The sequence below is a fragment of the Streptomyces sp. R35 genome, from assembly GCF_041053035.1.
GTDB lineage: Bacteria > Actinomycetota > Actinomycetes > Streptomycetales > Streptomycetaceae > Streptomyces > Streptomyces lutosisoli.
This window is the reverse complement of the sequence record NZ_CP163440.1, coordinates 1,012,655-1,127,997: the sequence shown is the minus strand read 5'-3', so window position 1 is coordinate 1,127,997 and position 115,343 is coordinate 1,012,655. Positions and strand designations below refer to the sequence as shown.

Here is a 115,343-nt window from a genome sequence, read left to right as displayed (position 1 = left end):
CCTCGTCCTCGGGGACCGCAGCCGTGTGCAGATCGCGTCATGAGCGGCCCGCGGATTCTGGTCACCGGTGGCGCCGGTTTCATTGGCTCGCACTACGTGCGCGCCGTGCTGGCCGGGGAGTATCCCTCATATGCCGACGCGGAGGTCACGGTTCTCGACAAATTGACCTACGCCGGAAATCCAGCCAATTTGGACGATGTGCGGTGCGAGTTGGTGTGGGGAGATTTATGCGACCCCGAGCTGCTGGGCAAGGTCATACCTGGCCAAGATGTGGTCGTCAATTTCGCCGCGGAATCGCACGTCGACCGATCCATCACCGGCGCCGCCGAATTCGTACGGACCAATGTGCTCGGTGTCCAGACCCTGCTCCAGGCCTGTCTGGAGGCGGGCACTCCGCGCATCGTGCAGGTCTCGACGGACGAGGTGTACGGATCCATCGACGCCGGTTCGTGGGACGAGGACGCCCCGCTCCGGCCCCGCTCGCCCTACGCGGCGTCCAAGGCCGGCGGCGACCTGGTGGCCCGTGCCTACGCGGTCACGCACGGCCTGCCCGTGTCGATCACCCGCTGCGGCAACAACTACGGGCCGCGCCAGTTCCCCGAGAAGGTCATCCCGCTCTTCATCAGCAGGCTGCTGGAGGGCCGGAAGGTGCCGTTGTACGGGGACGGCGGCAACATCCGCGACTGGGTGCACGTCGAGGACCACTGCCGTGGCGTGCAGCTCGTCGCCGAACGCGGTGCCCCCGGCGAGGTCTACCACATCGCGGGCACCGCCGAACTGACCAACCGTGAGCTGACGGAACGCCTGCTCGAAGCCTGCGGCCGCGGCTGGGACATGGTGGAGCACGTCGTGGACCGCAAGGGTCACGACCGTCGCTACAGCCTCGACGCCGGCAAGCTGCGCGCGCTCGGCTTCACTCCTCGTATCCCCTTCGACGAGGGACTGGCCGAGACTGTTCGCTGGTATGTGGATCACCCTGAGTGGCGCATAGGTCAAAGCTTTGTTCAAAGGGAGGGGTAATAACGGTAACGGACTGTGTCCACGTTTGAAGCATGACGCTGGTTAATTAGGTCCAGCACATTCTGTGTGCAGTCCTGATCTTAAAACTCGCGAGTAAGTCATGTTCTTGATGTCTTCTCGTGATAATCTGATTCGTCTCGGATCGCCTTAGCAGCACTGACTGCGGGGGTAAGTTGTTTTTGGCCATCCTGGGGGTAGCAAGATGAAGCTCGGAGTGCTCGGTACGTTAACCATCGATGATGTCGAAGTGGCGGAAATCCTGACGGCACCCAAGCCTCGCAGTGTGCTGGCGATGCTGATGCTCGAGCCCGGCCGTGCGGTGTCCACGGCGTCCCTGATCCAGGAGCTCTGGGACGAGCGCCCACCGCGCAGCGCGTCCACGACGCTCCAGACGTACGTCCTGCAGTTGCGCCGCATGTTCCGAGACATCTCACAGGTGATGGGCCAGCCTCCGTCGGACGCGCTCGTCACCAGGGTCCCGGGGTACCTCCTGCAGGCCGACCAGACCGAACACGACCTCAGCGCGTACGAAACCCTGGTCGAGCAGGGACAGAAGTTCCTGGAGCAGGGCGACAACGAGAAGGCCGAAGGGCTGTTGTCCCGCGCGCTCGAACTCTGGCGCGGCGCCCCACTGAGCGACGTACGCCCGGGGCCGCTGCTCTACCCGCAGATCTGCGGCCTGGAGGAGAGCCGGCTCGCCGCGACCGAGATGCGCATCGAGGCCAACCTGCGGCTCGGCCGGCACCGTGAAGTGCAGAGCGAACTGACCGTCCTGGTGGGCAGCTACCCCCTGCACGAGGGGATCCGCGTCAAGCACATGCTGGCCCTGTTCCGGGCCGGCCGGCTGTCCGCCGCGCTCGACTCGTTCCACCAGTACCGGCACCGTCTGGTGACCGACCTGGGTCTCGAACCGTCCCCACGCATACGGGGCCTGCAGCACGCGATGCTGTGCTTCGACCCCATGGCAGACTCCCTGGCGATTCTCGACCGTGTGGCGTCGAGCGTTTCCCACTGAATATCCCTTGAAAGGCAACCGGGAAAATAGCTCGCGCACGATTTATTGGCGCCATCAGCTTTCGGATACCGCAAAGTAATAAATGCTCGCCGGGCGCACTCCGCCCGGGGCGTGGAGCCCCGGACGGAGGTGGACGGCTGTTGTCTTCCCGCGGCCGTCAGCTACCGGTGTCCCGGCGTTCGGGAACACGGCTGTCGATCATGTGCAGATACGGCCCGACGGGCCGGACGTCGGTCACGGTGAGACCGGCCTCCTCCACCAGGCGCAGCAGACTCTGGCGCAGGTGTTTCCTGCCGTCGACGTTGAGCAGCAGAAGCAGGTCCATGGCCGTGGTGAACCCCGTCTCCGGGCTTCCGTCGACCAGGTTCTCGATCACGACGACCCGCCCGCCCGGACGCGCGGAGGCGGCCACGTTGCGCAGCGCGGCCACGGTGCCCGCGTCGTCCCACTCCAGGACGTTCTTCAGGATGAAGACGTCCGCCTCGACCTGCACCGAGTCCCGGCAGTCGCCCGCCACCAGCCGGCAGCGGTCGTGCAGCGCACCGCCCTCGCGCAGCCGCGGGTCGACGTCGGGGAGCACACCGGGCAGGTCGAACAGGGCGCCCTGGAGGGACGGATCGCGCTCCAGGACGGTCGCGATGAGGTCGCCGTGGCCGCCGGCGACATCCACCACCGTGAGGTCGCCGCGCAGGTCGAGCGACTCCGCGATGGCCGCCGAGGAGAGCCGGCTGGCCTGTGTCATGGCCCGGTTGAAGACCTCGGCCGACTCCGGCGCGTCCTCGTACAGATAGGTGAAGAAGTCCTTGCCGTGCGCCTCGCTGAAACCGCCCTTCCCGGTGCGTACGGCGTCGGCGAGGTGCGGCCATACGTCCCATGTCCAGGGTTCGGTGGCCCACAGGACCATGTCGCGCAGGCTGCGCGGGGTGTCGGTGCGCAGCAGTCGGGAGACCGGCGTGTGCGCGTAGCGGTCGCCCTGGGCGGTGAACACGCCCTGCGAGCTGAGTGCGCGCAACAGCCGGTCGAGCGTGCCGGGTTCGGCGTTGACCGCGCGCGCCAGCTCGGCGGCGGTCGCGGGTTCCTCGCCGAGCGCGTCGGCGACACCCAGCTGCGCCGCGGCGCGGAGCGCGGCCGCGTGACCGGCGGCGAGAGCGAGTCTGCGGAGGTTCGTCACGGCTTCGAGAGCGGGAGCTGTCATGACACCAGCATCGTCAACTCCCCTAGACGGGAACTGGACCGCCGGTCGAAGCGGCCGCCGGCCGGCTCGGGCGCGACCGCTCCCCGCGCGCTCCGCCCCGGCTCCAGCGACGATCGACCGTCCTGGGACACGGTGACAGCACTCAACTCACCCGCTGGGCCCGTCTGCCGAAGGCAGCCCGCGGCGGCCCGGACCGCGAGAGGAAGTGCACCGTGTCGGAACCGCACACGCGCAGCGAAGTACCACCGCTGCCCGGCCTGAAGGGCAAGAGCGCCCTCGTCATCGGCGGAACGCGCGGAGTGGGCCGGGCCGTCACCGAGAAGCTGGCCGCGTCCGGCTGCGACGTCATCGCCACGTTCGCCCACTCGGAGGCGGACGCCGAGGCCCTGCTCGCCGATCTGAAAGACACGCCGGGCAGCCTGGCGGCCCTGCGCGCCGACGCGCGCCGGGCCTCGACGCTGCCCGAGCTGATGCGCGAAGTGCGCGAGCGGCACGGACGCCTCGACATCCTGGTCCACTCGGCCGCCTCGGCGCACCCCATGCCGACGCTCGGCATGCGCCTGAGGGACGTGTACGCCGACACGGCGACCGCGGTGGTGCCGCTCGCGGCGTCCGCGGCGGCGTCCGCTGACCTGATGTCCGAGGGCGGCCGGATCATCGTCGTGTCGGCCAGCGTCGCCCGCGGTGTGGCTCCCCACATGGTCAGCCTGGGGGTCGCCAAGGCGGCCCTGGAGAGCCTGACCCGGTTCGTGGCGGTGGAACTGGCGGGCCGCGGCATCACGGTGAACGCGGTCTCCGCCTCCAAGCTCGACAAGGGCGCCGACACCACGCGCCCGGAGGTCGCCCGCGCGATCGGCGCCCGCACCCCCGCCGGACGCCTCGCGACACCCCGGGACGTGGCGGACACCGTGGCGCTGCTCTGTCTGCCCGAGGCCCAGTGGATCACCGGCCATGTGGTCTCCGCCGACGGCGGCCTGAGCCTGCTGGCCTGACAGGAGACCGACATGGATGAGCAGACGGAAGAACAACAGACGGCAGAGCAGACGGAAGAACAGACCGACATCTGCATCGTCGGCGGTGGCCCGGCGGGCATGACCCTGGCGCTGTTGCTGCTGCGCTCCGGAGCGCGCGTCACCGTCGTCGAGCGCAGCTCCTCGCTCAGCCGCGAGTACCGCGGCGAGATCCTCCAGCCCGGCGGCCTCGCCGTACTCGACGAGATCGGCGTTCTCAAGGGCGCTACCGACCGCGGTGCGCACGTCCTGGAGCGGTTCCGGCTCGTCGAGCACGGCCGGGTGCTGATGGCCTTCGAGTACCGCAAGCTCCAGCCGCCGTACAACTACCTGCTCAGTCTGCCCCAGGCGCACCTGCTTGCCGAACTCCTCGACAGGTGCCAGGAGTTCCCGGGCTTCCGCTACCTGGTGGCGCGGGTCAACGGCCTGATCCGTGAGGGCGAGGCCGTGCGCGGTGTGTACGCCAAGGCCCAGGACGTCACCTACACGGTGCGCGGCGCCTGTGTGGTCGCCGCGGACGGGCGGCACTCGCAGGTGCGCCGGCTCGCCGGGATCGACCATGTCCGCCAGGACGTCTTCGACCAGGACGTGGTCTGGTTCCGGCTGCCCGCCGAGGAGCCCCTCGGTGAGGTCATGGTGAACCGCGCGGGCGGCAATCCCGTGCTCGCCTACGACTCGCACCCGGGCGCCCTCCAGATGGGCTGGACCCTGCCCAAGGGGGAGTGGAAGAAGCTCGCCCCGCTGGGCATCGGCGAGGTGCGCCGCAGGATCGCCGCGGCGACCCCGCAGTTCGCGGACCGGGTGGAAGGCACCCTGCACAGCTTCGCCGACGTCTCGCTCCTCGACGTGTTCGGCGCCGCCGCCGAACGCTGGACCGGCGACGGCCTCGTCCTCATCGGCGACGCCGCGCACACGCACGGTCCGCTCGGCGCCCAGGGCATCAACCTCGCGGTGCAGGACGCGGCGCTGCTCCACCCGATCCTGCTCGCCGCTGTCGCGGACGGCGACATGAGTGCCGGGCGCCTCGCGGAGTTCGAGCGGATCCGCAGGCCGCACATCAGGGCGGTCATGAAGTTCCAGGCCGTGCAGAGCCGGATGATGCTCTCTGCCGACAGCCTGGCCACCTTCCTGCGGCCGAAGCTCGCCCGTGTCGTGATGCGCACCCCGATCGGCACCAAGTTCACCAACCGGATCGCCTTCGGGGCCCCGGGCATCCGGGTCGCCGACAACCTCTTCACCGTCAACCAGAAAGAGTGATCGCGGATGAGACTGGTCGATCTGTCATCACCCGTCGACGCCCGGGGCTGGGAGCCCGAACCGGTGACCCACGAGGTGATCACACCGGCCGAGGGCGCCCGGCACATGGCCGAGGAGATGCGTGAGCACTTCGGCATCGAATTCGACCCGAGCGTGCTCGACGACGGCGAACTGCTGTCGATCGACACGCTGCGGCTCACCACCCACACCGGTACCCACATCGACGCACCCGCCCACTACGGCACCCGCGCCTCCTACCGCGAGGGCCCGCCGCGCACGATCGACGAGCTTCCCCTGGAGTGGTTCCACCGGCCCGCCGTCGTGCTCGACCTCACCGACGCGCCACCCGGAGCCGTCGGCGCCGACCGGATACAAGCCGAACTGGACCGGGTGGGCGTCGCGTTGGCGCCCCTCGACATCGTGCTTCTGCACACCGGAGCCGACCGGTGGGCCGGTACGGAGAAATACTTCACGAACTTCGCCGGGCTCGACGGACCCGCCGTACACCTCCTGCTCGACCTCGGAGTGAAGGTCATCGGCACCGACGCGTTCAGCCTGGACGCACCCTTCGGCGACATCCTCCAGCGCTACCAGCGGACCGGGGACCGGTCGGTCCTGTGGCCCGCCCACTTCACGGGCCGCGACCGCGAGTTCTGCCAGATCGAGCGCCTCGCCAACCTGGACCGGCTGCCCCGGCACGGCTTCACCCTCTCGTGCTTCCCCGTGAAGATCGCGGGCGCCGGAGCCGGCTGGACCCGCGCGGTCGCTTTCATCGACGACAACGAGGGCTGACGCACATGACCCAAGAAACCCAGGCGGCGTACTCCTTCGTCGACCGGCCGGACGTCTCGCTGCGCCAGCGGCTGATGCTCCTCGCCAACGGCCAGCGGTTCTCCGCGGTCGTGTACGCGCTGGCCGAACTCAATGTCGCCGACCAGCTGATCAAGGGCCCGCGCACGGTCACCGAACTCGCCGACGCCGTCGGTGCCGACGAGGCCGCGCTCTACCGGATGCTGCGCTGTGCCGCGCTGCTCGGCGTGTTCCAGGAGCTCGACGGGCGGCAGTTCGCCCTCACCCCGATCGCCGAGGGGCTGCGTACCGACCTGCCCGACGGGGTGCGGGACGCCGTGCTGCTCGACGGATCCGGCTTCTTCTGGGGCTCGTTCGGGTCGATCCTGCACTCCGCGAGGACCGGCCATCCCGGCTTCGACGCGGCGAACGGCATGTCCTTCTGGGAGTACCTCCAGGCCAACCCGGAGGCCGGCGAGGTCTTCGACGACGCCATGACCACCATCAGCCGTCGGCTCGGCGGGCTCTACCTGGACCGCGTCGACTTCTCACGGTTCCCCGTCCTCGCCGACGTCGGCGGCGGCCGCGGCTACTTCCTCGCCGAGATCCTCCGCCGCCACCCCGGCATCCGGGGTGTCCTGTTCGACCGCCCCCAAGTCACCGACACCGCCGGGGAGTTGCTCGGCGAACGGGAGGTGGCCGAGCGGGTCGACGTGGTCGGCGGCGACTTCTTCACCGATCCGATCCCGGCCGGCTGCGACGCGTACGTCCTGAAGACCGTGCTGCACGACTGGCCGGACGACAAGGCCGTGGAGATCCTGCGCCGGATACGCGAGGCGATCGGCGACTCCGCGGGGCGGCTGCTCGTCCTCGAACAGGTCGTGGCACCCGGCAACACCTGGGACACCGCGAAGTTCCTGGACGTGGACATGCTGGTGGTAATGGGCGGCCGTGAGCGCAATCTCGACGAATGGCGCGAACTGCTCGCCGCCGGCGGATTCGAGCTGGACTGCGAGCCGGCCGTCGGCGACTGGGCGGTCCTGGAGTGCAAGCCCCGTTGAACCTCTCCTGGAAACTCCGCTGAGCCTCTTCGCGGGCTCAGCGCACTGTCGGCACCCCGATCACGAAGGCAGGACCGTATGACCGACACCACGCTCGACACCGCGCCCGTGCAGGAGGCGCTCTACACCGAGGTGCAGCAGTTCTACGCCCGCCACATGCAGCTCCTCGACAGCGGCAGGGCCGAGGAGTGGGCCCAGACCTTCACCGAGGACGGGGAGTTCGCGCCGGAGCACCGGCCCGAACCCGTCGTCGGACGGTCCGCCCTCGCGCAGGCCGTGCGCTCCACGCACGAGGCGCTGGTGGCCGCGGGCGAGGTGCGCCGGCACTGGCACGGCATGCTCGCCGTGGAAGCGGCGGCCGACGGCTCGCTGCACGTGAGGTGCTACGCGCTGATCATCGGCACGCTGGTGGGCGGCGGGCCCGAGGTGAAGATGAGCTGTGTGTGCGAGGACGTCCTCGTCCGCGAGGCGGGGGAGCTCAAGGTGAGCCGGCGGCGTGTCACCAAGGACGGGGTGAGCACGCCCGAGTGAGCGTGACGTGATGCCGAAGGGGCCCCCGGGAATCTCCCGGGGGCCCCCTCGCGTGACGTCAGTGGTCGTCGCCGACCGGGGTGTACAGGTCGGCGTCCGGCGTGGCGAGCCCGGCCAGGCCGCGTACGCGGCTGCGGAACTCGTCGCTCTGCACGGCCTTCTTGTGCGAGTCGGGGTCGTCCCAGTGGGCGGTCTCCACGAAGATGTTCGGCTTGCTGATCGAGCGGTACACCTCGTGGCTGATGAAGCCCGGCTGCGCCTGCATGTAGTCGCTGACCTCGGCGATGGCGCGCCGGAACGCGTCGATCTCGCCCGTCACCGTGAACTTGTTGATCAGGGTCACCATGGTCGTACTCCTTAACTGGGGCAAGGGTGGGCGGGCTTCACTCGCTCGTGACGAGCAGATCCTCGAAGAGCCGGCGCAGATCCTGGCGGCGTACCTTTCCCCCGCCGGACCGGGCGATTTCCGGGACCGTCCGGATGTGCCGGATGTGCTGGTAGTACGGCAGGCCGGAGTTGACGTCCGCGGCGATCGCGTCGAGGGCCTCCTGGTCCTCGGGGCGACGGGTCACCACGAGGGCGACCGCGACGGCACCGCTGAACTCGTCCGGGTGGTCGACGACCACACCGTCCGCGACGGCGGGATGTGCGAGCAGCACCTGCTCGATCTCCTGTGGGGAGACCAGCCAGTTGTCGCACTTGAAGACGTCCTTGAGCCGGTCGACGACGAACAGATAGCCGTCCTCGTCGACCTGGCCGACGTCCCCGGTGGCGAACCAGCCCTCGGCGTCCAGGGCCGCCCCGTCGGGCTCACCGAGGTACCCCTTCATCAGCTGCGGGCCGCGCACCTGGATCTCGCCCCGCTCGCCGGGGCCGAGGGCCTTGCCCGTGGTGAGATCCACGATCCGGCACTCGGTGAGCGGGACCGGCGGCCCGCAGGAACCGTCCTTCGGGTGGGTGCGGCTCCCGCAGTGGGTCATCGGCGCGGTCTCGGCGAGCCCGTACCCCTGAAGGACCGGGATCCCGAAGTGGTCGCCGAGCGTCCGCGCCGCCGGCACCGGCAGCGCGGAGCCGCCGGAGAAGACGGCCCGCACGGTCTCCAGGCGCAGCTCCGCGAGGTCCGGACGCACGGCGAGCCGGCTGAGCCGCATCGGCAGGCTGTAGTACCGGGTGGCCCGCGCCTCGTTCGCCGTCCGCAGCGACGCGGCCAGGTCCGGATCGGTGGCCAGCACTTGCTCGGCAGCCGCGAACAGCGCCGAGTTGAGATGCATCGGATGGTAGGTGGGCAGGTGGTTGACCGTCACCGAGGTGCTGTCGAGGCCGTGGGCGTGCACGGTCTGTGCCGCGTTGACGGCCAGGTTGCGGTGTGTCTGCCGCACGCCCTTGGGATCGCCGGTCGTACCGCTGGTGAAGTGCACGGACGCGATGTCGTCGGGACCGACGGCGGGTACGTCCGCCAGCGGCTCGGTGTCCCACAGTGCCCGGTCGCCGATGTCCAGCGAGGGCACCCCGCCGCCGAGCTGTCCGGCGATCTCCTGTGTGGTGAGCACCAGCCGGGCCCCGCTCGCGGCGACGAGAGCCTCCAGCCCCTTGGCGCGCAGGAACGGGTTGACCGGCACGACGACATTGCCCGCGCGCAGCGTCCCGAAGTACGCCACGGCGAAGTCGGGATGGAGGACGGAGGTGATCGCGACGACCACCCCGGGGCCGCCCGCCAGGCTCCGGATCCGCGCCGCGCAGCCGCTCACCCGCCGTTCCAGCTCGCCGAAGGTCAGCGTGTCGCCGCGGTCCGTGCGGACGGCCACACCGTCCGGGTCGGTCTCGGCGGCGCGCCGCGGCAGGTCGTCCAGGCGCTCGACGGGCTCACGCACGCGCCTGCTCCTCCGCGAACTCCTTGGACAGCCGCAGATTGGTCATGGAGTTGGTGCTCAGCACCCGGCGCAGATAGCGGCGGGCGTCCTCGACCGTGGTGCCCTCGCCGAGGATCGACAGCGCCGACGGCTTGATGACGGCGACATGCCGGGACTCGATGACGATCCCCTCGCGGGTCGGGGTGAACAGCCAGTGCCCGGTGTGCGCGGCCAGCAGCGCGGGCAGCCCGATCTGCTTGTACATGATCTTCGAGTGCGGGAAGCAGATCCGCACCGAACGGGTCGTGTGCGGGGCGCCGTCGGACGTCGTGGTGTCCATGTCGAAGAACTGAATGCCCGGCACCTCCTCGGTCATGTCGATCCGGGAGACGTGCGCGAGCCGCTCGGGCCAGCGATCGGCCTCGTAGAGGATCTTGTACGCGTCCTCGGCGGACCCCGCGGCGAAGAGCGGGTCACGGAAGTCGACGACCAGGTCGGACAGTTCCTGCCGGTTCGCGGCGGCGTACGCCACCGTGGACAGCAGATCGGACCGTGCCTCCTCGGCCCGGATGACGGCCTCGGGAGAGGTGAGCGCGCTCGTGTCCTGCTTCAGCTCGATCTCGGTCTTGTCGTCCGACACCGCGCGCAGCACCCACTCGCCCCGCACTCCGGCGAGGGTGGACTCGGGCGTGTCCTCGAAGGTGACCCGCAGGCCGTCGGGGTCGAGGGTGCGCTGCTGGGTGCGGGACCACACCTGCTCGGTCTCGGTGATCGTCCACACCGTCACCCGGTCCTTGTCCGGGCCGACGGTGACCCGGTCGGCGTAGACGATGGTGGGGGAGAGGTAGTGCAGCGGATCGGGGTCGGCGATCAGGTCGAGGACGACCTTCGCCGGGGCCTCGACGACAACCGATTCGCCCACGGGGGCTTGGGTGTTGACCACTGGTGTTCCTTCCACGGTGAGTGCGGGCGGGCGGCCCGCGGCGAGGGACCGGGCGTGGGTGGGGTCACCCGCGCCCGACCAGGGAGACCAGCTCGCCGGTGATGTTCTCGTTGGCCGCCGAGCAGTAGAAGACGACAGTCCTGGCGACCTCCTCCGGGCTGCCGAGGCGCCCGGTCGGCAGTGCGGCGGCCGCTTTCTCCAGGACGGCCGCGGGAAAGTGCCGCAGGGCGCCCTCGGTCGTGGTGAGCCCCGGGCTGACCACGTTGACCAGGACGCCGTCGGGTCCGGCGTCGCGGGCCAGACTGAGCGCGAAGCCGTGCAACGCCGACTTGGCCGCCGTGTAGACCTCCTGCCCCGCCTGCCCCTTGGCCGTCAGGTGCGAGGAGATCAGCGCGATCCGGCCGTGGCCGCGTGCGCGCATCCCGGTGAGCGCGGTCTGCACGGTGCGGATCGTCGCCGTCAGGTTGTCGTCGAGGTACGCGGTCCAGGCCGCCGGGTCGAGATGTTCGAAGCCGGGTCCGGGGCGCTCCGCGGGCCGCCGCACGGCGTTGGCGACGAGCACGTCCACCGCGCCGAAGTGCCGCTCGACGGCCGGCACCAGGTCCTCGACCGAGCTGGGGTCGGCCAGGTCGTAGCGGACGGCCAGGGCCCGCTCCGGGCCGCCGAGTTCGACGGCCAGATCGGCCGCCCTGTCCTTCGAGCCGGCGTACGTCAGCGCGACGCGGGCGCCTTCGGCGGCGAAGGCGCGCACGGTGGCCTCGCCGATGCCCCGGGTCCCCCCGGTGATCAGGGCGACCCGGTCGGTCAGTCCGAGATCCATCGGGGCTCCTCAGACGGGACGGGCGAGCGGCAGCCGGCCGAGCGCGTCGGACAGCGCGGCCGGCGACAGGGCGGGCCCGCGGGCGAGCAGATAGGCGTCGGGGCGGACCAGAAGCCATCCGCCGGGAGACAGACCGAGCCGGTCGGACACCCGCCCGTCGCCGTCGGGGATCACCTCGGGGTCCGTGGCCGACTTCGCCTCGGTGACGCTCAGCACCGACAGCCAGGACCCGTACTCGGCGCGCGCCCGGCGGACCGTCTCCGCGACGGCGGGGTCACCGGGCGCGGCGGCCGCCAGCAGCAGCCAGCCGGGCCGGCGCAGCGCCGCGAGCAGCGCGGGCCAGCCGGTGCCCGTGAGATCGGAGTCGGTCACCTCGGTGAGCCGGGCGCCCGGACGGGGGCCACTGCCGCCGTCGCCGTCCGGGGCGGTGAGGGTGCGATCCGCGTACGAGAGCAGCAGGCCGGACATCCCGCCGAGCATCTCCCGCTGCATCCGCTTGCGGATCGGGGCGACCCGGCTCACCACACCGAAGATCACGGGCAGCGCGAGGTCCGTGAACCGGCTGCGCAGCTCGATCATCTGGGTGGCCTTCTTGGTGGACTCCAGGAGCGCCTCACCCACCGGCACGCGCTCGCTCGTATAGCTGTCGAGCAGCTCCGCGCGGGCATGTCCCTCGATGACCATGGCCAGCTTCCAGGCGAGGTTGACGGCTTCCTGGATGCCCGTGTTCATGCCCTGGCCGGAGGCCGGGCTGTGCACATGGGCGGCGTCGCCCGCGACCAGACAGCGGCCGACCCGCATGTTCGGGACCATGCGCTGCTGGGCCGTGAAGACCGACACCCAGCTGGGCGTGCCGATGCGTACCTGGTGGCCGAGGCCCTGGCTGAGCTTGCGCTCGAAGCGCGCCGCGAGATGGTCGGGGTCGCCGTCGTAGTCGGTCTCGGCGGTGTCCAGCAGCCGCCATCGGTCGTCGGCGAGGGGCACCGCCATCAGCGTGCCGCCGTCGGTGCGCACCCAGTAGATGCTGTTGGGCGGCAGTTCGCTCGTCATGGGCGCGTCGGCCAGCAGCCAGGTCTGGTTGGCCTCGCCGATCAGCGGGAGTTCGAGGGAGCGGCGTACGGTGCTGTGGCCGCCGTCGCAGCCGACCAGCCACGGGACGCGGACCGTCTCGTCGCGGCCGTCGGTATGGCTCAGCCCGACGGTCACCCCGTCGTCGCCGGGCGCGATCCGCTCCAGGCTCGTGCCCCACTCCGGGACCACGCCGAGGTCCGCGAGAGCGTCGCGGAACACCTCCTCGGTCGCCGTCTGTTCGATGGCCAGCGTGAACGGGAAGCGGGTCGGCATGGTCGAGTAGTCCGCGTCGAGGCGGGCGAGCCGACGGCCGTCCTGGAAGAGGGTGAAGGCCCGGATCTCCCGGCCCCGCTTGAGCATCTCCTCGACCAGACCCATCTGGTCGTACGCCTCCAGCGTGCGCGGATGCGTGGCGACGGCGCGACTGGTGGTCGCGGGCGCGTCCTTGGCGTCGATGAGACGCAACGGGATTCCACGGCGGGCGAGTTCGTAGGCCAGGGCGAGCCCTACCGGGCCGGCCCCCGCCACGAGTACCTGGGGGGTGCGGGTTCCTTTCGTCACTGCCATCCGATCCTCTGCTGCCGACGGTCATCCGTGCCCCAGGCTCGGGCACCGTGCTGGAGCCCCCCTCGACTCACGGTCGATGGCGTCGCGGGGCTGATCGACGGGCCCTCCACCCCGGCTCTAGGAGCCCCGGGAAGGGTGAGGACATGCGCACCGCCAGGTATGACCTCGACTTCGCCCGCGCGGTCGGGCGCCGCATCGGATGGGGCCTGTGCACACGGCTGGCGGGCCTGTGTCTGGTCGCCGGTCCGATGGCACCGGACCCCGCCCTGTTGGACGACGAGCCGCGAACGCCGCCGCACGGGGACAACGGGCATACGCCGCACAGGGACTTGGAGGTTCGATGAACACCGACGTCGTCGTGGTGGGAGGCGGTCCGGTCGGCCTGTTGCTCGCCGCCGAACTGCGCCTCGGAGGTGCCCGCGTGGTCCTCCTGGAGCGGCTGACCGAGCCGAGCGGCCACTCCAGGGCCTTCCGTATGCAGGCCAGGATGCTGGACGTACTGGACCAGCGGGGCCTGCTCGGCCGGTTCACGGAGGGCAACCGCACCTGGCCCAAGGCCCACTTCGCCGGCCTGGAACCGCTGCTCGACTTCGGACACCTGCACAACGAGCATCCGTACGCCCTGCTGATCCCGCAGGCGCGGACCGAGGAACTGCTGGAGGAGTACGCCCTGTCGTGCGGGGTGGAGATCCGCCGCGGACACGCGCTGACCGGGCTCGACGCCACCCCCTCCGACGTCGTGGGCGAGGTCGACTCGCCCGAGGGAACCTACCGGCTGCGCTCGCAGTATCTGGTCGGCTGCGACGGCGGGCGCAGCACCGTCCGCAAGCTCGCCGGCATCGGCTTCAGCGGATCGGCGCCCACGGTGCGCGCGCTCCTCGCCGACGTGGAACTGGCCGACCCCGGACAGCTGCCCAACGGAGTGCCGGGCACCATGCGCACCCCCCGCGGCCTGCTGATGGCGATCTCGCTGCAGCCCGGGGTGACCCGCGTGCTCACCACGGAGTTCACCCCGCCGGAGCCGGGTTCCGAGCACACCCCGGTGACCCTGGACGAGCTGCGCGAGACGGTACGGCGGATCACCGGCATCGACGTCGCCATGGACCGGCCGCGCTGGCTGTCCCGGTTCGCCGACACGACCCGGCTGGCGGACACCTACCGGCAGGGCCGGGTGCTGCTCGCCGGGGACGCGGCGCATGTGCACTTCCCCATCGGGGCGCAAGGACTCAACCTCGGCCTCCAGGACGCCGTCAACCTGGGCTGGAAGCTGGCCGGGACGATCGTCGGCTGGGCTCCCCCCGGGCTGCTCGACAGCTACGGCTCCGAGCGCCGCCCGGTCGCCGAGCGGGTGCTGCGCGAGACCCGGGTGCAGCTCATGCTCATGGCCCCCGACCCCAAGGTCGACCCGCTGCGCGAGATGTTCTCGGAACTCCTCGCGCTGCCCGAGGTCAACAGCAGGCTGGCACACGAGATGACGGGCCTCGACGTCCGCTACACCCCTTCTCCGGGCCGTTACGAGCACGAACTGCTCGGCCGCCCCTGCCCGCCGCTCGCGGAAGCGGTCGGCGACGAGGTCCGGACGGTGCTGCGCACGGGACGCGGAGTGCTGCTCCTGCCGGCCGGCACTGCTCAGGAGGCGGGCGGGCTCGCCACCGACTGGTCGCACCGCGTCGGCACGGTCCCGGCCGAGGGCGGAGCGGGTCTGCTGCTGCGCCCGGATGGCCATGTGGCGTGGGCGGATCCCGGCGAAGGCGTACCGCGCAAGGACGCGCTGCTGGAGCTGGAGGACGCCCTGCGGCACTGGTTCGGCGCCCCGGGCTGCACGGCCCGGCCCCGGACCCACCACGACGCGACGGGCAGGTGACAGGGATGCGTACACGCAGGCTCGCCGTGGCCGGCGGCTTCGAGTTCACGCCCGAGATCCACACGGACGCGCGCGGACTGTTCGTCTCGCCCTTGCAGGAGCAGGCGTTCGTCGCGGCGGTCGGCGAACGGTTCGTCACCGCGCAGACCAACCACAGCCGCTCCGCCCGCGGTGTGCTGCGCGGGCTGCACTTCACGACCACACCGCCCGGACAGGCCAAGTACGTGTACTGCGCGCAGGGGCGCGCCCTCGACGCGGTCGTCGACATCCGGCTCGGCTCGCCGACCTTCGGCAAATGGGACATCGTCGAGATGGACGCCGTCTCCTACCGTGCCGTCTACATCCCCGACGGCGTGGGGCACGCCTTTCTGGCGCTCGACGACGACACGGTGATGTCGTACCTGGTGACCACCGCCTACCGGGCCGAGCTGGAACAGGCCATCGACCCGCTCGACCCGGCACTCGGCCTGCCGTGGCCCTACGACATGAAGTTCCACCTGTCCGAGCGGGACACGGTCGCGATCTCGCTCGCGGAGGCCGAGGCACGGGGGATGCTGCCCCGGTACGAGCACTGCCGGCAGTGGCCCGCGGAACCGGACTCCGCCCGGTGAGTGCGGGAGCCGGACGGGTCGCCGTCATCGGCGCCACCGGGTGCATGGGCCGGCAGATCGCCGCCGCCTTCGCCGCCCGCGGTACGGAAGTGGTCGCGATCGCCCGCCGTCACGCGAGCCAGGTGGCCGCCCACCGTTTCCTGGTCCTGGACGCCGCGCACGCGTCCAGCGAGCAGCTCGCGGAGGTCCTGGCCACGGAGCGGGTGGACGCCGTGGTGAACGCGACGCTCGGCTGGGGCGACGAACTCCACTCCACCAACGTCCAGTTGGTGGAGCGACTGGTGGACGGGCTGAAGAAGACGCCGAGTCCGCCGCGCCTCGTGCAGCTCGGCACGATCCACGAGTACGGCCCCGTCCCGTGGGGCACGTCGATCGGCGAAGAGGTGGAGCCGGACCCGCAGCAGCCCTACCCGCGCTCCAAGCTGGTGGCCGCCGGGCTGGTACTCGACGCGGCGCGCGCCGGGGAACTCGACGGTGTGGTCCTGCGCCTCACCAACACCATCGGCCCGCACCCCGCCGCCGAGAGCTTTTTCGGCTCCCTCGCCGCACGGCTGCGCGACGACCCGGGGACCATCGATCTGACGATCGCCGAGGCGCACCGCGACTACGTCGACTCCCGCGACGCCGCCGACGCGGTGGTGCGTGCCGCCGAAACCCCCTCCGCCCAGGGCGTGTTCAACATCGGCACCGGCCGGGCGCTGGACATCGGGACCCTGGTCACCGCGCTGGTCCACGCGTCCGGACGCCCACCGGGGACGGTGCGGGGGCACCCGGGGGCGGTCCGCAGCCGCGGCGCCGACTGGATCCAGGTCGACAGCACCCGGGCACGGCGGCTGCTCGGCTGGAGCCCGCGCCATTCCCTGGAGGCGTCCATGCGGGCGATGTGGGAGACGGTGCGGGCGAAAGAGCCCGAGCGGCCGTCCTCCTGACCGGTGAGAGCCAGGCGGAAGTCCTCCCGACACGTCATCGGCATTCCCAATTTCTGAAACGCGTTCTACTCTGTGCGCCGTCCGACCGGGAGAACCAGCTCAGCCACTGGGAGCCAGGAGGCGCCGTGCATCTCGAATACACGCCGGAGCAGCAGCGGTTGCGCACCGAACTGCGCGGCTATTTCACCCAGTTGGTGCCGGACAACGCCTACGCCCGCTACGGCGACCCGGCGGCGCAGAAGCGCTTCTACCGCGACACGATCCGGCGGCTGGGCTCCGACGGCTGGCTCGGCGTGGGCTGGCCGAAGGAGTACGGCGGGCGCGGGCTGAGCCCCATGGAGCAGTTCATCTTCTTCGACGAGGCGGCCCAGGCGGGCGTGCCCCTGCCCCTGATGGCGCTGAACACGGTCGGCCCGACGATCATGCGCTTCGGCACGGACGAGCAGAAGGCGTACTTCCTGCCGAAGATCCTCTCCGGCGAGATCGACTTCGCGATCGGCTACAGCGAGCCCGACGCGGGGACGGATCTCGCCGCGCTCAAGACCAAGGCCGTACGGGACGGCGACGAGGTCACCGGCCACTACACGGTCAATGGACAGAAGATCTGGACCACGAACGGCGACACCGCCGACTGGGTGTGGCTCGCCGTCCGTACCGACCCGGACGCCCCGCCGCACAAGGGCATCACCATGCTCCTGGTGCCGACCTCCGACCCCGGCTACTCGTGCACGATCATCAACACCCTCGCCTCGCACGACACCACCGCGAGCTACTACGAGAACATCCGCGTCCCCGCCTCCCGCCGGGTCGGTGAGGAGAACAAGGGCTGGCGGCTGATCACCAACCAGCTCAACCACGAACGCGTCACGCTCGCAGCCCACGGCACCATGGCGATCCGCGCCCTGCACGACGTCCAGCGCTGGGCGATGGAGACCAAGCTCGCCGACGGCCGCCGTGTCGTCGACCTCCCGTGGGTGCGCCGCCGCCTCGCGCAGACCCACACCAAGCTCGACGCGATGAAGCTCCTGAACTGGCAGATGGTGAACGCGGTCCAGGAGGGCACGCTCACCCCGCAGGACGCCTCCGCGGTCAAGGTGTACGGCTCCGAGGCGCGCCGCGACGCCTACGCCTGGCTGATGGAGATCGTCGCGGCCCCCGGCGTCCTCAAGGAGGCCTCCGCGGGCGCGGTCCTGCACGGCGAACTGGAACGCGGCTACCGATCGGCGGTGATCTTCACCTTCGGCGGCGGGAACAACGAGATCCAGCGCGAGATCATCTCGTGGATCGGTCTGGGGATGCCGCGGGTACGGCGTTAGCCTGCGTGCGACCACCGTCTTTAGTTGGCACAAAACAGGGATAGTTGGCACCAAGATCACCGGTTGCGCCCTGTGCGTGGCGGGGCATCACCTCGCCGCGCGAAGGCTGGGGCCACGCTCGAGCGCTCGCGAAAACAAGCGGCCCAGGGCTGCATGCCATACCGGCAGATGCGCGACGAACACGGCGCGCGTGAGCACCGCTTGGTGCAGTTCAGCGCCAAGCGGGTCGGCTGGTCCCGGTCAGGCTGCCGGGGCGGTCAGGACGGCCTTGGCCGCCAGCCGGAGATTCCTGATCATCGGATTCGGGTCGCCCGTGCGGCTGACCAGGACGACCTGGCTGGGGGGAGCGTCCTCGATCGGGACGGCGACGAGGTCGGGACGCAGTGAGCTACGCCGATCGCCGACCGGTAGCACGGCGATCGCCCTGCCACTCGCGACGAGTTCGAGCTTGTCCTCGTAGCTTTCGATCGGCGGCACGCCGGCCCCGAGGATCCGGTAGGAAGTCCAGTCCGCGGTCTCGAACGCGCACGGCGCCGCCTCCTCCCCGGCCAGTTCTTCCGCGGTCACCGACGCGCGGTCGGCCAAGGGATGGCCGCGCGGGACCACGAGCATCCGGGGCTCCTCGTACAGCGGGGTGGTGAACACATCGTCGGCGGCGAGCGGCAGCGGGGCCCGCGCGATCAGGGCGTCGACGCGCTTGTCGGACAGCGCCCCGACGTCGCGGCAGCTCAGGTACCGGGTGGCGATCTCGGCGTCCGGATAACGACGGCGCAGTTCCCGTACGGCGGCAGTGATCACCAGGTCTTCGACGTAGCCGATGGCGATGCGTTCGGTCTCGGCTTGTTCACGCACGGCCAGCTCGGCCTGACGGGCGGCCTGCAGCAGGGCTTGGGCCCGGGGGAGGAAGCTCTGGCCGGCCGGAGTGAGCCGGGTGCCCTGGGGTATGCGGTCCAGCAGCCGTACACCGAGATACTTCTCGAGCCGTTGGATCTGGCGGCTCAGCGCCGGCTGGGCCACGTGCAAGTCGGCGGCGGCCCGGCCGAAGTGCTGGTGCGCCGCCACCACGGTGAAGTAGCGCACCAGCCGCAGTTCCAGGTCCTGTCCGAGATCGTTCACCCTTCCAGCGTACGGGTCATGCCGTTTCGGAATGATCAGGTTGCCGAACCGGTCTTGGACGGTCATGCCGTCCTGGGCCTTGACTGAAGGAGCAACGTTTCCCCAAGAAAGCGACAGGCGCGATGAAGGCGATCCAGTTCCACGAAGCGGGCGGCCCGGATGTTTTGCAGTATGACGAGGTGCCGGTTCCCGAGATCGGCGCGGGCGAGGTGCTCGTCCGGGTGCACGCGGCGGGCATCAACCCGCCGGACTGGTACCTGCGTGAGGGGATGAAGGTCATGCCGGCCGAGATGAGGCCGGCGCTGGAGTTCCCCCTGATCCCCGGAACGGACATGTCGGGCGTGGTCCAGGCGGTCGCTCCGGACGTGCTGGGGTTCGCCGTCGGTGACGAGGTCTTCGGCATGCTGCGGTTCCCCGGATTCGACGGCCGGACGTACGCCGACTACGTGGCCGCGCCGGCTGCGGACCTGGCGCACAAGCCGGCCGGTATCGACCATGTCCAGGCGGCTGGGGCGCCGATGGCCGTGCTGACGGCCTGGCAGTACCTGGTTGATCTCGGCCATGACGTGCCGTCTCCTTTCACCGGCCAGGTGCACCAGCCGGTGCCGATCACGCCAGGGATGACCGTGCTGGTCAACGGGGCCGCCGGTGGAGTGGGCCACTTCGCGGTGCAGCTGGCGAAATGGAAGGGGGCACACGTCATCGCGGTGGCCTCGGGCCGGCACGAGCAGTTCCTGCGCAAGCTCGGCGCCGATGAGTTCATCGACTACACCAGGACGCAGGCCGCGGACGTGGTCAGCGGTGTCGACCTGGTGATCGACACCGTCGGTGGCCCGGACAGCTCACGCTTTCTGACCGTGCTCAAGCGCGGCGGCACCATGCTTCCGGTGTTCTTCGCCGAGTACGACCCGGAAGAGACGGCGAGTCTGGGCATCACAGTCTCGAACATTCAGGTGCGTTCCAACGGTCCCCAGCTCGCCGAGATCGGGCGCCTGTTCGACGAGGGCAAGCTCCAGGTCGGGGTGGACAGCACCTACCCGCTGCCCGAGGCGGGCAGCGCACACACGCGAGCCGCGCAGGGCCACATCCAGGGCAAGATCGTGCTGACGGTGGTCTCGTGATCGCCGAACTCCAGCAGGCGGTGGCGAACTACGCCCACGCCCTGGACGAGTTGAATGTGCCCGAGCTGGAAGCGGTCCTGACCGAAGACACCACCTGGACCTTCACGATGCCCGGACAGGGAGTGCTCGGCCCGGTCGCCGGACGCGCGGCGGTGCTCGACTTCATCCGTGACGGGCACACGGCCCAGACCGGAAGGGTGCGGCACCATCTGGGCAATGTTGTGGTCACGACGACGGACGCCGCCACCGCTGAGGTGCGGGCCTATCTGGTGCAGACGAGGAACACCGGCGAGAGCATCCAGATGATCTCGACCGGGGTCTACACGTTCGGCCTGCGCCGGTCCGACGGTGGGTGGCGTATCGCTGAGCTCACCTTGACGCTGGACAACGCCTTTTAGGGCGGGGCCAGGCAGTGTGTCCGGCGGATCATCGGGTGCCTGCCGGCGGCGCCCGGGTACCGATTGGGCCGACGACGAACAGCACGGCCCTCTGTAGGCAGGCGGTCGGGGACAGCACAAGCCGCTGCTGACGTTCAAGCAGATCGCCGTGGTGGTCGCGTGGACGTATGGGTGAAGCGGCCGGACGGCGCCGACTACGACGCTCCGCGCATGGCCAGCGCGGTTCGCGCCAGCCCGCGCAGCCAGGCGTGGGCGTGGTCGGTGTCGTAGCGCTGATGCCACGACAGGTATATCGGTGCCGACGGCAGTTCGAGCGGGAGGGGGAGCACGACCAGGCCGAGGTCGGCGACCGCTGACCGCGTGGTGGCTTCGGGGACGCTGATCAGGAGATCGGAGCCGCGCGCGAACTCCAGCGCGGCCGCTTCCGTGGGCGCGGTCGCCACCACGCGGCGGGTGAGGCCGAGCCGCGCGAGGGCGTCGTCGAGGGCATTGCTGAGGTTTCCACGTCGCGAGACGGTGACGTGCTCAGCGGCGGCGTACCGCTTTGCGGTGACGGTCCTGACGCGGGTGAGGGGGTGCCCCTGCCTCACGACGATGACGAGGCGGGTCTCGCCCACGTTCTCGGCACGGATGTCCGGTGCGCTCGGGCGGTTGGCGTTCGCCTCCAGGTCGACCTCGCCGCGCCGCAACTCGGGGGTGTCGATGCTCGATTCCGCGACGAAGCGCAATCGCACGCCCGGCGCCTGTCCGCGCACGGCCGCGAGCAGTGCGGGGCCGCTCAAGGCGACCAGGGAATCGTGCCAGCGGAGTGTGAAAGTGCGCTCCAACGTTGCCAGATCGAGTTCACGGCTCGGTGCCAGCACCCCCTGGACCTGGTGCAGCAGCTCGTGCACCTGTTCCCGTACGGCGATCGCATACGGCGTCGGGGTCATCGTGCGGCCGGTGCGCACCAGGATCTGATCCCCGGTCGTGCGCCGGATTCGGCCCAGACTCCGGCTCATCGCGGGGGCGGTGACATGCAGGCGCGCCGCCGCCCCGGCCACACTTCCCTCCTCCAGCAGCGCGTCGAGCGCGGCGAGCAGGTTCAAATCCAATTGCATGCGAGTAATCCTAGGCGTGCCTGACATGCATTTGAAGTTAATTACGGGGCTGCATACCGTTGAGGCGAAAGCGCAAGAAGTAACGCGCAGTTCGGCCCTCGACCGGCCTCAGCACCCCTCCTCAGACGGGAATACCACCATGTCCGAAACGCTTCAGACCACTGACGTCGCCGCCTCCGACGCCGACCTGCTCGCCCAGACCGCGAACGCCGTGCGTGAGGCCGGTTCGGCGCTGCGCGAGCGTTTCGGCGAGGTGGTCCGTTACCAGACCCGTGAAGAGCTGATGCGCGCGCTCGCCGTCAACGACGAGATGGCCCTCGACATCCTGCGCCCCCGCCTCACGAGCCTGCGCCCGGACGCCGGCTGGGTGGAGGACGAGCTGGACGGCGGGGCGCTGCCGCCCGGCGAATGGTGGGTCGTGGATCCGGCCGAAGGCAACGTCAACCACCTGCACGCCCTGCCGGAGTGGGCGGTGACCGCCACCCTCGTGCGTGAGAACCAGCCCGTGCTCACCGCGGTCCACCTGCCGTTGACCGGCGAGACCTACACCGCGCTCACCGGCGCGGGCGCCCACCTCGACGGCCGGCTGCTGCATGTCTCCCCCACTGCGGACCTCGGCCTGAGCATCGTGGCGACCAGCCAGGCCCGGCCGGACGAGGACGAGAAGGTCGTGCGGCGCGTCGGCTCCTCGATCACCGCGATGCTCTTCGACGCGCTCGTCGTCCGCACCGCCGTGCCCGCGACCCTGCACCTGCTGAACGTGGCCGCCGGCCGGACCGACGCCTTCTGGCAGTTCGCCGGCGCCCGCGCGGACCTGCTGCCCGGGGCACTGCTCGTCACCGAGGCGGGCGGACAGATCTCCGACGCCGAGGGCCGCCCCTGGACCCCGCAGAGCGAGAGCTTCCTGGCCGCCGCGCCCGGCGTCCACGCCGAAGCCGTCGCCACCCTCTCCCGCTGACCGCGCACCACAACCGCACCCACGCAAGGACCACATCACCATGACCACGATCGCAGTTCTCGGAAACGGCCGCGTCGGCGGCAACCTGGCCACAGCTCTCACCCGGGCAGGGCATGAGGTGACCGTGGCGGACCGCGCGCCGGGCGCCGCCGCCGACGCTGCCCGGACAGCCCAGATCGTCATCAACGCCACCCCGGGTGCCGGCTCGCTGGACCGGCTCGTCGCCCTGCGCGAGGAACTGCGCGACAAGATCCTCGTCGACGTCTCCAACGCCACCACCGACGGACCGGACGGACTGCCCGCCGACCTGATCTACCCCGGCTCAAGCCTCGCCGAGCAACTCCAGGAAGCGCTCCCCGAAACGCGCGTCGTCAAGACACTCAACACCATGCTCTTCCCGGTGATGACCGCGCCAGCCACGCTCACCCAGGCGCCCGACGCCTTCCTCTCCGGCGAGGACCCGCAGGCCAAGCAGACCGTCCGTGAACTGCTCATCAACCTCGGCTGGCGCAAGGAGTGGATCACTGATCTCGGCGGGATCCAGACCGCCCGCGCCACGGAGGCCGCGATACTGTTCGTGCCGCACGTGATTCGGTCCAGCGGATTCGCGCCCTTCGCGATCTCGATCGCCCGCTGATCCGCACACAGTGCACCGCCCCCGGCGGGCCCACATCCAGAACGGATACGACAGCGCAGCCAGGGCCAGTGATTCAGCGCCGGACGGCGACCCGTGGCCACCCTTCCCGGGGCCGTCGGCCGCGCACCGAGGAATCGGCCCATCTCACGGCGGACGCGCTTGCGGAGCTGGTCGCGAATCTGCCCGCCGATACCCGCGGCGGCCGCCGGCACCGGCCTCACACTCGCCGATCCAAGTGCGGGTGCGTGTGCATGGCGCTGGCGCCGGACGGCATCACGCTGCCGCTGAAGTAGCGACCTGGCATCGATGGTCAGGCTGCCTGGCCGTAGCCGTCCGCACCGGGGCCGTCGCCGCGCAGTGGGCTGAAGTCGACGTCCAGGTGCGGGTCGTACGCCTCGGGTTCAAGGCCGAGTTCGTGGGTGGAGTACTCGCCGAAGCGGCGGATGTGCTCGGCCAGGTACGGCGAGATGTGGGCCAGGTCCTCGGGGTCGACGACGTGGCCCTCCTCCTGGAGCTGGCGCGCGGGCGCTGTCACGTTGGCTGAGGGGGTGGGATGATCTTCTGGTTGAAGGCGCTGGGAGGGGTTGTCCGTGCGGAGGGCGTCGCCGTCGTACAAGGGGCACCGGTACCCGGTCGAGGTGATCTCCCACTGCGTTTGGCTGTACCACCGTTTCCCGCTCAGCTTCCGCGAGGTCGGGGAGCTCATGCTCGAGCGCGGCGTGATCGTCTCCCACGAGACCATCCGCCGCTGGTGTGTGAAGTCCGGGCAGAAGTACGCCAACACACTGCGCCACCGTCGGCCCCGGCCCGGTGGCAAATGGCACTTGGACGAGGTCTTCATCAAGATCAACGGAGAGCAGACGTACCTCTGGCGGGCCGTCGATCAGGACGGCAACGTCCTGGACATCCTCGTCCAGAACCGGCGGGACACCGCCGCGGCCAGGCGCTTCCTTCGTCGTCTGATGAAGACGACCCGTACGGTGCCGCGGGTGCTCGTTACCGACAAGCTCCGCTCCTACGGCGCAGCCCACCGCGAGGTCATGCCCTCCGTCGAGCACCGGCAGTCGAAGTACCTGAACAACCGCGCGGAAAACAGCCACCAGCCCACCAGACAGCGCGAACGCGCGATGAGGGGCTTCCGCTCCGCCGGCGCAGCCCAGCGGTTCCTGTCTGCGTTCAGCGGGATCTCGCCCCACTTTCGTCCCCGCCGCCACCTCATGACCGCACACAACTACCGAGCCGAGATGACCGTCCGCTTCGCCATCTGGAAGCAGATCACCGGCGTCTCCGGTCTGTCCACCACGGCCTGAGCCCAGGTCCGGACGGGCTCCACCACGTCCAACGCACCGTCAGAAGCCCGCGCATCCACCAACGTGACAGCACCCTTCGGCTCGTTAACTCCCTCTCCCCTCCGGCGATCTCGCTCACTCGGTCGACTCCTGGCCGATGAGCAGGTCGAGCAGGCTGGCGGGGGCGTTGTCGCCGAAGATGAGCTGGTGATTCTTGTCGGATTCGGCGGCGAACTGGGCACTGCGGGGGAAAAGGGCCTCCTCGTACTCCGCAAGGGCGGCTTCGATGTCGTCGGGATGTGCGGCGATGGCTTTGCCGAGTTCGGCGCCGTCGAACATGGCGAGGTTGGCGCCCTCCCCGGCGAACGGTGACATGAGGTGGGCGGCGTCGCCCAGCAGCGTCACTCCGGGGACGCGGTCCCAGCGGTGGCCGATCGGCAGGGCGTTGATCGGGCGCGGGGCGAGGGCGGTTTCCCCGTCAGTGATGAGTGCGGTGAGTTCAGGCGCCCATCCGGTGAATTCTGCCGCGACCTGGGCCGCCGCCGTTTCGGGGCTGGCGAGGGTGGCGGTGATCCAGTCCTGCGGCTTGTTGAGCGCGACGTAGGTGTGAAGAACGGCGTCGGCTTCTCGGTGGCCAAGGATCCCCTTGCCGGCTGTGACGGCGAACAGGGAACCGTCGCCGGCGGCCTTGGCCGCTGCGGGGTGGCGCTGGTCGGCGTCGTACAGGTAGGTCTCGATGAACGACGTGCCGACGTACTCGGGCTTCGCGTCGGAGAGCAGCGGCCGGATCCTCGACCAGGCGCCGTCCGCGCCGACGAGGAGGCCGGTCGTCACGGTTGGCCCGTCGGCGAAGGCCAGCTCGTGCCTGCCGTCTCCGAGGGGGCGGACACTGGTGACCTTGTGTCCCCACTGGATCATCTCGTCGGGCAGCGAGTTGATCAGAATCCGACGCAGGTCTCCGCGGAGCACCTCAGGGCGACCGCCCGTGCCGTCGTCGGGCTGGTCGAGCAGTACCGCGCCGTGCTGGTCGAGCACGCGCAGGGCCTCGCCGCCTTCGTGGATGATCGCGCGGAACTCGTCGGTGAGGCCGGCCGCTTCGAGGGCGAGCTGCCCGTTGTACTCGTGGATGTCGAGCTGACCGCCCTGCGTGCGGGCGTCCGCCGATATCTCGGCTTCGTAGATGGTCGCGGGGATGCCGTGCAGGTGCAGGACCCGTGCGAGGGTCATGCCGCCGAGCCCGGCGCCGACGATCGTGACGGGAGTGGTCATGGTGGTTTCCCTTTCGCTTGGACACCGCTCTACTGCGATACAGTGTTCGCAGTACCGGCGCCACGATAGCACTACTGCGAACAGTGAGCGCAGTAGTGAGGAGGAAAACCGATGGACGACACTCACACGGTGATCTGGAACAGGCCGGAGCGGGCCGCGAAAGGCCCCGCGCCGTCACGCACGCGGGCGGAGATCACCAGCGCTGCTATCGCGATCGCCGACGCCGAGGGCATCGAGACACTGTCCATGCGGCGCGTCGCCAAGGAGCTGGGAACGGGCACAGCCTCGCTCTACCGCTACCTGGCGTCCAAAGACGACCTGCTCGACCTCATGCTCGACGCCGTAGCGGCCGAAGACGGCGGCTCGCCTGCCCCCACCGGCGACTGGCGCAGCGACCTGCGAGGCCTGGCACATCGTTCCCGGGCCACCTTCCACCGGCATCCCTGGATGACCTCCCTCGCAGCAGGGCGCCCATCACTTGGACCGAACTCCCTCGATGTCATCGAACACGCACTCGCCGCCCTCGATCCCCTCGGCTTCGATATCGACGTCATGATCACCGTCGTCGACACGCTGCAGGCCTTCGTCCGCGGCTACGCCGCCGGCGAGCTCGCCCAACAGGAAGCTGTCCGACGCTCCGGAGTCGGCATCCAGCAATGGATGGACGCCTATGCGCCCTACCTCGACAAAGTCGTCAAGAGCGGGCGCCATCCACTCCTCGCCCGGGTCATTCGTGATGCCGAGCTTCCCCACGCGGCCGACAGCGCCGAGCGCGGGTTCGAACTGGGACTCGAACGACTCCTCGACGGCTGGGAGGCCAACCTCCCGGTCCGGCCCTGACGATCCGGCAGCGTCACCTGCCGGTTCATCGGGGAACTCAACACCCCGACGCCGGCCTCCGCGCGCCGAACCCCCGACGCAACGCGATTCCCCCAAACGACCCGTCATTGGATGGGAACGGACCGGTAGGTGCTGTTGAACGAGGCATCAGCCTGTGAAGGTAGCCGGCCTCGTTGACCCGACTCCAGATGATGGCCTCGCCGACGCACCAATGTGCCGAGAAAGCTCGGTGGCCGGCGCAGCGGGATGCCGCCGCTGGTTGGCAAAGATGCAGGTCAGCCGCGATAAGAAGTGACAAGCAATGGCTGAGGTCACACCCGCGGTGACCACCGCATGGCTCATTCCCGTCTGCACGCGCTGATGCCGGATGCCGCCGCGGCCGCTGAGGTCCGGTCCGTGGCCGCACGGGTCAGTTCATGCTGAACGGCGGGTGAATACGTTTCCTGCCACACCCGCTCCGTGCAGCGGAATGAACCAGGAGGCAGGCCCGTGAAGGAAAGCCAGTTTGATACGTGTGTGATCGGGGCGGGACCTGCCGGGCTGGCGGTCGCCAGGGCTTTGGCGGAGCGGAATCTGCCGTACACGCATCTTGAGCGGCACACCGGACCCGGCGGTATCTGGGACATCGACAATCCCGGCAGCCCGATGTACGAGTCGGCCCATTTCATCTCCAGCAGGACCCTGTCGGGTTTCGGCGGTTTCCCGATGCCCGACCACTTCGCGGACTACCCGCCGCACCGCCAGGTCCTGTCGTACCTGCGGTCCTTCGCCGACGCGTACGGACTGACGGACCGGATCGAGTTCGGCGTCGAGGTCGCAAGCGTCGAGAAGAACGCGGACGGCACCTGGACGGTCACCCGGGCCGACGGGCGGGAAAGCGTGCACGGGCAGGTCGTGGTGTGTACGGGCTCGCAATGGCACCCCAACATCCCCGAATTGCCGGGGGAGTTCAGCGGGGAGGTCCGGCACACCGCCGGCTATCGCAGCGCGGAGGAGCTACGGGGCAAGCGGGTCCTGGTGGTGGGCGCGGGGAACTCCGGCTGTGACATCGCGTGCGATGCGGCCCGGGCCGCCGACCACGCGGTGATCAGCATGCGGCGAGGGTACTGGTTCATCCCCAAGCACCTGTTCGGCCGGCCGGTGGACACCATCGCCGACAGCGGGCCGCATCTGCCGATGTGGCTGGCGCAGCGGGTCTTCGGTGCCCTCCTGCGGATCATCAACGGTGATCCGACGCGACTGGGGCTGCAGAAGCCGGACCACAAGCTGTTCGAGACCCACCCGGCCATCAACTCGATGCTGATCCACCACCTCCAGCACGGCGACATCGCCGCCAGACCCGGGATCGCCCGCACCCAGGGCAGGACCGTGCGTTTCACCGACGGCACGAGCGACGACTTCGATCTCATCCTGCTGGCCACGGGCTACGTCCACAAAGTGCCGGTCGCGCAGAAGTACTTCGGTGACGAGCAGCACCCGGACCTCTACCTGTCGTCCTTCTCGCGCGAGCACCAGGGCCTGTTCGGCATCGGCTTCATCGAGACCAACTCCGGTGCGTACCAGCTCTTCGACACCCAGGCGCAGCTGATCGCCGGGTATGTGCACGACGCGCGGCACCGGCTGCCGAACGCGGAGCGATTCGCCCGCATGATCCGCGCCGACCACCCGGATCTGTCCGGCGGGCTGAAGTTCGTCGCCTCGCCCCGCCACACCGGCTATGTCGACAGCGGGGCCTTTGTGAAGTACCTGGGCAAGGTCGCGGGCGAGATGGGCTGGCGTACCGAGGGCCAGCCGCCGCCGGTACGGTCCCTGCGGCGCGCGGAGGCCACGGCGTGAGCGGGTTCGACTTCACCGACAAGGTCATGCTGGTGACCGGCGGTGCGGGCGGCATCGGCAGTGCGCTGTGCCACCGCTTCGCCTCCGGCGGAGCCCGCTGCGTCGTCGTCGACCTCGACGAGATCCGGGCCAAGAAGGTCGCCGACGACCTGCCCGGCGCTGGGCACACGGGCATCGGCTGCGATCTGATGGACCGCGCTCAGATCGGGCGGCTGTTCGAGCTGGTCGCCGATGCCCACGGCCGCCTCGACGTGCTCGTCAACAACGTCGGTATGACCAGCGCGGAACGCTTCGACGTCCGCAGCGTCGAGAGCATCGAGCGGGAGATCACTCTCAACCTGACCTCCCCGCTGGTCGCGACCAGGATCGCGATTCCCCTGCTGAAGGCCTCCCGGGATGCTCGGGTGGTCACCACCGTCTCCCTCGGCGGGATCTTCCCGCTGGGCGAGACCCCGATCTACACGGCCTCGAAGTTCGGGCTGCGCGGCGCGATGCTGGCGATCGGACTCGACCTGCGGAGCAAGGGCATCCTGGCCGGCTCGGTGCTGCCCTCGGCGACGGACACGCGGATGCTCCGCCAGGAAGCCGTGGACGGCGGCAACTCCATGCAGTTCCAGGACCGGCCCCAGCAGCCCGCCGACGTCGTCGCGGCCGTGGTGAGCCTGCTGGACAAGCCCCGCCTGGAGGCCTATCCCCGGACCGGTGAGTCCCGTCTGGTGCGGTTCGCGATGCTCGCACCGAACCTGTTGCCCAGGATCTTCCCGCTGTTCCGCAAGCGCGGTGATCGCGGCATGGCCCGCTATCTGGAGGAACTCCGCGGACGTGGGCTGGCCCGCCAGACCGACGGGCGCTGGGAATTGGTGGAGGAAGCATGACCACGTACGAGAAGCTGCATGTCGTCAACCCCGCCACCGGAGAGCCGATCGTCACCCTGCCCGCCGCGAGCGCCGACGACGTCGCCAAGGCCGCCGAACAGGCCCGGCAGGTCTTCGACGCCGGGGCGTGGTCGCGGCGGCCGGTCCGGGAGCGTGGCGCGGTGCTGATGCGGCTGGCCGACCTGATGGAACGCGACGCCGAGATCCTCGCCCGCCTGGACAGCGAGGACGCGGGCAAGCCGATCACCGAGTGCCGTACGGGCGACGTACCGGGCGCGATCGAGTCGATCCGCTGGTTCGCCGAGGCGGCCGACAAGGTCTTCGGCCGGGTCGCGCCGAGCGGGCCCGACGAGCTCGGTCTCATGACCCGCGAACCGGTCGGGGTCGGCGCGGCGATCCTGCCGTGGAACTACCCGCTCGCCATGGCCGCCTGGAAGGTCGGACCCGCCCTGGCCGCGGGCAACTGTCTGCTGGTCAAGCCCGCCGAGGCGACCCCGCGCTCGACCCTGCACCTGGCCGCACTCGCCACCGAGGCCGGCCTGCCCGACGGGGTGCTCACGGTGCTGCCCGGGTACGGCCGGGAAGCCGGGGCGGCCCTCGCCCGTGACCCCCTCGTGGGGGCCCTCTCCTTCACCGGATCCACCGCGACCGGTCGCCGCATCCTCAAGGACGCCGCCGAGAGCAACTTCAAGCGCGTATCACTGGAGATGGGTGGCAAGAGCCCTCAGGTGCTCATGCCCGACGCGCTCGACTACGGGGACGAGCTGATCGGCAACATGATCGAGGCCGCGTTCCTGACGATGGGGCAGAACTGCACGGCCGGCTCCCGTGTCCTGGTTCACCGCAGCATCGCCGAGGAGGTTGTGGAGCGGTTCACGGCCGCGGCGAGGGAACTCGTCATCGGTGATCCGGCCGACCCGCGCACGCAGATGGGGCCGCTCATCAACCGCGCCGCCTTCGACCGGGTCGCGGCAGCCGTGGAGGCAGCCCGGGCCGGCAAAGCCCAGATCCACACCGGGGGACTGCCCCACGAGCTGCCCCCGCGCGGCGCCTACTACCCGCCCACCGTGATCACCCGCGCCCCCGACGGCAGCGACGTCCTCACCAGGGAGCTGTTCGGCCCCGTCGTCACCGTCCAGACCTTCACCACGGAGGACGAGGCGGTACGTATGGCCAACGCCACCGAGTACGGGCTCGCCGCCTCGGTGTGGACCCGCGACCTCGACACCGCGCTGCGGCTGGCCCGCGGCATCGAGGCCGGTGTGATCTCCGTGAACGCCTACAGCGAGGGCGACATCACCACCCCCTTCGGCGGCTGGAAGCAGTCCGGATTCGGCGGCGTGGAGAAGTCCACCAGCGCCTTCGAGCAGTGGACCCGGGAGAAGACGGTCTGGATCCGCACCCGTTGACCTCGGCCTCAGAGGCGATCCGTACGCATCTGCTCGCGCAGGTGGACCGGGGAGGTGCCGTGCCAGCGGCGTACCGCGCGGCGCAGGGCGCGTTCGTCGGAGAATCCCGCCCGGCGTGCGATGTCGCGCAGCGTCAGTTCCGGGCGGAGCAGCAGCTGTTCGACACGTTCCCGGCGTACCCCCTCGACGAGTGCCTCGTACGTCGTGCCGCAGTCGGCCAGTCGGCGACGGAGCGTCCGCTCGCTCGTCGTGTGCCGCCGTGCCTGCTCGGCGAACGAGGGGATCACCGGGAGGCTCTGGGCGACGGAGATCTCCAGAACCTCCAGCAGGTCCTGCTGGTCGCGGCGTGAGGCCATCTGCGCGTCGAGCATCTCCAGAGTCGACGCGTAGGTCACCGGATCCCGGCCGGGCATCCGGGTATGGGCCCACGCGGGGGCGATGACCAGGCGGTTGGCCGGGGCGCCGAAGCGGACCGGGCAGCCGAACAGAGCTGTGAACAGGTCGTTCCGGCGTGGTGGCGGACAGGCGAACTCCACCACTCTCGGCGCGAAGGCCGGGCCGACGGCCAGCCGGGAGAGGGTGACCACGGAGGCGAGCCCCTCCTCGATCAGGAAGACGGCGACGGCCGGGTCCATGGCCGGATCGGGGAGGTCGGCACGCAGCACGAAGGCCTCGTCCTCCTCGCCGATGCCGGCCGACCACACCACCATCGCCCCGGACAGGTTCTGGTACTTCACTCCCGTCTCGATGGCGTGCCGCAGTGTGTCGTCGGCCATCAGGGCGAAGCCGAGCAGGCCCCATGCGGTGAGGTGTTGTGCCGCTCCCACCTTCATCCCCAGGTGCTCGTCCCCGGTGAGCTCCAGCGCACGACGGATTGCCGCGCTGCCCTGCCGGTACGACACCCTCAGTGCGGCGGAGCGCATGACCGTCTCGTCCAGCCCGACCTGCTCCAGCAGAGGTCGCAGATCGATGCCGCGCTCGTCGGCGACCGTGACGAGATAGCGCAGGATGTTCGGTTGGATCGTCGCCGATGTGCTGCGGCTGGTCCCTGGCGGATTCGCGGGGCCGGGGGCAAGGGACATCGCACTCACCTTCTCCTGGGCGACCACTGTAGGCACCCGGGCAGCACTGGTCGCGTTCGCTGGCCCCCGAAGTCCCCTGCACGGCCCCTGGCGTCCTGCGCTCGCATTCCGCGCCTGGCTACGGTTTCCGCAACCTGGCCGCATTGGCTGGCTGGTCATCCCCACGCACACAGGAAATGAAGGCGCGACAGCATCATGTCCTTTAATGCATCGCCCCGAGCGGGCTTCGGGCGCCTAGTCTCCATGGTCGGCGCCCGAAGGGTCGCCACGATCGCGTTCGCCGCGCAGGGCGTCTCCGTCGCCGCCGTGTACACGACTGTTCCCGCCGTCACCGAGCGCCTGGGACTGGCTCCGCTCCTGACGACCGCGTTGATGGTCGCGGTGGCTCTGACGGCGGGGGGTGGCAGCTTCCTGGGGCTGGCCGCGATCCGACGTGCCGGTCCTGTCGCCACGATGCGTGGGGCCATGTCGGCGGCGGCCGCCGCGCTGACGCTGATCGGCTGGGCTCCCGGACAGACCGCTGTCATCTGCGCGTACATCCTCTTCGGGCTCGCTGTCGGCGCCCTCGATGTCGGCGTCAACACCAGGGCCGCGGCGATCGAACACGCCTACGGCCGCAGTGTTTTCGGCTCCTTCTACACGGCATGGAGCGTGGGCGGCGTGGTCGCGGCACTGCTCACCGCCGGGGCGGCTCGGCTGGAGTGGCCCGTGGCCGGCGGCCTGGCCCTGCAGGCAGGCATCGTCCTGCTGCTCGCCGCCTGTATGCGCACACACGCCCTCCCCGCCCCCGAGGGGCCCTCGGATGCTGTCGCGCAGCCGTCGCCAGGGCGCCGTCTGTGGGTCCGGCTCATTCCGTTCGGCCTGGTTCTCCTGGTCGTCTACGTGGTCGAGTCCACCGTTTCGGCCTGGTCGGCTGTCTACCTCCGGCAGACTCTCGCCGCCTCCCTCGCGGTCGCGCCGCTGGCGTACGCGGCCTACCAGGCCGGCACGGTCATCGGCCGAGCCGCTGCCGATCGGCTCGTACAGAAGCTCGGAGCGGTCGCGGTTGTCCGCACCGCGGCCCTGCTGGCCGCGGGCGCCCTGGCGGCTCTGGCCGCCGCGCCGAGCTGGCCGTTCGCTGTTCTCGCGGCCGGGGCGGTGGGCCTGGGCGCGTCCGTCCTGGCTCCGCTGTGCCTGGCCTCCGCCGCGCGACTGAGTCCCACAGCGTCGGAGGCGGTCCTGGCACGCCTGAACCTCTTCAACTACGTCGGCGTCGTCACCGGCGGCGCCCTCAGCGGACTCCTCGGCTCCACCGGCCACTTCCGTCTCGCCTACGCGGTACCGGCCGCCCTTGTGGTCCTTCTCCTGGCCGCCGCCCGCCACTTCACCCGGCCCGAGAGCTCGGCCCGTACGGAGAGCATCCCTCAAAGGCTATGAGGGGCCGATGCGGGCGATACCCGTTTCATAGGCGATGTCGGTCCATCGTGCAGCAAGGCTGACTGTCCGGCTGAGGGGGTGTAGACCGGAGATGAGGCGCTGTACGGCGGCGAGCTGCGCGGGTCGGGGCGGACGACTCCACGATGCGCTCAGCCCGGCAGCGTCGTCGGCAGACAGAGACCGCGGACCCGCCTTCGCGGGAATGATGCAGAGGCGCTCCGGGAAGGATGTGGGGGTGATGTCGTGGTTGGGGATGTGCCGGTGATCCGGAGACACCTGGCGGCTGTGGTCACACCTGCTGGTACGGAGGCCTTTCAGGCGGGTGACCCGGGACTTTTCGGTCCGGATTCGGTGACCTGGCAGATGCACGGCGACCCCATGATGTGGGTCGCCGGGATCCGCGCGCTCTACCTCCAGGCCCTGCACCCGCGCACGGTGCGCGGAGTCATGCAGAACTCCGACTTCCGGCGCGACGCCTGGGGCCGGCTGATGCGCACCGCGAACTTCGTCGGGACGGCGACGTACGGCACCAGTGAGGCCGCAGAGAAGGCAGGGGCGCGCATACGAAAGATTCACAGCATGCTCACGGCGACCGACCCGGACACGGGGGAGCGGTACGGCGTCGACGAGCCCGGGCTGCTGCTGTGGGTGCACTGCGCGGAGATCGACTCCTATCTGTACGTCCTGCGGCGCTCGGGGTTCCCTCTCACGGACGCGCAGGCCGACCGCTACATCGGTGAACACCTGGTCAGCGCACGGCTGGTGGGGCTCGGCCCCGCCGACGTACCGGCGAATCAGGCGGAGTTGGCCGCCTACTTCGAGAAGATGCTGCCGGAGCTGGCGGCGGGGCCCGACGCGTGGGACGTGGACGACTTCCTGGTGCGCCCGCCGGTCCACCCCTTGCTCGTACCAGCGCGCGCCCTGCTGTGGCGGCGTGTGGCGCATCTCGCGTACGCCGCTCTGCCGCCGTACGCCCACGAGTTGTACGGCAGGGCGGCTCCGCCGCCCGCCACGGTGAGCCGGCGCCTGCGTGTCACGGGCACCTTGCTGCGCTGTGTTCCCGCACGTCTGCGCTGGCAACTCCCGCCCAAACACATTCTGCGCGCCATGTCACGGCTGGGCCCCGGCTCCCGCCCTGCGCCCTGCAAAGTCGGCAGATAACTCGCCATACTGGACGGGCCAGGGGAGGGCGCGGCGAGCAGCGACGGGGGCGATCGCACGAGATGGCGGAGACCAGGCTGATCCAGAGCCGGTACCGGCTGCTCGATCTGATCGGGCGGGGCGGTATGGGCGAGGTGTGGCGGGCGCGGGACGAGTCGCTGGGCCGGCACGTCGCCGTCAAGTGCCTCAAGCCGCTCGGCCCGCACCACGATCAGTCCTTCACGCGTGTCCTGCGGGAGCGGTTTCGGCGCGAGGCCCGGGTGGCTGCCGCCCTCCAGCATCGCGGAGTGACCGTCGTCCATGACTTCGGGGAGTCCGACGGTGTGCTCTATCTGGTGATGGAGCTGCTGGAGGGGCGCAACCTCAGCCAGCTCCTGGAGGACAACAAACACCATCCGCTGGCGGTCTCCGAAGTCGTCGACATCGCCGACCAGGTGGCCTCCGCGCTCGCCTACACCCATCAACAGGGCATCGTGCACCGGGACTTGAAGCCCGCGAACATCATGCGGCTGGCCGACGGCACGGTGAAGATCTGCGACTTCGGGATCGCCCGGCTCGGCCACGACATCGGCTTCACCTCACGGCTGACCGGCACCGGTATCGCGATGGGCACCCCGCACTACATGTCGCCGGAGCAGATCAGCGGAGCCCACGTCGACCAGCGCAGCGATCTGTACTCCTTCGGATGTGTGCTCTATGAAATCGCCACCGGGGCGCCGCCGTTCGACCTCGACGACGCCTGGGCGGTTCTCGTCGGCCACCGTGACACGCCTCCCGAGCCGCCGCGCAGTCACCGGGCCGAACTCCCCGAGTACGTCGAGAAGATCATCCTCGACCTGCTCGCCAAACAGCCCGAACAGCGTCCGCAGGACGCCCGCGAACTCGGCCGCCGCATCAGCGCGGGCCGCGCGACCCCGGTGTATGTGCCGACCGTGGTGACCCCGTCTCTCCGGCAGCCCGCCCCGGAGCAGCGGCCCTTGGCGCCCTCCACCCAGTCGCGCCCCGAACAGCCGCCCTCGCGCGAACCCCGGCTGCCGTCCTGGACCCGGGGCATGAGCACCGGCCACAAGGCGACCGGCGCCGGACCGCACTCCACCCCGCCGGACGCGGCGGCAGGTCTCACCGGCGACTGGATCGCCCGCCCGTCCACGGCCGTCACCGGCGTGCCCGAGCACACCGAACGGCCCACCCCCTCACCGGAGTTGATCACCACCCTGACAGGGCGGCACAACGCGGGCCTGAGTCTGGGGCGGCTCGGCCGGTGGACCGAGGCCGGCGAGGTGCACCGGGTGGTCGCCGCCGAGCGCGAGCACGCCCTCGGGCCCGACCACCCCGACACGCTCGCCAGCCGCTACGAGGTCGGCTTCACGCTCAGCCGCACCGGCCGGCCCGCCGAGGCGCTGCGCGAGTACGCGCATGTCGCCCAGGCCAGGGAGCGGGTGCTCGGTGCAGAGCACCCCGACACCCTGGCCGCACGCCAGGAAATGGCATACGTACTGGGCCAGTTGGGCCGTCACTTCGAGGCGCACCAGGCCTACACGTCCGTGCTCGGCGCCCGCGAGCGAGCCATGGGACCCGACCATCCCGACACCCTGCGCTGTCGCCACAACCTCGCCTTCAACCTGAGCAGGCTCGGGCGCCTGGAGGACTCGTACCGGATGGCGAGCGAGGTCGCCGCCGCCCGCGCCCGGGTGCTCGGCCCGGCCCACCCCGACACCCTTGTCACGCGGTACGAAGTCGCCTACGCGCTGGGCCAGTTGGGTCGATGGCCGGAGGCGCTGCACACCTACCAGGAGGTGGCGGAGGCCCGCGCGCAGGCGCTCGGCCCCGACCACCCGGACACCCTCGCCGCCCGCTACGAGGTCGGTATCAGCCTCGGTCGGCTCGGTCGCAGCGCGCAGGCCCTGGAGCTGTACCGCGACCTGGTCGACGACCGCACCCGCGTGCACGGCCCCGCGCACCCCGAAACCCTGCGCGCCCGGCACGGCCTCGGTGTGAACCTCGGCCGGATGGGCCGCTGGGAGGAGGCGCTCGCCGAGTCCCGCGACGTGTGCGCGATCCGCGAGCGCGTCCTCGGCGCCGACCACCCGGACACCCTCGTCAGCCGCCGCGAGGTCGCCGTCGGCCTCGGCTGGCTCGGCCGCTGGGCCGACGCCCTCACCGAGTACCGCCGCGTCGCCATCGCCCGCGAGCACGTTCTCGGCGCCGACCACCCCGACGCCCTCGCCAGCCGCAACGACGAGGCCCACTGTCTGGAACAGCTGGGGCGCGGCCAGGAGGCGGTGGAGCTGTACCGGAGGGTGGCGGCGTTACGGCAGCAGCGGGCGGCCGGAGGGCACTGACCGTCCGGCGAGCCGCCGGTGTCCTCATCGTCCCCATCCGGTCGCCCGCCGCTTGCCGCGCACCCCTGGCCGACGTAGATCATCACGTGCTACGAAGAAGCATGCCTGCACACGAGGGATACGACGTCGTGATCGTCGGCGGGGGCCACAACGGACTGGTCGCCGCCGCCTACCTGGCCCGGGCCGGGCGGTCCGTGCTGGTGCTGGAGCGCCTCGGGAACACCGGGGGCGCCGCCGTGTCCACCCGGCCGTTCGCCGGAGTCGACGCGCGTCTTTCGCGTTACTCGTACCTGGTGAGCCTGCTGCCCCGGAAGATCGTGCGGGATCTCGGCCTCGACTTCCGCGTCCGGGGGCGCACCATCTCCTCGTACACGCCCGTCGAACGCGACGGACGGCCCACCGGGCTGCTCGTCGGCGGCGGCGAGCGGCGCACCCGTGAGGCGTTCGCGCGGCTGACCGGCTCGGACCGCGAGTACGCGGCGTGGCAGCGCTTCTACGCCACGACCGGCCGCGTCGCGCAGCGGGTGTTCCCCACGCTCACCGAACCGCTGCCCACCCGGGACGAACTGCGCCGCCGCGTCGACGACGAGGACGCCTGGCGGATGCTCTTCGAGGAGCCGGTCGGCACGGCCGTCGAGGAGAACTTCGCCGACGACCTCGTCCGCGGTGTCGTCCTCACCGACGCCCTCATCGGAACCTTCGCCGACGCCCACGACCCCTCGCTGCGGCAGAACCGCTGCTTCCTCTACCACGTGATCGGCGGCGGTACCGGAGCCTGGGACGTGCCGGTCGGCGGTATGGGCGCCCTCACCGACGCGATCGCCGCGGCGGCACGGAGCGCGGGCGCCGTGGTCGCCACCGGTCACGAGGTGCTGCGGATCGAGACGGACGGAGAGGCCGCCGAGGTCACCTATCGGACCCCGGACGGGGAGGGCGTCGTCGCGGCCCGGCACGTCCTCGTGAACGCCTCGCCGCTGGAGCTCGCGCACCTCACCGGCGACGAGCCGCCCACCCCGGCCGAGGGTGCCCAGCTCAAGGTGAACATGCTGCTCAAGCGGCTGCCCAGGCTGCGCGACACCTCCGTCGACCCGCGCGAGGCGTTCTCCGGAACGTTCCACATCGCCGAGGGGTACGAGCAGTTGGCGACCGCCCACGCGCAGGCCGCGTCCGGCGAGCTGCCCACCGCGCCGCCCTCCGAGATCTACTGCCACTCGCTCACCGACCCGAGCATCCTCGGCGACGACCTCGTGGAGCAGGGCTACCAGACCCTCACCCTGTTCGGCCTGCACACCCCCGCCCGGCTGTTCGAGCGCGACAACGACGCCGTACGGGACGAGCTGCTGAAGTCGACCCTGGCCCAGCTGGACGCCCACCTCGCCGAGCCGCTCACCGACTGCCTCGCCACCGACGCGGACGGCCGCCCCTGCATCGAGGCGAAGACCCCGCTCGACCTGGAGCGCGACCTGCGGCTGCCCGGTGGCAACATCTTCCACCGCGACCTTGCCTTCCCCTACGCGCAGGAGGGCACGGGCCGCTGGGGCGTGGAGACCCGGCACGCGAACGTCCTGCTGTGCGGGGCGGGCGCGGTGCGCGGCGGCGGGGTGAGCGGGGTGCCCGGGCACAACGCGGCCATGGCGGTGCTGGAGGAGGGGGACGGGGGGCGCGGCTAGAGCCGTTGCGGCAACCCTGTCCGGAACAACGCCGGGCCGTGTCCAGAAAACTGACGGAGCATCAGAAAACCCCTTCCCTCGTCCGGAGGACTGCGGCATCCTGCGGCCATGCAGACGGAGCTGAGCAAGGAACTGGGAGTCGAGCACGCCATCTTCGGCTTCACGCCGTTTCCCGCCGTCGCCGCGGCCATCAGCCGTGCGGGCGGATTCGGTGTGCTCGGCGCGGTCCGCTACACCGCACCCGACGACCTCAAGCGTGACCTCGACTGGATCGAGGCGAACGTCGACGGCAAGCCCTACGGCCTGGACGTCGTCATGCCAGCCAAGAAGGTCGAGGGCGTCAGCGAGGCCGATGTCGAGGCGATGATCCCCGAGGGGCACCGGCAGTACGTCAGGGATACCCTCGCCAAGTACGGCGTGCCCGAACTCGCCGAGGGCGAGGTGTCCGGGTGGCGTATCACGGGGTGGATGGAGCAGGTCGCCCGCACCCAGCTCGACGTCGCCTTCGACTATCCGATCAGGCTGCTCGCCAACGCGCTGGGCTCACCGCCCGTCGACGTGGTGGAACGCGCCCACGAGAAGGGCGTACGGGTCGCCGCGCTCGCGGGCAGCGCCCGGCATGCGCGCAAGCACGCCGAGGCGGGCATCGACATCGTCGTGGCGCAGGGCTACGAGGCGGGCGGGCACACCGGGGAGATCGCCTCGATGGTGCTCACGCCCGAAGTCGTGGACGCCGTCGACCCGCTGCCCGTCCTGGCGGCGGGCGGCATCGGCAGCGGACAGCAGGTGGCCGCCGCGCTCAGCCTCGGTGCCCAGGGAGTGTGGCTCGGTTCCCTGTGGCTGACCGTCACCGAAGCAGACATGCACTCGCCCGCCGTGACGCGGAAGCTGCTCGCCGCGGGGTCCGGGGACACCGTCCGCTCGCGTGCCCTGACCGGCAAGCCGGCGCGCCAGCTGCGTACCGAGTGGACCGACGCCTGGGACGACCCGAACGGGCCGGGCACGCTCCCCATGCCGCTCCAGGGGCTGCTCGTCGCCGAGGCGGTCTCGCGCATCCAGAAGTACGAGGTGGAGCCGCTGCTCGGCACCCCCGTCGGGCAGATCGTCGGCCGGATGAACAGCGAACGCAGCGTCCAGGCCGTCTTCGACGACCTGACCCGGGGCTTCGAGCAGGCCGTCGACCGCATCAACCGCATCGCGGGAAGGAGCGCCCAGTCGTGAGCACGGGTGGGAGCAGGAGTGTGAGTGGGGGCGCGGGCGGGAGTGGGAGTGCGAGTGGGGGAACGGGCGGGGGCACGCCTCCGAACGGTTTCTGGGCCCAGGCCGCCGCCGACCCCGAGCGGATCGTCCTTGTCACCCCGGCCGGCGAGGAGTGGACCGCGGGGCGGCTGCACGCCTCGGCCAACCGGCTCGTCCACGGGCTGCGCGCCGCGGGTCTCGAACGCGGCGACGCCTTCGCGGTCGTGCTGCCCAACGGCGTCGAGTTCTTCGTCGCCTATCTCGCCGCCTCGCAGGCGGGTCTCTACCTCGTCCCCGTCAACCACCACCTCGTCGGCCCCGAGATCGCCTGGATCGTCTCCGACTCGGGCGCGAAGGTCCTCATCGCCCACGAACGGTTCGCGGACGCCGCCCGGCACGCCGCCGACGAGGCGAAGCTTCCCCAGGCTCAGAGGTACGCGGTCGGCGAGGTGGCGGGCTTCCGGCCGTACGCCGAACTCCTCGACGGGCAGCCCGAGTCGCCGCCCGCCGAACGCACCCTCGGCTGGGTCATGAACTACACCTCGGGCACCACGGGACGCCCGCGCGGCATCCGGCGCCCGCTGCCCGGCAAGCTTCCCGAGGAGTCGTACCTCGGCGGTTTCCTCGGCATCTTCGGCATCAAGCCGTTCGACGGCAACGTGCACCTGGTCTGCTCGCCGCTCTACCACACCGCCGTGCTGCAATTCGCGGGCGCGTCCCTGCACATCGGCCACCGTCTGGTGCTGATGGACAAGTGGACGCCCGAGGAGATGCTGCGTGTCATCGACACCCACACATGCACGCACACCCATATGGTCCCGACCCAGTTCCACCGTCTGTTGGCGCTCCCCGACGAGGTGAAGGCGCGCTATGACGTGTCGTCCATGCGGCACGCCATCCACGGCGCCGCCCCCTGTCCCGACCATGTGAAACGGGCCATGATCGAGTGGTGGGGCGAGTGCGTCGAGGAGTACTACGCGGCCAGTGAGGGCGGCGGAGCCTTCGCGACCGCCGAGGACTGGCTGAAGAAGCCCGGCACGGTCGGCAAGGCGTGGCCCATCAGCGAGCTCGCCGTCTTCGACGACGACGGCACCAGGCTGCCGCCCGGTGAGCTCGGCACCGTGTACATGAAGATGAGCACCGGCGGATTCTCGTACCACAAGGACGAGACCAAGACGAAGAAGAACCGCATCGGCGACTTCTTCACCGTCGGTGACCTCGGCTATCTCGACGAGGACGGCTATCTCTTCCTCCGTGACCGCAAGATCGACATGATCATCTCGGGCGGGGTCAACATCTACCCGGCCGAGATAGAGGCCGCCCTGCTCACCCACCCCGCCGTCGCCGACGCCGCCGCCTTCGGCATCCCGCACGACGACTGGGGCGAGGAGGTCAAGGCCGTCGTCGAGCCCGCCCCCGGCCATGAGCCGGGCCCGGCGCTCGCCGCCGAGATCCTCGGCCACTGCGAGCGGCAGCTCGCCGGCTACAAGCGGCCCAAGAGCGTCGACTTCATCGAGGCCATGCCCCGCGATCCCAATGGAAAGCTGTACAAGCGGAGGCTGCGGGATCCCTACTGGGAGGGCCGCACCCGAGCGGTGTGACACAGGTCACATTGGCGACCTGTCACGCGGAGCCGCACTCGCCCGTCCTGATGCCGAAACGCCCCCGGGAACCGATCACCGGACCGCCCGGGGGCCCGACATCAGGAGATGGATTCCCATGCGTGTACTCGTCGCCGGAGCCACCGGAGTCATCGGGCGGGCGCTTGTCCCGCTGCTCAGCTCGGTCGGACATGACGTAGTAGCCCTGTCGCGTACGCCGGTCGAGGGCAGCGTCGTGGCCGACGCCCTCGACCGCTCCGCGCTTCACCGGGCGGTGCGTGAGGCGGCCCCCGACGCGGTGGTCAACATGCTCACCGCCATCCCGGCCGCGATCGACCCGCGCCACCTGGCCCGCGACTTCGCCCTCACCAACCGGCTGCGCACGGAGGGCACCCGCAATCTGTACGAGGCCGCGCACGACGCCGGGGTCAAGAAGATCGTCGCCCAGGGACTCGCGTACGCCTACGACCCGGCCGGCCAGGGTGCGGCCGACGAGGACGCCCCGCTGTGGCAGCGTCCGCCGAAGCAGTTCGTGCCGGTGCTCGAAGCGCTGAAGGAGCTGGAGCTGCGCACCGCCGACGCGGGCGGCACGGTCCTGCGCTTCGGGCACCTGTACGGGCCGGGCACGATCTACGCCAAGGACGGCTCCTTCGTGGACCAGGTCGCCGGGGGGAAGGTTCCGCTGGTCGGCGGCGGGAACTCGGTGTTCTCCTTCACGCACGCCCATGACGCGGCCACCGCGGTGATCGCCGCACTCGACAAGCCCGCGAGCGGCCCGCTGAACATCGTCGACGATCACCCGGCGCCGCTGCACGAGTGGCTGCCCGAGCTGGCCCGGATGCTTGGCGCCCCGGCGCCCAAGAAGGCACCGGTGGCGCTCGCCCGGCTCGCGGTCGGCGGCTGGGGAGTGGCGTTCATGAACGGGCTGCGCGGCGCCGACAACGCGCGCGCCGTGCTCACCCTCGACTGGCGGCCCCGGTATGCCACCTGGCGCGCGGGGTTCGCGGCCGAGTTGAATGGCGCGACAGTCGCACGCTGAACCGCTGGGAGCGGGCCGTACGCCGCCTCGCAGGGAGCCGGACGCACGCCGAACCGCAGGAAAGGACTGAGGAGTTGGAGACTCCGACGCAGGTGACCGAGCAGTTCGAGGCGTACCGCCCCTTGCTGCTCGGCCTCGCCTACCGGCTGCTGGGCAGCATGTGGGACGCCGAGGATGTCGTCCAGGACGCCTATCTCCGCTGGACGGGCACCGACCGGGCGGACATCCGCGAACCGCGGGCCTTCCTCATCACGATCGTCTCCCGGCTCGCCCTCGACCAGCTGCGCTCGGCCCGCGTCACCCGCGAGGCGTACACCGGGCCGTGGCTCCCCGAGCCCGTCGCGACGGCGGCGCTCGGCCCGCTGGACACGGCCGAGCTGCGTGACACGGTGGCCTACGCGACCGTGCATCTGATGGAGCGTCTGTCGCCGCCGGAGCGCGCGGTGTTCGTCCTGCGGGAGGCCTTCGACCTGCCGTACGACGAGATCGCGCGCATCCTGGACACGACCTCCTCGAACTGCCGCCAGATGCACAGCCGGGCGGGCCGCCGGGTCACCTCGGGACGCGACAAGTTCACGCTCGCCGAGGACGTTCACGCCAAACTGCTCGCGCGTTTCCTGGAGGCCGCGCAGAGCGGCGACCTCACGGGTCTGACCGAGCTGCTGACCGAGGACGTGGTCGCCTGGAACGACGGCGGCGGCAAGGTCAGGGCGGCGCTGCGCCCGATCAAGGGCCGCGCGCGTGTGGTCGCGTTCTTCGCGGGTCTGGTCACCCGCTATCGGTTCGGCGACGCGCGCGCCGTCACGGCGAACGGGCTGCCCGCCCTCGCACTCACCGTCGACGGCATCGAGCAGGTCGTCACCATCTCCGTGTACGAGGGGCGCATCGACGGGGTCTACTCGGTCCTCAACCCCGACAAGCTGGGCCACATGGAGCTGTGATGTGCCGGGCGCTGACCTGCGGTGCCGAGTGGCCCTGGCACCGGGAAGGAGGAGAATCGGTTGCGTCAGCCGTAAGTCGCCGAACCATGGAAAGGTGGCGATCGTCGTGGCTGAACACCCGCACGCAGCCCTCGTCCGCAAGGGATACGACGCCTTCTCGCGCGGTGACATGGACACGCTGCGCTCGTTGATGTCGTCGGACGCCACACACCACGTACCCGGCAGCCACCCGCTCTCGGGCGACTTCAAGGGCCAGGACGCGGTCCTCGACATGTACCGCCGGCTCTACGAGGAGACCGACGGAACCATGAGCGTCGAACTGCGCAACGTGCTCGTCGACGGCAGGGGCCACGCGGTCGCCGTGCACCACTACACGGCCGAGCGGCAGGGCAGGCGCATCGACGAGAACGGATCCATCGTCTTCCGGATTGTCGGCGACAAGATCACCGACCTCGACGAATGCGTCGAGGACATCGACAAGGGCAACGCCTTCTGGTCCTGACACTCCGCCGGCCGAACCGCTGTGGTCCCGCCCCATGGGGGACGGGACCACAGCACTGTTGTCAGCGGTGGTCGCTCACCCGCACCACCCGCAACCCCGGCGACGACAGGATGTCCTTCTCGCAGAAGCGCGAGGTGACCCACTTCTCGCCCGAGAAGAGCCGCGTCTGGTCGCTGTAGTGCGGCGAGTTCGGATTCGACGACTGGGAGTACGTCAGCAGCGTACGGGCGACCGGGCAGCGGCTCCCGTCCCAGCCGACGGCCTGGATGTACGAGGACCCGGTGATGACCTCGGTGTATCCGCCGGCCGCCGGATTCCACACCGGGTCGACCTTGTTCCACACGCCGAGCGACTCTGTGCCGCCCGGTACGGGGATGCGCTGTCCGTTGCGTACGACGAACTGGTTCGCGCCGAGCTTCGCGTCCAGCGCGATGCCTGCCGTGCGCAGCTCCGTCACCGTGTCGGCGAGGGCCGTGGTGAAGCCCGGCGCGTCGGTGTTGAGCGTGTTCGGGGTACGGACCGGGTCCGCCGCCGAGAACGGGATCTTCCAGAGCTGCGCGGCCGGGACCGCGACCGCCAGCTTCCGCCAGAACCGGTCGAAGAGCAGTGCGCCCCGGCTGTCGGTGTTCATGGAGTGGTCCCACGTCCCCAGCACACCGCAGGCCTCGGACACGTCAACGGCCTTGCCATCACTGCCTGTTGCCGTGCCACCTGGCAGCGCGGCACACGCGTGCGCCGCGTCGTCCGCGACGAGATCACCCGCGGGCACCCGGTTCGCGAACTGCTGCGCCTGAAGGTCCCGGACGCTCAGCCGGCCCTTGGCGGCCATCGCCGCCACATCCTCGGCCGCCCCGCGGGTACGCATCGTGCGCTGGGTGCCGATCGTGCCGAAGATCCGCTCGTACCCGGTCAGCGGCCGGTCCGCATTGGCAAGCCAGGCGCTGTCGTTGGAGTTCTCCGCATACGGCGCGTCCTTGAGCACCGGCATCTTCGCGGGCCCGAAGATCCCCGGCTGTACGGCGTCGGGGTCGCTGCCCAGCGCGCAGTCACCGCGCGAGCCGTCGAGGATCGCGACACCGGCCGACGGATAGGTGACCTTGCCGAGCGGCGTCGAGCAGCGCTGCGCCAACTCGTCGGTGATGCGCGGCAGTACCTGCGACTGCGTGAACAGCGAATGCCCGCCCGAGTCGGCGGCGATCGTGTTCACCCAGGGCAGCCCCTGGGTGCGCTTGAGGGCCGTGAGGACATCGGCCGTGCTCCGGGCCTTGCTGAAGCCGAGCGCGGTGTCGGAGGCGCGAAGATTGGCCGCGTTCGGGTCGTTCAGCGCGTACGCCGTCGTGGTCGTCCAGGGGAGCGGCAGTTGCGCGCCGAGCGAGGTGACGACCGGGCCGTACCGGGTCCACCACTGGGTGCGCGTGACCGGCGTGCCGTCCAGCACGTCGACGGTGACGGTCCGCTTCGTCATCCGCTCCGGCTTGCCGTCCACCAGATACGTCGTCGGATCGGCCGGATCCAGCGTCAGCTGATGGAGGTTGAGCGTGATGCCCGTCGCGACGGTATGGCTCCACGCCACATGCGCGGTGTGCCCGATGGACACCGTCGCCGAACCGAGCAGCGCGCCGCCCTCGACGTTCAGCTCGCCGGGGATCGTCTGCTGCATCTGCCAGAAGCGGCGGCCGCCCTGCCAGGGATAGTGCGGATTGCCGAGCAGCAGACCGCGGCCGTTCGCCGTCGTGGTGCCGCTGAAGGCGACCGCGTTGGACCCCATGTCGGCGTCGGCGGTGTCGAAGAGCTCCCGAGCGGCTGAGGCGGTGGCTTTCGCGTCAGGAGCGGCGGTGCTCGACGCGGCGGGCGTACTCGTCACGGTGGACGTCGTCGTCGGCGGCTGGGCGGCCGTGATGCCCTCGACCCCACGCCCCTGGCCGCCGAGCACGGCCAGCGCGAAGTTGCGTGCGGCCACGTCCACGGGAGTCACCGGGCGGACCCAGTCGGCGCCCTGGCAGGCAGGGTCGGTGATCCGGTTCTGGGTGAGCCAGGCGTTGTAGCCGGCCGCCCAGCCGCGCATCAAGTCCTTGACGTCGCGGCCCGGCCCGAGCGGCGCGGGCTCGGCCAGCAGCTTCTCCACCGTGCCCGTCTCCCGCACACCGCGGAAGTACAGGTCGCTGGAGAGGTTCTTGGTCGCTGAGGACAGCGAACCGTCGGGCGCCGCGTCGGGCCCGAAGAAGCGGGACCGCTCGCCGCGTACGGTCACGAAGCCGTCGGCCAGGGTGCACACCTGGTCGGCGGCCTGCGCCCAGCCGGTGCCGAAGCCCAGATTGGCGTAGTCCTTCGCGACGATGTGCGGTATGCCGTACTCGGTGTAGCGGATCACGGCCGACAGGCCGCCGTGCGAGGGATGTTCCTGACGGTCTTGTTGCTGGGCCGCGGCCGCGGGCAGTGCGGTCGTGGCGGTGAGCAGGGCGACGGCCGTGATGACGAGCCGTCTCAGGCGGGTGCGCATCGTGCCTCCCAACGTCATTGAGGGAAGGGGCGGTTGAGCGTACCAACGGGTATGTGCGGTGTTGGCGTATCTGTTCGACCTGCGTGCGTTGACTTGACCTCCCTGAGACGCGGACCGAGGATCATGTGTCATGACGCCTGGACACGGCAGCACGGTGGACGGGGTGCTGCGGCGCAGCGCCCGGCGCACCCCGGCGCGCGTCGCGGTCGACTACCGTGAGCGCTCCTGGACCTACGCGGAACTCGATGAGGCCGTCTCCCGTGCGGCGAGCGTGCTCCTCGACCAGGGGCTCGCGCCGGGCGACCGGGTCGGTGCCTACGGCCACAACTCGGACGCGTACCTGATCGGCTTCCTCGCCTGCGCCCGCGCGGGGCTGGTGCACGTGCCGGTCAACCAGAACCTCACCGGCGACGACCTCGCGTACATCGTCGGCCAGTCCGGGAGCACGCTGGTCCTGGCCGACCCCGACCTAGCCGGGCAACTCCCGGACGGCGTAGGGACCTTGCCGCTGCGCGACGCCGACGACTCGCTGCTCGCGCGGCTGGACACGGCACCTGCGTACGAGGGCGCCGAGCCGCGCGGCGACACCCTCGTGCAGCTGCTCTACACCTCCGGGACCACCGCCCTGCCCAAGGGCGCGATGATGACGCACCGCGCCCTGGTGCACGAGTACCTGAGCGCGATCACCGCCCTCGACCTGAGCGCGGGGGACCGGCCGGTGCACTCGCTGCCGCTCTACCACTCGGCGCAGATGCATGTGTTCCTGCTGCCGTACCTCGCGATCGGTGCCTCGAACGTCATCCTCGACTCGCCCGACGCCGATCAGCTCTTCGACCTGATCGAGACAGGCCGTGCGGACAGCCTGTTCGCCCCGCCCACCGTGTGGATCGGCCTGTCGAACCGCCCCGACTTCGCGACCCGGGACCTCAGCGGGCTGCGCAAGGCCTACTACGGGGCGTCGATCATGCCGGTACCCGTTCTGGAACGGCTGCGCGAGCGGCTGCCGAAGCTGGCCTTCTACAACTGCTTCGGCCAGAGCGAGATCGGCCCCCTGGCCACCGTCCTCGGCCCCGACGAGCACAAGGGCCGGATGGACTCCTGCGGCCGCCCGGTCCTGTTCGTGGACGCGCGGGTGGTCGACGAGAACGGCAAGGACGTACCCGACGGCACACCGGGTGAAGTCGTCTACCGCTCACCGCAGTTGTGCGAGGGGTACTGGGACAAGCCGGAGGAGACAGCCGAGGCCTTCCGCGACGGCTGGTTCCACTCGGGCGACCTCGCCGTGCGGGACGCCCACGGATACTTCACCGTCGTCGACCGGGTGAAGGACGTCATCAACTCCGGTGGCGTACTGGTCGCTTCACGTCAGGTCGAGGACGCCATCTACACGCACGAGCAGGTCGCGGAGGTGGCGGTGATCGGCCTCCCCGACGAGCGCTGGATCGAGGCCGTCACCGCCGTCGTCGTCCCCCGCGGCGAGGTGACCGAATCCGAACTCCTCGCCCACGCCCGCGAGAAGCTCGCCCACTTCAAGGCCCCCAAGCGGATCCTGTTCGTGGACGAGCTGCCACGCAACGCCAGCGGGAAGATCCTCAAACGGGAACTGCGGGACCGGTTCAGCGAGTGACCGGCTCATGGCCGTACACCGCACAATAGGTCGGTGGATCTTCGACCGGAACTGTTGCCTCCACCCGTCACGGAGGCTCACCTGCGGGTGCTCGCCGACGAGATGGAGCGGATCGAGACTCTCCTGTTCGGCGATGACGCGGCGGAAGCGGACGCGGCGATCGCCGCGTTCAACGACGCGACCGGTCACACCTATGGCTCAGCCCACTTCACCGGATACGCAGGATGGCGTGAGCTGGAAGACTTCGCGCTGGAGGCCGCCCGGCCGGCGTACCCGAGGGTGCCCGACGTCGCGCGCGAGGAACTCGTCGAGATCGTGCGCAGGATCCTGGACGGAGACCCGGAGCACGAGTACTACCTGCGGGTACTGGAAGCCAACGTCACGAACCCACGAGCCTCCGACCTGATCCACCATCCGCCGGCCGGCCTTGAGGACGCCTCGCCCGAGCGGATCGTGGACGAGATCCTGGCCTATCGCCCGATCGCCCTCTGACGGTGCCGGCAGCCGGGCCACCGGCTAGCGCACCAGGCAGGGCCGCTTCGCGTCGAACTCCCAGTCGGGGATGAGGTATCGCATCCCGATCGCGTCGTCGCGCGCGTCGAGCGCCTTCTGCTGGTAGAGCTCGTGGGCCGTGAGGAGGCGGTCCATGTCGAGCTGGATGCCCAGGCCGGGGGCGTCGGGGACGGCGATCTCGCCGTCGACGATGCGGGGCGGGGCGGTGGTGAGGCGTTCCAGGCCCTCCTGCCAGATCCAGTGGGTGTCCAGGGCGTTGTACGCGCCCGGTGCCGCGGCTCCGCAGTGGGTCACCATGGCCAGCGAGATGTCGAAGTGGTTGTTCGAGTGGCAGCCCCAGGTCAGGCCCATCGCGTTGCACAGCTGGGCCACCCGCACCGAGCCCTGCATGGTCCAGAAGTGCGGGTCGGCCAGCGGGATGGAGACCGACTGCAGGGCCAGGGCGTGGGTCAGTTGCCGCCAGTCGGTGGCGATCATGTTGGTCGCGGTCGGCAGCCCCGTGGCGCGGCGGAACTCGGCCAGGATCTCGCGCCCGGAGTAGCCGCCCTCGGCCCCGCAGGGGTCCTCGGCGTAGGCGAGCGTGCCCACCAGGGGCTTGCACAGCTCGATCGCCTCGCGCAGCGACCACGCGCCGTTCGGGTCGAGGGTGATGCGGGCCTCGGGGAAGCGGTCCTTGAGCGCGCGGACGGCCTTCACCTCCTCGGCACCCTCCAGGACACCGCCCTTGAGCTTGAAGTCCCGGAAGCCGTACAGGTCGTACGCCGCCTCGGCCTGCCGGACGATCGCCTCGGGCGTGAGGGCCTCCTCGTGCCGGATCCGGTACCAGTCGACGGCGGAGCCGGGTTCGCGCACGTACTCCAGGTCCGTGCGGTCGGGGTCACCGACGTAGAAGAGGTAGCCCAGCACCCGTACGGATTCCCGCTGTTGTCCGTCGCCGAGCAGCGCCGCGACCGGCACGTCGAGGTGCTGCCCCAGGAGGTCGAGGAGCGCCGACTCGACCGCGGTCACCGCGTGGACGGTCGTGCGCAAGTCGAAGGTCTGGGCGCCGCGCCCGCCGGCGTCGCGGTCGGCGAAGCGGTCCCCGATCTCGTGCAGGACACGCTTGTAGTCGCCCACCTTCGCGCCGACGACCAGCGACTCGGCGTCCCGCAGAGTCCGGGTGATCTTCTCCCCGCCGGGGACCTCGCCGAGACCGGTACGGCCCTCGGAGTCCTTGAGGACGACGACGTTGCGCGTGAAGTAGGGGCCGTGCGCGCCGGAGAGGTTCAGCTCCATGCAGTCCCGGCCGGCGACGGGATAGACGGAGAACTCTGCGACGGTCGGTTGCTGGCTCATGCTCATCGAAATCCTTGGGTACGGGGGTGACGCGGGCGCTGTGATGAGGGGCTGAGGGCGTCGAGAGTCCACTCGACCGCGAGCCACCAGTGTCTCCGGATGGACCCCGACGCCGTCAGAAGCGGCGGCATCGCGCAGCCGGAGGCTCCGCCGGTCAAGCCGGCCGGCCTACCGCTCCGGCCAGGGCCAGCCCGTGGTCGAGGATCTTCTCCAGCTCGGCGAGGTCGTCCGGACCGGGGTCGGTGAGCGGGGCGCGTACCGGGCCGACCGGAAGGCCGCGCAGCCGGGCGGCGGCCTTGACCAGCGAGACGGCGTAGCCCGGCACGCGGTCGCGCAGCTCGACGAGGGGGACGTAGAACTCGGCCAGGAGCTTGTTCACGGCGGTGTCGTCGCCGTCCCGCAGGGCGGTGAAGCAGGCGTCCGCGATCTCGGGCGCGAAGGCGTGCACGGCCGAGGAGTAGGCGGGGACGCCGACGGTGGCGTACGCGCGGGCCTGGATCTCGGCGGTGGCGGCGCCGTTGAAGAACAGGAAGCCGTCCGGGGCGACGAGCGTGAGGCGCTGGAGGCGGTCGAGGTCGCTGTGCCCGTCCTTGAGGCCGATGACGGTGGGGATCTCCGCGATCCGGCGCAGGCCGTCGGGGGTGAAGGCGACCGGGCCGCGCTGGTAGGCGATGAGCGGCAGCCGGGTGCCGGCGGCGATCCGGCGCAGCTGCTCCACCAGCCCGTCCTGCGGGGCCTCGACCAGATAGTGCGGCAGCACCAGCGCGGCGTCGACGCCCGCCGTCTCCGCGATCCGGGCGAACCGCAGTGCCTGCGCCCAGCCGTAGCCGATGCCCGCGACCACGGGCAGCCGGCCGTCGGCGATCTCGACCGTGGCCTCGACGACGGCGCGGTACTCGTCCTCGTCCAGCGCGCTGAACTCGCCGGTTCCACAGGCGGGGAACACCGCGCCCGGCGCGGTCGCCAACTGGGCGGTCAGGTACGTCCGGTACGACTCCAGGTCGAGGCCGCCGTCGTCCCGGAAGCTCGTGAGGGGGAAGGACAGCACTCCGCCGGCCATGCCGTCCCGCAGCCGCTCAACCACGCCCTCGGCCGCCCCGCTGAACCCAGTCATGAATCTCATCCCTATATGCAGATGGCGTCTACGTATGAGAATGAAGGTTAGGTGGGTGAACCATGGGAGGTCAATGGGTACGGCAGCGCAGCGCGGAGCGTGCCGCGCCCACACCGACCGCGGCGCCTTGCTCGCCGACCTCGCGGCGGTGCGCGACCGCGGCTACTGCGTCGACCGCGAGGAGACACTCCGGCCGCCGATGCCGTCAGCTGCTCGGTTCCGGTGGCCCGGCCGGCGTAGACCGGGCGCGGTCGGGTCCGCGGCCGTGGGGCCGCGGACGCCGGATCGCGGGTGTCAGGGCGTCGAGGTCGTCGCCGACGAGTCGGGATGCGGACCGTACGCCGTCATGAAGCGGTCGCGGAAGGTGTCCATGCGCCACTCCGGCGCGTCCTTGGCGGGCTTGAGACCGTCCGTCCAGCCCCAGTCGGAAATCCTGTCCAGCACCTTCTGGTCGTGCGCGACGATCGTGATCGGTACGTCCCGGCTCGTGCTGCCGGCGGTGACGGTCGGGACGGGCTGGTGGTCGCCCAGGAAGACGAGCACGGTGTTCTCGTCGCCGTACTTCTCGACGTACTCGGTGAGGCTGTGCAGCGAGTACTCGATGGCGCGCCGGTACTCCGTGCGCACGCTCTCCGGGTTCTTCCAGACCTGCTTGGGGTCCTTGCCCTCCTTCTTGATCTGGTTGAAGACCGAGCCGTCGCCGAGGTCGTTCCAGTCGATCATGTGGGCTATGGGCGCCCAGGGGTTGTGGCTGGAGGCCAGGATGATCTCCGCCATCATCGGCTTGTGGTCCTTCTTGCCGTGTTCCAGGCGTTCGAAGGCCTCCAGGCTGAACTGGTCGGGCACCGGCGTCCAGCTGAAGTACGGGCCGTTGTAGCCGAGGTGCTCGGAGTCGTAGATGTGGTCGAGGCCGAAGAACTTGCCCTCCGGCCAGGCCCGGCGGACACCCGGCACGATGCCGACCGTGCGCCAGGCACCCGTCTTCTGGAAGTAACTGGTGAGCGTGTTGCGGTCGCTGGTGGTGAGGCTCCGGTAGCGCTGCTGGTTCTTGATCCACAGGCCGGACAGGAAGGTGGAGTGGGCCAGCCAGCTCCCGGCGCCCGTGACAGGAGAGCGCAGCCAGGCGCTGCGCGAGGAGAACCCGGCCGCCTTCAGCGAACTGTTCCCCTCCGAGAGAACCGAGTCGATCTGCTCGGACATCGCCGGGTCGTCGATCGCCGTACGGCCGTAACTCTCGATGAAGGTGAACAGGACGTCCTTGCCGCGCAGTCCGGTCAGCAGCTGGTCGGGCGGAGTGTCGGCGAAGGCGTCGACGGCGGCCTCCTTGGCGAACACTTTTCCGTCGCGCAGGCCCGCCTGCACCTGGTGCACCCGGTTCTGGACGAGCTCGGCGTTGATCTGCGAGGCCACCGGTACGTCGGTGAACTGCACGCCGACCGTCACACAGGTGATCCAGGCGGTGCCGAGGACCAGCGTGGTCCGGGTGGCGACGGGCCGGTGGCGGACCATGACGTCGGTCAGTCGCACGACCGCGAGGGTCATGAGAACGAGCAGGGCGATGACGAGCACGATGACCGCGATCACGGCGACCACCTCGCCGGTCCGGCCGAACGACTCCTTCACCCACTCCGCGGCGTCGTCGAACAGGATCCAGTCCAGCACCAGGTCGAACGGCCGGGCCAGCACCGAGTAGAAGCCCATGTCGACGAACTTCAGGATGGTCAACAGGCCGAGCAGCACACCCACGACGACCGCGGTGATCCGCCTCGGCTTCGGCGGCAGCGCCAACAGCAGGGCGGCGAGGAGGACTCCCTCCGCCGGGATGCGGAGGAAGGCGTCGAAGGAGAGGCGGTCGAGCTGGTTCGGCACGAGGAGGGCGAAGAGCACCAGGGCGCCGGCGAGGACCGAGGTCCCGACGGTCACGACCCGTGCCGCACGCGGGTACTTGACCCGCCAGCCCCACCAGCCTCGCCGCCCACCACCGGCGCCGGCTCCCTCAGAGGCGTCGCCACCCCCATCCGGATCGGCCTCCGCAGGCACCTCGGCTTCCGTGTCCGCCGCGTCGGCCTCCGCGTCCGCCGCTTTCGCACTCCCCGGTGCGTCGGTATCCGTATCCGTGGGCGTATCCGCTTCCGCAACCGTGTCGGTATCCGCATCCGCGGTCGTTCCGGCAGCCGTGTCGGCGCCCGGATGCGGCTCCGTCTCCGGCTGTTCCGGTAGTTGACGAGAGCGCGTGGAGTGCGACACGCAGATGGTCCTTCCGTACGAAGCCCCGTGATGACACCGCGGACACGCCCCGGGGCAGGGCGGGTGCGCCACCATCCGTACGGTCGACCTTCACCCGGCGTTCAACCGGGAAGGTCAACCGCGCGCAAAGAGTACGCCGGACGAGGGGCGCCAGGGTCAGCCGGCCGCGCTCGCCGCGACCGACCTGGCCCACGGGTAGTCCGCCTTGCCGCTCGGCGACCGCTGAACGGTGTCCGACTGGCGTTGACTCGGCGGGCCCGGCCGACGCCGCAGAGACTCGTCATGCGCGCGATTTGCGTCGACAAGGGGCCCTGTCCGCACGGTGGTTGCTAGCCTTGAGTACGTGCCCGGAGGCCCCGGGCCGAGGCTTTCGGGGGGAACATGAAGCCTCGTCCGATGCTCGAATCCTGGAACCGGCACGGTTTCGGCGTTGGTCGGCCACGGCTGGAGAGAGCCGTCCGGTCGGGCCATCTCTTCACGCAGCCCGTCACCAGATCCGTGGATCCGGACGGCGTCCGGGTGTGCCCCGCGATCCGATGCCTCGCGCAGCCCACGGCCGCGGGTCCCGTGGTCGAGGCGATCGAGACGGCCACCCGACGATGAAGACGCCGACTCTCCGCCGCCACGTCCTCGTCGTCGCGCCCCAGTGCCTGGATCTGGGACCGCTCGACGAACTGGATGAGGTGGCGGAGTCCTTGCACGGGCTGCTCTTGGATCAGAGGCGGGGGGCGTGCGGGGAGAGTTCTGACAGCGAACCCTCACTTCTGTACGGTCAGTCCCTTCGCCCGGTGCAGATCGAGACCGCGATCCGGGGCGCGGCGGAGCGGGCCGGGCGGGCTGGGGCCGTACTCGTCCTCGTCCTTCTCGGGTACGGCATCGCGCCCGGCCGCAACTCCCCGCTCTACCTGATGGCGGGCAACTCCCGCGCCGACGAGATCGATACCGCGGTGAACATCGGCGCACTGCTGACCCAGGTGCTGAGAACACCGGGACTTCCCGGCGTGTTCGCCCTCGTCGACGTCTGTCGGCCCGACGGCGCGGGCCCCGGCCCCGGAGGGACGGACGGAGGGGTGTGCAAGGGTTCGGCCCGACTCTCCATGATCATGCGCGAGGGGGCCGCGCGGAAGGCCTCCCGGCTGGCCTTCTCCAAGGCTGTCGCACAGCTGCTCACGGAGGGCATCGTCGGAGCGGGCGAGTTTCTGCGGTCCGACGCCGTGCTCCGTGCCGTATGTGGTGCGCTGCCCGGGACGGTCCCGTACGAGGTGGAGCACGTCGGTACCCAGGGGGGCGAGCGGCTCTGGCTCGCGCGCAACGCGAACCGTCCGCCGCGGTCCGTATCGGTGCTGGGACCCGTGGCGACCGAGTCGCTGGATCAGGCGCTGGCCCCCTTGGGTTGTTCGGAGCTGCTGACGACGGCGGTCACCGGCGCCGAGGCGCTGGAGCGGCTGATGGACATCCTGCCGGACCGCTCGTCGGGCCGCGGGCCCGAGCTGGACTGGTGCCTGGGCGTCGTACGCGGGCTGCTCGACTGCCTGTGCACCATCAAGCTGCTGACCACCTCCTGGCCGGGGCAGCTGCTGACGTCCGAGCGGCTGCGGAGAGCCCTGCGGGCCGCCGCGGGCCGATCCGCGGAACGGCTCCCGGACACCTCCGGGAGCGCACTGCTCAGGGATGCGGTCGAGTTCCTGCGCCTGCGTGTCGCGACCGTCGATCCGGATGCCAAGGGGATGAGCGCCGCCCGACTGGCGGACTTCGTCGCGACGCTCGCCGTCGAGGACCAACTGTCCAAGGACTGTGCCGAGTTGACCGCCTGGGCGGACGAGGTGGGCGCCGTCGAACTCGGTGATGCCTTCGAGCGAGTGGAGCGCAGGGGCGCCGGGATGAGGCTTCGGCTCGTCGTCAGCCTGGGGGCGGCTGTCGCGGACGAATGGCCCGAGACCCTCGACGCGTGGCTGCTGGACCGCGGGGAGGTGCACACGCACCAGGAGTTCGACTGTCTGCCCAGCCAGGCAGGGGTCGAGAAGCGTCTGGCAGACGCGGTGGACTGGGCGTCCACGCAGGCGAGGATGCTCGGCGTAGAGTTCCGGCGGGTCGAGATAGCCGCTTCCGCGGGGCTGCTGCTGCGGTGGCGGCCCGAGGAGACCGACTACGGGGAGCGGTTGGGCGACTGGCACGATGTCGTACTGCGCTGGAGCGAGCGCATCTGTCCGCCGTCCCACCTGCGATGGATCAACCATCGTGCCAGACGGCAACTGGCCAAAATGAGCGGGTGTGGAGCGGGACACGCGCCAGTCGACTGGTTCGGCGCACGGGAGACGGAACGGGCCGAGGAGCTCAGAAAGAGGCTGGGGCGCGGGCCGTACGCGCGGGCGGTCGCTCTGAAGCACCGGCCCCAGAGGTTCGAGCAGATCATGGAGCTGCTGCTCGCGTACGCACCGATCGTGCTCTGGCCGGGGGGCGAAGGCTGTGTCCCGGACCAGTTCCAGGAGAGCCTCGACCGGTTCTGGCATCTCCTTCCCGACGAGTTCAGCGAGGCCTACCGCCGGAGCCGGGAAGAGGGAACGCGGGCCGAACTCAACGGCTGGGAGCACCTGGCCCAATGGCGGACGGTCTGGCACGACGACGAATGGCTCGACTTCTGCGACTGGTTCGCGTGGTGCACTAGCGAGGGGGAGAACTCCGTATGACCTGGCAGCCCTTCTACATTGGGGACGGCGCGCCCCGGGATGTGGATCTCGGAGATCCGCCCCCCTGGCGCAGCTTCCCCCGGCAGGCTCTCCACCAGCAGTTTCGGCCGCCGCCCGGCCTGGTCAAGGCCGTCAACGCCGCGCTCGTACTGCGTCGGCCGCTGCTGCTCACCGGGGCGGCGGGCTCGGGCAAGTCCACGGTGGTCGAGCAGGTCGCGGCGGAGCTCAAGCTCGGCGACGTACTGCGCTGGCACATCACCTCGGGCAGCACGCTCAAGGAAGCGTTGTACCGGTACGACGCCCTGGGGCGCATCCACGCGCAACGTCTCGGCGGCGCGGATGACATCGCACCCTTCCTGCAGCTGGGCCCGCTGGGTACGGCTCTGCTGCCCGTCCAGCATCCGCGAGCCCTGCTGATCGACGAGATCGACAAGAGTGACCTCGATCTGCCGAGCGATCTCCTCGATGTGCTGGAGCGGGGTGAGTTCGAGATCCCCGAACTCACCCGTTACAGCACCGGCAACCTCCAGGCCGCCGTAGAGGTGCGCGAGTGGGGCAGTGACCCGCGCGATCCCGCTCTCAGTCCCATCACGGGTGGATTCGTGCAATGCGAGAGCTTCCCCTTCATCGTGATGACGAGCAATGGTGAACGCGACTTCCCGGCCGCCTTCCTGCGGCGCTGCATCCGGTTCACCATGCCGAAGCCGTCGGTCGACGAACTGCGCAGGGTGGTGGAGGCGCACCTGCGGATCGGCACAGGCACGAAAGGGGCCACGGCGGTCGACACGCTGATCGAGGACTTCCACCAGCGCCTCACGGCGGGCGAGAGCCTGGCCATCGACCAACTGCTGAACGCCGTCCACCTGTTGATCGGCAGCGGCACCCTCGCGGGGGCGGAGAAGCGCGAAGTCATGGACCTCGTCCTGCGCGAGCTGTCCCGTGCCTGAGCAGGGGCACCCGGACCAGGACGGGATCGCACGGGCGGTGGCCGCGCTGAGCGGTCTGGTGCCCGAGCTCGACGGCACGGCGCTGGCCGACCTGCTCTGGCTCGCTTCGCGCATGGACGGGGACACGGAGGACGTGTCCGCCGCACGGTCGTCGCCGCAGTCCGCCGACGCGCCACCCGCCGCCGATGCCACGACGCGGGACGTGGCTCCGCCTCCCACCAGTACGGAACGAGCGCTGCATGAACGGCTCGGTGGAGCGAACTCGCGGGTCCGGGGCGACCCGGTGGCGACAGAGCGCGCTTCCGGTCTGCCGCTGCCTCTGGAAGTGACCCGAGCTCTGCGGCCCTGGAAGCGTCGGTGGCGGCAGGGCCGCAGGCCGGCCCTGGACGTCGACGCGACGGTCGACGACTACGCCCGCAGCGGCGAACTGCTCCCGGTGTTCACGCCCGCCCCCGAGCGATGGTTCGACCTCGTCCTGGTGGTCGACCGCTCTCCCGCGATGCAGGTGTGGCGGGAGAGCGTCGCCGACTTCACGGCCATCCTGGACCGGCTGGGCGCGTTCCGGACACTCCAGGTGCGCAGTCTCGGGTTCGCGGCGGACGGCCACCCCGAACTCCGCAACGGCCAGGGCAGGTTGATGAGCCCAGGTCAGCTGAAGTCCCCCGACGCCCGTCGGCTGGTGGTGACCGTGTCCGACTGCACCGCCCCGGGCTGGCACGAGGCTGCGGTGTGGCGGCAGTTGCACCAGTGGGCTGCGTCGACGCCCGTCGCCCTGCTCAATCCGCTGCCGGCCAAGCTGTGGCGCAGAACGGGGCTCGATCTGCCGACCGTCCGGGTCTCGAACGGGGTTCCCGGCGCGGTCAATTCCCGGCTGGACTTCGACCGGCCGGCGCTGCTGCCCCTGGAGGGCGCCGACGAGAAGGAGGGCGACTGGCTGCCCATTCCCGTGTTGTCGATGTCGCCCCATGCCCTGGACCGCTGGTCACGAACGCTCATGCGTATGGACCCCGAAGGCTGCGGCGCGGTGCTGGTGCCCCGCAAGGGACGGCCCGAGGAGAGTGCGCGCAGGCCCCAGGGGTCCGTCACCGCGGAGAGGTTCGTGCGCACGGCGTCGCCCTCGGCGGCACGGCTGGCCGTCCTGTGCTCCCCCTTCGACCGTCTGAGCATGCGTCTGCTGCACCTCATCCGTCAGGAACTGGTGCCCGAATCGACGGTGGCCGATGTCGCCGAACTGCTCACCAGCGGACTCTTCTCACTCGACGCGGACGAGCGGGGCACGGTCGAACTGAGCCTCCCGGAAGCCGCGCGGCGCCGGTTGAGACAGGATCTCGCGGAGCACGACGTATGGCGGATCAACCGGGGGCTGAGCCGCCGGATGGCGGCTCGGGAGAACCGGAGCGGACAACTGCTCGCGGTGGCACACGACCCGGACGGCGGGGGCAGCCTTCCGGCGGAACTCCAGGAGTTCGGCAGCGCGTCCCTGCGGACGCTGGAGCTGCTGGGGTTGTCGGCAGAGGGCGGTGCGGGGTCCGGTCGGCGGCGCCAGGAACCCGCGAAGTCCCGGTCGGTGGCCTGGGCCCAGTCGACGCCGGACCGTCGGCCGTATTTCTTCCTGAGTTATGCGCACACACCGGCCGGGGGTTCTGGCGACGACCCGGATCACTGGGTGCACGTCCTCTTCAGCGATCTGTGCGACGACATCATGGCGCTCACGGACCTTCCAGCGGGCACGCCCGCGGGTTTCATGGACCAGGAACTGCGCGCGGGGGAGGGGTGGCCGGACAAGCTCAGTGAGAATCTCGCGACCTGCCGGGTATTCGTGCCGTTGTTTTCGCCGCGCTACTTCACGAGTGAGAGTTGCGGCCGGGAATGGTTCGCCTTCAACGAACGCATTCTGCGGGCGCGTGCCGCCGGTTCCGGTGCCGTGCCGGCCATCGTCCCCGCCCTGTGGACACATGTCGACGCTGCTCAAGTCCCCGACTCCGTAAGGCATATCCATGTGGATCACGCGGCGTTCGGCGACCGTTATGCGGCCAACGGGATCTACGGTCTGATGAAGCTCAAACGGTTTCGCGACGAGTACGAGGAGACGGTCCTCGGGCTCGCCCAGCGGATCGTGCGGGTCGCCGATGAGTCGCCGCTGCCGTCCAGCAGGCCCCGCCCGTACGAGAGCACGCCGAGCGCGTTCAGGCCGCGCGGCGAGGGGCCCCGGCGCATACACCTCACGGTGGCGGCACCCACCCGGCACGCTCTTCCCGAGCACCGCGACCCCCGGCCGTACGGCGAGGGCGCAGAGGACTGGAATCCTTACCACGCGGCGTCGGCACGTCCGTTGGCCTCGCTCGCGGAGGAGCTGATCCGGTCGCTCGACTACCGGGTCACCGTCTCCTCGTTCGATGACGAGGAGATCGCTGACGAGACCCTTGACAAGACGGGCAGGGCGCCGATGCCCGAGATCCTCCTCATCGACCGGTGGGCGCTGACCGACGAGGAACGGCAGCGCAGGCTCGCGGCGTTCGACGCGAACGCCCGCCCCTGGGTCAGCGCGATCGTCCCCTGGGACCGGGCCGACATCCAGTGCCACGGCGAGAAGGGCCGCAAGCTGGCGGCCGACCTGGAGCGGACACTGCCGTCGATCCTGGACCGGGGCCGGCGTACCGACTGCCGGGTCGCCGTCAACGGCGTACCCACTCTGAAGGCCTTCACCGACGTCCTTCCGGCCGTCGTCGCGCACGCGACCCGGCAGTACCTCAAGCACTCGGGGGTGACCCCGCCCTCAACGCCAAGTCCCCCTCGTCTGCGGGGCCCCGACGGCCTGTCGTACCCCGAGGCCGTACCCGACGGCGGAGGGGAAACCTGACCATATAGGGGGAGTGGTGGCTCTCGGACACCCGAACTCTCAGTGCGCCGCCTCCGCCGCGACCGACCTGGCCCACCGGTAGTCCGCCTTGCCGCTCGGCGACCGCTGAATGATGTCCGTGACGACGAGCTGGCGGGGGATCTTGTAGCCCGCGAGGTGGGAGCGGCAGTGCGTCTGGATGTCCTCCAGGGACGGGTGGCCCGCGCCCTCGCGGAGCTGGACGACCGCCGCCACATGGTTGCCCCACTTCTCGTCGGGCACACCGGCGACCAGGGCGTCGTACACGTCCGGATGCGATTTGAGGGCCTGTTCGACCTCCTCCGGATAGACCTTCTCGCCGCCGGTGTTGATGCACTGGGATCCGCGGCCGAGGACGGTGACGATGCCCTCCTCGTCGACCGTGGCCATGTCGCCCAGCAGCACCCACCGCTCGTCGCCCTTCTGGAAGAAGGTCTCGGCGGTCTTCTTGGGGTCGTTGTAGTAGCCGAGGGGCACATGGCCGCGCTGCGCCACCCGCCCCGGTTCACCGGGCGCGACCGGCTCGTGCGTGACGGGATCCACCACCTGCGTACGGGAGTTGACGCGGATCCGGAAGCCGCGCTCCGGGCCCGAGTCCGCCGTCGCGGTGCCGTTGAAGCCCGACTCCGACGAGCCGAAGTTGTTCAGCAGCATCACGTTCGGGACGAGTGCCTGGAACTGCTCGCGCACGGTGTCCGACATGATCGCGCCGGAGGACGACACGCTGAACATGGAGGAACAGTCCGTGCCCTTCAGGGGCCCGCTCAACGCGTCGATCAGGGGCCGCAGCATCGCGTCGCCGACCAGCGACATGCTGGTGACCTTCTCCTTCTCGATCGTCCGCAGGACTTCCTCGGGCACGAACTTGCGGTGGATCACGATCCGTTGGCCGAAGTTGAAGCCGATGAAGGCGGTGAGCGTCGAGGTGCCGTGCATCAGCGGGGGAGTGGGGAAGAAGGTGATCCCCTCGCCGCCCGCCGCGACGCGCTCGGCGAGTTCCTCCGGCCGCTTGACCGGCTCGCCCGTCGGAGCGCCGCCGCCCAGGCCGGAGAAGAACAGGTCCTCCTGCCGCCACATCACGCCCTTGGGCATCCCCGTCGTGCCACCGGTGTAGATGATGAACTGGTCGTCCGCCGAGCGTGCGGGGAAACACCGCTCGGGGGATCCGGCCGCCTCGGCGTCCGCGAAGTCCACCGCGTCCAACGGGGCCGCGTCGGCGGCGGGACTCCCCACCCGTATGAGATGGCGCAGTGCCGAGGCGTGCGGCAGTGCCGCCGCCACCCGGTCCGTGAACTCCGCGTCGACGACCAGGGCCACCAGATCGGCGTCCCGGTAGAGGTAGACCAACTCCTCTTCCACATAGCGGTAGTTGACGTTGACCGGCACGATCCGTGCCTTCAGGCAGCCCAGCACGGTCTGCAGGTACTCGACACCGTTGTAGAGGTGGAGCCCGAGGTGCTCGCCGGGGCGGATGCCGCTGTCGATCAGGTGGTGCGCGACACGGTTCGCCGCCGCGTCCAGCTGCGCGTACGTCAGCCGGCGCTCCGCACCCGTGCCGGGGTGGTCGATGTACACGAGCGCCTCGCGGCCCGGGACCACGTCGACGACCGACTCGAACAGGTCGGCAAGGTTGTACTCCACCGCTCCTCCTGACCCCGAACGTCCATGGCTGCCCCGACAGGGCCTGGGCTCGACGGTCATCAGAGCAAAGCCCGACCCAACTGTGAAGGGTCCCGGCAGAAGAAATCTGACTGTCTGTCAGAAAACCCTTGTACTGGCTCCACGCCTCCTGCAACCTGTTCTCGCATCCGAGACGGGAGGACGGCAATGGGTGGGACGGAACACCTCACCGTGCAGCGCGAAGGCGCCACACTGGTGCTCACACTCAACAGGCCCGAGGCCAGGAACGCGCTCTCGCTGCCGATGCTGGTCGGTCTGTACGACGGCTGGGTCGAGGCCGACGAGGACGACGCGATCCGCTCGATCGTGCTCACCGGCGCGGGGGGTGCCTTCTGCGCCGGGATGGACCTCAAGGCGCTGGCCGGAAAGGGTATGGAGGGCGAGCAGTACCGGGACCGGCTGAAAGCCGACCCCGATCTGCACTGGAAGGCGATGCTGCGCCACCACCGCCCCCGCAAACCGGTGATCGCCGCCGTCGAGGGGTACTGCGTCGCGGGCGGCACGGAGATCCTCCAGGGCACCGACATCCGCGTCGCCGGCGAGTCGGCGACCTTCGGGCTCTTCGAGGTCAAGCGCGGCCTCTTCCCCATCGGCGGGTCCACGGTCCGGCTGCAACGCCAGATCCCGCGCACCCACGCCCTCGAAATGCTGCTCACGGGACGCCCGTACTCGGCCCGGGAGGCCGCCGGTATCGGCCTGATCGGTCATGTCGTGCCCGACGGCACCGCGTTGGACAAGGCCCTCGCCGTCGCCGAGCAGATCAACGCCTGCGGTCCGCTCGCCGTCGAGGCCGTCAAGGCGTCCGTGTACGAGACCGCCGAGATGACCGAGACCGACGGCCTCGCGGCCGAACTGGGGCGCGGCTGGCCGATCTTCGACACCGCCGACGCCAAGGAGGGCTCCCGGGCCTTCGCCGAGAAGCGCCCGCCCGTCTACCGGCGCGCCTGACCTCTTACGCAGGCATGGCCGTCCGACCTCCGAAGGAGACATCCGGGATGCCCGAAGTCCTCAAAGCCCCCCTCGTCGTCGAATTCCCCTTCACCCGCTCGCTCGGCCCCGTCCAGAGCGCCTTCCTCACCGGCCTGCGCGAGCGCGTCGTCCTCGGCGTGCGCACCGCCGACGGCCGCACCCTCGTCCCGCCCGTCGAGTACGACCCCGTCACCGCCGAGGAGATACACGACCTCGTCGAGGTCGCCCCCACCGGCACGGTCACCACCTGGGCCTGGAACCACGAGCCCCGCCGGGGCCAGCCCCTCGGCACTCCCTTCGCCTGGGTCCTGGTGCGCCTCGACGGCGCCGACACCGCCCTTCTGCACGCCCTCGACGCCCCGGGCCCCGACGCCGTACGCACCGGCATGCGCGTCCGGGTCCGCTGGGCGAAGGAGCGTTCCGGCGCGATCACGGACATCGCCTGCTTCGAACCGTACGAGGGGACGGCAGGGCAACTCACCGGCCACGACGGCCGGTTCGAGGACATGGTGACCGGCATCGTCGCCCCCGCCCGCCTCGACTACGTCTACTCACCGGGCCGCGCCCAGTCCGGCTACATCAACGCCCTCTCCGGCCGGCGCAACGTCGGCGAACGCTGCCCGTCCTGCCGCAAGGTGTACGTCCCGCCCAGGGGCGCGTGCCCCACGTGTGGCGTCGCCACGGCCGAACAGGTCGAAGTGGGTCCGCGCGGCACCGTCACGACGTACTGCATCGTCAACATCAAGGCGAGGAACCTCGACATCGAAGTGCCGTACGTCTACGCGCACATCGCCCTCGACGGCGCCGACCTCGCGCTGCACGGCCGGATCGGCGGCATCCCCTACGACGAGGTGCGGATGGGCCTGCGCGTGGAGCCCGTGTGGACGGAAGGCGGCGGCTATCCCGACCACTACCGGCCCACCGGTGAACCGGACGCGGACTACGAGACGTACAAGGAGCTGTTGTAGATGCCGCCCATCAGGGACATCGCCGTCGTCGCCTTCGCGCAGACCGACCATCGGCGCACCAGTGACGAGCTCTCCGAGGTGGAGATGCTCATCCCGGTCCTGCACGACGTCCTCGACCGGACCGGCCTGAGGACCAGCGACATCGGATTCACCTGCTCCGGCTCCACCGACTATCTCGCGGGCCGTGCCTTCTCCTTCACGATGGCGCTCGACGGGGTGGGGGCCTGGCCGCCGATCTCCGAGTCGCACGTCGAGATGGACGGGGCGTGGGCGCTGTACGAGGCGTGGACGAAACTGCTGACCGGCGACGCCGACACCGCGCTCGTGTACGCGTACGGCAAGTCGTCGCCCGGCTCCGTACGGGACGTCCTGAGCCGGCAGCTCGACCCGTACTACGTGGCCCCCCTGTGGCCGGATTCCGTCGCGCTCGCGGCACTTCAGGCACAGGCGCTCATCGACGCGGGGGAGACCGACGAGCCCGCGCTCGCCGGAGTCGCCGCCCGCAGCCGCGCGTCGGCGGCCACCAACTCCCATGCGCAGGTGAGGGGTTCGAGGGCGCAGGGCGAATATCTCGTACGTCCCCTGCGCACCGGCGACTGCCCGCCCGTCGGCGACGGTGCCGCCGCCGTGATCCTCGCGGCGGGCGAGCGGGCCCGTGAACTGTGCGAACGTCCCGCCTGGATCCGGGGCATCGACCACCGCATCGAGGCGCACAGCCTCGGCGTACGCGATCTGACCGACTCGCCGTCGACCCGCCTCGCCGCCGAGCGGGCCGGAGCCTTTGAACGGCCCGTGGACACCGCCGAGTTGCATGCCCCCTTCACCTCCCAGGAAGTGGTCCTGCGCAAGGCACTGCGGCTCGACGAGGGCGTGGACGTCAACCCCTCCGGGGGAGCGCTCGCCGCCAATCCGGTGATGGCGGCCGGGCTCATCCGTATCGGCGAGGCCGCCGCCCGCATCCATCGCGGCGAGTCCGACCGGGCGCTCGCCCACGCCACGTCGGGCCCCTGCCTCCAACAGAACCTGGTCGCCGTACTCGAAGGGGATGCCCGATGAGCAAGGAGCCCGTGGCCGTCGTAGGCATCGGCCAGACCAAGCACGTGGCGGCCCGACGGGACGTGTCCATCGCAGGACTGGTCCGCGAGGCGGCCGGGCGGGCCCTGGAGGACGCCGAGTTGACGTGGGCGGACATCGACGCCGTCGTCATCGGCAAGGCGCCCGACTTCTTCGAGGGCGTCATGATGCCGGAGCTGTATCTCGCGGACGCGCTCGGCGCCGTCGGCAAGCCGATGCTGCGGGTACACACGGCGGGCTCCGTCGGCGGATCGACGGCCCTGGTCGCCACGAACCTCATCGCGGGGCGCGTCCACGGAACCGTCCTGACCCTGGCCTACGAGAAGCAGTCCGAGTCGAACGCGATGTGGGGCCTGTCGCTGCCGATCCCCTTCCAGCAGCCGCTGCTCGCCGGGGCCGGCGGATTCTTCGCACCCCACGTGCGCGCGTACATGCGGCGCACCGGCGCGCCCGACACGGTCGGCTCGCTCGTCGCCTACAAGGACCGCCGCAACGCGCTGAAGAACCCGTACGCGCATCTCCACGAGCACGACATCACGCTGGAGAAGGTCCAGGCCTCGCCGATGCTGTGGGACCCGATCCGCTACTCGGAGACCTGCCCGTCCTCGGACGGGGCCGTCGCGATGATCCTCACCGACCGGGCGGGGGCGGCCCGTTCGCCGCGGCCGCCCGCCTGGATGCACGGCGGCGCCATGCGCAGTGAACCCACTCTCTTCGCGGGCAAGGACTTCGTGTCCCCGCAGGCGGGCAAGGACTGCGCGGCCGATGTGTACCGGCAGGCGGGTATCGCGGACCCGCGCCGGGACATCGACGCCGTCGAGATGTACGTGCCGTTCTCCTGGTACGAGCCGATGTGGCTGGAGAACCTGGGTTTCGCCGAGGAGGGCGAGGGCTGGAAACTCACCGAGTCCGGGGTCACGGAGCTGGACGGGGACCTGCCCGTCAACATGTCGGGAGGTGTCCTGTCCACCAATCCGATCGGCGCCTCCGGCATGATCCGCTTCGCCGAAGCGGCACTTCAGGTGCGCGGCCAGGCCGGAGATCACCAGGTCGACGGGGCTCGCAGGGTGCTGGGGCACGCCTACGGCGGCGGATCCCAGTTCTTCTCGATGTGGCTGGTCGGCGCCGCGCCGCCCGCCTCCTGAAACCGTCCTCCTCACGTGGCCTGTCCGCCGCCCGGACCGGTCGCTAGGCTGACGGCGGACGACGAACCGGGAGGAGCACGGACGTGGCCGAAAGCACCATTGAGCAGCACCCGCTCGCGGGCTGGGACAAGCCGGAGCTGGACCTGAGCAACGCGGAGTGGCAGTCCAGCAGCCGAGGGCGGGGAGACGTCCAGATCGCTTTTGTCGAGGGCTTCATCGCGATGCGCAACAGTGGCCGGCCCGAGAGCCCTTCCTTGATCTTCACACCCGCGGAGTGGGGCGCGTTCGTATCGGGGGCGCGCGAGGGCGAGTTCGATCTGACCTGAGCCGACAGCGGTCGGGCCGCCCCGCCACCTGTGTACAGGGGAGGGGCGGCTTCCCCGGCGGCCCGGGACTGAGGGCTCCTCCGCCGTACGCTAATGGAAGTCGCCGGATCTATCATTAGCGCCATGGACGACTCGATCAGCGGGGACGCCAGGCTCGCCCTGGACCTCGCGCTGACCATCCGGCACGACGGTCACGGCGGTGTCGCCGACGATCTCACCGATCCCGCCGGGCTGACGGCCTGGGTCCAGGCGCACCCCGACGCCCTGCCGGGAGCCGACCGGTTCGTCGCCGATCCGGTGACGCTCACCGCCGTACGCGACGTGCGCGCCGCCGTCCGCGCCCTCTTCGCGCGCGCCGTACGCCCCGGCGAGCCGAGCCCGGCCGACGCCACCCGGCTGCTGCCCGTACCGCAGGCCGTGGAGCGACTGAACACGGCGGCGGCGCTCGTCCCGACCGTCCCCGTGCTCGGCTGGGCCGAGGACGGGGATCCCGTCGTACGGCAGGAAGCCGTGGGCGCGGACGCACCCCTGCCCGCCGTGCTCGCCCGTGCCGCCGTCACCTTCCTCGCGAGCCCGGACCGGCAACGCCTGCGCGCCTGCCACGCGCCGCGCTGCGTGCGGTACTTCATCAAGGAACACCCACGCCAGGAATGGTGCAAACCGTCGTGCGGCAACCGTGCCAGGGTCGCCCGGCACCACGAGCGGCACAAGAAGTCCGCATAGGCCGAGGGCCGTTGGCCGACGGTTCCGGTCAGTAGTGGTCGTACGGGCGCGGCCGGGCCGCTCCAGGCGTACGCTGAGCTGCCTGTAGGTCACGGTGCGCACCTGCTCCCCGCGTCGGCTGCACCACCGTGGCAGGGGGTGCCCCATGGGACAGCGCAGCGTACGAAGCCGTCGGACGCTTTTCGAGCGTGAGAGTGAACTCGCCGCCGCCGAAGAGGCGTTGAGCGAGCTCACCGGAGTGCGCAGGGACGGTGGTGAGCCACCGGAGCGTCCTCGCGGCGCGCTCCTCGCCTTTGCCGGACGGGCCGGCATCGGCAAGACGACCCTCCTCGCCGAAGTGCGGCGGCGCGCCGCCGCCAAGGGCTGCACCGTGCTGTCTGCGCGCGGCGGCGACCAGGAGCAGGGCGTCGCCTTCCATGTCGCCCGCCAGCTCCTGCAACCGCAGCTCGCCGGGTCGTCGGAGTCAGAACTCCGCGCCTCGCTGGGGAGTTGGTACGCGATCGTCGGCCCCGCGCTCGGCCTGTGCGCGCCTGCCGAGGGCGCCCCGCCCGACCAGCAGGGTCTGCGCGACGGCCTCGACTGGGTACTCACACACCTCGCGGTGCAGCGCGCCCCGATGGTGCTCGTCCTCGACGACGCGCACTGGGCCGACCCGGAGTCACTGAGCTGGCTCGCCGGATTCGCGCCGCGCGCCGAGGAACTCCCGCTGCTGCTCGCCGTCGCCTACCGGCCCGACGAACTCCCCGACCACGCCGAGGCGTTCAGGGGACTGCCCGGACGCGCCGGGCAGCGCCCCATCGACCTCGAACCGCTCAGCGCGGCGGCCGTCGCCCGTCTCGTGCGGGAGGATCTGGGCACCCAGGCCGACGACGCGTTCTGCCGCGAGTGCTGGGCGGTCACCGCGGGCAACCCCTTCGAGGCGGTCGAGCTGACCGCCAAGGTCCGCGACCGCGGACTGACCCCCACGGAGGCCGGGGCGCATCTGCTGCGCGACCTCGCCGCCGCCGTCAAGGGCAGCGGCCTGATCGCCCGCCTCGAACGCCTCGGCACCTCCACCGTGCGCTTCGCCTGGGCCTGCGCGGTGCTCGGCACCGAGATCCATCCGGCGCTCGCCGCCGCCGTCGCCGGCCTCGGCTCCGAGGAGGCCGCCGACGCCGCGGACGCCCTGCGCGGCGCCCGGATCCTCACCGGCCCGGTGACCGCCGGAGGCACGCTCGAATTCGTCCACCCGCTCATCGCCACCGCCGTCTACCGCGCCATACCCGGCGGCGTCCGCGTCGCCCTGCACGGTCAGGCCGCCTGGTGCGTCATCGACGAGGGTCTCGGCCCGTCCGCCGCCGCCCGCCACCTCCTGGAGACCCACCCCGACGGCGACGCCTGGGTGGTCCAGCAGCTGCGCGCCGCCGCCCGCGAGACCCTCCGCGCCGGAGCCCCCGACGCCGCCCGCCGCTATCTGGCCCGCGCCCTGCGCGAACCGCCGCCGTTCGAGGACCGGGCCGCCGTCCTGTACGAACTGGGCTGCGCCTCCCTGCTCACCGAACCGGCGACCACGGTCAACCATCTGCGCGCCGCCCTCGAAGAACCCATCGCCGATCCGGAACTGCGCCACCACATCGTCTACCGGCTCTCCCAGGTCCTCGCCCACAGCGACCGCCTCGGTGAGGCCTCCGACACCCTCGCCCGCGAGATCCGCGTGACCGGCGACGCCCGGGTGCGGCTGCGCATGCAGTCCGAGCAGTTCATGTGGGACGCGTTCCGTTCCGACGAACCCGACTCGCCCGCCCGCTCCCGCCGTCTGACCCGCCTCGCCGACCGGCTCACCGGCCGCGAACTCACCGAGCGCTACGTCATCGGGCTGCGCGCCTGGGACGCCACCCTGCGCGGCGAACCCGCCCACATCGCCCTCCACCACGCCGAACGCGCCCTCGCCGGAGGGCTCGGCTGGGCCGAGGCCGACCGCGGCTTCGAGGTGCCCGTCCTGGTCGCCCTCACGTTCATGTACGCGGACCGGCCCGGGCGCACGGAGGAGCTGTTCGCCACCGGAATCGCCGACTTCGAGGCCCAGGGCTGGCACGGCGCCCACCTCTCCTTCGGCTACACCATCCTCGGGTACGTCCGCTACCGCCGCGGCCGGCTCGCCGAGGCCGAGGACTTCGTCCGCGCGGGCCTCAGGCTCGCCGAGCGGGTCGGGCCCGGCACCCCCGTCCACTGGTACGCCGTCGGCACTCTCATCGAGGTCTTGATCGCCCGCGGCCGCGTAACCGAGGCCGCACGGACCGCCGAGGACTACGCGTTCGAGGCGCCCTTCCCGGCCGCCGTGACCTTTCCCGACGCCCAGACCGTGCACGGCGAGCTGCTGCTCGCCCGCGGCCTCACCAAGGACGCCGCCGCCGAGCTCGCGGCCGCCGGCCGCCGGCTCGATCCACGCGGCATGCGCAACCCCGCCTGGTGCCCCTGGCAGCTCCACCTCGCCCGCGCCGAGAGCCACGACGCCCCGGAACGCGCCGTCACCACGGCACTCGAAGCGGTGAACCGCGCCCGCCAGTACGGCACCCCCTCCGCGATCGGCCAGGCCCTGCGCGCCGCCGCCGAGGTCTCCTCCGGCTCGGCCCGCGTCAAGTTCCTCGAAGAGTCCGTCGGCCACCTGGAGCGCTCCCCGGCCGCGTACGAGCTCGCCTGCGCCCTGGTCGCCCTGGGCACCGAGCTGCGCCGCGTCGGCCGCCCCAAGGAAGCCGCCGAACACCTCTACCGGGGGCTCGACGCGGCCGTCCAGTGCGGAGCCGACGGGCTGGTCGAAGATGCCCGTGACGAGCTGGCGGCCGCCGGTCTGCGGCCGCGGCGCCTGCACAGCACCGAGACGGACACGCTCACCGCCCGTGAACGGGCCGCCGCCGCGCTCACCGTGCGGGGCCGCGGTACGGCCCAGATCGCCGAGGAGCTGCACACCGACGAGCCGGCCGTCGTGCGCATGCTGTCGGCGGTCTACCGGAAGGTGGGCACGGACCGCACCGGCCTCGGCGCCGCGCTCGGCGAACACCCCTCTCGGTAGCCCGGGGAGCGCCCTGCTCGCGGGGGCGCCCCCGGAGCCCGGTTCACCCCCGTGCACGTACCATTGCGGCATGTCCTTCCTCCGCCGCCGCAGCGCCACGCCCGCCGGGCCCGACTTCGATGTTCTGGCCATGGATCCGGGCGACTGGCCGGGCAATCTCGGTGCGGGTCTGCTGCCCGCCCCCGACGGCAGCTGCCAGGGTGTCTTCCTGCGTTACGACCTCTTCGGCGGCCGTGGTCCCGCGATGATCATCGGCAATCTGCCGGAGGGCTCCCCGGCCCGCGACATCGCCGAGGACGAGGTCCCCTTCGAGGTGGCCCAGCTGCTGATCGCGCTGGAGAACGAGGAGGAGGTCACCGTCACCGGCACCGAGGACATGCCGGTGATGCAGGGCGACAACCTCCTGATCGTGCGCCGCCTCAAGCTCTCCGAGACCCGCATCTCCTGCGTGCAGTTCGACCGCAGCGACAACGTACTGGTGACCATCGCGGCCTGGGACCGCCCGATCACCGACGACCTGTACGCCCTGCTGAAGCCGCTGCCGGCGGAGCTGTTCCAGCAGAGCTGAACGTCGCCGCCGGGCATGGCCCGGGATCCTGGGTGAACAGCCCAAGCCCTCGGCCCTGCCCGGCCGTTGCCCTCACAGCCTGAGGGTGAACCAGGTGGTCTTGCCCTCGTCCGTGGGGCGCACACCCCAGTCGTCGGCGAGAGCGCGGACGAGGATCAGGCCCCGGCCCGACTCCTCGTCCTCGGCCGCAGGACGGGGCTGGGGCAGATGGGGACTGCTGTCGCTGATCTCGACGGTCAGATCGGTGGTGGTCCGGCACACGTGCAGGCCGATGGGCCCCTGGGCGTGCTGGACGGCGTTGGTCAGGATCTCGGAGAGAAGAAGCCGGGCGTCGTCCGCGGTGGTCACGCAGTCCCATGAGGTGAGGGCCTTGCTGAGGAAGGCACGGCCTTCGGGCACGGACTCGGCGACGGCGGGCAGGTCCGTCGTGACGGACGACAGAGGCCCTTCGGGCAGCCGGGTGAGCAGCAGGGTGACGTCGTCGTTGTGGCCCTCCGCGTCGGGCAGCAGGGCGGCCAGCACCCGGTCGGCGGCGTCCTCCAGGTCCGGGACGGTGGCGAAGAGGTCCCCCAGGGTGGCGGTGAGCTTGGAGAGCTGGTCCTCGATGTCGGAGCCCGGCGTTTCGATGAGACCGTCGGTGTAGAGGACGAGCGTGGCACCGGGCGGCATGACCGCGATGGACTGCTGGTAGAGGACGTCGCCGACACCGAGAGGCGCGTTCACGGGCGCCGGGAGAGATCGGGCGCCGTCGCCGGGAGTGGCCACCAGGACCGGCAGGTGCCCCGCGGAGCAGACCGTCACCTCCCCCGCGTCGGCGGCGATGACCAGATAGCAGCACGTGACCAGCTGGTCGGGCACGTCCAGGTCCCCGACGACCGCCTCCAGGGCCTGCATGAGCTGGCGGGGCTGCATACCGGTCTTGGCCAGGGCATGCGCGGCGGACCGCAGCTGCCCCATCACGGCGGCGGCATCCAGACCGCGGCCCATCACGTCGCCGATCAGCACCCCGACCCGGCCGGCCCCCAGGGGGATCAGGTCGAACCAGTCACCGCCCACCCCGGCCCCCTGGGTGGCGGGCCGGTAGCGGCTCGCCGTGGAAAGACCGGGGATGGCGGGCGGCGTGCCCATCAGGCTGCGCTGCAGGGTGAGGGCGATGTGCCGCTGCTGCTCGTAGAGGAAGGTCAGCTCCGCCTCGGCCCGCTTGCGGTCGCTGATGTCGCGGACGATGGCGCAGGCCCCGACGATCGCGCCGTCCGGGGCACGGGTGGGCCACAGGGTGATGTCGACGTCCAGCAGACTCCCGCTGCGGGTGAGCCGCAGTGTCTCGAAGTGCTCGACCTTCTCCCCGTTGCGCAGCCGGTCCAGGAGTACGTCTATCTCGTCCCGGCGCTCCGACGGGGCCAGAAGCGACACGTGCCGGCCCACGACCTCGGCCCGCGAGTAGCCGTACAGCCGCTCGGCCGCCGCGTTCCAGTAAGTGATGTCGCCGTCCAGGGTCTTGGCGAGGATCGCGTCCTGGGACGATTCCACCAGTCCGGCCAGCTCGTTGATACGGGCTTCGGCGCGCTTGCGGTCGCTGACGTCGCGGACGGCGGCGGAGACGAGGAGGCCGTCGGTGGTTTCGAGGGGGCTGAGGCTGATTTCGACGGGGAATTCGGTGCCGTCCTTGCGGAGGCCGTGGAGTTCGAGTTCGGCGCCCATGGGGCGTACTTGGCGGTTGTTGGCGTAGCCGTCGCGGTGGTGGGTGTGGTGGGCGCGGAAACGGCCGGGAACGAGGAGTTCGACGGGGTGGCCGAGGAGTTCTTCGCGTTGGTATCCGAAGAGGGCTTCGGTTTGGGCGTTGACGAGTTTGATGGTGCCGGTGTCGTCGACGATGACCATGGCGTCGGGCGCCGCTTCGAGCAGTCCCCGAAACCTTTCCTCCGCCGCCTTGCGGTCGCTGACGTCGCGGACGGCGGCGGAGACGAGGAGGCCGTCGGTGGTTTCGAGGGGGCTGAGGCTGATTTCGACGGGGAATTCGGTGCCGTCCTTGCGGAGGCCGTGGAGTTCGAGTTCGGCGCCCATGGGGCGTACTTGGCGGTTGTTGGCGTAGCCGTCGCGGTGGTGGGTGTGGTGGGCGCGGAAACGGCCGGGAACGAGGAGTTCGACGGGGTGGCCGAGGAGTTCTTCGCGTTGGTATCCGAAGAGGGCTTCGGTCTGGGCGTTGACGAGTCTGATGGTGCCGGTGTCGTCGACGATGACCATGGCGTCGGGCGCCGCTTCGAGCAGTCCTCGAAACCTTTCCTCCGCGCCTCCCGGACCCGCCCTGAGCTCCTCGGTGTCGCACTGACAGCGGTGAGGGCCTGCCGCATCGGCGGGCCGAGTTGAAGTCTCTCCGACAAAGTCGCCCATGCCCGCCCCAGGTGTGCCGCTTACCATGATTCGGGCATCCCATCTCACATGGGCTGCGTGCGGGGTTACATGTCGCTTACTGGCCCGACCACGGCCGAAGCTGTCCGGCGACAGCGCTTGCGGTGATCGGATGCCGTTGCCTTCGCCACCGGCAATTGCCGCTTCGGGACCACCGGCCGGAGCGACGGACAGGGCCGGGCCCGCGGCAAGCGGACCCGGCCCCGGCTGTCACGAGCGCGACGCCATCACGTCCACATCAGGGCCACATCACATCGACGTCCGCGGCCCGCACGAACGCCACCCGGTGCCCGAACTGGATCTCGTAGTACATGTCCGTGCCGATCACGACCTTGTGCCCTGCCGTGTCGAAGGTCGGCGCGTAGAAGTACTCGCCCGGCACCTTGTCACCGGCCGCGTACTGCTGGCCCTCCAGCAGCTTGTACGGCAGCGGTGAGACGGCCTGGACGGGGACGCCCGCCGGGTACGCCTCCTTCTCCGGGTAGGCGCGCCCGTAGACGGGGATCTCCGTGAGGCCGTCCTTGGGTGTGACGACCGGCCCTGACGTGTTCACCGCCGTCGGCTGCTCCTTCGGGTTCTTGAACCAGGCCTTCTGGCCCAGATACCAGATCGCCGTCCAGTCGCCGTCACGGTCGGCGACCGCGTACCGCTGCCCGGTGGAGACACGCGAGGCGACGTCGTTCACGCCGGTCGTCGAGGCGTCGCCCTTGGGGTAGAGCCCGATGTCCTTGATCAGGGGCGAGTTCTCGTCCGCCGCGCTGTAGAGCCGCACCTCACTGGAGCCGTGCGCCGCGCAGGGCACGCCCTTGGTGACGCAGCCCGTGTACACCGGCTGGTTGTCGGTGAAGTCCGGCAGTACGGTCACCAGCCCGCCACCGTGCTTCGACGTGCGGTGGAAGGGGTGCCCCAGCAGCGTGAAGTAGTGCTGCCAGTCCCAGTACGGGCCCGGGTCGGTGTGCATACCCGGGATGGTGGCGGTCGTCGGGCCCGGCACGTTGTCGTGCCCCAGGATGTGCTGCCGGTCCAGCGGGATGTCGTACTTCTTGGAGAGGTACTTCACCAGCCGCGCCGAGGCCCGGTACATCTCCTCCGTGTACCAGGCGTCCGGCGAGGCCAGGAAGCCCTCGTGCTCCAGTCCGATCGACTTGGCGTTGACGTACCAGTTGCCCGCGTGCCAGGCCACGTCCTTGGCCTTCACATGCTGGGCGATGTGACCATCGGTCGAGCGCAGGGTGTAGTTCCACGACACATAGGTCGGGTCCTGGACCAGCTTCAGGACCCCGTCCCAGGCGCCTTCCGTGTCATGGATGACGATGTACTTGATGCTCTGCGACGCGGGCCGGTCGCCGAGATCGTGGTTGCCGTAGTCACCCTCGCCGAACTCCGCGTAAGGGGCCGGGATCCACTCGCAGGACACCTTCTTGGGGCACTCCGTGCCATCGGCGGAGACCGTACGCAGCCCCGTCCGTCCGAGTTGTGCCGTGTCGGGGCTCAGCTCGGGCTGGGCGGCGAGTGCCACCTGCTGACCGGAGTCCGTGGTGCGCTCCTCGCCGCCGCGCATCACCTCGTACACGTCATCGGCGTACGTCGCCGCCGTCGCCGTGTCGTCCGCGCCCGAGAAACGTGCCACCGCCCCGTACCAGTCGTTCGCGTCGGCGCTCAGCGGCTCGCCGAGGTCCTGCTGGGCGGCGGCGAGGAGGGCGGCGCCGCCCTCGACGTTCGCCGCGGCGTCCGTACGCAGCTGTTCCGCCGGGAGGCCGGTGAGCTCGGCCGCCTTCGTCAACGTCTTGAGCCGGGCCGGGAGTTCGGAGTTCTCCGGCACCTTGGTGTCGGGGAGGAGGGCAGCGCGCGAGCTGTCGCCGCGGGCGTCCTCCGTGCCCTCGCTGTGGTGCGGTGCCTCGGCGATCGCCGTACGGGCGTCGGTGAGGTGCATCGGGCCGTAGCCGCCGCTGACGCTCGGGGCACCGGCGTGCGCGTCCCAGCGGGACTGCAGATAGGAGACGGCGAGCAGGACGCTCTGCGGCACGTGGTACTCGGCGGCCGCGGCGCCGAAGGCCCTCTGCAACTGTGCGGAGGAGACCTGCTCGGTGGTGCCGGACGGGGCCGCGCCGAGCAGCGGCAGCAGCAGCGCCGCCGAGGCGACGGCGCCTGCGGTCCTGCGCGTGCGTCTGTGCCCGGCGGTGGCCTTGGGGCCGGGGGCGGATCCTCGCAAAGCAGCCTCCTGGGACGGTCGGGCGCGGTGGGGCGTGCGGGGGCCGAACGCGTCAGTGGTACCGGCTCTCCGACGATCCGTCAATCATGCCCAGAGGTTGGCGATTTCCCATGTCAACGGCGGGTGTAACGGGTTTCGTGGCGGCGGTGACCCGGCCTGCGGGGCGTCAGTGGAGTGGACCAATAACCCGAACGGCGGACACCCGGAAACAGGGGCCGCGGAAACGGGGACGCCAGGTGGCGGGCAACACGCGGACATGACGAAGGCCCGCGGTGCGCCGCTGTCCAGGCGCAACCGCGGACCTCCGTCCCCGTCAGCGAGTGCCGACCGCCGCTCGAACGGCCCGTCGGGCCAACTGGCAGTCGTCGTGCAGCCGCCTCAGCAGCAGCCGCTGTTCCTCGCCGGACGGCGCAGCACCCGGGTGGGCCGGTCCCGGTGCCGCCGGGGTCGTGTCGTGCATCGAGCGCTGCACGGCCGTCTCGTACGTACGGATCTCACGGGTCAGTACCAGCATCAGGTTCACCAGGAAGGCGTCCCGTGCCGCCGGACCGGCCGACTGCGCGAGCTGACTGATCTGACGGCGCGCCACGGGAGCGTCCCCGAGCACCGCCCACAGCGTCGCCAGGTCGTATCCCGGCAAGTACCAGCCCGCATGCTCCCAGTCCACCAGCACTGGACCGGCCGGTGAGAGGAGAATGTTGGACAGGAGGGCGTCGCCGTGACAGAACTGGCCCATGCCCTGCCGGCCCGCCGAGTGGGCGATGCCGTGCACGAGCTTCTGCAGATCGCCCATGTCCCGGTCCGTGAGCAGACCCAGCTCATGGAAGCGGGAGATCCGCTCCGCGTAGTCCAGCGGGGCGTCGAACGTCCCCGCCGGTGGCCGCCACGCGTTCAGCCGGCAGATCGCGCCCAGCGCCGCCCGGATGTCCGCGCGGGGCGGGGCCTCGGCCGGATGCCGCTGGAGAGCGGCCACCCGGCCCGGCATCCGCTCGATCACCAAGGTGCAGTTGTCCGGATCCGCCGCGATCAGCCGGGGCACCCGGACCGGTGGCCGGTGCCGCACGAACGAGCGGTAGGCCGCTATTTCATGCCGGACCCGCTCGGCCCAGACGGGAGAGTGGTCCAGTAAACACTTGGCGACGGCCGTGCTGCGCCCGGTCGTGCCGACCAGGAGCACGGAGCGTCCGCTGCGGCGCAGCACCTGGACCGGAGCGAACTCCGGGCAGATCCGGTGCACCGACGCGATCGCCGTGCGCAGCTGCGCGCCCTGAGGGCCGGACAAGTCGATTCTCCCGCTGAGCGGTTGGGTGCCGAGCCCCGGAACGCGCCGCGTCCTGCCGGCGCCGAGCACGGGAGCCGCCGCCGGGCGCGCGGGGTCGAGGTAGGGGCCGCTGCCCGCCGGGCGGGGATGCAGCGACCGGGGCGGAGCGGACACGGAGGACGATGCTGCGTACATGGGCGAAACAGATCCCTTCGTGTGCCTGCAAGTTGCCGCGCTACCCGCCCCGGCCGCCCTGGTGCACCCTGGGGAATGTCCCTGAGGCAACCGGGTCGGGGTGGCGCGTTCCTACCTGACACCCGATGCCCAGTGGCACACCATCTGGCGCACCCTGGCGAACCCTGGCGAATAGTCGCTCAGCAACTGACAGACGGTTACTGTCAAATCAGCCGAGAACCTGGGGGCTTGACGTGAACGGACAACCCAACACCCGCCTGTCGGACCTGTTCGGCCTCGCCGGCTGGTCCAAGGGCGAACTCGCGAGAATGGTCAACCGGCAGGCGGCGGCCATGGGCCACCCCCAACTGGCGACCGACACCTCGCGGGTGCGGCGTTGGATCGACATGGGAGAGATCCCGCGCGATCCCGTACCGCGGGTGCTGGCGGCCCTGTTCACCGAGCATCTCGGCCGTGTCGTGACCATCGAGGACCTCGGTCTGGTCCGGCACGGGCGCGTGGGTAAACGGCAGAGCGGCGGGAATGCGGAACATCCCGACGGAGTGCCGTGGGCGCCCGAGCGGACTGCTGCGGTCCTCACCGAATTCACGGGAATGGACCTCATGCTCAACCGACGCGGCTTGGTGGGCGCGGGTGCCGCGCTCGCCGCGGGATCCGCACTCAGCACTGCTATGCACGACTGGCTGCACACCGATCCGACACTGTCCGCCGACGCTCCCCGATTCGACGATCCCCTGCACGCCGACCCCGCTGGGTTCGACCGGTACGAGGCCGCCCCCATCGGGTCGCAGGAGATCGAGGAACTGGAGCGCTCGGTCGAGGTGTTCCGGGCCTGGGACGCCGCCCGCGGCGGCGGTCTCCAGCGCAAGGCTGTGGTGGGCCAGCTCAACGAAGTGGGAGGCATGCTCTCCTACCGACACCCCGACCATCTCCAGCGGCGCCTGTGGGGCGTCGCCGCCAACCTCGCCGTCCTCGCGGGCTGGATGTCGCACGACGTCGGCCTGGAGCCCACGGCTCAGAAGTACTTCGTCATCGCCGCCCACGCGGCCCGTGAGGGCGGTGACCGGCCCCGCGCCGGGGAGGCGCTCTCCCGAGCGGCTCGCCAGATGGTGCATCTGGGCCGGCCCGACGACGCACTCGATCTCATGAAACTCGCCAAGTCCGGTTCCGGCGAGGAGACCCTGCCCCGCACCCAGGCCATGCTCTACACCATCGAAGCCTGGGCACAGGCCTCCATGGGCAAGGGCCAGGCCATGCGGCGCACCCTGGGCCAGGCGGAGGACCTGTTCGTCTCGGACCGGGGCGACGTACCACCGCCGAGCTGGATGCAGCTGTTCGACGAGGCCGACATGCACGGCATGCAGGCGCTCGCCTACCGCACCCTCGCCGAACACGAGCCGGCCGCGGCGGCCACCGCTCAGCGTCATGCCAAGGAGGCACTGAAGCTGCGCGAGTCGGGGCGGGAGCGGTCGAAGATCTTCGACCACATCTCCCTGGCGTCGGCCTGCTTCATCGCCGACGATCCCGAACAGGCCGACCGGTACGCGCGACTGGCCCTGACGTCGATGGGATCCAATTCATCCCACCGCACCTGGGACCGGCTGCGCGAGATGTACCGGCTCACCGGGGAGTACTCCAGCTATCCGAAGATCCACGATCTGCGTGAGGAGATCAAACTCGCCCTGCCCAACGGCTCGTTGAAGCCGAGGGGCGGCGGCAGCGCGCGGGCGTAAGGGAGCCCGTGCGGGCAACACGGGTTGGCTTCAGGAGCCGACCCGGGCGATGAGCACGCAGGCGTCGTCCTCGCGCTCGGTCTCGCCGAATTCCTCGACCACCATCCGTACACAGTCCTGGGCCGTGCGGGTCCCGTCGAAGCGCGGGGCCAGGTCGAGCAGCCTCTGGACGGCCGCCGCTCCTCCTCCACTCTCGGCAGCTCCCGAGCGGGGGGACCCCGATCGCCACGGCACCAGTCCGTCGGTGTGCAGGAGCAACAGGTCGCCCTCTTCGAGTGGCTCTTCGGCCTGCCCGTAGACGGCACCCGTGGTCGCCCCGAGCAGCACGCCGTCCGGTGCCGGCAGTGCGCGCCCCGTCCCGTTGCGGAACAGCAGCGGGGCGGGGTGTCCTGCCTGCGCCCAGCTGAGGGTGCGGGTCTCGGGCCGGTAGCGGCAGCAGACGGCGCTGCCCAGGGCCGGCTGGACGGAGGCGTCGAGCAACTGGTTGAGCCAGGACAGGAGTTGGCCCGGCCGGGTGCCCGTCACGGCCATACCGCGCAGGGCGCCGAGCAGCATCGCCATGCCCGAGGTCGCGGCGACTCCGTGGCCGGTGAGGTCACCGACGCTCAACAGGGTGTCCCCGTCGGGGAGTTCGAGGGCGTCGTACCAGTCGCCGCCGATCAGTGCGCTGGTCGACGACGGGAGATAGTGCGCGGCGAGGTCCAGGGACCCGGGACCCCCCTGCGGGAACCGCAGGGAACCGCGCCACGGCGGCAGCACGGCCTCCTGCAGTTCGACCGCGAGCCGGTGCTCGGTCTGCGCGATGTGCCGCTCGCGCTGCAGCGAGTCGCGGGTCTCGCTCACCGTCCGCTGGCTGCGGCGCAGTTCGCTGACGTCGCGCAGCACGGCCCACATCGAGGCGGTGCTGCCGCCGGCGTCGAGCACGGGCTCGCCCATCATGTGCACGGTCCGCACCCCGCCGTCGGGGCGCATGATGCGGAACTCCCCGTCGATGGGCTTGGCGTCGATGAGGCACTCCGTGACCATCGCCGTCAGCATCCGCCGGTCCTCGTCGAGCACCAGCGACGGAAGTTCGTCGAGCGTCAGCGGGGGAGCGGCGGGATCGCGGCCCAGGATCTGATAGAGCTCACCGGACCAACTGGCCTCGTCCGTCAGCAGGTTCCACTCGGCGCTGCCGACCCGGCTCAGCAGTGAGCCGCGCCGGGATGCGGCCGGCACGGCTCGGGCGGCGGGGACGGCTGCGGGTTGGACGGGCACGGGCGGTGGTCCGTCCCGCAGCTGGGCCAAGTGCTCGTCGAGGTCGTTGAGTTGATGCATCGCCAGATTGCACAGCGCACGCTGCCAGCGCCCCTGCGGATCCTCGCCGTCGGCGGGCGCGTCACGCCGTACGGCGTCCACCTCGCCGCGCAGCCGCCGCGTCTGCGAAATGAGCGCGTCGACCGTGCCGCGCTGGGGCGGCTGAGCGGCTGGGCGGTCCGCAGAGAGATGGGAGGGCATTGCGTGCTCCGATGCGGGGACGGTTCGACCAAGGCTGACGGAAGGACCGTTACGACTGTTGCACAGCCCGCGACGCGCTGTAAGGGATTTGGCAACACCCGATACGGTGGTGCTTCTGGCATATGCCGCCGTCCTCACGGACCGGCTGCGTGGGACCGATTCGGTACGCGTCCGGCGTGGTCAAGTCGTAGACGACGTACGTGACTTGAGGGTCCGCCGGATGCGCGTGCCCGCCTTTCATTCTTCTGTTCGAGGGGCATATGTGCGAAGCCTGCTCCGTTGTGGGATCCGCCAAACGCGGATCGGGCCGAGCCGGGGCTCAGAGTGAGCGCACGAAGTCCTTCACCTCGGTCTCGTAGAGAGTGGCCGGGTCGATGCCCATCGAGCTGAAGTTGCCCTCGATCTCCAGGCTCACCAGGCCGTGCAGATGGGCCCACAGCAGGGTGGTTCGCGCGGCGACCGCCTCGGGCACGTCCTCGATTCCGTGCCGTTTCATCCACTCCCGGAACTGGACTGCCGGGCCGTCCGGAACCGCCGTGTCCGGCTTCGCGAGGGCGCCCACCGCCTCCAGTACGACGGTCATGGCGGGCTGGGAGGCCTCGACCAGGCTCGTGGAGTGTGCGTCGTAGCCCTGGAGGGGTGCCCGGAACAGGAGTCGATAGCGGTGTGGCTCGGTCAGCGCCCAGGTGCGGAAGGCCCGGACGACCGCGGTCAGACGGGCGGCCGCGTCCGTCGCGTCGGCGTCGGCCGCGCGGGCGAGTGCGGACGCCAGGTCCCCGTAGGCGTCGATGACCAGCTCGGTCAGCAGGCTGTCCCGGTTGGTGAAGTAGCGGTAGAGCGCGGGCCCCGTCATGCCTACCTGCTTGGCGATGGCGTTGAGCGACAGCGCCTCCGGTCCTCCCTCGGCCAGCTGTCGCAGCGCCGCGGTCTTGACCTCCTGCCGTACCTGCGCGCGGAACCGATCGCGCAGGCCGGGCTCCGTCCGGTTCTCTGCCGCCATGTCGTCGCCTTCTTCGTCTTCTCGGGGTGGCTCTTGACTTACGGAATATAGAGGAGCAAGCTCTTGTTAGAACCTATCACGAACACGAGAAGCTATAACGAGGGAGCTCTGACCGTCATGGACACGGAGACTGTGGCCGATGTGGTGACCGAAGTCGTCCTCCCGGGAGTCGTGGAGCCCTCGGGCCTCGAGATCCGTGTGCGCCCCGCGACGCAGCCCGCCGCAGGTGAGGTCGTCCTCGCCCTGGAGGCCTCCGGAGTGTCGTTCGCCGAGCAGCAGATGCGCCGTGGCAAGTACTACGACCAGCCGCCGTTCCCCTTCGTGCCGGGCTACGACCTGGTGGGCGTAGTGGTCCGGGTCGGCGCGGGGGTGGACGCGTCACTGGTCGGCCGGCGCTTCGCCGCTCTGACCAAGGTCGGCGGCTGGGCCAGCCGGGTCGTACTGCCCGTCACCGATCTCGTCGAGGTCCCCGGCACGCTGGATCCCGCCGACGCCGAGACGGTGGTCGTCAACGGCATCACCGCCTGGCAGATGCTGCACCGTGTCGCCAGGGTCCGCGCGGGCCAGACCGTACTGGTGCACGGGGCGAACGGCGGCGTGGGCTCGACGCTGGTGCAGCTGGCCACCCATGCCGGCATCCGCGTCATCGGCACCGCCTCGCCCCGGCATCACGACGCGGTCCGCGCGCTCGGTGCCACCCCGGTCGACTATCGCGCGTCCGATCTGTCCGCCAGGGTGCGGGAGTTGGCGCCGGGCGGCGTCGACGCCGTCTTCGACCACGTGGGAGGCGAGGGCATCGTCGACTCCTTCGGGCTGCTGGCCCGGGGCGGCACGCTCGTCTCGTACGGCAGCGCGGCCACCCGGGACATCGCCGGATCCTCCAAGCTGCCGGTCCTCAAGCTCGTCGGACGGCTGTTCCTCTGGAAGCTCCTGCCCAACGGCCGGCGTACGCACTTCTACAACATCTGGGCCGGCAAGCGCCGTTCGGCCGCCTTCCACGAGCGCCTGCGTACCGACCTCGGCCAGGTCTTCGCCCTGCTCGCCGACGGCGCCATCACCGCGCAGGTCGCGGCCCGTATCCCGCTCGGCCGGGCCGCGGAAGCCATGCGGCTGGCCGAGTCCGGCACCGTCACCGGCAAGGTGATCCTCGTGCCCGACCCGGACCGGGACGCGCCCCACGCCCAGTGACATCACTTCGTTCCGGCATCGAAACACACCAGGATCCACGGCCGGGGGAACTCCCGACCGCGGCCTGACGCGGTGTCACAGGCGGCTTCGCGCCGGATCGCGCTCGCGCCGCGCCGTGCGGTCGTGCCGGGGCGGCAGAAGGCCGCAGACACGTCGTATCCGTCCACCCGGCGAGGTTCGACCGCTGTTCACCCGCGCCTCACCACACAGGTATGGACCTTGACGATCACCCCGTGCACGCTTGCGCGCGGTGTGCCGCAGGGGCACTCCAGTGACGAGGGCGGGCGAATGACACCGATCAGCCGAAGAGGCTTTGTGGGGCTCGGCGCATCCGTGGCGGCAGGGGCCGCGATGGGCGTCGGCTCGCGTCCGGCGGCGGCCGCCGACACCGCGGCAACGGCGACCGGCACGATCTCGGACGTACAGCACGTCGTCATCCTCATGCAGGAAAACCGCAGCTTCGACCACTACTTCGGCCGTCTCAAGGGCGTCCGCGGCTTCGACGACCGCAGCGGCATCACCCTGTCCGGCGGCAACTCCGTCTTCAACCAGCCGAACGGCACCGGCAGACAGTACCCGTGGAAGCTCAGCTCCACGCCCGCCGCGGGCGGCAAGGACGGCGAGACCCTCGCCCAGTGCAACGGCGACCTTCCGCACTCCTGGTCCTCGCAGCACTCCGCCTGGAACAAAGGGCGGCTCGACAACTGGGTCTCGGGCGTCGGCAACGTACGCTCGCTCGGCTACCTCGACCGCTCCGACATCCCGTTCCACTACGCGCTCGCAGACAACTACACCATCTGCGACGCCTACTTCTGCTCCTCGCTCAGCGCCACCGGCCCCAACCGTACGTACCTGTGGAGCGGCAAGGTCGACGGCTCCAGCTACGACGGGGGCGACGAGTCCGGACTGACCTGGCAGAACTACGCCGAGGCGCTGCAAGCGGCCGGGGTGACCTGGAAGGTCTACCAGAACGCGCAGGACAACTACGGCGACAACGGCTGCGCCTACTTCAAGAAGTTCGCCTCGGCCAAGGCGGGCGACCCGCTGTACGACCGAGGTATGGCCTCCGTGCCGAAGGTCACCGGCTCCACGCCCGACGACATCGCCGCCGCCATCAAGGCCGACGTCCTCGCGGGCACCCTGCCCCAGGTCTCCTGGGTGGTCGCCAACCAGGCCTTCTCGGAGCATCCGTACGCCCCGCCCGGCGACGGCGCCCACTTCGTCGACCTGGTCTACAAGGCGCTCGCCGCGGACGCGAACGTCTTCGACTCGACCGTCCTGTTCCTCAACTACGACGAGAACGACGGCTTCTTCGACCACGTCCCGCCCCCGGCGCCGCCCGCGGGCACGGCGGGGGAGTTCCTCAACGGGGTCCCGTACGGACTCGGCTTCCGCGTCCCCATGCTGGTCATCTCGCCCTGGACACGGGGTGGTTGGGTCTCCTCGGAGGTATTCGACCACACCTCAGTCCTGCGTTTCCTGGAGACCTGGACCAGCGCCCTCGGCAAGCCCGCCGCATGCCCCAACATCAGCGCCTGGCGCCGCAAGGTCACCGGCGACCTGACCGGCGTCTTCGATTTCGCGCATCCGGTGTACGGCGCCGCCTCGCTGCCCGCGACGAGCGTCATCGGGTACGGCACCTGCGGCCCGCTGCCCAACCCGGTGCCCACCACCAACGCGCTGCCCGCCCAGGAGTCCGGCACCCGGCCCGCCCGCGCCCTGCCGTATCAGCCGGGCGGCTACCTGGACCACCTGGAGTTCGGTGCGAGCGGCAAGATCCTCGCCTGGTTCACCATGGCCAACCAGGGCACCCCCGCCAAGAGCGCCGCGCACTTCTCGGTCCACCCCAACGCCTACCGCGACACCACACCGTGGCAGTACACGGTCGACGCGGGCGGCACGGCCTCCGACTACTTCAGCATCGGCTCGGGGTACGGCGACGGCAAGTACGACATCTCCATGGTCGGCCCCAACCGCTTCCTGGGCCGCTTCAAGGGCGACGCGACGCTGGCGGGCAAGTCGGCCGAGGTGAGCACCCGTTACGCGATCGAGCCCGGCACCGGGAAGACGGCCATCTACTTCAAGATGACCAACTCCTCCGCGTCCTCCGTGAAGTTCACGATCACCTCGAACCACTACCGCAGTGACGGGCCCTGGACGTACACCGTCGCCGCGGGCGGTTCGACGGAGGACTTCTTCAACGCGGTGGCGTACCAGGACGGTTGGTACGACTTCACGATCACCGTCGACTCCGACGCGAGCTGGTCGCGCCGGTTCACCGGGCACATCGAGACGGGCGCGGCGAGCGTCAGCGGCTGAGCACGCGCGTCAGCGGCTGATCACGCGTAGAGGTCCGGGCGCGGGGCGAGTTCGACGGTCACCCGGCCGCCGTTCTCCAGCGCCCGGACCCCCGCCTCGGCGACGGCGGACGCCGCATACCCGTCCCAGGCGCTGGGCCCGGTGACCCGGCCCGCCCGGGTGGCGTCCACCCACGCCTGCACCTCACGGTCGTAGGCGTCGGCGAACCGTACGAGATAGTCCTGCGCCACCTCTTCGTACGCACCGCCCGCCGAGGTCACCACCATCGTGTGCTCGTCCCCGATCCGGGCGCTCCCCGACTCGCAGACCGCCTCGCACCCCACCTGGTAGCCGAAGCCGGAGTTGACGAAGACCTCGACGTCGACCAGGGCGCCGTCCGCGGTCTCGAACAGCACGAATTGAGGATCGATGAGGCCCGCCGGGGCATGCGAGGAGGGTCGCGGGCGCAGCACGCTCACTGCCGTGAGCTCCTGGCCCAGCAGCCAGCGGGCCGCGTCGATCTCGTGCGACACGGAGCTGTTGACCAGCATCGCCGAGGTGAAGTCCGGCGGCGACGAGACATTGCGGTGCGTGCAGTGGAGCATCAGCGGACGGCCCAGCCGCCCGCTGTCCAGCAGGGACTTGAGGCGCTGATACTCGGCGTCGTACCGGCGCATGAACCCGACCTGGGTCAGCCGCCGGCCGAGCCGCGCCTCGGCCTCCACCACCCGCAGCGCGCCCGCGGACTCCGGCACCAGCGGCTTCTCGCACAGCACCGGCAGGCCGCGCTCGAAGGCCGCGAGCAGGGCTTCCTCGTGCGCGGGTCCGGGGGAGGCGATCAGCACCGCCTGTACGCCGGGTGCGTCGAGCGCCGACGGCGCCTCGGCATGGACCGAGACGCCGTCGATCCCGGCCACGGCGTCCTCGGCCCGGCCGGACTCGGGATCCGCCACCGCGGCGACCCGGGCACCACTCACCACACGGTCGATCCGACGTATATGGTCGGCTCCCATGTGTCCGGCACCCAGGACCGCCACACCCAACAGTTCACTCACGCGCTCCGCACCTCTCCGCCGACAGCTCGGTCCATGTGATCGATGTGATCCATGTCGTCCGATTGTCGGCCGGAGAGATCAGTAGCGCAGTACCCCGGCGATGCCTTTCGCGTCCCCGAGGCTGCCGTCGGGGACGAAGCGCACCTCGGCGCCGGTCTCCAGGCACTGTTCGACGATCTCGTCGACGATGTCCTCCCGGGCGTCCAGGTCACCGCTCTCGGCCGGGACGAGGTGGTCGCCGCCGTCGCGCACCGTCACGCGGTAGTTCTCCTCGACGGCGAGCAGCCGGATCCGGCCCTCGGTCGCGTTCTGCCACACCTCGTCGACTCCGGCGGCGAACTCCTTGCGTCCGCGGGCCGTTACGAGTTCCCGCGCCACCTCGTCGGTGTGCTTCTTCTCCTCGGCGCTGATCAGCGGACGCACCGCCTGCCATACGGCCTGGGGAGTACCGTGCGCGAGGCCACCGTGCGGGACGTGTGCCGCCTCCTTGGTGACGGTGCCGATCTCGTCGAGGGCGGAGAGCGCGGCGGTCTCACCGGTGACGTACAGCGGTCGCGGCTGCTCGCGCAGGACGGCGCTCATGGCGGTGTCGGCGTCGCGCAGGAAGCGTCGGATTCCCTCGTCGCGGAAGGTGCTCGGCATGTCGCCGATCTGTTCCTGGCGCTCGGCGTCGAAGTTCTCGCGGTCCCGGCTCAGCGGAAAGCCGCCGGAGTCGTCCTCGACGACATGTTCCGCGCCGCCGTTCCACAGCGTGACCCGGTCGGCGGAGACCGCGAGCACCCAGAACGGCCGCTCGGAGGCCTGTGCGGCGACCAGGTTGCGGGTCAGGAAGGTGTCCGAGAGCACCACGCGTTCGGGCACGGTGCGGGCCAGTGACCAGACCTGGTGCTCGCCGGGCGCCGCGAAGATCGCGAGGCCGTCCTCGGCGTGCGCCAGATCGACTTCCTTCAGGGCCCGCTCAAGCTGGTCGACGACATCCGTACGCCGTTCGCGGGTGACCGAGGGATCGGCCTCCAGCTGCTTCTTGGCTTCGGCCACCACATTGCGCAGCCGGACCGGATCCTGAGCGTTGTCGGGTTCGCGGCGGTGTGTCGGCGTCAACACGGACACCGCCGGATAGGGCCGCGGCCTGCGCAGCTCGGTGAGGGTCGCGGGGCTGAGTGCGTGCTCCATATCAGCACCATAGGACCGATTCGCTTATCGGGCATTTGGAACATTTGATTGTTAGTGTCGCTGGGGTCGCCAGATGACGTTCTCCCGCATCGTGGTCGCCGTACGACGATGCCCGTCTCCGTAGGACACCCATGACGCAGGTCGACGCGGAAACCAAGGCGCCGCCCGCCGCCAAGCTCACCCTGCTGACGCTCACCACCATGGTCGTCGGCTCGATGGTCGGGGCGGGGGTGTTCTCGCTGCCCAGCCGGTTCGCCCAGGAGACGGGCGTCGCGGGCGCCCTGATCGCCTGGGCGGTCGCGGGCACCGGCATGCTGATGCTCGCCTTCGTCTTCCAGCGGCTGGCGATCAGCAGACCCGACCTCGACGCGGGCGTCTACGCGTACGCGAAGGCGGGCTTCGGGGAGTACCTGGGCTTCTTCTCGGCCTTCGGCTACTGGGCCAGCGCCTGCGTCGGCAACGTGACGTACTGGGTGCTCATCATGTCGACCATCGGGGCGATCGCGCCGGCACTGGGCGATGGCGACACCGTCCTCGCCATCGTCCTTTCCTCGGTGGGTCTGTGGTCGTTCTTCTTCCTCATCCGCAGAGGGGTGAAGGAGGCCGCGGCCATCAACCGGATCGTCACCGTCGCCAAGATCGTGCCGATCCTCGTCTTCATCATCCTCGCGCTCTTCTACCTGAATCCCCATGTCTTCGCCGAGAACTTCGGCGGCGCCGACTACGCCGGTTCGCTGTTCCAGCAGGTCAAGGGCACCATGCTGGCCACGGTCTTCGTGTTCCTCGGAGTCGAGGGCGCGAGCGTCTACTCCCGGCACGCCAAACGCCGCGAGGACGTCGGCCGGGCCACCGTCCTCGGCTTCCTGAGCGTCTTCGCCGTCTTCGCCTCGGTCACGATCGTCTCGTACGGGATCATGCCGATGGGCGAGATCGCCGAGCTGCGGCAGCCCTCCATGGCGGGGGTCCTTGAGCATGCCGTCGGCACCTGGGGCCAGGTCTTCGTCAGCGTGGGCCTGATCGTCTCGGTGCTCGGCGCCTATCTCGCCTGGACCCTGATGTCCGCCGAGGTGCTGTTCGTCGCCGCCAAGGACGAGGACATGCCCCGCTTCCTCGGCCGCTCCACCTCCGCGGACGTGCCCGTCCCCGCACTGCTGATGACGACCCTGCTGACCCAAGTCGTGCTGGTCGTCACGCTGTTCTCGGACGACGCGTTCAACTTCGCGCTGGATCTGACCAGTGCGCTGACGCTGATCCCGTTCCTGCTGGCGGCGGCCTTCGCCGTGAAGATCGCGCGAGGGCGTCTCGGCGGCGACCTCGCCATCGCCTCACTCGCCACCGTCTACACCGCGTTCCTGCTCTACGCGGCCGGGCTGAAGTTCATCCTCGTCTCCTTCATCATCTACGCGCCCGCCACGGCCCTGTTCGTGATGGCCCGGCGGGAGCAGGGCAGACGGCTGTTCTCGCCCCGTGAACTCGTCATCCTCGCCGTCTCGATCGCCGGCGCGATCCTCGGCATCGTCGCCCTGGCAGTGGGCTGGATCAGCCTCTGACCCGTCCGTCTCCGACCTGGAGAAAGGCCTACCGTGACCAGTCAAGACACCACGAGCCGTCCGGCGTACGGCGTCCACTCCGAGGTCGGCAGACTGCGCAAGGTGCTGGTGTGCGCGCCCGGCCTCGCGCACCGCCGGCTCACCCCCACCAACTCCGACGACCTGCTCTTCGACGACGTCATGTGGGTGGAGAACGCGCAGCGCGACCACGCCGACTTCGTCAACAAGCTGCGCGAGCGCGGCGTGGATGTCGTGGAACTGCACGACCTGCTCGCGCAGACGATGGCGCTCCCCGTGGCCAGGGACTGGCTGCTGGACCGGAAGATCATCGCGAACCAGGTCGGACTCGGCCTGATCGAGGACACCCGGGCCTTCCTGGAGTCCCTCGAACCCGCCCGGCTCGCCAAGTACTTGATCGGCGGTCAGGCCACCGCCGATCTGCCGGACGACTTCCGCTCCGGCTATCTCGCGCTGGCCCGCGAGTCGACCGGCGTACGCGAATATCTGATGCCGCCGCTGCCCAACACCCTCTACACCCGCGACACGACGTGCTGGCTGTACGGCGGCCTCACGCTCAACCCGCTGTACTGGCCCGCCCGGCACGACGAGACGCTCCTGATGAAGGCGATCTACACCTTCCATCCGGACTTCGCGGGCTCCGCCGTGTGGTGGGGCGACCCCGAACTGGACTGGGGCCAGGCCACGTTCGAGGGCGGTGACATCATGCCCGTCGGCAACGGCATCGTGCTCATGGGCATGAGCGAGCGGACCTCCCGCCAGGCCATCACCCAGGTCGCGGCCGCGCTGTTCCAGAACGGGGCGGCCGAGCACGTCATCGTCGCCGGCATGCCGAAGCTGCGCGCCGCGATGCACCTCGACACCGTCTTCACTTTCGCCGACCGCGACCTGGTCACCCTCTACCCGACCATCATGGACGCCGTCCACACCTTCTCCCTCCGCCCGAGCGACAAGGCCCCCGGCATCGAACTCACCGACGAGGGCTCGCGCTCCTTCACCGACGTCGTCGCGAAGGCGCTCGGACTGTCCGAGCTGCGGGTCGTCGAGACCGGTGGAGACGTGTACGCCTCCGAGCGGCAGCAGTGGGACAGCGGCAACAACGCGGTCGCTCTGGAGCCCGGCGTGGTGTTCACCTATGACCGCAACACCCAGACCAACACGCTGCTGCGGAAGGCGGGGATCGAGGTCATCACCATCGTCGGCGCCGAACTCGGCCGGGGGAGGGGCGGCGGCCACTGCATGACCTGCCCCATCGTGCGGGACGCCGTCGAGTTCTGAAGCCCCGGTCGCAGAACGCCCGGAACACCGAGAACCCCCAGCGCATTCAGCACGTTCAGAACGTGTCCGGATGCGCCGCCGCCCAGTCCGCGGCCCAGGACGCGGGCGGCTCGGCGAGCAGGACGCCGGGCGCGAGCCACTCGTAGAGCTCCGCGTACGACCGTACGGTCGTCGGGTCCGTACGCCGCAGCAGGCGATGCGGTGTGAGGTCGCCCGGATCCCGTACCCCCATGGCGGCCATGATCTGGCTCGCGCTGCGCACCGTCGCCCGCTGGTAGCGGTGGACGCGCTCGGACTTGTCGGCCACGTCCAGGGCGCGGACCCGGCGCGGATCCTGCGTGGTGACGCCCGCCGGGCAGGTGTTGGTGTGGCAGCGCCGGGCCTGGAGGCAGCCGACGGCGAACATCATCGCGCGGGCCGCGTTCGTGTAGTCCGCGCCCTGCACCAGCCGTTTGACGATGTCGGAGCCGGTGGCGACCTTGCCGCTCGCGCCGATCCTCACACGGTCGCGCAGCCCGGTGCCCACGAGCGCGTTGTGCACCGTGATCAGCCCCTCGGTGAGCGGCGTACCGATGTTGTCGGCGAACTCCAGCGGAGCGGCCCCCGTTCCGCCCTCCGAGCCGTCGACCACGATGAAGTCGGGCGTGACGCCTTCCGCGAGCATCGCCTTGCAGACCGCGAGGAACTGGCGGCGCGAGCCGACACAGAGCTTGAGGCCGGTCGGTTTGCCGCCCGCCAACTCCCGCATACGGGCGACGAATCGCACGAGTTCGCGTGGGGTCGAGAACACCTGGTGATACGGCGGTGAGATCACCGTCTCACCCTCCGGAACGTCGCGCGCCCGGGCGATCTCGGCGTTCACCTTGGCGCCGGGCAGCACCCCGCCGATGCCCGGCTTCGCGCCCTGGGAGAGCTTCAGCGACACGCACTTGACCTCGGGCAGCGCCGCCTTGTCGGCGAACTCCCGTGCCTCGAAGCCCCCTTCGGGGGTACGGCAGCCGAAGTACCCCGTGCCGATCTCCCAGATCAGGTCGCCGCCGCCCCGCAAGTGGTACTCCGACAGGCCTCCCTCCCCGGTGTCATGCGCGAAACGGCCCAGCGCCGCACCCCTGTTGAGCGCCAGGATCGCGTTCGAGGACAGCGCCCCGAAGCTCATCGCGGAGACATTGAGCAGGGCCATGTCGTACGGCTGGGTGCAGTCAGGGCCTCCGACGCGGACCACCGGCGGCTCGTCCGGCACGTCGACCGGGCGCATCGACGGTTCGAGGTACTCGTAGCCGTCCACGTACACGTCACGCTCGGTGCCGAAGGGCTCCTCGGCCTCGATGCCCTTGGCGCGCTCGTACACGATGCCGCGTACCTCGCGGTCGTACGGACGTCCGTCGAAGTTCCGCTCGACGAAGTACTGCTGCAGCTCCGGCCGCAGCGCCTCCAGGAGGAAGCGGAGATGACCGAGCAGGGGATAGTTCCGCAGCACTGCGTGGCGGCGCTGCGCCAGATCCCACGCGCCGAGCCCGGTCAGGGCCAGCAGGGGGCCCGCCGCGCACCACCACCACGGCGAGACGGCGCACACGAGGACCAGCGCCCCGGCCGCACCGAGGACGACGAGCAGCAGCAAGAGCATCCGGTGCACACCATGAGTCAATTCCATGGGGAGGGATTCCGCCGTTCCGCGGGGCGTGGGACGCGGCTCGGTTGAGCCGATCAGGTGGCGGACGTCTGCCCCGCCGAACGGCGACCGGGGCACTCGGGCCGGCGGCTACTTGGTGTCGAGTGCCTTGTCCGCGGCGGCCACGGACGGCTTCCACCACGTCGTCAGCGGCTCCCACACCAGGACGGCGTCACCGGCGCCCAGCTCGCGCGCGGTGAAGGTGCGCCCGAAGCGGGACGGGTCGGCGGACACGGTGATCGCGTCCACCCGGCGGGCCTCCGGGTCGGCCGGGTCGGCGATCGTGCGCACGGCGGCGTACGCCGTCCTGCCCGCGCCGATCCGGTACGGCCCGCTCTCACCCGCGGGCGTCGGCAGGGCCGCGCCGTCGAGGTCACCGAAGGTGACCGTCGGAATGCGGTCGACGGTGCAGGTGCGGGCGGAGCGGTTCGTCACGCTGATGTGGACGACGGTGGGGTCCGCGGACTGCCCGGCCCGCAGCTTGAGGACGTTCTCCGCGCACTTCGCGGGCCGCACGGGCCGCGGGGCGGCCGAGCCGCTCTGGGGCACGGCCAGGAGCAGCGCGGTGGCGGCGGTCGAAAGGGCGAGGACGGTTCGGATGCGCATCGGTGGTGTTCCCCCTGGTGTGGTCACATACGGTGCGGCGCGCCGGGTCAAGGCGACGCCTGCCCAGTGTGACGGCCGGGGCGTACGAGAGGTTGTACCCGACTTGTCCGTGTTACCGGTTCGCGCCCTTTCTGTCATCTTCGGTCCCCACCGGGACTCAGTTGTCGTCTTCCGGCGCGCACGAGCTGCCGCTGTCCGGCAGGGAGCCGTACAGCAGGAAGTCGTCGACCTTCCGGTGCACGCACTTGGAGGACACGTACCCGGTGTGCCCCTCGCCCTTGTTGTCGAGCACGACGGCCGACGAACCGAGCCGCTTGGCGGTCTCCAGGGTCCAGCGGTACGGGGTCGCGGGGTCGCCGCGGGTGCCGACGAGCAGCATCTTCGGGGTGTGGACGTCGCGCACCTTGTCGCGGATGTAGTCGGTGCCCTTGGGGCGGCCGTAACACATCAGCACCTGGGTGAGCCGGTACTGACCGAAGACGGGGGACGCCTCCTCGTACGAGGCGCGCAGCTTGTCGATGTCCTGGGTGACCTGGTCGGCGGTGGGCCGGTCCGGGTCGTCCGCGCAGTCGATCGCCATCAGGGCGGCGGGGAGGTTGTCGATGGGGACGTCCTGCGCGTCGACGAGTCCGCCGTCCCGCCGGGCCCCCGCGGCGGCGCCGGGGAAGGAGACGCCTCCCGACAGCTGCATGAGGCCGCGGGTGTCGCCGTCCTGGATCAGTTGGGTGAGGGCCGCTTCGAGGGTGGGCCACAGCTGCTTGCTGTACAGCGCCTGGCTGATGGCGCCCACGAGGTCCTGGCCGGAGAACTGCTGGCCGAGGTCCGTCGGGACCGGGTCCTTGTCGAGCGAGTCGACAAGCTGGACGACCTGCTGTCGCGCGCTGCGCGGATCCTGCCCGAAGGGACAGCCCACGTCCTTCGTGCACCAGGTGAGGAAGTCCTCCAGGGCCATCTGCTGCCCCGCGGCGCCCACCAGACCCTGCTCGGACAGCGATTCGGTGAGTGTGTCCACGCCGTCGAACACCAGCCGACCCGTCTTCTTGGGGAATTGCGCCGCGTACACCGCGCCCAGCCGCGTTCCGTACGAGAAACCGAGATAGTTGAGCTTCTTGTCGCCGAGCGACTGACGCATCACGTCCATGTCTCGGGAGACGTTGACCGTGCCGATGTGCGGCAGCACCGGGCCGGAGTGCTTGGCGCATTGGTCGGCCGCCTTCTTCATCACAGTGAGAACGGCCTGGGGATCACTGCTGTCGACGGTGCCGCTCGTCGCGTCGGAGGCGTTGTCGACGCCCTCGCCGCAGCTGACGGGCGAGGACTGGCCGACGCCGCGGGGATCGAAGGTCACCACGTCATAGCCGTTCGTCAGGCCCATGAAGTCCTTGCCCCCGAGGGCGAGTTCACTGATTCCCGCGCCTCCGGGGCCACCGAAGTTCAACAGCACGGACCCCCTGGACTTGCCTGTCGCCCGGTAGCGGGCCATCGCCACGTCGAGCGTCCCGCCACCCGGGTTCGCGTAGTCCAGCGGGACGGTCACCTTCCCGCACTGCAGGTCCTTGGGCATGCTCTCGCCCTCGCAGGCCGCCCACTTGATCTTCTGACGGTAGAAACGAGACAGGTCCGGACCGCCGGCGGCCGTCGCCACCGCGGGCAGCCCTGCCGCCAGCAGGGCCAGCGTCGCGGTCGCGGCTCCGGCGAACGCGCAGCGTTGGTGCACGGACAGCATGCATGCCTCCAGGGACCCCCGGCGGTGGACCGGCGATACCCCCCGGATCACGATAAGCACAGGTCAGGGGCCACGCCTCTGGGCGAGCGGAACGGGCCGGAATGCCTTACCCTGCGCGCCCGCATCTTTCGTACGAACCGCTGCGCCAGTTCGATAACCATGACGCTCGATGGGGTGAAAGGCCGATAAGCCATAACTCGGATGGTTCTTCTGCGTTTTACGCCATGCGGGCGAGTGCTCGCGACCATGTCTGGAAGGCAGGGAACCTATGAAACGGGTTGCCCGAAATGGATTGATCGCCGCGGCCGCCGCTTCGGGCGCGCTGGTCGTGACCATGCCGGCGCACGCCGACTCCGCGGCGGACGGCACCGCCGTCGGCTCGCCCGGGCTGGTCTCCGGCAACACCATCCAGCTCCCGGTGCACGTTCCCGTGAACGTGTGCGGGAACACCGTGAACGTGGCCGGGCTGCTCAACCCGGCGGCGGGCAACAGCTGCGCCAACGAGAGCGAGGGCGGCGGGGCCGTTGCGCCCGGTGACACGCACGGCGGTGCCGACGCACATGGCAGCGGAAAGGATTCGCCGGGGGTGCTCTCCGGCAACGGCGTACAGCTTCCGGTGCATCTCCCGGTGAACGTCACCGGGAACTCCGTGACGGTCGTCGGCCTCGGCAACGCGTCCGTCGGCAACGAGTCCACGAACACCTCCGGAGGCCTGCCCCACCACCCCGTCGGGCCCTCCCCCAAGCCGCCCGCCCCGCACAAGGCGCACCCGGGTGCCCCGGCGCCCCGGCACACCCCGCAGGGACAGCCCATGGTCTCCCTCGCCCACACCGGCACGGACCAGACGGTGCCCGCCATCGCCGCGAGCGCGGCCCTGGTCCTGGGCGGAGCCGTCCTCTACCGGCGCTTCCGGCCCGTCGCGGTGCGCTGACCCACCGGCCCACCGAGGACGGAAGGCCCACCGGGCTCGTGACCGGTGGGGCCTCCTCGGCTCCCTCGCCCGGTGGGGTTCAGCGGGCCGAGCCCCTCTGCTTGGGAGGGGAAGGCGCGAGGGCGTCCCGGAGGCTAACTGCGTGACGCGTCCGTGCCCGCGTCAATCTCATCGCGAAGGATGCTGTACCGCACCCCGTCGCGCCACCGCCCGTCGCGGAACACGACACTGCGGAGCACGCCCTCGCGGGTGAACCCGGCCTTCTCCAGGGCGCGTTGCTCAGCGACATTCTCCGACTCGGTGTCGGCCTCGATGCGCATCACGAGCGTGTGGGCGAAGAGATACCGGACCAGTTGCCGCTGTGCTTCGGTGCCCACGCCCTTGCCACGTGCCTCCGGCAGCAGAGCGATCCCCATGTTCCAGTAATGCGTGGTCCGGCTGGAGGCGACCTTCCGCCAGGCGACGAATCCCAGTCGCTCGTCGTCCCGCACGACCATCAGCTGGCCCGCGTCCTCGGTGAGCAGGCCGTTCTCCGCCCACTGGCGCCGCCAGCGCCGGGTGTCCCACCAGCCGAACCACTGGAAGGGCGCGGATGACTGAGGCTCCGTCAGAAACCGCTCGATGACGGGCAGATCGTCCTCGGCCACCGGGCGCAGGTTCACGTGTTCGACGCTCATGAACGGTAACCCTAGGACCGACTCGCGAGCGGCGGCGCGGGAGCCGTGGGATCAGACCGATCCGGGGGATCCTGGCCAAATCCCTTCCCGCGCCGGGTGATTGCCGCTGCGAACGGCACGGAGATCGGGAAGGATGCTGCGGGTGCCACCGACCACCGCACTGACGCGACCCCGTATGGAATGGAGCGCCCACATGACCTCTCCGGGACCCGAAGACCTCGTCGTCACCCAGGCCACCCTCGACGACTGGAAGGTGGTCGGCGGCTGGGCGGCGGACGAGGGATGGAATCCCGGGCTGTCCGACAGGGCGAGCTTCTTCGCCCAGGACCCCGAGGGCTTCTTCATCGGCCGGATCGGCGGGGAGCCCGTCTCGGCCATCTCGGTGGTCAACTACGGCGCCGACTACGCCTTCCTGGGCTTCTACCTCGTACGCCCCGATCTGCGCGGGCGCGGCTACGGCATCACCACCTGGAAGACCGCCCTCGCCCACGCCGGCGGCCGCACCGTCGGCCTCGACGGCGTGGTCGCGCAGCAGGACAACTACCGACAGTCGGGTTTCGAACTCGCCCATCGCACGGTCCGTTTCGGCGGAGTGGCCCCGGTGGGGGAGACGTCGCCGGGAGTCCGGCCCGCCGAGAAGGCGGACCTCGCGGCGATCACGGCGTACGACAGTGCCTGCTGCCCCGCGGACCGGCCGGCGTTCGTGGAGAGCTGGCTGACCGGCCCGGAGCACCGCACCTTCGTCCGCCTCGCCGATGACGGGCACCTCACCGGCTACGGGGTGATCCGCCCGGCCCGCGACTCCCTGCGCATCGGCCCGCTGTTCGCGGACACCGCCGACGACGCCCGGGCGCTCTTCTCCGCGCTGGCCGCCGACGCCGCCGGCGGTGCGGTAGCCATCGACATCCCGGAGACCAACACGGCGGGCATCGCCCTGGTCGAGGAACTCGGCCTCGCCCCGTCCTTCGAAACGGCCCGCATGTACACCGGACCGGTCAGGCCGTTCGCCCAGGAGCGTGTCTACGGCGTCACGACGCTGGAGCTCGGCTAGAGCCGTCCGTCGTCGCGGGCGTGGAAACCCGTCCGCGGAGGGCCGATGAGTTCCCGCTCCCTCCGCGGTCATATGGGCAGGCGCAACGAGTGCGCCGGGATCGGCTCCGCTTCGATGGACAGGGACAACACGGCATGACGGAAACCGTGAAGGGCCCGGCCAGCTACTTCCCCTCGATCGAGAAGAAGTACGGCCGCCCCATCGCAGAGTGGAAGGAACTCATCCGTTCCTCACCGCTCACCAAGCACATGCAACTCGTGGCATGGCTCAAGACCGAGCACGGGCTGGGACACGGTCATGCCAACGCCCTCGTGGCGCACACCCTCGCCGAGGACAGCGGGAAGTGAGCCGCTCGACGGAGGTGTGACCGACCGCCTGCGGGGCGCCGTGACGGGAAGGCGCGTCGGCGTCCCACTGGGCCGGTCACAGCTTGAACACCACTCCGCGCCATGTCCATCCCGCGCCGAGGACCGCGTCCCGCAAGGGGGCCTTCATCTCCGCGGGGTCGAAGTGGTACACCTCCGTCAGCTGCGGGCGGCCGTCGGTCCCCCGCTCGACCGTCCAGTCCCGGGACACCATGGTCACCTGCCCGCGGCCGTACTCGCGCGACCGCGCCAGCCTGGGGGTGTCCCCGACCCAGGTGACCTCCCACTGCTCGTCGAGGGCACGGACCTCGTGGGTCGCCGGAACCAGGCGCATCCGGATCTTGAGGGTCCGGCTCACCTGGGTCCGGACGAAGAAGGTGCGCCAGGCAGGGTCCCGGATCCGCCACTCCGCCACCAGGTCGGCGCCCTCGGAGGGGATGCCGTTGCGCACGGCGTACGGCACGTCCGGACCGCCCAGTCCGAGCAGCGCCGCCCGGACGTCGTCGGCCGAACGCGGTGCGACACCCTCGCTGGGGTGCTTGGTTCCGGTCAGTTTGTCGAAAAGGCCCATCGGGTCAATCTATTGACGGTCTGTGCGAACCGACAAACGCTTCGGGGGAGGACAGCGCCCAGGCCCGCGTGTGCGGTGGCGGTCCGCCCGGGCGGCGTCAACCGGCCAGCTCCTGCGCGCGTTGTGCCGCCTCGCGCACCGGACCGCGGTGCACGGAACCGTGGCCCGGCAGCAGGACGTCCGCCGCGAGCGCCTCGATGCGCCCGAGTGAGGCGAGGGCCCCGGCGCGCTCGGCGTCGAACATCGCCGGCAGCAGCTGCGGACCCCGGATCCGTGAGGTGGGATGACCGCTGACCAGGGCGTCACCGGAGATCACGATCCCGGAGTCCGGCAGATGGTAGACGCAGTGCCCCGGCGTATGGCCGGGCGTGTGCACCGGCACCGGGCGGCCCGGCAGGTCGAGCGGCCCCTCCGCGGGAAACGCCTCGGGACGGGTCATGCGGACGTCCGCCGTGCCGCCCGACTTGATGGCGTGCAGCGCCCAGGGCAGTACGCCGGGGCGCCACGCCTGGCGCATGACCTGCCCCACACTCACCTGGTGGAGGAACTCGCGGCGCGCGTGCGGCACTTCCGCCTCGTGCAGGTAGACCGGGATGCCGAAGGTGCCGCTGAGGTACTCGGCGGAACCGAGGTGGTCGTTGTGCGCGTGCGTGATGAGCACGGCGCTGACGGCCTCGGGAGAGTGGCCCAGCGCGTCCAGCGACGCGAGGACTTCCTCCCGGTCGCCGGGATATCCGGTGTCGACCAGGGTGACGGCATCGCCGTCGGTCAGGATCACCCAGTTGGTGTTGCTGCCGTGCACCAGATGAACTCCGGCGGCGGCCTCAACGATCGCGTCCTCGCGCATGACCATCCCGATGCTTGAGATCTTTCCCCGGCCGGGTCGGGCCGTGTGAGGCGAAGGTATCGCGGGCGCACGGCGGCTTGACCGGCGCCCTTTCGGACACCTGGCGCGTTCACCGACGGCACTGGCCGAACGTGAACGGGCGCTGTCGGCAAGGTACTTGACGCGCCTCCGGAATGGCGGCTCCCATATGGCGAGTCTCGTTGACTTTTGTTCGAGTCTGCGAACAAACCGCTCAAGGGAGAGCCGCATGTCCCCCCATTCGCACACCGCGCGCCTCAGAGGCCTCCTGAGGCGCGCAGCTGTTCAGTGCGCCGTTCTGTGCCTCGCCGTCGCCGGGCTGGCCGGAGTCGGGCGCTCCGCCGCGCCGCTCCCGGCCGAGCCGACCGCCGTCAGCACCACCCAGATCGGGGTCAACCCGGCTCCGATGGGCTGGGCGTCCTGGAACACCTTCGCCAGCGTCATCGACTACGACACCATCAAGGCCCAGGCCGACGCCCTCGTCTCGTCCGGCATGGCCGCTGCCGGCTACAAGTACGTCAACATCGACGAGGGCTGGTGGCCGGGCACCCGCGACAGCAGCGGCAACATCACTGTCGACACCGCCAAGTGGCCAGGCGGGATGAAGGCCATCGTGGACTACATCCACAGCAAGGGCCTCAAGGCCGGGATCTACACCGACGCCGGGAAGAACGGCTGCGGTTACTACTACCCGACCCCCTCGACGACGCCCGCCGCGCCCAACACCGGGATGGAGGGCCACAACCAGCAGGACCTGGAGACCTTCCAGAACTGGGGCTTCGACTTCCTCAAGATCGACTGGTGCGGCGGCAACGCCGAGGGCCTCGACCAGGAGACGACGTACAAGGCGATCCGCGACGCGAACGTGGCAGCGACCGCCGTCACCGGCAAGTCGCTCGTCCTGTCGCTGTGCGAGTGGGGCACCGGCAACCCCTGGAACTGGGCCGCCGGCACCGGTGACATGTGGCGCACCAGCACCGACATCGTCTACTACCCCGACAACCCGACGATGTCCAACATCCTGGCCAACTTCGACAAGTCGCTGCACCCGGCCGCCCAGCACACCGGCTACTACAACGACCCGGACATGATGACGGTCGGCATGACCGGTCTGAGTGCCGCCCAGAACCGTACCCACATGGGCCTGTGGGCGATCTCCGGCGCACCGCTGCTCGCGGGCAACAACCTCGCCACCATGAGCTCGACGACCGCCTCGATCCTCACCAACTCCGAGGTCATCGCCATCGACCAGGACACCCGCGGCCTCCAGGGCGTCAAGGTCGCCGAGGACAGCACCGGCCTGCAGGTCTACAGCAAGATCCTCTCCGGCACCGGCAAGCGCGCGGTCCTGCTGCTCAACCGTACGTCCGCCGCGGCGAACATCACCGCCCGCTGGGCCGACATGGGTCTGACCACGGCCTCCGCCGCGGTGCGCAACGTCTGGTCGGCCTCCAACGCCGGCTCGTACGCGACGAGTTACACCACCAGCGTGCCCGCCGGAGAGGGCGTCCTGCTCACCGTCTCCGGCACGGAGGGCTCGGGGACGACGTACGAGGACACGACCTCGGCCACGACGCCGACGTTCACCGGGGTCACCACGGCCGCCGCGGGCACCAAGCTCGTCGACATCACCTACGCCAACAGCGGCTCCACCGCCCGCAAGGCGACCCTCCAGGTCAACGGCCAGTACACACAGACCCTCGCGTTCCCGCCCACCGGGTCGTCGACCACGTACCGCACGGTCTCCGTCCTGGCCAGTATGGCGAAGGGCTCCAACACGCTGACCTTCGGGACGTCCGGCACGGCACCCGACATCGACGCCGTCGCGGTCCGCGCCATCCCGGGAACCAACGGCACGGCGGTCGTCGGCACCGGGTCCGGCCGCTGTCTCGACTTCTTCAAGAGCTCCATCACCAACAACACCCAGGCCGAACTCTGGGACTGCGGCGGCGGCCAGAACCAGACGTTCACGTACACCTCGCGCAGCGAACTCGTCGTCTACGGCAACAAGTGCCTCGACGCCTACAACAGCGGCACCGCCAACGGCACCAAGGTGGTCCTCTGGGACTGCAACGGCGGCACCAACCAGAAGTGGACCGTCAACTCCAACGGCACCATCACCAACAACGTCTCCGGCCTCTGCCTCGACGTCTACAACAACGGCACGGCGAACGGAGCGCTGATCGACCTGTGGTCGTGCAACGGGGGAACGAACCAGCAGTGGACCCGCAACTGAGCCCCCACTAATTCCGGTGCGCCGCACGCGCCGGCTTCCCTACACTCGCCACGAAAGCGCGCGCCGCCCCTGCGAGCGGTGCGCGTCGTGACGAGTGAGGGGAGCCGGGCCGTGCGTTACCGCACCGCTGTCGTCGTTCCCCGGTCACAGTTCGAGGTGATCCTGGTGTCTCCGCGCGTCCGGTGCCGGCTGCGCGGCCGGAACCGGATGCCCGCGACGAACTCCTGATCTCCGCCTGTCGGTTGCCGCCTCCGCACATCTCGATGCGGTGTGCTGCCTGCCGCGGACGTCTCATCAGCGCCTGACCACAGGCCCCTCGTCCGGGAATCGCGCCGCCCCTTGAAGGATCACCCCGAAAGGCCATGGGCCGTGCGTACGAACCTCGACCGTCACCTCACCAAGCCGCTGACCGCCGTCCGCAACCTGGGCATCCTCGCCCACGTCGACGCAGGAAAGACCACCGTCACCGAGCGGATCCTGTACGTCACCGGGACCACCCACAAGCGTGGCGAGGTCCATGACGGCACGACCGTCACCGACTTCGACTCCCAGGAGCGCGACCGTGGGATCACCATCTTCGCCGCCGCCGTCAGCTGTGCCTGGGACGGCCACCGGATCAACCTGATCGACACACCGGGCCACGTCGACTTCTCGGACGAGGTGGAGCGCTCGCTGCGCGTTCTCGACGGCGCGATCGCGGTGTTCGACGCCGTGGCGGGCGTCGAGCCGCAGAGCGAGTCGGTGTGGCGGCGGGCCGACCGGCACGGCGTACCGCGGATCGCCTTCGTCAACAAGCTGGACCGCGCCGGTGCCGACCTCGACAGGGCGGTCGAGTCGATCCGGGAGCGGTTGCATCCGGCCCCGCTCGTCGTCCAGTTGCCGATCGGCACGGAGGACACCTTCACCGGCGTGGTGGATCTGCTGCGTATGCGGTCGCTGGTCTGGGCCGACGGCGGCGACACGGTCGAGGAGGGACCGGTACCGGAAGCCCTGCGCCAAGAGGCGGAGCGGCGCCGCGGGCTGCTGGAGGAAGCGGTGGCGGAACTCCACCCCGCCGCGCTGGAGGAGTTCTGCGCCCGGTCCACCGTCTCCGCGGCGACGCTGGCCGCCGCGCTGCGCGACCTGACCCGTACCGGCGAGGGCGTGGTGGTGTTGTGCGGCTCGGCCTACCGCAACCGCGGCATCGAGCCGCTGCTGGACGCCGCCGTGGCCTACCTGCCCTCGCCGCTGGACGTGCCGGCGGTACGCGGCACGCACGGCGGCACGGTGCACGAGCGGGCCGCCGACCCGGCGGCGCCGTTCGCGGGGCTGGTGTTCAAGGTGAACGCGACCGCCACGGGACGGCTGACGTATGTGCGCGTGTATTCAGGAACAGTGGAAAAGGGAGAGGCGGTGAGGGACGTGGGCGCGGGACGCACCGAGCGGATCGGCCGGATTCTGCGCGTCCAGGCCGACCGGTACGCGGAGCTGGAGCGCGCGGTGGCCGGTGACATCGTCGCGCTGATCGGGCCGAAGTCGGCCCGCGCGGGGGCGACTTTGTGCGCTGCCACGGCGCCGCTGCTCCTCGAACCGCCGGCCGTCGCCGATCCGGTCGTCTCCGTGGCGGTCGAGGCGCGCAGGAGCACCGACACCGACCGCTTGGTTTCGGCGTTGGCACGTCTGGTCGAGGAGGACCCCTCGCTGGTCGTCCGCACCGACTCCGAGACCGGCCAGACGGTGCTGTCGGCTGCATCTGGAGGTGGCGGTGGAGAAGATCCGGCGCGCCCACGGGCTGGAGATCGGTGTCGGCCGGCCGAAGGTGGCCTGTCGGGAGACGGTCGCCCGCGGGGTGTCGGGGCACGTCCACCGGCACGTCAAACAGGACGGAGGCGCTGGTCAGTTCGCCCACGTGGTCCTCGACGTCGAGCCGCTGGAGGCCGATCCGAACGGCGCCGACGGGAGCCCGACGGGCTTCGCGTTCCGCTCGACCGTCGTGGGCGGCCGGGTGCCGCAGGAGTACGTCCGCGCGGTGGAGGCCGGTTGCCGGGACGCTCTCGCCGAGGGACCGCTCGGCGGTCACCCGGTGACCGGGCTGCGCGTCACCCTGACCGATGGGGCGACCCATCCGAAGGACTCCTCGGAGATGGCGTTCCGTACGGCCGGCCGGCTGGCGCTCCGCGAGGCACTGCGCGCCAGCGCGATGGTGCTCCTGGAACCGGTGGTCGAGGTCACCGTCACCGTGCCCGCCGACGCCGTGGGCGGGGTGCTCGGCGATCTCGCGGCACGGCGCGGCCGGGTCTCGGGCTCGCTCACCCGGGTCGGCGCGACGGTGATCACCGCGACCGTGCCGCTGGCCGAACTGTTCGGCTACGCGACGCGGTTGCGCAGCCGCACCCAGGGCCGGGGAGTCTTCACCACCCGCCCCACCGGCTACGCCCCGGCACCGAGCCCGGCGTCCCACGGGACCCCGGCCCCGTAGCTCCGACGACGGCCCCGCCCCTCCGAGGGCGGGGCCGTCCCGGCGTACGGCACACGGGAAGCTGTCGCAACGAGGGTCGTGAGCCCGTGGCCGGAGGGCGGCGGCTCTACGGACGTGATGAAAGGATGCTGAGGGCGTTGGCGCAGACCACCGCGGTGATGGCGGTCCACTCGATCCAGCCGAGGCTCTGGCCCAGGACGATCCACCCGACCACGGCGGCGAGAACCGGGTTGACGCTCATGAACAGGCCGAAGGTCTGCGCGGGCACGCGCCGCAGGGTGACCAGGTCCGCCAGGTAGGGCACGGCGGAGGAGAGGACGCCCGCGGCGACGGCATAGCAGACAGCCGCCACGGACGGGGGATTCCGGACGGCGATCACGAGTCCGACCGGCAGGAACACCAGGGCGGAGAGACAGGCGGCGGCCGCCGAACCCTGCACTCCGGGGATGCGTCGCCCGACCGTGCGGTTGAGCAGGATGTACGACGCCCAGCATGTGGCGGCGAGAAGCCCCAGACCCATCCCGGCATAGTCGGTGGAGGGCGTCGGGCGCATCAGGGTGACGACGCCGGCCGCGGCGATCACCGCGCAGCACGCGTCCACCCGGCGACGTGCGGCGGCCAGCGCGATCGTGAGCGGGCCCAGGAACTCCAGGGTCACCGCGAGCCCCAAACCGACGCGGTCGATGGCGCTGTACAAGGACAGGTTCATCGCCGCGAACACCAGGGCCAGCAGCAGCACCGGCCACCACTGCCGCCAGGTGTAGGTGCGCGGCCGGGGCCGACCGACGGCCACGAGGGCGATCGCGGCGACGTATTGGCGTACGGCGACGACACCGACAGGTCCGAGGGTGGGGAAGGCGAGGGAGCCGATCGCGGCCCCGGTCTGGTTGGACAGGCCGCTGCCGAACATCGTGGCCACAGCGAGCCGCCGGCCGGCGAGCCGGGTACCGGACGGCACCGGGACCGTCGGGAGCGCGGGTGCTGCTGTGGTCGTAGGCGTTGCGTCCATGCCGCGATGGTGCGACGGGGACACCTCTTGCGCACAATGCATCCAGCGATCTATCTATACGCTTCAGTCATGGATGTGGAGCTGCGGCAGTTGCGCTGTCTCGTCGCGATCGTCGACGAGGGCACGTTCACCGACGCCGCCATCGCGCTGGGCGTCTCCCAGGCGGCCGTGTCCCGCACGCTCGCGTCGCTCGAACGCGCCCTGGCGGTACGCCTGTTGAGGCGCACCTCCCGCGAGGTGACCCCGACGGCGACCGGGCTGCGCGTGGTGGCACATGCCCGGCGGGTGCTCGGCGAGGTGGACGACCTGGTCCAGGAGGCCAGGTCGGGTCATGCCGCGCTGCGGATGGGGTACGCCTGGTCGGCACTCGGCCGTCACACACTGCTCTTCCAGCGCCGTTGGGCCGACGCGCACCACGAGACGGACCTGCGGCTCGTGCGCGTCAACTCCCCCACAGCCGGGCTCGCGGAGGGGGCGTGCGACCTGGCCGTCGTCCGCAGGACACTGGACGACCGCCGGTTCGACTCCGCCATCGTGGGACTGGAACGCCGGCTGTGCGCCATGGCCTCCGACGACCCCTTGGCCGTACGCCGCTCGGTCGGACTCGCCGACATCGCCGGCCGCACCCTGCTGGTCGACCGGAGGACCGGCACCACCACGACGGACCTGTGGCCGGCGGACTCCCGCCCGGAGACCAAGGAAACGCACGATGTCGACGACTGGCTCACCGCGATCTCCACGGGCCGCTGCGTGGGCATGACGGCCGAGTCGACCGCCAATCAGTACCCGCGCCCCGGCATCGTCTACCGGCCGGTGTGCGACGCCGAGCCGATCGCGGTGCGGCTGGCCTGGTGGCGGGACGACGCGCATCCCGCCGCCCCGGCCGCGATAGAGCTCCTCACGGAGCTGTACCGCGAGGGGTGACCCGTGGCCGGAAGTTCCCCTGATGCCTGGTCAGTGACGCCTTGAGGAAAGGGTGTTGAGGGCAGCTCCCCTCGACTGCCCTCAACACCGGCTCATCCCATCTGGTCCGCGTCCGAAAGGTGCTCCACCGTCTTGCCGGTCTCGGTGAACGTCCGCGTCACATGGCCTGATGAGTACACCCACAGGATGCGCAGCGGCCGGTCGCCGGTGTTCCTGAACAGATGGGGGATGGGCGACGGAACGTAGGTGGTGTCGAACTGCTCCAGCTTCGTCACCTCGCCGTCGACCACCACCTCCGCCTCGCCTTCGAGGATCGTCACGTGCTCGTCGCAGTTGTGCGAGTGCAACGGCGCCCCGGAACCGACCGGATACACGCTCATCCCGCTGGTGATCCGGTTCTCCCCGCCCGCCGCCGACGTCGTGATCAGCGGTGTCGTCACGACGGAACCGCCGCGGTCGAGCAGGGGCACGGACGCGGCCTTGATGATCGTGGTCATCCGGAGTTCCTCTCCAATCAACGGTGATGCGTCGACCGACGTTAGGTCGCGTCCCCGTGAATGGGTGCCCTCCGGCGTGCAGTTTTACCTTGCACTCCGGGAGGGGTGAGCTTCTCGAACCCGGCTGTACCGTCGGCTGGCATCGCACGGCTTCCCAGTACGTGCCTGAAACACGCCGGAAAGAAAAGGCAGGTAACGGCCACATGAGGCTCCCCGTTCTCACCGATGACGAAATGGATCCGCGCCAGCAGGAACTGGCCGCCCGCATCGCCGGCCGGCGCGGCGCCGTCCGTGGTCCGTTCCGGGTCTGGCTGCACAGCCCGGAGATGTGCGAGCGCGCCGAGTCCCTCGGTGCCTTCGCCCGCTTCGACTGCAGCCTCCCCAAGCACCTGCGTGAGCTCACGCTGCTGATGGCCGCCCGGAACTGGGACGCGCAGTACTCATGGAACGCGCATGTGCACCAGGCGATCGAGGCCGGCATCCCTGAGGCCGCCGTCAAGGCTGTCGCCGAGAAGCGCGAGGCGGTCTTCGACAACGAGGCCGACCAGGCCTTCTACCAGTTCTGCCGGGAGATCCTGGAGGAGCACTTCGTCTCCGACGAGACCTTCGCCCGCGCGCTGGAGCACTTCGGTTCCAAGGGCCTGGTCGACACCATAGGTGCGCTCGGCAACTTCACGATGCTCGGCATGTGTCTGAACACCTTCCAGGTGGACCTCCAGGCGGACCGCGAGCCCCCCTTCCCCGACATCCGCGGCTACGAGCGCGTCGCTCCCGCCGGACCGCGGCCGTGACAGCCGTTACGGACCGGGACACGCAGGGAGGCATCGCTGTGACACCCAGGACACCGACCACGGCCGACGGCGGTGCCGGTACGACGCCCGAGGCCGTGGTCCGGGTACGAGGCGTCACCAAGAGCTTCGGCGGGGCGGCCGCGCTGAAAGGCGTGGATCTCGACCTGTACCCCGGCGAAGTGCACGCCTTGATGGGCATGAACGGAGCCGGCAAGTCGACGCTGGTGCAGATCCTCTCCGGAGTGCACCAGCCCGACGGCGGCACCATCGAGGTCAACGGGCACGCCCAGCACGGGCTGACCGTGCGCAAGGCCCGCCGCCAGGGCATCGCCTCGGTTCCCCAGCGCCGCGAGCTGGCGATGGGGCTGACCGTGGCCGAGAACGTCATGATGGGCGATCTGCCGACCCGGCGCGGTGCCGTGCACTGGAGAGAGCTCAAGTCCGAGGCGAAACGGGCGCTCTCGGGCCTCGGCATCGACATCGACGTGGAGCGCACCGCGGGCTCCCTGACGGTCGCCGAGCAGACCATGGTCGAGGTGGCGCGGGAGGTGCGCCGCGGTGGCCGGATCCTGATCCTCGACGAGCCGACCGCCTGCCTGAGCGCGGAGGCGGCGAACCAGATCAGGGCTCTGGTACGCACGCTCCGCGACGAGGGCGTCTCCGTCGTCTACATCTCGCACTACATCGACGAGGTCATGGCCGTCGCCGACCGCCTCACCGTCCTGCGCGACGGGGAAGTGGTGACCAGCGCTCCGGCCGGTGAGATGGATCCCGCCGGGCTGGTCCGCAGCATGGTCGGCCGGGACGTGGTCTCACGCCGCCCCGACCGCCCCGCCCCCAAGGACGAGATCGGCCTGGCCGTGCGCGGCCTGAGCCAGGGCCGGGCCGTCCAGGACTTCACCGTCGAGGTGCGCAAGGGTGAGATCGTCGCCGTCCTCGGCCCCGCCGGGGACGCGCAGTCCTGCCTCTTCGACCTGCTCTCCGGGCGGCAGCGCCCGGACGCCGGGGAACTCAGCGTCGACGGTGGCCCCGTGCCCTTCGGCCGTATCACCGCCTCGCTGGCCAGCGGCCTGCGCTGCGTCACCGGCGACCGGCGGACCCTGGGCCTCGTCCCGGACATGTCCCTGGACGAGAACCTGATGCTGGCCGGCGACCGCTTCGCACGGCGGCGGCTGCATCTGCGCGCGGAACTCGCCCGACGGGCCGCGCCGCTGCGCGAGAGCTTCGGCGTGGTCGCCCTCACCGGCAATCCGCCGGTGGGCTCGCTGTCCGGCGGCAACCAGCAGAAGGTCCTGCTGGGCAAATGGCTGGAGACCGAGCCCGTCGCGTGCTTCCTCGAAGACCCCACCAACGGTGTGGACATCGCGGCCATGGCGGACATCCACACCCTCGTCGACGACCTCGCCTCGCGCGGTGTGGCCGTACTGCTCGCCTCCTCCTCCGCCGAGGAGGTCATGCGGCTGGCCGACCGGGTCGTCGTCGTCAGTGCCGGCCGCACGGTCGCCGTGCACGACATCACCACCATCACGCGCGACGAGCTCGTCGCCACCGCTCTCGGAGGTCAACCGCAGTGAGCGTCAAGACACTTCCCGATGCCCCCGGCGTCTCCGACCCGCCCGGGGCACCCCGGTCCGGGTTCTCGCTCGGCGCTCTGCGGAGCGTGCCCCACGCCGGTCTGATCGCGGTCCTGGCGATCGTGGTGGTCTTCACCGCGGTGCAGTCCGCCACGTTCGCCACCGACCGCAACATCGTCAACATCCTGAGCCAGGTGAGCGTCAACGCCGTGCTCGCCGCCGGCCTCACGCTGTTGATGACCGCGGGCGGCATGGACTTCTCCATGGGCAGCAACGTCGCGGTCACGGCGGCCGTCGCGGCGAAGCTGCTGGCGGACGGCCAGTCCACCGGCTTCGCGGTGATCGTCGCGCTGTTGCTGGGCACGGCCATCGGACTGGTCAACGGGCTGGTCGTGACGTTCACCAACGTGGCACCCTTCGTGGCGACCCTGGCGTCGGCCACCCTGCTCGACGGCGTCGCTCTCCTGGTGCACGACGGCAACACCATCTCCATCGGCACCCGGATGTTCGCCCTCGGCAACAACAAGATCCTCGGCGTGCCGTACCTGCTGGTCGTGGCCGTCCTGGTGCTGGTGGCCACCGCCCTGGTCATGAGGTTCACCGTGTTCGGCCGGGACGCCTTCGCGATCGGCGGCAACGAGCACGTCGCCCGCCTCAGCGGCATCAACGTCACGGCGCGCAAACTCGTGCTCTACGGCACGACCGGCGCCCTCTCGGGGCTGGCGGGCCTGATGCTGCTGTCCCGGCTGGGTTCCAGCAGCCCGGGCGGCACCGCCGGTCTCTCGCTACAGCTCTCCGTCGTGGCGGCGGTCGTCATCGGCGGGACCTCGCTCGCCGGCGGCTACGGCACCGTGATCGGCACCGCCCTCGGCCTGGTGCTCCTCGGTGTGGTGGCCAACGCCCTCAACCTCCTGGACTTCTCCAGCAACTACCAGCCGGTCTCCGTCGGCGCCGTGCTGCTCATCGCGGCCATCGCCAACGAGATGCACAAGGCCCGCTCCTCGCGGCACTGATCACCACCCCCCTCATCTTTGCTCACGGCTCGTCGTGCCAACGGCTCGTCGTGCTCACAGCCCCATCATGAAAGGCGGTTCACCATGAGACTTCCCGCCCGCTCCCGCTACGTCCTGTTCGCCGCGGTCGCCTGCAGCACCCTGGTGCTCAGCGGCTGTGGCAAGGACAACGGCTCAACCGGTTCCGGAGACGTCACCCTCGGGTTCGTCAACGGTGGCGACACCAACTTCCACAGCTGTCTGCAGAAAGCCGTCGAGCAGACGGCGAAGACCGAGAGCGCCAAGGTCTACACGTCCAACTCGCACCAGAATGCCGGCACCGAGCTGTCCAACATCGAGGACATGATCTCCCGCAACGTGAGCGCGCTGATCGTGCAGACGGTCAACGTCGACTCGCTCAAGGGCGACATAGCCAAGGCCAAGGCCTCCAACATCCCGATCTACCTGACGTCCGTCGCCACCAGCGACGTGAACGACATCCTCGGCGCGGCCGTCGTCGACCTCAAGAAGGTCGGCAGCCTGGACGCCGGCTGGATCGGGACGGACGCCGCCGGCAAGAACGTGCAGGTCGGCATCGTCGCGGGTGCCCCCGGCGCCGCCTCCGACCTGCTCGTGGGCGGATTCAAGGGCGGCCTGCCCGCCAACGCCAAGGTGGTCGCGAACCAGCCCGGCATGTTCAACCCCGCGAAGGCGCAGGACGTCGCCGAGAACATGATCCAGGCCCACCCCGACCTGGACTACGCATTCGTCGCCAACGAGGAGATGGCCTTTGCCGTCCGCAGGGCGTTCGACGCCGCCGGTGCCAAGGACGTCAAGATCGTGACCGCCAACGGCACCGACGAGGGACTGGCCGCCGTCAAGGACGGCCGCTTCTCCGCCACGGTGGCCAACTCGGCGATGACGATCGGTCAGACGGCGGTGAAGAACGCGATCGGTCTGCTGGACAAGAAGAAGGTTGACAAAATTGCCAACATTCCTCTTCTCTTGGTCACCAAGGACAACCTGACCAAGGCGCCCCAGTACTGCCCCAAGTCATAGCCGGCCTGGGGAACGGTGCCCGCCTCACAGCGTCCTGAGCCGCCCGTCCGCCGCATCGTTGGAATGTCCTGGTAGAGCCTGCCCACTCGCGACTTCGCGAGAGCGGGGAGACCCCCCACCGAGGACATTCCGGCCCTGCGCGACCCCATGCACGGACCGCCGTGAGGCCCGCCCTCGGGCGGACGCACCATCCGCACACTCGTACGACCGGCAACGCCGCCGGGGCCCACCCCTGGCAGTCGTGGGCCTCCGGAGGAATCATGGATCGCTTGCTCCTCATGCACAGCTTCGTCACGGTCGCGCAGGCCGGCAGCTTCAGTGGAGCCGCCAAGAAGCTGGGCTCGTCGGGCTCCCTGGTGTCACGGCACGTCGCGGAGCTGGAACGGCAGGTGGGCGTCCGGCTGGTCAACCGCACCGCCCGCTCGGTGAGCCTCACCGAGCCGGGACAGCGCTACGCGGAGTTCGCCGCGCGCATCCTGGAGGAGATCGAGGCCGAGGACGCCGGCATCGCCCACCTCCACGACCGCGCCGAAGGGACGCTCAGCATCATCTGTCCCAAATGGATAGGCAGCCTCGACCTCGGGGACGCCATCGCCGCTTTTTCCGCCGCGCATCCGAAAATCCAGGTCCGATTCGAACTCGGCGGGATGTCCGACCGGACCTATGACTTTCTGGACAGCGGATTCGACGTCGCATTCCACACACGCGACCTCAGGGACTCCAGCGTCCGTCTGAAGAAGATCGCCTCGCTGCCCTTCGTGCTGTGCGCCTCCAAGGACTACCTGGACCGGTCGGGGCCGCTCACCGAGCCGAACGGCATCGCGCACCACGACTGCCTCGTGCACGTCAACGACCCGGTCTGGCGGATCGGCCACGGACACGCGTCCACCCTGCACAAGATCCGCAACATCGCTTTCTCGTCCAACTCGTACCTCGCCCTGCAGAAGGCGGCAGTGCACGGGCGCGGCATCGCGCTGCTGCCGCAGCGTCCGGCCTACGACGACCTCGTCTCCGGCGCTCTTCAGGTGCTGCTGCCGGAACTGGCGGTGCCCGAGCGTCCGCTGTACGCGATCTACGGCCCGGGGCAGGACACCCCTCGCAAGATCAGCGTATTCCTGGACTTCCTCACCACGTGGTTCTCGCAGAATCCCATTCCGGCCATCCGGCCGTAGCCGCAAGAAACGATTGCACATTCTGTCGAGCCTGGAGCATTGAGGCCTCCGCGACCCGAAATCTACGCTCACCAGGCGACCCGCGAAACGAGGAGCCCATGGGAATCCAGAGAATCGAATCGGTCACCTACAGCGTCGAGGATCTCGACGAATGCGTCCGGTTCTTCGACGACTTCGGGCTCTTCCTGGTGGAGCAGACCGACGAGCACGCGGTGTTCGAGACGCTCACCGGGCAGACCCTGCACCTCGACACCGCGCCCGGCCCGCTGCTGCCGCCGGCGGTGGAAGCCGGACCCACGCTGCGCGAGGTGGTGTGGGGCGTCGACACCCCGCAGGAGCTGGAGCGGCTGGCGGCGGCGGCAGGCCGCGACCGCGCGGTCCGGAAGGACGCCGCCGGCGTGTTCCACACCGTGGACGAGACCGGCTTCGGGGTCGGTCTGACCCTGGCCAGGCCCAAGCCCGCGGCCTTCGCCCCCCGGACCGCCAACGCGCTGGGCAGCGTCAGCCGCTGGAACACCGCCCTGGAACCGATCGCCCGCGTACACCCCCTGCGCATGTGCCATGTCGCCCTGAACATCCTCAAGGAGGGCCGGGAGGAGGCCGTCGCGTTCTATGTGGAGCGCCTCGGTTTCCGGCCCACCGACGTGGTCGAGCCCATGGGCGTCTTCATGCAGGCGCCGGGCGACGAGGACCAGCACACGATGCTGCTGTGCCACCGCCCCGACAGGGCCGGCGTCAACCACATCGCGTACGAGGTCCCCGGCTTCGACGATGTGATCGAGGGCGGCAACTACATGATCGACCACGGCTGGCGCGAGGCCCGCAGGCTCGGCCGCCACACCGTCGGTTCGAACGTCTTCCGGTTCGTGCACGCGCCCTGCGGCGGGCGGGTCGAGTACGCCGCCGACATGGACCGGGTCGACGACTCGTACGAGACCCGCGTGCACGAGACCACACCGCCCCACCACATCTGGGCGCTGCGCACCAACCGCGACCAGCAGGACGCCTCCGCCTCCTGACCGACCTCCCCGGCCCTCCGCCGGGGGACCCCATCTCGCTTCACACGCCAGCCTGAGAGGGCACCCACTCATGACCTCCGACCACGGCTACCCCGCCGTCCGCATGTACATCGCGGGCGAGTGGTGCCAGGGCGGCACCGGACGTACCGCCCCGATCGTGAACCCGGCCACCGAGAAGGTGATCGGAGAAGTACCCCTCGCCACCCTCGCCGACCTCGACTGCGCCCTCGACGCGGCCACCGAGGGGTTCCGGACCTGGCGCGACACCCCGATCGCCAGGCGCTCCGCCATCCTGCACGCCGCCGCCGACCTGATCACCGAGCGGGCCCCCGAGATCGGCCGGATCATGGCCCAGGAGCAGGGCAAGCCCCTCAAGGAGGGCACCACCGAGGCCCTGCGCACCGCCGACACGCTGCGCTGGCACATCGAGGACGCCCGCCGCGCCTACGGCCGGATCATCCCGTCCGCGCCCGGAACCCTGCTCACCGTGCGCCGCGAACCGGTCGGCCCCGTGGCCGCCTTCGTGCCGTGGAACTTCCCTGTGGGCGGCCCGAACCGGAAGCTCTCCTCCGCCCTGTCCGCCGGCTGCTCGATCGTCATCAAGGCGTCCGAGGAGACCCCCGGCACGGCCGCCGCGCTGGTGGCCTGCTACGCCGACGCCGGGCTGCCGGCCGGTGTGCTCAACCTCGTCTTCGGCGAGCCGGCCGAGGTCTCCGCCCATCTGATCCCCTCGCCGAAGATCCGCCTGGTCGCCTTCACCGGCTCGGTCCCGGTCGGCAAGCTGCTCGCCGCCAAGGCGGGCGAGGTCATGAAGCCGACGCTGATGGAGCTGGGCGGCCACGCCCCGGTCATCGTGTGCGCGGACGCCGACCCGGTGAAGGCCGCCCGCAAGGCCGCCCAGGCGAAGTTCTTCAACGCCGGCCAGGTGTGCACCTCCCCGAGCCGCTTCTTCGTCCACGAGAGCATCGTGGAGGAGTTCACCGCCGAGTTCGTCAAGGCCGCCCAGGCGGTGACCGTCGGCGACGGCCTCGACGCGGACACCACCATGGGCCCGCTGGCCAACGAGCGCCGGCTGCAGACCATGGAGCGCCTGGTCGCCGACGCCGTCAGCCGCGGTGCCAAGGTGCTGACCGGCGGTGAACGCCTGGAGCGGGACGGCTACTTCTTCGCCCCGACCGTGCTCACCGACGTCCCCGCGGACGCGGACGTGCTGCACGAGGAGCCGTTCGGCCCGCTGGCGCCGATCGTGCCGTTCACCGACCTGGACGAGACGCTGGCGACCGCCAACGCCCTGCCCTACGGCCTGGCCGCCTACGGCTTCACCGAGTCCGCCGCCACCGCCGAGAAGCTGTCGAACGAACTGGAGGCCGGCATCCTCTCCGTCAACCACTGCGGCGGCTCCGTCAGCGAGGCCCCCTCCGGCGGCGTCAAGGAGAGCGGCTACGGCAGGGAGGGCGGGCCCGAGGCCCTGGACGCCTACCTGATCACCAAGCGTGTCTCCCACCTGCTGGCGGGCTGAGGCGCGATGAAGTACACCCGCGTCTCGGTCGGCGGAAGAGCGGTGTGGGGCCGCCTGGGGGAGGAGGACATCGAGCTGCTGTCCGAGTCCCCCCTGGAGCCCTCGCTCGGGGGCGAGCCCACCGTCATCGGCACCGTGCCGCGCGCCACCGCGACCTGGCTGCCCGTCGTCGTCCCGCCCGTGTTCTACGCCGTCGGCATGAACTACCGGCGGCACATCGAACACGCGGCGAAGCTCGGCAACCCCGCGGCCGTGATCCCGGATCACCCCGAGGTGGGCTACCGGGCCAACAACGCGCTCACCGGCCACCGCTCGCCCATCGTCAAACCGGCGGGCGTGCAGGGCCGGTTCGAGGCCGAGCCCGAACTCGTCGCGGTCATCGGGCGCACCCTGCGGCACGCCACGTACGAGGAAGCCCGCAAGTCCGTCTTCGGCTGGACGATCGGCAACGACGTGAGCGCCCGCACCTGGCAGCACCAGGACCGAACCTTCTGGCGCAGCAAGAACAGCGACACGTTCAAGCCGATGGGGCCCTGGATCGAGACCGACGTCGACGCCCTGGCGCAGACGACCACCCTCCGCGTCAACGGAGAGGTCCGCGCGTCGTTCCCGACCGGCGACATGGTCTTCGACCCCTTCGACTACATCGTCGAGATCACCAAGCACATCACCATGCACCCGGGTGACGTGCTGTGGATGGGCGCCGAGTCCACCTGCCAGATCGAGGCGGGCGACACCGTCGACGTCGAGATCACCGGTATCGGCGTGCTCTCCAACCCCGTACATCCCGAAGGGAAACACGCATGAGCAACGCACCCCGCTACATCCACCACGTCAACTTCCCCACCACCGACTCCGACCGGACCGCCGAGTGGTACGCGAAGGTCTTCGGGATGAAGCGGATCATGCCCAAGTCCAACACCCGTGTGGTGCTGATGACCCGCGGCAACTTCGACCTGCACTTCACCCCGGTCGAGGAGATGGAGCGCATGGCGCCCTATCACTTCGCCGTCGAGGTCGACGACTGGGACGACTTCCTCGCCCACCTCAAGGAGCTGGGTATCCGTCACACCCGCCCGATCGAGCGCCCCGAGAACCAGTCCAAGTTCTGCTACATCCACGACCCCGACCACACCATGATCGAGCTGGTCTGGCACGGCAAGCGCCCCAACTGACCGCGCACCGCAAGGACTTCACTTCCCCGTACCACGAGGAGTTCACCCCCATGCCCATCGCCGACTCCGACGGCACCTCCATCTACTACGAGCGCCACGGCAGCGGTCCGGCGATCCTGTTCGTGCACGGCAGCGGTGGCCATCACGCCATCTGGTGGCAGCAAGTGGCCGCGCTGCGCGAGGAGTTCACGGTCGTCACCGTGGACCTGCGCGGCTTCGGCAAGTCCGACTCGTCCATGCCCGAGTTCGACGGCCAGGACTTCCCCGGCGACCTCATCGCCGTACTCGACCAGGAGGATCTGACCGACGTCATGCTCGTCGGCCAGTCCATCGGCTCCGTCGCCGCGCTGCGCGCCGGTCTGCTGCGCCCCGAGCGGGTCAGCTCCGTCGTCCTCGGTCACTCGCTCGGCGGGATCAGCCACCCCGAGCTCAAGGAACTGGCCGCAGCAGACCGCGCCGAGGCCGTCAAGCTGCCGGTGATCGACCGCCTGCTCACCAAGAAGTTCCAGCAGGAGCGGGCCGACCTCACCTTCCTCTTCCAGCAGATGGGCACCTTCAACGTCGCCAAGATGCAGGACCTGCGCAACCTCGACACCAACGGCCCGTCCCTGGACGACATCCAGAACTCGGGCGTGAAGGTCGCCTTCCTGGCCGGCGAGAAGGACGCGGTGCTCAGTGTGAAGACCGTGACCCGCGCACACGAGCTGCTGGCCGGCTCGCACCTGGAGATCGTCCAGGACGGCCCGCACTCCATGTACTGGGAGACGCCCGAGCAGTACAACGCGGCCGTCGCCGACCTCCGCCGCACCCTCACCGCACAGAAGGAAGCCGCATGAGCAGCCTCACTCTCGACGCCGCCGAAGAGATCGTCGACGCCGCCCTGAAGCGCGCCCAGTCGCTCGGGAAGGCGGTGAGCGTGGCCGTGGTGGACGCCGGCGGCTTCGTCATCAGTGTCCGCCGCTCGGACGGGGCCCGCCCCCTCACCCCGGACATCGCCCGCGCCAAGGCCTACACCGCGGCCATCATGCAGCGGCCCGGCAAGATGCTGAAGAAGTGGCAGGAGAGCCAGCCGGTCTTCTTCTCCCAGCTCTCCCAGCTGCCCGGCGCGGCCCTGCCGATCATGGCCGCCGAGGGCAGCGTCACCATCAAGAAGGACGGCGAGATCATCGGCGGCCTCGGCATCGCGGGCGGCACGGCGGACGAGGACCAGCAGGTCGCCGACGACGTCCTCGAATCCCTCGGCTACGAGCTGGAGTTCGCCGCCTGGGGCGTCGCGGGCAAGCCGGCGGAGCACGCGGGGCACGCCGAACACGCGGAGAACACCGAGAAGGGGGCCTGAACCATGGCGGATACCTTCAACTACCGCATCGACCACCACGGCAGCCTGATCCGCCCGGCCACGCTCCTGACGGCCCGCGCCGCGGGTGACGCCGAAGCCCTGGCCGAGGCCGAACTCGAGGCGGTCACGGAGGTGGTGGCCTACCAGCGCAGGCTGCGCACCACGGTCGTCACCGACGGCGACTTCCCCCGCGAGGACTTCCGCAGCGCGG

97 protein-coding genes and 1 pseudogene (2 of these 98 running past the window's edge) are annotated in these 115,343 nt (G+C 70.3%); 67 read left to right on the top strand and 31 right to left on the bottom strand.

The window, feature by feature from the left end; all coding sequences use genetic code 11:
* The 3 genes from AB5J50_RS05545 to AB5J50_RS05535 form a co-directional block, all read left to right on the top strand.
* Window positions 1-43 carry the 3' portion of a glucose-1-phosphate thymidylyltransferase gene (locus tag AB5J50_RS05545; protein WP_369255424.1) on the top strand. 1,022 nt of this gene lie to the left of the window's left edge, so 43 of the gene's 1,065 nt are visible here — the last part of the coding sequence; its start codon lies off the left edge, out of view; it ends in the stop codon at window positions 41-43.
* Entirely contained in the window at window positions 40-1,020 is a 981-nt protein-coding gene (gene rfbB / locus AB5J50_RS05540) for a dTDP-glucose 4,6-dehydratase (RefSeq protein WP_369255422.1), read from the top strand. The genes AB5J50_RS05545 and rfbB overlap by 4 nt, the downstream gene beginning before the upstream one ends.
* 247 nt (window positions 1,021-1,267) lie before the next feature.
* The gene (locus AB5J50_RS05535; protein WP_327426480.1) at window positions 1,268-2,035 is read left to right on the top strand and encodes an AfsR/SARP family transcriptional regulator; all 768 of its coding nucleotides are present in this window, start codon (window positions 1,268-1,270) and stop codon (window positions 2,033-2,035) included.
* A gap of 157 nt (window positions 2,036-2,192) precedes the next feature.
* Here AB5J50_RS05535 and AB5J50_RS05530 read toward each other — a convergent pair whose 3' ends face one another.
* On the bottom strand, window positions 2,193-3,230 hold the full coding sequence (locus AB5J50_RS05530) for a methyltransferase (RefSeq protein WP_327426479.1): 1,038 nt from the start codon (window positions 3,228-3,230) through the stop codon (window positions 2,193-2,195).
* A gap of 212 nt (window positions 3,231-3,442) precedes the next feature.
* Between AB5J50_RS05530 and AB5J50_RS05525 the strand changes: the two genes are divergently transcribed.
* The 5 genes from AB5J50_RS05525 to AB5J50_RS05505 all read left to right on the top strand — a co-directional run bounded on the left by AB5J50_RS05525 (window position 3,443) and on the right by AB5J50_RS05505 (window position 7,878).
* On the top strand, window positions 3,443-4,222 hold the full coding sequence (locus tag AB5J50_RS05525) for an SDR family oxidoreductase (RefSeq protein ID WP_369255420.1): 780 nt from the start codon (window positions 3,443-3,445) through the stop codon (window positions 4,220-4,222).
* A 12-nt stretch (window positions 4,223-4,234) separates the two neighbouring features.
* A complete protein-coding gene (locus AB5J50_RS05520) occupies window positions 4,235-5,497 on the top strand; it encodes an FAD-dependent monooxygenase (protein WP_369255419.1) in 1,263 nt (420 codons plus the stop codon).
* A gap of 6 nt (window positions 5,498-5,503) precedes the next feature.
* On the top strand, window positions 5,504-6,289 hold the full coding sequence (locus tag AB5J50_RS05515; protein WP_327426476.1) for a cyclase family protein: 786 nt from the start codon (window positions 5,504-5,506) through the stop codon (window positions 6,287-6,289).
* Between the two features lie 5 nt (window positions 6,290-6,294).
* Complete coding sequence (locus tag AB5J50_RS05510) at window positions 6,295-7,347, top strand: methyltransferase (RefSeq protein ID WP_369255418.1); 1,053 nt, start codon at window positions 6,295-6,297, stop codon at window positions 7,345-7,347.
* Between the two features lie 78 nt (window positions 7,348-7,425).
* Window positions 7,426-7,878, top strand: a complete 453-nt coding sequence (locus AB5J50_RS05505) for a nuclear transport factor 2 family protein (RefSeq protein WP_327426474.1) — start codon at window positions 7,426-7,428, stop codon at window positions 7,876-7,878.
* Between the two features lie 58 nt (window positions 7,879-7,936).
* Here AB5J50_RS05505 and AB5J50_RS05500 read toward each other — a convergent pair whose 3' ends face one another.
* The 5 genes from AB5J50_RS05500 to AB5J50_RS05480 form a co-directional block, all read right to left on the bottom strand.
* Window positions 7,937-8,224, bottom strand: a complete 288-nt coding sequence (locus AB5J50_RS05500; protein WP_327426473.1) for an antibiotic biosynthesis monooxygenase family protein — start codon at window positions 8,222-8,224, stop codon at window positions 7,937-7,939.
* Window positions 8,225-8,261: 37 nt separating this feature from the next.
* Window positions 8,262-9,749: a class I adenylate-forming enzyme family protein gene (locus AB5J50_RS05495; protein WP_369255416.1), complete on the bottom strand. Its 1,488-nt coding sequence runs from the start codon at window positions 9,747-9,749 to the stop codon at window positions 8,262-8,264.
* Window positions 9,742-10,671, bottom strand: a complete 930-nt coding sequence (locus AB5J50_RS05490; protein ID WP_369255414.1) for an SRPBCC family protein — start codon at window positions 10,669-10,671, stop codon at window positions 9,742-9,744. Before AB5J50_RS05490 ends, AB5J50_RS05495 begins: the two co-directional genes overlap by 8 nt.
* A 64-nt stretch (window positions 10,672-10,735) precedes the next feature.
* Window positions 10,736-11,491 carry an SDR family NAD(P)-dependent oxidoreductase gene (locus tag AB5J50_RS05485; protein WP_369255412.1) on the bottom strand — a complete coding sequence of 252 codons (756 nt, stop codon included), beginning with the start codon at window positions 11,489-11,491 and terminating at the stop codon, window positions 10,736-10,738.
* A gap of 9 nt (window positions 11,492-11,500) precedes the next feature.
* Window positions 11,501-13,123 (bottom strand): FAD-dependent oxidoreductase, encoded by a 1,623-nt coding sequence (locus tag AB5J50_RS05480; protein WP_369255410.1) that lies wholly within the window; start codon window positions 13,121-13,123, stop codon window positions 11,501-11,503.
* Between the two features lie 149 nt (window positions 13,124-13,272).
* Here AB5J50_RS05480 and AB5J50_RS05475 point away from each other — a divergent pair, with 149 nt between their 5' ends.
* The 5 genes from AB5J50_RS05475 (at window position 13,273) to AB5J50_RS05455 (ending at window position 17,849) form a co-directional block, all read left to right on the top strand.
* Complete coding sequence (locus AB5J50_RS05475) at window positions 13,273-13,473, top strand: hypothetical protein (RefSeq protein ID WP_330302490.1); 201 nt, start codon at window positions 13,273-13,275, stop codon at window positions 13,471-13,473.
* Complete coding sequence (locus AB5J50_RS05470; RefSeq protein WP_369255407.1) at window positions 13,470-14,993, top strand: FAD-dependent monooxygenase; 1,524 nt, start codon at window positions 13,470-13,472, stop codon at window positions 14,991-14,993. Before AB5J50_RS05475 ends, AB5J50_RS05470 begins: the two co-directional genes overlap by 4 nt.
* 5 nt (window positions 14,994-14,998) lie before the next feature.
* Window positions 14,999-15,604: a dTDP-4-dehydrorhamnose 3,5-epimerase family protein gene (locus tag AB5J50_RS05465; RefSeq protein ID WP_369255405.1), complete on the top strand. Its 606-nt coding sequence runs from the start codon at window positions 14,999-15,001 to the stop codon at window positions 15,602-15,604.
* A complete protein-coding gene (locus tag AB5J50_RS05460) occupies window positions 15,601-16,533 on the top strand; it encodes an NAD-dependent epimerase/dehydratase family protein (RefSeq protein ID WP_369255403.1) in 933 nt (310 codons plus the stop codon). Before AB5J50_RS05465 ends, AB5J50_RS05460 begins: the two co-directional genes overlap by 4 nt.
* Before the next feature lie 125 nt (window positions 16,534-16,658).
* On the top strand, window positions 16,659-17,849 hold the full coding sequence (locus tag AB5J50_RS05455) for an acyl-CoA dehydrogenase family protein (RefSeq protein WP_369255401.1): 1,191 nt from the start codon (window positions 16,659-16,661) through the stop codon (window positions 17,847-17,849).
* 240 nt (window positions 17,850-18,089) lie between these two features.
* Here the strand turns inward: AB5J50_RS05455 and AB5J50_RS05450 are convergent, their stop codons facing one another.
* Window positions 18,090-18,965: a LysR family transcriptional regulator gene (locus AB5J50_RS05450; protein ID WP_369255399.1), complete on the bottom strand. Its 876-nt coding sequence runs from the start codon at window positions 18,963-18,965 to the stop codon at window positions 18,090-18,092.
* A gap of 122 nt (window positions 18,966-19,087) precedes the next feature.
* Between AB5J50_RS05450 and AB5J50_RS05445 the strand changes: the two genes are divergently transcribed.
* On the top strand, window positions 19,088-20,086 hold the full coding sequence (locus AB5J50_RS05445) for an NADP-dependent oxidoreductase (protein ID WP_369255397.1): 999 nt from the start codon (window positions 19,088-19,090) through the stop codon (window positions 20,084-20,086).
* Window positions 20,083-20,484, top strand: coding sequence for a nuclear transport factor 2 family protein (locus AB5J50_RS05440; protein ID WP_369255395.1), 402 nt, complete (start codon window positions 20,083-20,085; stop codon window positions 20,482-20,484). The genes AB5J50_RS05445 and AB5J50_RS05440 overlap by 4 nt, the downstream gene beginning before the upstream one ends.
* Window positions 20,485-20,678: 194 nt before the next feature.
* On the opposite strand, the gene AB5J50_RS05435 is transcribed toward AB5J50_RS05440, so the two are convergent.
* Window positions 20,679-21,584, bottom strand: coding sequence for a LysR family transcriptional regulator (locus AB5J50_RS05435; protein WP_369255393.1), 906 nt, complete (start codon window positions 21,582-21,584; stop codon window positions 20,679-20,681).
* A gap of 139 nt (window positions 21,585-21,723) precedes the next feature.
* Here AB5J50_RS05435 and AB5J50_RS05430 point away from each other — a divergent pair, with 139 nt between their 5' ends.
* Together AB5J50_RS05430 and AB5J50_RS05425 are read left to right on the top strand one after the other, a co-directional pair.
* Window positions 21,724-22,542, top strand: coding sequence for a 3'(2'),5'-bisphosphate nucleotidase CysQ (locus tag AB5J50_RS05430; RefSeq protein WP_369255391.1), 819 nt, complete (start codon window positions 21,724-21,726; stop codon window positions 22,540-22,542).
* Window positions 22,543-22,582: 40 nt separating this feature from the next.
* A complete protein-coding gene (locus AB5J50_RS05425; protein WP_369255389.1) occupies window positions 22,583-23,179 on the top strand; it encodes an NADPH-dependent F420 reductase in 597 nt (198 codons plus the stop codon).
* A gap of 310 nt (window positions 23,180-23,489) precedes the next feature.
* On the opposite strand, the gene AB5J50_RS05420 is transcribed toward AB5J50_RS05425, so the two are convergent.
* Window positions 23,490-23,714: a Tn3 family transposase gene (locus AB5J50_RS05420; protein ID WP_369255387.1), complete on the bottom strand. Its 225-nt coding sequence runs from the start codon at window positions 23,712-23,714 to the stop codon at window positions 23,490-23,492.
* Window positions 23,715-23,769: 55 nt separating this feature from the next.
* On the opposite strand from AB5J50_RS05420, the gene AB5J50_RS05415 reads away from it, so the two are divergent.
* Complete coding sequence (locus AB5J50_RS05415; RefSeq protein WP_369255385.1) at window positions 23,770-24,489, top strand: IS6 family transposase; 720 nt, start codon at window positions 23,770-23,772, stop codon at window positions 24,487-24,489.
* A gap of 114 nt (window positions 24,490-24,603) precedes the next feature.
* On the opposite strand, the gene AB5J50_RS05410 is transcribed toward AB5J50_RS05415, so the two are convergent.
* Window positions 24,604-25,737: an FAD-dependent oxidoreductase gene (locus tag AB5J50_RS05410; RefSeq protein WP_369255383.1), complete on the bottom strand. Its 1,134-nt coding sequence runs from the start codon at window positions 25,735-25,737 to the stop codon at window positions 24,604-24,606.
* A 111-nt stretch (window positions 25,738-25,848) separates the two neighbouring features.
* Between AB5J50_RS05410 and AB5J50_RS05405 the strand changes: the two genes are divergently transcribed.
* The 4 genes from AB5J50_RS05405 to AB5J50_RS05390 all read left to right on the top strand — a co-directional run bounded on the left by AB5J50_RS05405 (window position 25,849) and on the right by AB5J50_RS05390 (window position 30,697).
* Window positions 25,849-26,577 carry a TetR/AcrR family transcriptional regulator gene (locus AB5J50_RS05405; RefSeq protein WP_369255381.1) on the top strand — a complete coding sequence of 243 codons (729 nt, stop codon included), beginning with the start codon at window positions 25,849-25,851 and terminating at the stop codon, window positions 26,575-26,577.
* Window positions 26,578-27,066: 489 nt separating this feature from the next.
* Window positions 27,067-28,413, top strand: coding sequence for a flavin-containing monooxygenase (locus AB5J50_RS05400; protein WP_369255379.1), 1,347 nt, complete (start codon window positions 27,067-27,069; stop codon window positions 28,411-28,413).
* On the top strand, window positions 28,410-29,288 hold the full coding sequence (locus AB5J50_RS05395; protein WP_369255377.1) for an SDR family NAD(P)-dependent oxidoreductase: 879 nt from the start codon (window positions 28,410-28,412) through the stop codon (window positions 29,286-29,288). Before AB5J50_RS05400 ends, AB5J50_RS05395 begins: the two co-directional genes overlap by 4 nt.
* Entirely contained in the window at window positions 29,285-30,697 is a 1,413-nt protein-coding gene (locus tag AB5J50_RS05390; RefSeq protein WP_369255375.1) for an aldehyde dehydrogenase family protein, read from the top strand. Before AB5J50_RS05395 ends, AB5J50_RS05390 begins: the two co-directional genes overlap by 4 nt.
* Window positions 30,698-30,705: 8 nt before the next feature.
* On the opposite strand, the gene AB5J50_RS05385 is transcribed toward AB5J50_RS05390, so the two are convergent.
* Window positions 30,706-31,779 (bottom strand): AraC family transcriptional regulator, encoded by a 1,074-nt coding sequence (locus AB5J50_RS05385; RefSeq protein ID WP_369255373.1) that lies wholly within the window; start codon window positions 31,777-31,779, stop codon window positions 30,706-30,708.
* A gap of 243 nt (window positions 31,780-32,022) precedes the next feature.
* Here AB5J50_RS05385 and AB5J50_RS05380 point away from each other — a divergent pair, with 243 nt between their 5' ends.
* From AB5J50_RS05380 to AB5J50_RS05340, 9 genes are all read left to right on the top strand, one after another.
* Entirely contained in the window at window positions 32,023-33,195 is a 1,173-nt protein-coding gene (locus tag AB5J50_RS05380) for an MFS transporter (RefSeq protein ID WP_369255371.1), read from the top strand.
* 363 nt (window positions 33,196-33,558) lie between these two features.
* Window positions 33,559-34,356 (top strand): oxygenase MpaB family protein, encoded by a 798-nt coding sequence (locus AB5J50_RS05375; RefSeq protein WP_369265314.1) that lies wholly within the window; start codon window positions 33,559-33,561, stop codon window positions 34,354-34,356.
* A gap of 62 nt (window positions 34,357-34,418) precedes the next feature.
* Window positions 34,419-36,698 carry a tetratricopeptide repeat protein gene (locus AB5J50_RS05370; RefSeq protein WP_369255369.1) on the top strand — a complete coding sequence of 760 codons (2,280 nt, stop codon included), beginning with the start codon at window positions 34,419-34,421 and terminating at the stop codon, window positions 36,696-36,698.
* Window positions 36,699-36,799: 101 nt separating this feature from the next.
* A complete protein-coding gene (locus tag AB5J50_RS05365) occupies window positions 36,800-38,368 on the top strand; it encodes a phytoene desaturase family protein (protein ID WP_369255367.1) in 1,569 nt (522 codons plus the stop codon).
* A 108-nt stretch (window positions 38,369-38,476) separates the two neighbouring features.
* The gene (locus tag AB5J50_RS05360; RefSeq protein ID WP_327426447.1) at window positions 38,477-39,589 is read left to right on the top strand and encodes a nitronate monooxygenase family protein; all 1,113 of its coding nucleotides are present in this window, start codon (window positions 38,477-38,479) and stop codon (window positions 39,587-39,589) included.
* A 20-nt stretch (window positions 39,590-39,609) separates the two neighbouring features.
* Entirely contained in the window at window positions 39,610-41,208 is a 1,599-nt protein-coding gene (locus AB5J50_RS05355) for an acyl-CoA synthetase (RefSeq protein WP_369265313.1), read from the top strand.
* A gap of 118 nt (window positions 41,209-41,326) precedes the next feature.
* Window positions 41,327-42,247 (top strand): NAD-dependent epimerase/dehydratase family protein, encoded by a 921-nt coding sequence (locus AB5J50_RS05350; protein WP_369255364.1) that lies wholly within the window; start codon window positions 41,327-41,329, stop codon window positions 42,245-42,247.
* 74 nt (window positions 42,248-42,321) lie between these two features.
* Window positions 42,322-43,188 carry an RNA polymerase sigma-70 factor gene (locus AB5J50_RS05345; RefSeq protein WP_369255362.1) on the top strand — a complete coding sequence of 289 codons (867 nt, stop codon included), beginning with the start codon at window positions 42,322-42,324 and terminating at the stop codon, window positions 43,186-43,188.
* 106 nt (window positions 43,189-43,294) lie between these two features.
* On the top strand, window positions 43,295-43,690 hold the full coding sequence (locus AB5J50_RS05340; protein ID WP_369255360.1) for a nuclear transport factor 2 family protein: 396 nt from the start codon (window positions 43,295-43,297) through the stop codon (window positions 43,688-43,690).
* Between the two features lie 61 nt (window positions 43,691-43,751).
* On the opposite strand, the gene AB5J50_RS05335 is transcribed toward AB5J50_RS05340, so the two are convergent.
* Entirely contained in the window at window positions 43,752-46,190 is a 2,439-nt protein-coding gene (locus tag AB5J50_RS05335; RefSeq protein ID WP_369255358.1) for a penicillin acylase family protein, read from the bottom strand.
* A 130-nt stretch (window positions 46,191-46,320) separates the two neighbouring features.
* Here AB5J50_RS05335 and AB5J50_RS05330 point away from each other — a divergent pair, with 130 nt between their 5' ends.
* Window positions 46,321-47,817 carry an acyl-CoA synthetase gene (locus AB5J50_RS05330; RefSeq protein WP_369255356.1) on the top strand — a complete coding sequence of 499 codons (1,497 nt, stop codon included), beginning with the start codon at window positions 46,321-46,323 and terminating at the stop codon, window positions 47,815-47,817.
* A 33-nt stretch (window positions 47,818-47,850) separates the two neighbouring features.
* The gene (locus tag AB5J50_RS05325; RefSeq protein ID WP_369255354.1) at window positions 47,851-48,309 is read left to right on the top strand and encodes a hypothetical protein; all 459 of its coding nucleotides are present in this window, start codon (window positions 47,851-47,853) and stop codon (window positions 48,307-48,309) included.
* Between the two features lie 24 nt (window positions 48,310-48,333).
* On the opposite strand, the gene AB5J50_RS05320 is transcribed toward AB5J50_RS05325, so the two are convergent.
* The 3 genes from AB5J50_RS05320 to AB5J50_RS05310 all read right to left on the bottom strand — a co-directional run bounded on the left by AB5J50_RS05320 (window position 48,334) and on the right by AB5J50_RS05310 (window position 53,026).
* Window positions 48,334-49,671: an enolase C-terminal domain-like protein gene (locus tag AB5J50_RS05320; protein ID WP_369255352.1), complete on the bottom strand. Its 1,338-nt coding sequence runs from the start codon at window positions 49,669-49,671 to the stop codon at window positions 48,334-48,336.
* A 148-nt stretch (window positions 49,672-49,819) separates the two neighbouring features.
* Window positions 49,820-50,779, bottom strand: coding sequence for a 5-dehydro-4-deoxyglucarate dehydratase (locus tag AB5J50_RS05315; RefSeq protein ID WP_369255350.1), 960 nt, complete (start codon window positions 50,777-50,779; stop codon window positions 49,820-49,822).
* Between the two features lie 294 nt (window positions 50,780-51,073).
* On the bottom strand, window positions 51,074-53,026 hold the full coding sequence (locus tag AB5J50_RS05310) for a sulfatase (RefSeq protein WP_369255348.1): 1,953 nt from the start codon (window positions 53,024-53,026) through the stop codon (window positions 51,074-51,076).
* A 788-nt stretch (window positions 53,027-53,814) separates the two neighbouring features.
* Here AB5J50_RS05310 and AB5J50_RS05305 point away from each other — a divergent pair.
* The 3 genes from AB5J50_RS05305 to AB5J50_RS05295 are packed head-to-tail and all read left to right on the top strand — an operon-like array spanning window position 53,815 to window position 59,520.
* A complete protein-coding gene (locus AB5J50_RS05305; RefSeq protein ID WP_369255346.1) occupies window positions 53,815-55,713 on the top strand; it encodes a hypothetical protein in 1,899 nt (632 codons plus the stop codon).
* Window positions 55,710-56,660 carry an AAA family ATPase gene (locus AB5J50_RS05300; protein ID WP_369255344.1) on the top strand — a complete coding sequence of 317 codons (951 nt, stop codon included), beginning with the start codon at window positions 55,710-55,712 and terminating at the stop codon, window positions 56,658-56,660. The genes AB5J50_RS05305 and AB5J50_RS05300 overlap by 4 nt, the downstream gene beginning before the upstream one ends.
* The gene (locus AB5J50_RS05295; RefSeq protein WP_369255342.1) at window positions 56,653-59,520 is read left to right on the top strand and encodes a TIR-like protein FxsC; all 2,868 of its coding nucleotides are present in this window, start codon (window positions 56,653-56,655) and stop codon (window positions 59,518-59,520) included. The genes AB5J50_RS05300 and AB5J50_RS05295 overlap by 8 nt, the downstream gene beginning before the upstream one ends.
* A 39-nt stretch (window positions 59,521-59,559) precedes the next feature.
* On the opposite strand, the gene AB5J50_RS05290 is transcribed toward AB5J50_RS05295, so the two are convergent.
* Window positions 59,560-61,179: an acyl-CoA synthetase gene (locus tag AB5J50_RS05290; RefSeq protein WP_369255340.1), complete on the bottom strand. Its 1,620-nt coding sequence runs from the start codon at window positions 61,177-61,179 to the stop codon at window positions 59,560-59,562.
* A gap of 186 nt (window positions 61,180-61,365) precedes the next feature.
* On the opposite strand from AB5J50_RS05290, the gene AB5J50_RS05285 reads away from it, so the two are divergent.
* The 8 genes from AB5J50_RS05285 to AB5J50_RS05250 all read left to right on the top strand — a co-directional run bounded on the left by AB5J50_RS05285 (window position 61,366) and on the right by AB5J50_RS05250 (window position 70,040).
* Window positions 61,366-62,166 (top strand): crotonase/enoyl-CoA hydratase family protein, encoded by an 801-nt coding sequence (locus tag AB5J50_RS05285; protein WP_327426434.1) that lies wholly within the window; start codon window positions 61,366-61,368, stop codon window positions 62,164-62,166.
* A 47-nt stretch (window positions 62,167-62,213) separates the two neighbouring features.
* Window positions 62,214-63,155, top strand: coding sequence for a Zn-ribbon domain-containing OB-fold protein (locus tag AB5J50_RS05280; RefSeq protein WP_369255338.1), 942 nt, complete (start codon window positions 62,214-62,216; stop codon window positions 63,153-63,155).
* Window positions 63,156-64,211, top strand: a complete 1,056-nt coding sequence (locus tag AB5J50_RS05275; RefSeq protein ID WP_369255336.1) for a thiolase domain-containing protein — start codon at window positions 63,156-63,158, stop codon at window positions 64,209-64,211.
* Window positions 64,208-65,374 (top strand): thiolase domain-containing protein, encoded by a 1,167-nt coding sequence (locus tag AB5J50_RS05270; RefSeq protein ID WP_327426431.1) that lies wholly within the window; start codon window positions 64,208-64,210, stop codon window positions 65,372-65,374. The genes AB5J50_RS05275 and AB5J50_RS05270 overlap by 4 nt, the downstream gene beginning before the upstream one ends.
* 83 nt (window positions 65,375-65,457) lie before the next feature.
* Window positions 65,458-65,700 (top strand): DUF397 domain-containing protein, encoded by a 243-nt coding sequence (locus AB5J50_RS05265; protein ID WP_099502242.1) that lies wholly within the window; start codon window positions 65,458-65,460, stop codon window positions 65,698-65,700.
* A gap of 123 nt (window positions 65,701-65,823) precedes the next feature.
* On the top strand, window positions 65,824-66,423 hold the full coding sequence (locus AB5J50_RS05260; protein WP_369255333.1) for an ABATE domain-containing protein: 600 nt from the start codon (window positions 65,824-65,826) through the stop codon (window positions 66,421-66,423).
* 145 nt (window positions 66,424-66,568) lie between these two features.
* Window positions 66,569-69,472, top strand: a complete 2,904-nt coding sequence (locus AB5J50_RS05255; RefSeq protein WP_369255331.1) for an AAA family ATPase — start codon at window positions 66,569-66,571, stop codon at window positions 69,470-69,472.
* Between the two features lie 70 nt (window positions 69,473-69,542).
* Window positions 69,543-70,040 (top strand): hypothetical protein, encoded by a 498-nt coding sequence (locus AB5J50_RS05250; protein WP_327426428.1) that lies wholly within the window; start codon window positions 69,543-69,545, stop codon window positions 70,038-70,040.
* Between the two features lie 72 nt (window positions 70,041-70,112).
* Here AB5J50_RS05250 and AB5J50_RS05245 read toward each other — a convergent pair whose 3' ends face one another.
* The 3 genes from AB5J50_RS05245 to AB5J50_RS05235 all read right to left on the bottom strand — a co-directional run bounded on the left by AB5J50_RS05245 (window position 70,113) and on the right by AB5J50_RS05235 (window position 76,117).
* Window positions 70,113-72,431: a PAS domain S-box protein gene (locus AB5J50_RS05245; RefSeq protein WP_369255329.1), complete on the bottom strand. Its 2,319-nt coding sequence runs from the start codon at window positions 72,429-72,431 to the stop codon at window positions 70,113-70,115.
* Window positions 72,432-72,687: 256 nt separating this feature from the next.
* Window positions 72,688-74,661, bottom strand: coding sequence for an N-acetylmuramoyl-L-alanine amidase (locus AB5J50_RS05240; RefSeq protein ID WP_369255327.1), 1,974 nt, complete (start codon window positions 74,659-74,661; stop codon window positions 72,688-72,690).
* 313 nt (window positions 74,662-74,974) lie between these two features.
* On the bottom strand, window positions 74,975-76,117 hold the full coding sequence (locus tag AB5J50_RS05235; RefSeq protein WP_327426425.1) for an aminoglycoside phosphotransferase family protein: 1,143 nt from the start codon (window positions 76,115-76,117) through the stop codon (window positions 74,975-74,977).
* 233 nt (window positions 76,118-76,350) lie between these two features.
* On the opposite strand from AB5J50_RS05235, the gene AB5J50_RS05230 reads away from it, so the two are divergent.
* Window positions 76,351-77,850, top strand: coding sequence for a hypothetical protein (locus AB5J50_RS05230; protein WP_327426424.1), 1,500 nt, complete (start codon window positions 76,351-76,353; stop codon window positions 77,848-77,850).
* Window positions 77,851-77,880: 30 nt separating this feature from the next.
* Here AB5J50_RS05230 and AB5J50_RS05225 read toward each other — a convergent pair whose 3' ends face one another.
* Together AB5J50_RS05225 and AB5J50_RS05220 are read right to left on the bottom strand one after the other, a co-directional pair.
* The gene (locus AB5J50_RS05225) at window positions 77,881-79,347 is read right to left on the bottom strand and encodes a PP2C family protein-serine/threonine phosphatase (RefSeq protein ID WP_369255324.1); all 1,467 of its coding nucleotides are present in this window, start codon (window positions 79,345-79,347) and stop codon (window positions 77,881-77,883) included.
* Between the two features lie 319 nt (window positions 79,348-79,666).
* Window positions 79,667-80,347, bottom strand: coding sequence for a TetR/AcrR family transcriptional regulator (locus AB5J50_RS05220; RefSeq protein ID WP_369255322.1), 681 nt, complete (start codon window positions 80,345-80,347; stop codon window positions 79,667-79,669).
* A 117-nt stretch (window positions 80,348-80,464) separates the two neighbouring features.
* Between AB5J50_RS05220 and AB5J50_RS05215 the strand changes: the two genes are divergently transcribed.
* Entirely contained in the window at window positions 80,465-81,535 is a 1,071-nt protein-coding gene (locus tag AB5J50_RS05215) for a medium chain dehydrogenase/reductase family protein (protein WP_369255321.1), read from the top strand.
* 288 nt (window positions 81,536-81,823) lie between these two features.
* Window positions 81,824-83,854 (top strand): phosphocholine-specific phospholipase C, encoded by a 2,031-nt coding sequence (locus AB5J50_RS05210; RefSeq protein WP_369255319.1) that lies wholly within the window; start codon window positions 81,824-81,826, stop codon window positions 83,852-83,854.
* Window positions 83,855-83,874: 20 nt separating this feature from the next.
* Here the strand turns inward: AB5J50_RS05210 and AB5J50_RS05205 are convergent, their stop codons facing one another.
* Window positions 83,875-84,888, bottom strand: coding sequence for a Gfo/Idh/MocA family protein (locus AB5J50_RS05205; RefSeq protein WP_369255317.1), 1,014 nt, complete (start codon window positions 84,886-84,888; stop codon window positions 83,875-83,877).
* Between the two features lie 78 nt (window positions 84,889-84,966).
* The gene (locus tag AB5J50_RS05200; RefSeq protein WP_369255315.1) at window positions 84,967-86,061 is read right to left on the bottom strand and encodes a chemotaxis protein; all 1,095 of its coding nucleotides are present in this window, start codon (window positions 86,059-86,061) and stop codon (window positions 84,967-84,969) included.
* A 131-nt stretch (window positions 86,062-86,192) separates the two neighbouring features.
* On the opposite strand from AB5J50_RS05200, the gene AB5J50_RS05195 reads away from it, so the two are divergent.
* Both AB5J50_RS05195 and AB5J50_RS05190 read left to right on the top strand, forming a co-directional pair.
* Window positions 86,193-87,611, top strand: a complete 1,419-nt coding sequence (locus AB5J50_RS05195) for a basic amino acid/polyamine antiporter (protein ID WP_369255313.1) — start codon at window positions 86,193-86,195, stop codon at window positions 87,609-87,611.
* A gap of 33 nt (window positions 87,612-87,644) precedes the next feature.
* Window positions 87,645-88,907, top strand: a complete 1,263-nt coding sequence (locus tag AB5J50_RS05190; RefSeq protein ID WP_369255311.1) for an arginine deiminase — start codon at window positions 87,645-87,647, stop codon at window positions 88,905-88,907.
* 55 nt (window positions 88,908-88,962) lie between these two features.
* Here AB5J50_RS05190 and AB5J50_RS05185 read toward each other — a convergent pair whose 3' ends face one another.
* From AB5J50_RS05185 to AB5J50_RS05175, 3 genes are all read right to left on the bottom strand, one after another.
* On the bottom strand, window positions 88,963-90,531 hold the full coding sequence (locus tag AB5J50_RS05185; RefSeq protein WP_369265312.1) for an FMN-binding glutamate synthase family protein: 1,569 nt from the start codon (window positions 90,529-90,531) through the stop codon (window positions 88,963-88,965).
* Window positions 90,532-90,666: 135 nt separating this feature from the next.
* A complete protein-coding gene (locus tag AB5J50_RS05180; protein WP_369255309.1) occupies window positions 90,667-91,182 on the bottom strand; it encodes a DUF4232 domain-containing protein in 516 nt (171 codons plus the stop codon).
* Window positions 91,183-91,339: 157 nt separating this feature from the next.
* Window positions 91,340-92,908 (bottom strand): alpha/beta hydrolase, encoded by a 1,569-nt coding sequence (locus tag AB5J50_RS05175; RefSeq protein ID WP_369255307.1) that lies wholly within the window; start codon window positions 92,906-92,908, stop codon window positions 91,340-91,342.
* 268 nt (window positions 92,909-93,176) lie between these two features.
* Between AB5J50_RS05175 and AB5J50_RS05170 the strand changes: the two genes are divergently transcribed.
* Complete coding sequence (locus AB5J50_RS05170; RefSeq protein WP_369255305.1) at window positions 93,177-93,839, top strand: chaplin; 663 nt, start codon at window positions 93,177-93,179, stop codon at window positions 93,837-93,839.
* A 134-nt stretch (window positions 93,840-93,973) separates the two neighbouring features.
* Here AB5J50_RS05170 and AB5J50_RS05165 read toward each other — a convergent pair whose 3' ends face one another.
* On the bottom strand, window positions 93,974-94,516 hold the full coding sequence (locus AB5J50_RS05165) for a GNAT family N-acetyltransferase (RefSeq protein WP_369255303.1): 543 nt from the start codon (window positions 94,514-94,516) through the stop codon (window positions 93,974-93,976).
* Between the two features lie 193 nt (window positions 94,517-94,709).
* Between AB5J50_RS05165 and AB5J50_RS05160 the strand changes: the two genes are divergently transcribed.
* Entirely contained in the window at window positions 94,710-95,567 is an 858-nt protein-coding gene (locus AB5J50_RS05160; protein WP_369255301.1) for a GNAT family N-acetyltransferase, read from the top strand.
* A 134-nt stretch (window positions 95,568-95,701) separates the two neighbouring features.
* Window positions 95,702-95,914: a DUF4287 domain-containing protein gene (locus AB5J50_RS05155; protein WP_369255299.1), complete on the top strand. Its 213-nt coding sequence runs from the start codon at window positions 95,702-95,704 to the stop codon at window positions 95,912-95,914.
* 76 nt (window positions 95,915-95,990) lie between these two features.
* Here the strand turns inward: AB5J50_RS05155 and AB5J50_RS05150 are convergent, their stop codons facing one another.
* A complete protein-coding gene (locus tag AB5J50_RS05150; protein ID WP_369255297.1) occupies window positions 95,991-96,503 on the bottom strand; it encodes a hypothetical protein in 513 nt (170 codons plus the stop codon).
* A 97-nt stretch (window positions 96,504-96,600) separates the two neighbouring features.
* Window positions 96,601-97,350 carry an MBL fold metallo-hydrolase gene (locus AB5J50_RS05145; protein ID WP_369255295.1) on the bottom strand — a complete coding sequence of 250 codons (750 nt, stop codon included), beginning with the start codon at window positions 97,348-97,350 and terminating at the stop codon, window positions 96,601-96,603.
* 247 nt (window positions 97,351-97,597) lie between these two features.
* On the opposite strand from AB5J50_RS05145, the gene AB5J50_RS05140 reads away from it, so the two are divergent.
* Both AB5J50_RS05140 and fusA read left to right on the top strand, forming a co-directional pair.
* On the top strand, window positions 97,598-99,604 hold the full coding sequence (locus AB5J50_RS05140; protein ID WP_369255293.1) for an RICIN domain-containing protein: 2,007 nt from the start codon (window positions 97,598-97,600) through the stop codon (window positions 99,602-99,604).
* A gap of 369 nt (window positions 99,605-99,973) precedes the next feature.
* Window positions 99,974-102,062: pseudogene (gene fusA, locus AB5J50_RS05135) on the top strand (elongation factor G).
* 106 nt (window positions 102,063-102,168) lie between these two features.
* Here fusA and AB5J50_RS05130 read toward each other — a convergent pair.
* Window positions 102,169-102,972, bottom strand: a complete 804-nt coding sequence (locus tag AB5J50_RS05130) for a DMT family transporter (RefSeq protein ID WP_369265311.1) — start codon at window positions 102,970-102,972, stop codon at window positions 102,169-102,171.
* Window positions 102,973-103,140: 168 nt separating this feature from the next.
* Here AB5J50_RS05130 and AB5J50_RS05125 point away from each other — a divergent pair, with 168 nt between their 5' ends.
* Window positions 103,141-103,995: a LysR family transcriptional regulator gene (locus tag AB5J50_RS05125; protein WP_369255291.1), complete on the top strand. Its 855-nt coding sequence runs from the start codon at window positions 103,141-103,143 to the stop codon at window positions 103,993-103,995.
* A gap of 92 nt (window positions 103,996-104,087) precedes the next feature.
* Here AB5J50_RS05125 and AB5J50_RS05120 read toward each other — a convergent pair whose 3' ends face one another.
* Entirely contained in the window at window positions 104,088-104,492 is a 405-nt protein-coding gene (locus tag AB5J50_RS05120) for a cupin domain-containing protein (RefSeq protein WP_369255289.1), read from the bottom strand.
* 233 nt (window positions 104,493-104,725) lie between these two features.
* Between AB5J50_RS05120 and AB5J50_RS05115 the strand changes: the two genes are divergently transcribed.
* The 12 genes from AB5J50_RS05115 to AB5J50_RS05060 all read left to right on the top strand — a co-directional run.
* Entirely contained in the window at window positions 104,726-105,283 is a 558-nt protein-coding gene (locus AB5J50_RS05115) for a carboxymuconolactone decarboxylase family protein (RefSeq protein WP_369265310.1), read from the top strand.
* Between the two features lie 38 nt (window positions 105,284-105,321).
* Window positions 105,322-106,857 carry a sugar ABC transporter ATP-binding protein gene (locus AB5J50_RS05110; protein WP_369255287.1) on the top strand — a complete coding sequence of 512 codons (1,536 nt, stop codon included), beginning with the start codon at window positions 105,322-105,324 and terminating at the stop codon, window positions 106,855-106,857.
* Window positions 106,854-107,870, top strand: coding sequence for an ABC transporter permease (locus AB5J50_RS05105; RefSeq protein WP_369255285.1), 1,017 nt, complete (start codon window positions 106,854-106,856; stop codon window positions 107,868-107,870). The genes AB5J50_RS05110 and AB5J50_RS05105 overlap by 4 nt, the downstream gene beginning before the upstream one ends.
* 84 nt (window positions 107,871-107,954) lie before the next feature.
* Window positions 107,955-108,908 (top strand): sugar ABC transporter substrate-binding protein, encoded by a 954-nt coding sequence (locus tag AB5J50_RS05100; protein WP_369255283.1) that lies wholly within the window; start codon window positions 107,955-107,957, stop codon window positions 108,906-108,908.
* Window positions 108,909-109,168: 260 nt separating this feature from the next.
* The gene (locus AB5J50_RS05095) at window positions 109,169-110,080 is read left to right on the top strand and encodes a LysR family transcriptional regulator (RefSeq protein ID WP_369255281.1); all 912 of its coding nucleotides are present in this window, start codon (window positions 109,169-109,171) and stop codon (window positions 110,078-110,080) included.
* 98 nt (window positions 110,081-110,178) lie between these two features.
* On the top strand, window positions 110,179-111,099 hold the full coding sequence (locus AB5J50_RS05090; protein WP_369255279.1) for a VOC family protein: 921 nt from the start codon (window positions 110,179-110,181) through the stop codon (window positions 111,097-111,099).
* A gap of 70 nt (window positions 111,100-111,169) precedes the next feature.
* Window positions 111,170-112,618 (top strand): NAD-dependent succinate-semialdehyde dehydrogenase, encoded by a 1,449-nt coding sequence (locus AB5J50_RS05085; protein WP_369255277.1) that lies wholly within the window; start codon window positions 111,170-111,172, stop codon window positions 112,616-112,618.
* Window positions 112,619-112,624: 6 nt separating this feature from the next.
* The gene (locus AB5J50_RS05080; RefSeq protein ID WP_369255275.1) at window positions 112,625-113,425 is read left to right on the top strand and encodes a fumarylacetoacetate hydrolase family protein; all 801 of its coding nucleotides are present in this window, start codon (window positions 112,625-112,627) and stop codon (window positions 113,423-113,425) included.
* Window positions 113,422-113,793, top strand: coding sequence for a VOC family protein (locus AB5J50_RS05075; RefSeq protein ID WP_327426397.1), 372 nt, complete (start codon window positions 113,422-113,424; stop codon window positions 113,791-113,793). The genes AB5J50_RS05080 and AB5J50_RS05075 overlap by 4 nt, the downstream gene beginning before the upstream one ends.
* Before the next feature lie 50 nt (window positions 113,794-113,843).
* Entirely contained in the window at window positions 113,844-114,629 is a 786-nt protein-coding gene (locus AB5J50_RS05070) for an alpha/beta hydrolase (protein WP_327426396.1), read from the top strand.
* Window positions 114,626-115,132, top strand: a complete 507-nt coding sequence (locus AB5J50_RS05065) for a heme-binding protein (protein ID WP_369255272.1) — start codon at window positions 114,626-114,628, stop codon at window positions 115,130-115,132. The genes AB5J50_RS05070 and AB5J50_RS05065 overlap by 4 nt, the downstream gene beginning before the upstream one ends.
* 3 nt (window positions 115,133-115,135) lie before the next feature.
* Window positions 115,136-115,343 carry the 5' portion of a methionine synthase II (cobalamin-independent)-like protein gene (locus tag AB5J50_RS05060; protein WP_369255270.1) on the top strand. 833 nt of this gene lie beyond the right edge of the window, so the window shows 208 of its 1,041 coding nt (coding positions 1-208); it begins with the start codon at window positions 115,136-115,138; its stop codon lies off the right edge, out of view.

Bases quoted from the DNA above. Each gene is read 5' to 3' on its own strand.
- rfbB (WP_369255422.1), top strand. From the start codon at position 40: ATGAGCGGCCCGCGGATTCTGGTCACCGGTGGCGCCGGTTTCATTGGC.
- AB5J50_RS05530 (WP_327426479.1), bottom strand. From the start codon at position 3,230: ATGACAGCTCCCGCTCTCGAAGCCGTGACGAACCTCCGCAGACTCGCT.
- AB5J50_RS05520 (WP_369255419.1), top strand. From the start codon at position 4,235: ATGGATGAGCAGACGGAAGAACAACAGACGGCAGAGCAGACGGAAGAA.
- AB5J50_RS05515 (WP_327426476.1), top strand. From the start codon at position 5,504: ATGAGACTGGTCGATCTGTCATCACCCGTCGACGCCCGGGGCTGGGAG.
- AB5J50_RS05510 (WP_369255418.1), top strand. From the start codon at position 6,295: ATGACCCAAGAAACCCAGGCGGCGTACTCCTTCGTCGACCGGCCGGAC.
- AB5J50_RS05505 (WP_327426474.1), top strand. From the start codon at position 7,426: ATGACCGACACCACGCTCGACACCGCGCCCGTGCAGGAGGCGCTCTAC.
- AB5J50_RS05500 (WP_327426473.1), bottom strand. From the start codon at position 8,224: ATGGTGACCCTGATCAACAAGTTCACGGTGACGGGCGAGATCGACGCG.
- AB5J50_RS05485 (WP_369255412.1), bottom strand. From the start codon at position 11,491: ATGGATCTCGGACTGACCGACCGGGTCGCCCTGATCACCGGGGGGACC.
- AB5J50_RS05475 (WP_330302490.1), top strand. From the start codon at position 13,273: ATGCGCACCGCCAGGTATGACCTCGACTTCGCCCGCGCGGTCGGGCGC.
- AB5J50_RS05470 (WP_369255407.1), top strand. From the start codon at position 13,470: ATGAACACCGACGTCGTCGTGGTGGGAGGCGGTCCGGTCGGCCTGTTG.
- AB5J50_RS05465 (WP_369255405.1), top strand. From the start codon at position 14,999: ATGCGTACACGCAGGCTCGCCGTGGCCGGCGGCTTCGAGTTCACGCCC.
- AB5J50_RS05445 (WP_369255397.1), top strand. From the start codon at position 19,088: ATGAAGGCGATCCAGTTCCACGAAGCGGGCGGCCCGGATGTTTTGCAG.
- AB5J50_RS05435 (WP_369255393.1), bottom strand. From the start codon at position 21,584: ATGCAATTGGATTTGAACCTGCTCGCCGCGCTCGACGCGCTGCTGGAG.
- AB5J50_RS05430 (WP_369255391.1), top strand. From the start codon at position 21,724: ATGTCCGAAACGCTTCAGACCACTGACGTCGCCGCCTCCGACGCCGAC.
- AB5J50_RS05425 (WP_369255389.1), top strand. From the start codon at position 22,583: ATGACCACGATCGCAGTTCTCGGAAACGGCCGCGTCGGCGGCAACCTG.
- AB5J50_RS05410 (WP_369255383.1), bottom strand. From the start codon at position 25,737: ATGACCACTCCCGTCACGATCGTCGGCGCCGGGCTCGGCGGCATGACC.
- AB5J50_RS05405 (WP_369255381.1), top strand. From the start codon at position 25,849: ATGGACGACACTCACACGGTGATCTGGAACAGGCCGGAGCGGGCCGCG.
- AB5J50_RS05390 (WP_369255375.1), top strand. From the start codon at position 29,285: ATGACCACGTACGAGAAGCTGCATGTCGTCAACCCCGCCACCGGAGAG.
- AB5J50_RS05385 (WP_369255373.1), bottom strand. From the start codon at position 31,779: ATGTCCCTTGCCCCCGGCCCCGCGAATCCGCCAGGGACCAGCCGCAGC.
- AB5J50_RS05380 (WP_369255371.1), top strand. From the start codon at position 32,023: ATGGTCGGCGCCCGAAGGGTCGCCACGATCGCGTTCGCCGCGCAGGGC.
- AB5J50_RS05375 (WP_369265314.1), top strand. From the start codon at position 33,559: ATGCACGGCGACCCCATGATGTGGGTCGCCGGGATCCGCGCGCTCTAC.
- AB5J50_RS05370 (WP_369255369.1), top strand. From the start codon at position 34,419: ATGGCGGAGACCAGGCTGATCCAGAGCCGGTACCGGCTGCTCGATCTG.
- AB5J50_RS05365 (WP_369255367.1), top strand. From the start codon at position 36,800: ATGCCTGCACACGAGGGATACGACGTCGTGATCGTCGGCGGGGGCCAC.
- AB5J50_RS05360 (WP_327426447.1), top strand. From the start codon at position 38,477: ATGCAGACGGAGCTGAGCAAGGAACTGGGAGTCGAGCACGCCATCTTC.
- AB5J50_RS05350 (WP_369255364.1), top strand. From the start codon at position 41,327: ATGCGTGTACTCGTCGCCGGAGCCACCGGAGTCATCGGGCGGGCGCTT.
- AB5J50_RS05335 (WP_369255358.1), bottom strand. From the start codon at position 46,190: ATGCGCACCCGCCTGAGACGGCTCGTCATCACGGCCGTCGCCCTGCTC.
- AB5J50_RS05330 (WP_369255356.1), top strand. From the start codon at position 46,321: ATGACGCCTGGACACGGCAGCACGGTGGACGGGGTGCTGCGGCGCAGC.
- AB5J50_RS05320 (WP_369255352.1), bottom strand. From the start codon at position 49,671: ATGAGCATGAGCCAGCAACCGACCGTCGCAGAGTTCTCCGTCTATCCC.
- AB5J50_RS05315 (WP_369255350.1), bottom strand. From the start codon at position 50,779: ATGACTGGGTTCAGCGGGGCGGCCGAGGGCGTGGTTGAGCGGCTGCGG.
- AB5J50_RS05300 (WP_369255344.1), top strand. From the start codon at position 55,710: ATGACCTGGCAGCCCTTCTACATTGGGGACGGCGCGCCCCGGGATGTG.
- AB5J50_RS05285 (WP_327426434.1), top strand. From the start codon at position 61,366: ATGGGTGGGACGGAACACCTCACCGTGCAGCGCGAAGGCGCCACACTG.
- AB5J50_RS05280 (WP_369255338.1), top strand. From the start codon at position 62,214: ATGCCCGAAGTCCTCAAAGCCCCCCTCGTCGTCGAATTCCCCTTCACC.
- AB5J50_RS05275 (WP_369255336.1), top strand. From the start codon at position 63,156: ATGCCGCCCATCAGGGACATCGCCGTCGTCGCCTTCGCGCAGACCGAC.
- AB5J50_RS05270 (WP_327426431.1), top strand. From the start codon at position 64,208: ATGAGCAAGGAGCCCGTGGCCGTCGTAGGCATCGGCCAGACCAAGCAC.
- AB5J50_RS05260 (WP_369255333.1), top strand. From the start codon at position 65,824: ATGGACGACTCGATCAGCGGGGACGCCAGGCTCGCCCTGGACCTCGCG.
- AB5J50_RS05255 (WP_369255331.1), top strand. From the start codon at position 66,569: ATGGGACAGCGCAGCGTACGAAGCCGTCGGACGCTTTTCGAGCGTGAG.
- AB5J50_RS05250 (WP_327426428.1), top strand. From the start codon at position 69,543: ATGTCCTTCCTCCGCCGCCGCAGCGCCACGCCCGCCGGGCCCGACTTC.
- AB5J50_RS05245 (WP_369255329.1), bottom strand. From the start codon at position 72,431: ATGGGCGACTTTGTCGGAGAGACTTCAACTCGGCCCGCCGATGCGGCA.
- AB5J50_RS05235 (WP_327426425.1), bottom strand. From the start codon at position 76,117: ATGTACGCAGCATCGTCCTCCGTGTCCGCTCCGCCCCGGTCGCTGCAT.
- AB5J50_RS05225 (WP_369255324.1), bottom strand. From the start codon at position 79,347: ATGCCCTCCCATCTCTCTGCGGACCGCCCAGCCGCTCAGCCGCCCCAG.
- AB5J50_RS05220 (WP_369255322.1), bottom strand. From the start codon at position 80,347: ATGGCGGCAGAGAACCGGACGGAGCCCGGCCTGCGCGATCGGTTCCGC.
- AB5J50_RS05215 (WP_369255321.1), top strand. From the start codon at position 80,465: ATGGACACGGAGACTGTGGCCGATGTGGTGACCGAAGTCGTCCTCCCG.
- AB5J50_RS05210 (WP_369255319.1), top strand. From the start codon at position 81,824: ATGACACCGATCAGCCGAAGAGGCTTTGTGGGGCTCGGCGCATCCGTG.
- AB5J50_RS05200 (WP_369255315.1), bottom strand. From the start codon at position 86,061: ATGGAGCACGCACTCAGCCCCGCGACCCTCACCGAGCTGCGCAGGCCG.
- AB5J50_RS05195 (WP_369255313.1), top strand. From the start codon at position 86,193: ATGACGCAGGTCGACGCGGAAACCAAGGCGCCGCCCGCCGCCAAGCTC.
- AB5J50_RS05185 (WP_369265312.1), bottom strand. From the start codon at position 90,531: ATGCTCTTGCTGCTGCTCGTCGTCCTCGGTGCGGCCGGGGCGCTGGTC.
- AB5J50_RS05180 (WP_369255309.1), bottom strand. From the start codon at position 91,182: ATGCGCATCCGAACCGTCCTCGCCCTTTCGACCGCCGCCACCGCGCTG.
- AB5J50_RS05175 (WP_369255307.1), bottom strand. From the start codon at position 92,908: ATGCTGTCCGTGCACCAACGCTGCGCGTTCGCCGGAGCCGCGACCGCG.
- AB5J50_RS05170 (WP_369255305.1), top strand. From the start codon at position 93,177: ATGAAACGGGTTGCCCGAAATGGATTGATCGCCGCGGCCGCCGCTTCG.
- AB5J50_RS05165 (WP_369255303.1), bottom strand. From the start codon at position 94,516: ATGAGCGTCGAACACGTGAACCTGCGCCCGGTGGCCGAGGACGATCTG.
- AB5J50_RS05160 (WP_369255301.1), top strand. From the start codon at position 94,710: ATGACCTCTCCGGGACCCGAAGACCTCGTCGTCACCCAGGCCACCCTC.
- AB5J50_RS05155 (WP_369255299.1), top strand. From the start codon at position 95,702: ATGACGGAAACCGTGAAGGGCCCGGCCAGCTACTTCCCCTCGATCGAG.
- AB5J50_RS05150 (WP_369255297.1), bottom strand. From the start codon at position 96,503: ATGGGCCTTTTCGACAAACTGACCGGAACCAAGCACCCCAGCGAGGGT.
- AB5J50_RS05145 (WP_369255295.1), bottom strand. From the start codon at position 97,350: ATGCGCGAGGACGCGATCGTTGAGGCCGCCGCCGGAGTTCATCTGGTG.
- AB5J50_RS05140 (WP_369255293.1), top strand. From the start codon at position 97,598: ATGTCCCCCCATTCGCACACCGCGCGCCTCAGAGGCCTCCTGAGGCGC.
- AB5J50_RS05130 (WP_369265311.1), bottom strand. From the start codon at position 102,972: ATGTTCGGCAGCGGCCTGTCCAACCAGACCGGGGCCGCGATCGGCTCC.
- AB5J50_RS05125 (WP_369255291.1), top strand. From the start codon at position 103,141: ATGGATGTGGAGCTGCGGCAGTTGCGCTGTCTCGTCGCGATCGTCGAC.
- AB5J50_RS05120 (WP_369255289.1), bottom strand. From the start codon at position 104,492: ATGACCACGATCATCAAGGCCGCGTCCGTGCCCCTGCTCGACCGCGGC.
- AB5J50_RS05115 (WP_369265310.1), top strand. From the start codon at position 104,726: ATGGATCCGCGCCAGCAGGAACTGGCCGCCCGCATCGCCGGCCGGCGC.
- AB5J50_RS05100 (WP_369255283.1), top strand. From the start codon at position 107,955: ATGAGACTTCCCGCCCGCTCCCGCTACGTCCTGTTCGCCGCGGTCGCC.
- AB5J50_RS05095 (WP_369255281.1), top strand. From the start codon at position 109,169: ATGGATCGCTTGCTCCTCATGCACAGCTTCGTCACGGTCGCGCAGGCC.
- AB5J50_RS05090 (WP_369255279.1), top strand. From the start codon at position 110,179: ATGGGAATCCAGAGAATCGAATCGGTCACCTACAGCGTCGAGGATCTC.
- AB5J50_RS05085 (WP_369255277.1), top strand. From the start codon at position 111,170: ATGACCTCCGACCACGGCTACCCCGCCGTCCGCATGTACATCGCGGGC.
- AB5J50_RS05080 (WP_369255275.1), top strand. From the start codon at position 112,625: ATGAAGTACACCCGCGTCTCGGTCGGCGGAAGAGCGGTGTGGGGCCGC.
- AB5J50_RS05075 (WP_327426397.1), top strand. From the start codon at position 113,422: ATGAGCAACGCACCCCGCTACATCCACCACGTCAACTTCCCCACCACC.
- AB5J50_RS05070 (WP_327426396.1), top strand. From the start codon at position 113,844: ATGCCCATCGCCGACTCCGACGGCACCTCCATCTACTACGAGCGCCAC.
- AB5J50_RS05065 (WP_369255272.1), top strand. From the start codon at position 114,626: ATGAGCAGCCTCACTCTCGACGCCGCCGAAGAGATCGTCGACGCCGCC.